Annotated in this window: 78 protein-coding genes, 1 pseudogene and 1 riboswitch; of the genes and pseudogenes, 20 read left to right on the top strand and 59 right to left on the bottom strand. The window is 46.5% G+C overall.

Features of this window, described 5'->3' with window-relative positions; genetic code table 11:
* Nucleotides 1–320 precede the first annotated feature (320 nt).
* From ASD40_RS11980 to bcp, 9 genes are all read right to left on the bottom strand, one after another.
* Complete coding sequence (locus ASD40_RS11980; RefSeq protein WP_057303515.1) at nt 321–1,724, bottom strand: NCS2 family permease; 1,404 nt, start codon at nt 1,722–1,724, stop codon at nt 321–323.
* A 228-nt stretch (nt 1,725–1,952) separates the two neighbouring features.
* Nucleotides 1,953–2,053: riboswitch (purine riboswitch) on the bottom strand.
* Between the two features lie 94 nt (nt 2,054–2,147).
* The gene (guaA, locus tag ASD40_RS11975; RefSeq protein ID WP_057303514.1) at nt 2,148–3,686 is read right to left on the bottom strand and encodes a glutamine-hydrolyzing GMP synthase; all 1,539 of its coding nucleotides are present in this window, start codon (nt 3,684–3,686) and stop codon (nt 2,148–2,150) included.
* 112 nt (nt 3,687–3,798) lie between these two features.
* Entirely contained in the window at nt 3,799–6,315 is a 2,517-nt protein-coding gene (locus ASD40_RS11970; RefSeq protein WP_082562189.1) for a transglutaminase-like domain-containing protein, read from the bottom strand.
* Nucleotides 6,302–7,516 carry a DUF58 domain-containing protein gene (locus ASD40_RS11965; RefSeq protein WP_057303512.1) on the bottom strand — a complete coding sequence of 405 codons (1,215 nt, stop codon included), beginning with the start codon at nt 7,514–7,516 and terminating at the stop codon, nt 6,302–6,304. The genes ASD40_RS11970 and ASD40_RS11965 overlap by 14 nt, the downstream gene beginning before the upstream one ends.
* Nucleotides 7,517–7,524: 8 nt before the next feature.
* Entirely contained in the window at nt 7,525–8,502 is a 978-nt protein-coding gene (locus tag ASD40_RS11960) for an AAA family ATPase (protein WP_057303511.1), read from the bottom strand.
* A 64-nt stretch (nt 8,503–8,566) separates the two neighbouring features.
* Entirely contained in the window at nt 8,567–10,009 is a 1,443-nt protein-coding gene (locus ASD40_RS11955; RefSeq protein WP_057303510.1) for a polysaccharide deacetylase, read from the bottom strand.
* A 157-nt stretch (nt 10,010–10,166) separates the two neighbouring features.
* Nucleotides 10,167–11,408, bottom strand: coding sequence for an MFS transporter (locus ASD40_RS11950; protein WP_057303509.1), 1,242 nt, complete (start codon nt 11,406–11,408; stop codon nt 10,167–10,169).
* Between the two features lie 362 nt (nt 11,409–11,770).
* Nucleotides 11,771–13,120: an S-layer homology domain-containing protein gene (locus ASD40_RS11945; RefSeq protein ID WP_057303508.1), complete on the bottom strand. Its 1,350-nt coding sequence runs from the start codon at nt 13,118–13,120 to the stop codon at nt 11,771–11,773.
* Between the two features lie 85 nt (nt 13,121–13,205).
* The gene (gene bcp, locus ASD40_RS11940; RefSeq protein WP_057303507.1) at nt 13,206–13,703 is read right to left on the bottom strand and encodes a thioredoxin-dependent thiol peroxidase; all 498 of its coding nucleotides are present in this window, start codon (nt 13,701–13,703) and stop codon (nt 13,206–13,208) included.
* 141 nt (nt 13,704–13,844) lie between these two features.
* Here bcp and ASD40_RS11935 point away from each other — a divergent pair, with 141 nt between their 5' ends.
* The 5 genes and pseudogenes from ASD40_RS11935 (at nt 13,845) to ASD40_RS11915 (ending at nt 18,879) form a co-directional block, all read left to right on the top strand.
* A complete protein-coding gene (locus tag ASD40_RS11935; protein WP_057303506.1) occupies nt 13,845–14,252 on the top strand; it encodes a VOC family protein in 408 nt (135 codons plus the stop codon).
* Between the two features lie 131 nt (nt 14,253–14,383).
* A complete protein-coding gene (locus ASD40_RS11930; RefSeq protein ID WP_057303505.1) occupies nt 14,384–15,079 on the top strand; it encodes a response regulator transcription factor in 696 nt (231 codons plus the stop codon).
* Nucleotides 15,072–16,082, top strand: a complete 1,011-nt coding sequence (locus tag ASD40_RS11925) for a sensor histidine kinase (protein ID WP_057303504.1) — start codon at nt 15,072–15,074, stop codon at nt 16,080–16,082. Before ASD40_RS11930 ends, ASD40_RS11925 begins: the two co-directional genes overlap by 8 nt.
* 99 nt (nt 16,083–16,181) lie before the next feature.
* Nucleotides 16,182–16,943, top strand: a complete 762-nt coding sequence (locus ASD40_RS11920; RefSeq protein ID WP_057303503.1) for an ABC transporter ATP-binding protein — start codon at nt 16,182–16,184, stop codon at nt 16,941–16,943.
* Nucleotides 16,933–18,879: pseudogene (locus ASD40_RS11915) on the top strand (FtsX-like permease family protein). The gene ASD40_RS11920 and the pseudogene ASD40_RS11915 overlap by 11 nt, the downstream one beginning before the upstream one ends.
* Before the next feature lie 82 nt (nt 18,880–18,961).
* Here the strand turns inward: ASD40_RS11915 and ASD40_RS11910 are convergent.
* The 6 genes from ASD40_RS11910 to ASD40_RS11885 all read right to left on the bottom strand — a co-directional run bounded on the left by ASD40_RS11910 (nt 18,962) and on the right by ASD40_RS11885 (nt 26,335).
* Entirely contained in the window at nt 18,962–19,948 is a 987-nt protein-coding gene (locus ASD40_RS11910) for a DUF3221 domain-containing protein (protein ID WP_057303502.1), read from the bottom strand.
* A gap of 247 nt (nt 19,949–20,195) precedes the next feature.
* On the bottom strand, nt 20,196–21,095 hold the full coding sequence (locus tag ASD40_RS11905) for an RNA polymerase sigma-70 factor (protein ID WP_057303501.1): 900 nt from the start codon (nt 21,093–21,095) through the stop codon (nt 20,196–20,198).
* Between the two features lie 40 nt (nt 21,096–21,135).
* Complete coding sequence (locus ASD40_RS11900; RefSeq protein ID WP_235549233.1) at nt 21,136–22,413, bottom strand: phytoene desaturase family protein; 1,278 nt, start codon at nt 22,411–22,413, stop codon at nt 21,136–21,138.
* 727 nt (nt 22,414–23,140) lie between these two features.
* Nucleotides 23,141–24,121 (bottom strand): 2,3-diaminopropionate biosynthesis protein SbnB, encoded by a 981-nt coding sequence (locus tag ASD40_RS11895; protein ID WP_057303499.1) that lies wholly within the window; start codon nt 24,119–24,121, stop codon nt 23,141–23,143.
* On the bottom strand, nt 24,102–25,103 hold the full coding sequence (gene sbnA, locus ASD40_RS11890) for a 2,3-diaminopropionate biosynthesis protein SbnA (RefSeq protein ID WP_057303498.1): 1,002 nt from the start codon (nt 25,101–25,103) through the stop codon (nt 24,102–24,104). Before sbnA ends, ASD40_RS11895 begins: the two co-directional genes overlap by 20 nt.
* A gap of 14 nt (nt 25,104–25,117) precedes the next feature.
* Nucleotides 25,118–26,335 carry a CoF synthetase gene (locus ASD40_RS11885; protein WP_235549232.1) on the bottom strand — a complete coding sequence of 406 codons (1,218 nt, stop codon included), beginning with the start codon at nt 26,333–26,335 and terminating at the stop codon, nt 25,118–25,120.
* 213 nt (nt 26,336–26,548) lie between these two features.
* Between ASD40_RS11885 and ASD40_RS11880 the strand changes: the two genes are divergently transcribed.
* Nucleotides 26,549–27,346 (top strand): YheC/YheD family protein, encoded by a 798-nt coding sequence (locus ASD40_RS11880; protein ID WP_057303497.1) that lies wholly within the window; start codon nt 26,549–26,551, stop codon nt 27,344–27,346.
* Nucleotides 27,347–27,402: 56 nt separating this feature from the next.
* Here the strand turns inward: ASD40_RS11880 and ASD40_RS11875 are convergent, their stop codons facing one another.
* The 3 genes from ASD40_RS11875 to ASD40_RS11865 are packed head-to-tail and all read right to left on the bottom strand — an operon-like array spanning nt 27,403 to nt 30,037.
* Nucleotides 27,403–28,191, bottom strand: a complete 789-nt coding sequence (locus tag ASD40_RS11875) for an ABC transporter permease (RefSeq protein ID WP_057303496.1) — start codon at nt 28,189–28,191, stop codon at nt 27,403–27,405.
* 3 nt (nt 28,192–28,194) lie between these two features.
* Nucleotides 28,195–28,989, bottom strand: a complete 795-nt coding sequence (locus ASD40_RS11870) for an ABC transporter permease (RefSeq protein WP_057303495.1) — start codon at nt 28,987–28,989, stop codon at nt 28,195–28,197.
* Nucleotides 28,982–30,037 (bottom strand): ABC transporter ATP-binding protein, encoded by a 1,056-nt coding sequence (locus ASD40_RS11865; RefSeq protein WP_057303494.1) that lies wholly within the window; start codon nt 30,035–30,037, stop codon nt 28,982–28,984. The genes ASD40_RS11870 and ASD40_RS11865 overlap by 8 nt, the downstream gene beginning before the upstream one ends.
* Before the next feature lie 233 nt (nt 30,038–30,270).
* On the opposite strand from ASD40_RS11865, the gene ASD40_RS11860 reads away from it, so the two are divergent.
* From ASD40_RS11860 to ASD40_RS38560, 4 genes are all read left to right on the top strand, one after another.
* Entirely contained in the window at nt 30,271–31,260 is a 990-nt protein-coding gene (locus ASD40_RS11860) for an LCP family protein (protein WP_057303517.1), read from the top strand.
* A 192-nt stretch (nt 31,261–31,452) separates the two neighbouring features.
* Nucleotides 31,453–32,799: a glutamate-1-semialdehyde 2,1-aminomutase gene (locus ASD40_RS11855; RefSeq protein WP_057303493.1), complete on the top strand. Its 1,347-nt coding sequence runs from the start codon at nt 31,453–31,455 to the stop codon at nt 32,797–32,799.
* A 1,645-nt stretch (nt 32,800–34,444) separates the two neighbouring features.
* Nucleotides 34,445–38,983, top strand: coding sequence for a glutamate synthase-related protein (locus ASD40_RS11845; RefSeq protein WP_200957402.1), 4,539 nt, complete (start codon nt 34,445–34,447; stop codon nt 38,981–38,983).
* A 145-nt stretch (nt 38,984–39,128) separates the two neighbouring features.
* Nucleotides 39,129–39,254, top strand: coding sequence for a DUF6254 family protein (locus ASD40_RS38560; RefSeq protein ID WP_235549231.1), 126 nt, complete (start codon nt 39,129–39,131; stop codon nt 39,252–39,254).
* Nucleotides 39,255–39,375: 121 nt separating this feature from the next.
* Here ASD40_RS38560 and ASD40_RS11840 read toward each other — a convergent pair whose 3' ends face one another.
* From ASD40_RS11840 to ASD40_RS11770, 15 genes are all read right to left on the bottom strand, one after another.
* Nucleotides 39,376–42,381, bottom strand: coding sequence for an alpha-mannosidase (locus tag ASD40_RS11840; RefSeq protein ID WP_057303490.1), 3,006 nt, complete (start codon nt 42,379–42,381; stop codon nt 39,376–39,378).
* A gap of 191 nt (nt 42,382–42,572) precedes the next feature.
* A complete protein-coding gene (locus tag ASD40_RS11835) occupies nt 42,573–43,715 on the bottom strand; it encodes a GntR family transcriptional regulator (RefSeq protein ID WP_057303489.1) in 1,143 nt (380 codons plus the stop codon).
* An 856-nt stretch (nt 43,716–44,571) separates the two neighbouring features.
* Entirely contained in the window at nt 44,572–46,866 is a 2,295-nt protein-coding gene (gene helD / locus ASD40_RS11830; RefSeq protein ID WP_235549230.1) for an RNA polymerase recycling motor HelD, read from the bottom strand.
* Nucleotides 46,772–47,149, bottom strand: a complete 378-nt coding sequence (locus ASD40_RS38190) for a hypothetical protein (protein WP_063870767.1) — start codon at nt 47,147–47,149, stop codon at nt 46,772–46,774. Before ASD40_RS38190 ends, helD begins: the two co-directional genes overlap by 95 nt.
* Before the next feature lie 210 nt (nt 47,150–47,359).
* Nucleotides 47,360–48,244, bottom strand: coding sequence for a DinB family protein (locus ASD40_RS11825; protein WP_162251235.1), 885 nt, complete (start codon nt 48,242–48,244; stop codon nt 47,360–47,362).
* Nucleotides 48,245–48,308: 64 nt separating this feature from the next.
* Entirely contained in the window at nt 48,309–48,971 is a 663-nt protein-coding gene (locus ASD40_RS11820) for a bifunctional 2-keto-4-hydroxyglutarate aldolase/2-keto-3-deoxy-6-phosphogluconate aldolase (protein WP_056833998.1), read from the bottom strand.
* A 29-nt stretch (nt 48,972–49,000) separates the two neighbouring features.
* Entirely contained in the window at nt 49,001–49,978 is a 978-nt protein-coding gene (locus ASD40_RS11815; RefSeq protein WP_057303487.1) for a sugar kinase, read from the bottom strand.
* A gap of 638 nt (nt 49,979–50,616) precedes the next feature.
* Nucleotides 50,617–52,128: a glycerol kinase GlpK gene (gene glpK / locus ASD40_RS11810; protein ID WP_057303486.1), complete on the bottom strand. Its 1,512-nt coding sequence runs from the start codon at nt 52,126–52,128 to the stop codon at nt 50,617–50,619.
* Between the two features lie 168 nt (nt 52,129–52,296).
* Nucleotides 52,297–53,157 carry an inositol monophosphatase family protein gene (locus ASD40_RS11805; RefSeq protein WP_057303485.1) on the bottom strand — a complete coding sequence of 287 codons (861 nt, stop codon included), beginning with the start codon at nt 53,155–53,157 and terminating at the stop codon, nt 52,297–52,299.
* Between the two features lie 189 nt (nt 53,158–53,346).
* On the bottom strand, nt 53,347–54,117 hold the full coding sequence (gene fabI, locus ASD40_RS11800) for an enoyl-ACP reductase FabI (protein WP_029194483.1): 771 nt from the start codon (nt 54,115–54,117) through the stop codon (nt 53,347–53,349).
* 100 nt (nt 54,118–54,217) lie between these two features.
* Nucleotides 54,218–55,207, bottom strand: a complete 990-nt coding sequence (gene uvsE, locus ASD40_RS11795) for a UV DNA damage repair endonuclease UvsE (RefSeq protein ID WP_057303484.1) — start codon at nt 55,205–55,207, stop codon at nt 54,218–54,220.
* 141 nt (nt 55,208–55,348) lie between these two features.
* A complete protein-coding gene (locus ASD40_RS11790) occupies nt 55,349–55,666 on the bottom strand; it encodes a hypothetical protein (protein ID WP_057303483.1) in 318 nt (105 codons plus the stop codon).
* A 940-nt stretch (nt 55,667–56,606) separates the two neighbouring features.
* On the bottom strand, nt 56,607–56,924 hold the full coding sequence (locus tag ASD40_RS11780; RefSeq protein ID WP_057303481.1) for a hypothetical protein: 318 nt from the start codon (nt 56,922–56,924) through the stop codon (nt 56,607–56,609).
* Nucleotides 56,925–56,930: 6 nt separating this feature from the next.
* A complete protein-coding gene (locus ASD40_RS11775) occupies nt 56,931–58,079 on the bottom strand; it encodes a D-alanine--D-alanine ligase (RefSeq protein WP_057303480.1) in 1,149 nt (382 codons plus the stop codon).
* Nucleotides 58,080–58,118: 39 nt separating this feature from the next.
* Nucleotides 58,119–59,138 carry an amidase domain-containing protein gene (locus ASD40_RS11770; RefSeq protein WP_057303479.1) on the bottom strand — a complete coding sequence of 340 codons (1,020 nt, stop codon included), beginning with the start codon at nt 59,136–59,138 and terminating at the stop codon, nt 58,119–58,121.
* Nucleotides 59,139–59,333: 195 nt separating this feature from the next.
* Between ASD40_RS11770 and acnA the strand changes: the two genes are divergently transcribed.
* Together acnA and sleB are read left to right on the top strand one after the other, a co-directional pair.
* Entirely contained in the window at nt 59,334–62,051 is a 2,718-nt protein-coding gene (gene acnA, locus ASD40_RS11765) for an aconitate hydratase AcnA (RefSeq protein WP_057303478.1), read from the top strand.
* A gap of 231 nt (nt 62,052–62,282) precedes the next feature.
* Nucleotides 62,283–62,939, top strand: a complete 657-nt coding sequence (gene sleB, locus ASD40_RS11760) for a spore cortex-lytic enzyme (protein WP_057303477.1) — start codon at nt 62,283–62,285, stop codon at nt 62,937–62,939.
* Nucleotides 62,940–63,074: 135 nt separating this feature from the next.
* On the opposite strand, the gene ASD40_RS11755 is transcribed toward sleB, so the two are convergent.
* Nucleotides 63,075–63,980, bottom strand: a complete 906-nt coding sequence (locus tag ASD40_RS11755; protein ID WP_057303476.1) for a cation diffusion facilitator family transporter — start codon at nt 63,978–63,980, stop codon at nt 63,075–63,077.
* Nucleotides 63,981–64,106: 126 nt separating this feature from the next.
* Nucleotides 64,107–64,850: an IclR family transcriptional regulator gene (locus ASD40_RS11750; RefSeq protein WP_057303475.1), complete on the bottom strand. Its 744-nt coding sequence runs from the start codon at nt 64,848–64,850 to the stop codon at nt 64,107–64,109.
* Nucleotides 64,851–65,208: 358 nt separating this feature from the next.
* Between ASD40_RS11750 and ASD40_RS11745 the strand changes: the two genes are divergently transcribed.
* A complete protein-coding gene (locus ASD40_RS11745; RefSeq protein WP_057303474.1) occupies nt 65,209–66,228 on the top strand; it encodes an alpha/beta hydrolase in 1,020 nt (339 codons plus the stop codon).
* 207 nt (nt 66,229–66,435) lie between these two features.
* Here the strand turns inward: ASD40_RS11745 and ASD40_RS11740 are convergent, their stop codons facing one another.
* The 10 genes from ASD40_RS11740 to ASD40_RS11695 all read right to left on the bottom strand — a co-directional run bounded on the left by ASD40_RS11740 (nt 66,436) and on the right by ASD40_RS11695 (nt 74,438).
* Nucleotides 66,436–67,755: a deoxyguanosinetriphosphate triphosphohydrolase family protein gene (locus ASD40_RS11740; protein ID WP_057303473.1), complete on the bottom strand. Its 1,320-nt coding sequence runs from the start codon at nt 67,753–67,755 to the stop codon at nt 66,436–66,438.
* 504 nt (nt 67,756–68,259) lie between these two features.
* Entirely contained in the window at nt 68,260–68,847 is a 588-nt protein-coding gene (folE, locus tag ASD40_RS11735) for a GTP cyclohydrolase I FolE (RefSeq protein WP_056833970.1), read from the bottom strand.
* 29 nt (nt 68,848–68,876) lie between these two features.
* Nucleotides 68,877–69,455: a TetR/AcrR family transcriptional regulator gene (locus ASD40_RS11730; RefSeq protein WP_057303472.1), complete on the bottom strand. Its 579-nt coding sequence runs from the start codon at nt 69,453–69,455 to the stop codon at nt 68,877–68,879.
* A gap of 123 nt (nt 69,456–69,578) precedes the next feature.
* Nucleotides 69,579–69,788 carry a YneF family protein gene (locus tag ASD40_RS11725; protein ID WP_036632513.1) on the bottom strand — a complete coding sequence of 70 codons (210 nt, stop codon included), beginning with the start codon at nt 69,786–69,788 and terminating at the stop codon, nt 69,579–69,581.
* A 90-nt stretch (nt 69,789–69,878) separates the two neighbouring features.
* Nucleotides 69,879–70,910 carry an HD-GYP domain-containing protein gene (locus tag ASD40_RS11720; RefSeq protein ID WP_057303471.1) on the bottom strand — a complete coding sequence of 344 codons (1,032 nt, stop codon included), beginning with the start codon at nt 70,908–70,910 and terminating at the stop codon, nt 69,879–69,881.
* A gap of 17 nt (nt 70,911–70,927) precedes the next feature.
* Nucleotides 70,928–71,482, bottom strand: coding sequence for a methylated-DNA--[protein]-cysteine S-methyltransferase (locus tag ASD40_RS11715; RefSeq protein WP_057303470.1), 555 nt, complete (start codon nt 71,480–71,482; stop codon nt 70,928–70,930).
* Nucleotides 71,479–72,663 carry a tRNA epoxyqueuosine(34) reductase QueG gene (gene queG / locus ASD40_RS11710; RefSeq protein ID WP_414858741.1) on the bottom strand — a complete coding sequence of 395 codons (1,185 nt, stop codon included), beginning with the start codon at nt 72,661–72,663 and terminating at the stop codon, nt 71,479–71,481. Before queG ends, ASD40_RS11715 begins: the two co-directional genes overlap by 4 nt.
* A 47-nt stretch (nt 72,664–72,710) precedes the next feature.
* The gene (gene lepB / locus ASD40_RS11705) at nt 72,711–73,310 is read right to left on the bottom strand and encodes a signal peptidase I (protein WP_057303468.1); all 600 of its coding nucleotides are present in this window, start codon (nt 73,308–73,310) and stop codon (nt 72,711–72,713) included.
* Nucleotides 73,311–73,865, bottom strand: a complete 555-nt coding sequence (locus tag ASD40_RS11700; protein ID WP_057303467.1) for a DUF402 domain-containing protein — start codon at nt 73,863–73,865, stop codon at nt 73,311–73,313.
* Nucleotides 73,866–74,006: 141 nt separating this feature from the next.
* Nucleotides 74,007–74,438: a GNAT family N-acetyltransferase gene (locus ASD40_RS11695; protein ID WP_057303466.1), complete on the bottom strand. Its 432-nt coding sequence runs from the start codon at nt 74,436–74,438 to the stop codon at nt 74,007–74,009.
* A gap of 281 nt (nt 74,439–74,719) precedes the next feature.
* On the opposite strand from ASD40_RS11695, the gene ASD40_RS11690 reads away from it, so the two are divergent.
* Complete coding sequence (locus ASD40_RS11690; RefSeq protein WP_057303465.1) at nt 74,720–74,926, top strand: hypothetical protein; 207 nt, start codon at nt 74,720–74,722, stop codon at nt 74,924–74,926.
* An 84-nt stretch (nt 74,927–75,010) separates the two neighbouring features.
* Entirely contained in the window at nt 75,011–75,622 is a 612-nt protein-coding gene (locus tag ASD40_RS11685) for a superoxide dismutase (RefSeq protein WP_029194504.1), read from the top strand.
* Between the two features lie 1,456 nt (nt 75,623–77,078).
* On the opposite strand, the gene ASD40_RS11680 is transcribed toward ASD40_RS11685, so the two are convergent.
* Entirely contained in the window at nt 77,079–77,714 is a 636-nt protein-coding gene (locus ASD40_RS11680; RefSeq protein ID WP_057303464.1) for a LysE family translocator, read from the bottom strand.
* Between the two features lie 275 nt (nt 77,715–77,989).
* On the opposite strand from ASD40_RS11680, the gene ASD40_RS11675 reads away from it, so the two are divergent.
* Nucleotides 77,990–78,673, top strand: coding sequence for a Crp/Fnr family transcriptional regulator (locus ASD40_RS11675; RefSeq protein ID WP_057303463.1), 684 nt, complete (start codon nt 77,990–77,992; stop codon nt 78,671–78,673).
* 22 nt (nt 78,674–78,695) lie between these two features.
* Here the strand turns inward: ASD40_RS11675 and mutY are convergent, their stop codons facing one another.
* Nucleotides 78,696–79,820, bottom strand: coding sequence for an A/G-specific adenine glycosylase (gene mutY, locus ASD40_RS11670; protein WP_057303462.1), 1,125 nt, complete (start codon nt 79,818–79,820; stop codon nt 78,696–78,698).
* Between the two features lie 99 nt (nt 79,821–79,919).
* Between mutY and ASD40_RS11665 the strand changes: the two genes are divergently transcribed.
* Complete coding sequence (locus ASD40_RS11665; protein ID WP_057303461.1) at nt 79,920–80,588, top strand: hypothetical protein; 669 nt, start codon at nt 79,920–79,922, stop codon at nt 80,586–80,588.
* A 13-nt stretch (nt 80,589–80,601) separates the two neighbouring features.
* Nucleotides 80,602–81,078 carry a c-type cytochrome gene (locus tag ASD40_RS11660; protein ID WP_057303460.1) on the top strand — a complete coding sequence of 159 codons (477 nt, stop codon included), beginning with the start codon at nt 80,602–80,604 and terminating at the stop codon, nt 81,076–81,078.
* A 7-nt stretch (nt 81,079–81,085) separates the two neighbouring features.
* Here ASD40_RS11660 and acpS read toward each other — a convergent pair whose 3' ends face one another.
* On the bottom strand, nt 81,086–81,472 hold the full coding sequence (gene acpS / locus ASD40_RS11655) for a holo-ACP synthase (RefSeq protein WP_057303459.1): 387 nt from the start codon (nt 81,470–81,472) through the stop codon (nt 81,086–81,088).
* Between the two features lie 233 nt (nt 81,473–81,705).
* Between acpS and ASD40_RS11650 the strand changes: the two genes are divergently transcribed.
* Nucleotides 81,706–82,683, top strand: a complete 978-nt coding sequence (locus ASD40_RS11650; RefSeq protein WP_057303458.1) for an aldo/keto reductase — start codon at nt 81,706–81,708, stop codon at nt 82,681–82,683.
* A gap of 64 nt (nt 82,684–82,747) precedes the next feature.
* Here ASD40_RS11650 and nadE read toward each other — a convergent pair whose 3' ends face one another.
* The 11 genes from nadE to ASD40_RS11595 form a co-directional block, all read right to left on the bottom strand.
* Nucleotides 82,748–83,557: an ammonia-dependent NAD(+) synthetase gene (gene nadE, locus ASD40_RS11645; RefSeq protein WP_057303457.1), complete on the bottom strand. Its 810-nt coding sequence runs from the start codon at nt 83,555–83,557 to the stop codon at nt 82,748–82,750.
* A gap of 173 nt (nt 83,558–83,730) precedes the next feature.
* Entirely contained in the window at nt 83,731–84,168 is a 438-nt protein-coding gene (locus tag ASD40_RS11640; protein ID WP_029194512.1) for a BrxA/BrxB family bacilliredoxin, read from the bottom strand.
* Between the two features lie 121 nt (nt 84,169–84,289).
* A complete protein-coding gene (locus ASD40_RS11635; RefSeq protein ID WP_235549229.1) occupies nt 84,290–84,676 on the bottom strand; it encodes a DUF3905 domain-containing protein in 387 nt (128 codons plus the stop codon).
* A 17-nt stretch (nt 84,677–84,693) separates the two neighbouring features.
* Nucleotides 84,694–85,581, bottom strand: a complete 888-nt coding sequence (locus ASD40_RS11630) for a prolipoprotein diacylglyceryl transferase family protein (RefSeq protein ID WP_057303455.1) — start codon at nt 85,579–85,581, stop codon at nt 84,694–84,696.
* A gap of 66 nt (nt 85,582–85,647) precedes the next feature.
* Entirely contained in the window at nt 85,648–86,529 is an 882-nt protein-coding gene (locus ASD40_RS11625; RefSeq protein WP_057303454.1) for a polysaccharide deacetylase family protein, read from the bottom strand.
* Between the two features lie 301 nt (nt 86,530–86,830).
* Nucleotides 86,831–87,811: a substrate-binding domain-containing protein gene (locus ASD40_RS11620; protein WP_235549228.1), complete on the bottom strand. Its 981-nt coding sequence runs from the start codon at nt 87,809–87,811 to the stop codon at nt 86,831–86,833.
* A 9-nt stretch (nt 87,812–87,820) separates the two neighbouring features.
* Nucleotides 87,821–89,611 (bottom strand): cache domain-containing sensor histidine kinase, encoded by a 1,791-nt coding sequence (locus ASD40_RS11615; RefSeq protein ID WP_057303453.1) that lies wholly within the window; start codon nt 89,609–89,611, stop codon nt 87,821–87,823.
* A complete protein-coding gene (locus ASD40_RS11610; RefSeq protein WP_057303452.1) occupies nt 89,608–91,224 on the bottom strand; it encodes a response regulator transcription factor in 1,617 nt (538 codons plus the stop codon). The genes ASD40_RS11615 and ASD40_RS11610 overlap by 4 nt, the downstream gene beginning before the upstream one ends.
* 106 nt (nt 91,225–91,330) lie before the next feature.
* Entirely contained in the window at nt 91,331–92,365 is a 1,035-nt protein-coding gene (locus ASD40_RS11605; protein WP_057303451.1) for an ABC transporter substrate-binding protein, read from the bottom strand.
* A gap of 58 nt (nt 92,366–92,423) precedes the next feature.
* Nucleotides 92,424–93,428, bottom strand: coding sequence for an ABC transporter permease (locus ASD40_RS11600; protein ID WP_057303450.1), 1,005 nt, complete (start codon nt 93,426–93,428; stop codon nt 92,424–92,426).
* A 20-nt stretch (nt 93,429–93,448) separates the two neighbouring features.
* Entirely contained in the window at nt 93,449–94,951 is a 1,503-nt protein-coding gene (locus ASD40_RS11595) for a sugar ABC transporter ATP-binding protein (RefSeq protein ID WP_057303449.1), read from the bottom strand.
* A gap of 334 nt (nt 94,952–95,285) precedes the next feature.
* Between ASD40_RS11595 and ASD40_RS11590 the strand changes: the two genes are divergently transcribed.
* The gene (locus tag ASD40_RS11590; protein ID WP_057303448.1) at nt 95,286–95,615 is read left to right on the top strand and encodes a hypothetical protein; all 330 of its coding nucleotides are present in this window, start codon (nt 95,286–95,288) and stop codon (nt 95,613–95,615) included.
* The last annotated feature ends 285 nt before the right edge of the window (nt 95,616–95,900 follow it).

Raw genomic sequence — 95,900 nt, 5'->3', positions numbered from 1 at the left:
CTCATTTGCGTTGCTAGCGAGATTTTGCAATCTCTTTTTTGAACGATTTCTCGTTCGTGCTTACTCACTCGTTGTTCAGTTTTCAAAGATCAATTTCTTTCATTTTAATCCTTCGCCCCTCAAAGGCGACTTGATTAATATACCACATCGGCCTATTCGATTGCAAGAACTTTTTTTAATTTCTTTCGTTCTTTCGTTCGACCGCCGAAGCGACAAGGAGTAATATAACAAATCCGCAAACTGATTGCAAGCTTTTTATACCTTGAAAAATATGGTAACAAAAAAGCTCCAGTGCGTAATGCACCAGAGCTTGAATCTTTTTAACCTTGGCTTCCTATAAAGATGTAACGAGCTAGGATAAGAATCGCCAGTACCCACATTAACCAGTGAATCGGATAACGTGTCTGACTTTTACCACCTAGGTTAGCTGCTGCTGCCAGAACTACATACGAAACGATACCGAAGGAGATACCATTAGCAATATTGTAAGTGAAAGGCATCAATACAATTGTAAGGAAAGCTGGGATTGCTAGAACGAAATCTTGAAAGTCGATCTCACGAATGGATTGAACCATCAGAACACCAACCACGATCAACGCTGCCGCTGTCGCAGAACCAGGAACCAACATAGCAATCGGAGCTAAGAACAGGGCAAGCAAGAAACATACGCCTGTAGTTACCGCCGTTAAACCTGTACGTCCGCCTTCAGCTACACCCGCTGCGCTTTCTACGAAAGCAGTAACCGTACTAGTCCCAACCAACGCACCGCCACTAACACCAATCGCATCCACGAACATCGCTTTACCTACACGCTTGTTGCCCTCTTCTTTGTTCTTCATAATACCAGCGCGATTCGCTGTTCCAACCATGGTTCCGAATGTGTCAAAAAGCTCAACAAACGTAAATGTAGCAATTACGGAAACTATACCCGTTGTCATTATGCCCGCAAAATCAAAATCAGCGAAACGAAGTTTGGACAAATCAGGAACCCATGTCGTGTCTGCACTAGTCAATGAACCTAGATTAACCATACCCATGAAATACCCAATGATTGTTGTAGCCAAGATACCGATCAAGATAGCGCCGCGCAGTCGAAGCACCATAAAGATAGAAATCAACAAGACCCCAACGATTGTTAAAATAACGCCTTTATCTTCTAATGAACCCATGTGGAACACAGTTTCAAATGAAAGTACATCCGTAAATTGATGCGCCTTAATATCTTTGCCGCTTTCTACCGCAACGGTTAAGATACCGCTGTTCTTAAAACCGATCATTGCGATAAACAAACCAATACCCACGGTAATCGCATGCTTCAGGCTGTCTGGAACGGCCACAAGGAGCATTTGACGGACTCTGGTGATGGTAAGAATGATGAAAATAATCCCCGAAATGAATACAGCTGCTAAAGCCATTGAGAACGTGAATTTACCTTGCGAAGTTAAAATGATGGTCGCGAAGTAAGCATTCAAGCCCATCCCAGGAGCTAGCGCAACTGGAAAGTTAACGAATAACCCCATTGCAATCGTCATTACACCCGCAGCAATCGCTGTAGCCAAGAAAATCGAAGTCCAGTCACCACCGGTAGCCCCCGATTTAAAAGCACTCAGAATGTCTGGATTTACAGCAAGGATGTAAGCCATCGTCATGAATGTAGTGATCCCCGCCATGATTTCTGTTCTTACTGTCGTGCCGTTTTGTTTCAATTTAAAAAAGCGATCCATTTTCCTACTCCTCCTAAAACGAATGTGGGGAACCAAGGATAAACGCCCTTGTCGTCCTATCAAGGACGAGCGCGTTTATCAAGGTTGTGCGAAGCAAAAGTATACATATATACTTTCTGGCAACAGCAAAAAACCCGGAATCATAATGCCTGATTCCGGGTACGAAAAAGGAGCTATCCATATGAGAGCTGCCTTCGATGTGTAAAGGTGCACGTAGAAACTCATACGGATTCCGTTCCTTTTTTTCGTAGCCAGATCATTTGCGGTGATCTCGTAGAAACTCTCAGGCCAATTCCCGAGATTATACGAAAAACTGTTATCCATAACACATTTTAGTCGTGAAATAACCTAATGTCAATAAAAAAGACGAACGATGAAGGGGTATATTTTCCCAAAACGTTCGTCTTTTGCTAGTGATTTATATTATTCCCACTCAATGGTAGCTGGCGGCTTAGAAGTGATGTCATAGACGATACGATTCACGTTCTCAACTTCATTAACAATACGAACCGAAATCTTCTCAAGCACATCCCAAGGAATACGCGCCCAGTCAGCTGTCATGCCATCAATAGATGTAACAGCACGAATACCTACGGTGTAAGAGTAAGTTCTTGCGTCACCCATAACTCCCACGCTTTTCATGCCCGGAAGTGCTGTGAAGTACTGCCAGATCTCACGATCTAAGCCTGCTTTGGCGATTTCGTCGCGCAGAATGGCGTCGGATTCACGAACTATTTTCAGCTTATCTTCCGTTACTTCACCTAGAACACGAATGGCCAGACCAGGACCTGGGAAAGGCTGTCTCCAAACGATTGCTGCTGGAAGGCCACACTCCTCGCCTACTTTACGCACTTCGTCTTTGAAAAGTGTTTTGAGAGGCTCGATGAGCTTGAACTTCATATCTTTCGGCAGTCCGCCAACGTTATGGTGCGATTTGATCGTTTGAGCCGTAGCCGTGCCGCTTTCTACGATATCTGTATATAGAGTGCCTTGGGCTAGGTAAGTAAAGTCATCAAACTGACTGGATTCCTCTTCGAATACACGGATGAATTCGGTACCGATAATTTTACGTTTTTGCTCGGGATCGTCTACGCCAGCCAACTTGCCGAGGAAACGGTCACGCGCATCAATTTTGACCACTTTCATATCGAATTTACCGACAAAAGTGTCCATAACGCTCTCAGCTTCACCTTGACGCAGCAAACCATGATCAATAAACATACATGTCAGCTGTGCACCAATCGCTTTATGCAGCAGAATAGCAACAACCGATGAATCCACACCGCCACTAAGTGCGCATAGGACTTTCTTGTCGCCAACCTCTTGACGAAGTTCTTTGATCATGTCTTCCACAAAGGAGGACATCGTCCAGTCGCCCACGCAACCGCAAACTCCATAAATAAAGTTATGGATCATTTCATTCCCTTGAAGGGAGTGACGAACTTCCGGGTGGAACTGTACAGCATGAATGTTGCGCTCACGGTTACTCATAGCTGCAATCGGAAGAGAATCCGTGCTTGCTTCTATAACGAAGCCTTCAGGCAGGACGGAAACGTGATCGCCGTGACTCATCCACACGGTTTGCTTGGATTCTAACCCTTTCACTAACGGGCTTTCATTCGTAAATGCAAGATCTGCCTTGCCATATTCACGCGTGTGCGCACGTTCAACTTTACCGTTCAGTTGGTGAGCAATTAACTGCATGCCATAGCAAATACCCAAGATTGGAATACCCAGATCAAAGACTCCTGCGTCAACAGCCGGAGCTCCTTCACCATATACGCTCGACGGACCGCCCGAGAACACAATCCCCTTAGGGTTAAGCTCACGAATTTTATCAACAGTTGTATTGAACGGCAGCAGCTCGCTGTAAACGCCCAAATCACGAATACGTCTAGCAATCAGTTGATTATACTGGCCTCCAAAATCTAATACGACAATCATTTCACTCGGTTTACTCATTATCCGACCTCCTAGATTCATAGCGATTGAGTTTTAAGGGGCTCCCCTTGTCCACTTATCACTATTTATAGGTACTAATTTTAAACATTAGGTACCTAGGATGTAAAGGGGTTTAATGTGTCTTTTGAATGGCTTTCCAAATTGCTGTAATTTCCCGCTTCGTGTAGGTCAGTGAATTGGCCGTATCATAACGGACACTTTCGTAAATCAAGGCAAATTCGAGCAGCGCTTGTTTCTGCCGTTGATCTTTGAAATTTAGCGTTGTGACATACTCTCGCACCGTCTGGCTTGCGGATTTTGCGCCGTATTTTCGAAAAAGCTGCATCCATAAGCGATCCATATAGGGTGTCATGGGGTGTGAATTGCCCTGCTTGTTTTTGTAAATTGGAAAATTCAGCCGCGTATTGACTAGGAGCCCTTTTCGCCTAAGCAAAACGAAAATACCCACAAGAAGGAAACAACTTCCGATTAGAAAAATGAAAGCTTTCCTATAAGGCTTTGCAAAATTGACGATTCTATCCTTCGTTGCATGAAGCCACTCACTTGGATTGGTTGTAAACTTGGTAGGCGCAGGAATGTTCGTGAGTGAAGCCGTCATCGCCGCTTGCTCCATGGCAGCTGTCGTCAAGGTTTCTCTCGGATGATCGGATGAAACACCAGAGAAACCCGGTGTAGGTTCAAACGGCACCCAGCCCATAGAAGGAAAATAAACCTCCACCCATGAATGCGCATCTAGATTGCGAACCATAACATCCTTAAGCCCATCGCTATTGCTTGATGCTTGCAGTGTCCCTGGCGCGAAACCTTTTACCCAGCGGGCAGGCACCCCGACAGAACGAAGCATAACGACCATCGAGGTTGAAAAATGATCACAATACCCTGTTCGGTCTACGAACAGAAAATGACTGACAAAATCCTCATTGCGACTTGGATTCGTTGGCTTTTCGAGACTATAGGTATAGGTATTGCTCAAATACTGCTCAATCGCAACCGCTTTGGCATATGGTGTCAAACTATTCGCAGTCACTTGCTCGGAAATGCTGCGAACAGAACGCGGCAATGAAGCTGGAAGTTGAAGATATTCCCCTGCAATGTCCGAGGGATAGCCACCCGTATCCGTGTTAAGTATGGATGGATCTTCCTGCACGGGCTGGACAGTTATTTTGTAATAAGACAAAGGATCCATAATCTCAGGCAGAGTTACTATACCATTAGATTTAGATGCAAGGAGGCTGCTCGGCGTTAGCGGTTTCTCCTTCTCACTCAAAAGCATATCAACACCTAGTAACTTCCCACCCACAAACAATTGGCGATTAGGTGACTTCGTGTCCCATAGAATTTCCTGACTCACAGTCCGACCTGTAACTGATTGATTAGGAGAAACGTAAGGCTCCAGCTTTTGATTGGGCTCGGTCCAGCCTTTGCCGTCGTAGAAGCTTTTGGATTCTCCGCGCCAGTAGGTTAATTCAGAGGTTCTTGCTGTGAATACCGGGGTCGTGTCCACCTGGAGCGGACCTCCTAAAGAAGAGTCGTCTTGACCGTATCCAGACCTAGCAAAAGCACCCTTTGCCCCCGTATCATCGTTGTATAGTTCAAATATGCGATCGTATAAATACGCCCAGCTAACTGGTTTCATAAGAGGAGTAGGCTCCGCCTGCTTTGCCGAGAACCATCCAACACTAGCTAGCGCACTTACAACGACCAAGCTGACTACAAACCATTGAAAAAAGCCGCCCGATCGAACCGAAGCTACGCCATAGGTTTGTTCAATTCTAGAGAGATTGAGCAGCGATAACAGAAGTAGTCCATACCCTATTGTGCGCATAATCCCTTGAACCGTATCCGCGCCAAGCACCAACTGTAAGAAGACGAGATAAATGAGCGTAGCAGCAACAAACCAAAGACTGTGCTGCCTCTGCAGCATGAGAGCTTGCACAACGGAAATCAGGAGCGACCAACCTAACAGAAAGAGCAGCGTTCGCATTTGACCACTGATAAGATCGAAATGAGCTTGAACGATGTGAACCATATCCTGAGAAATGATCCTCACCAAATCGATGATCCATGCTCCGGTTAGAAAGCCTTCACGGTCAAACATAAAACCGATGAAAAGCAGGATAATGACACTTTTGGCTGTCCATCCCCAAGCATAAGGAACCTTGAAGCAGTCTATGGCAATGCAGATCGCAAATACGACGAGAATGGGACCGATTTGAATAGAGGCATCGGCCATCCAGGCTAAAGGACGGAGCCATTCCGAAAGCAGTAGGAAGAGCAGCAATGAGATTAGACTGTCTCGGAATAAGGTGTTGGTGATTGGCGATGATGACTGTGCGTTAGAGATGGCGCTTGAATGGAAGATTGGACTTGATGGGATAGCGGCTGCGGGCTCGGCGCTTGAGTGCGCAGAGTTAGTGCTTAAAGAGCGCGAGTTCGAAGTGCGAGAGATTACACTCGGCGAGTCTGCGCTGGTGTGTATAGAGTTAGCGCTTAAAGAGTTAGTGCTTAAAGAGTTAGTGCTTAAAGAGTTAGCGCTTAAAGAGCGAGACTTCAAGCGCGACGAGTCTGCGCTTGAGCGTAAAGGACGTGAAAGAGCGCGCGGCGCGCGGTTGGGTTCAAGCGGTTGCATCCGCGACACCCCCTTGCTTTGGCCACTGGCTCCGCGGGTGCGGCACTTCTGTGAAGCTGCAGCCTGCGGCCTGCAGCTGAGAAGCCCCCTCTCGCTCCGCGACCGAGAGGGAAGGCCGCGCGTGCACGTAGATCACGTGCACGGATCGGCGCTTGGTGCGCGCATCAGCGATCGCGCGCACCAACGCCTGGTCCAGCGTCGATGTGATGCACAGCATCGACGCATCCAGCGGCAAGGCCGCCGCCTCTTTCCTGACGAGGTCAGGAAAGGAAAGGGCGGACTTGCCGCCCACGCTCGCGAGTACTTCGTACGCGAGCGTTAGATCAGGGCGAATCGTCGGCGCGATTCGCCTGCTTCCCGAGCTGCTAGCGAAGCCGCAGCTCTCGCGCCCGCCAGCGGCGGCTTCGAAGAAGCCCGCCGCTAGGGCGACGCCCTTCTCCAGCAGCGGCTGCGCCGCCTCAGCTGGACCCGCCGCAGGCGCCGCGTCGAGCAGCAGCATCCGCTTCGCGGAGGATGCTTGCTCGGGGTCTTTGGTCATCAACCGGCTCAGCCTGGCTGTGGATTTCCAATGGATGCGGTGGTAGGGATCACCGCTGACATAGTCACGAACACCGCTAATCAGCGGAGTCTCGGTTTTAGGACCACGGACGGTAGACACATCACCGTCCTCGGATTGAAATGTCATACCTGATCCGGTCAAAGAATCAGGTCTCGGATAAACAACACACCGCTGAAGATCATCACGGTATGCTTTTCGAACAGCAAAGCCAAATAAATCACCGGTCACCGCCTCAAAACCCGCGAACCGATAAACACCTCGCATAAGACCCGTCATTTTATAATGGAGGATTAAAGCTGATCGAAACCCTGGGAAAAGCAGCTTGCTGTAGCTCAGCTTCACTCCGCTTCCTTCATGAATCCATGTATCCTTAATGATCATCCAAGGCAGCGGCAAAAACGTACGATGCCCAACTTGCAAAGTGATTGTTACGTCTTCACCGGATACGAAAACTTCGCCTGACAACTGCCGGCTAATGGTTAGTCCTTGTAATGCGAATACATAAAATAATCCAGCCTGAATCCATATTAATGTCAAACAAATTCCTAAATACCAAGCGGCAAATCCGCCTTGCCAATACGCCAAAACAATGGACAGCACACTTCCCACAACCAACAGCGTCGTTTTACCCCAGCTTCTCATAGTAGGCCCTACTTCCCCGAGACGTAACGAAGAACAGGAGTTTGTAAGGAGGCTAGTAAACCTGTCAAAATCGTATCCGCAGACTTGCCAGTCATTCGTGCTTCGGAAGTCAAAATAAGCCGGTGTGTCCAGATCGGCAGCACCAAATCCTTAATGTCATCTGGTACCACGAAGCTTCTGCCCTTCATATAAGCAGACGTTTGCGCAGCGCGCATCAAAGCGTAAGATGCTCGTGGACTTGCACCCAAGTACAAATCAGCATGCTCCCTTGTTGCCAAGGCCAGGCGAACAATGAAATCTTTTAACGTATTATCGACATGAATCATCGTTGCTTCTCTTTGCAATTGAACAAACTCATCCTGTACGATAACCGGCTTCAAGTGATCCAGAGGCTGGCGATCCTGTAGGCGATCCAGCATCAGAATTTCTTGCTCAGGTGTTGGATAACCAAGTGATAACTTCATCATAAATCGATCCATCTGCGCTTCTGGCAGCGCATAAGTACCTTCATAGTCCACAGGGTTTTGCGTAGCTAATAAAACGAAGGGTTTAGGCAATTCATAACTCACTCCATCAATAGTGACCCGCTTCTCTTCCATCGCTTCTAAGAAAGCAGACTGTGTCTTTGGTGAGGTACGGTTGACTTCGTCTGCCAGCACGATGGGTGTCATTAAAGGTCCAGGGCGAAACTCAAAATCATTCGTCTTCACATTAAATACAGACACACCGGTTACATCTGACGGCAATAAATCAGGGGTGCACTGAATTCTCTTAAACTCACAACCAATCGTCCTTGCCAAGGCACGCACAAGCATCGTCTTCCCAACACCGGGTACGTCTTCTAACAAAAGATGGCCGCCGCTCAACATAGCAACGAACGCTTTCTCTATCGTCTCTCTCTTTCCAACTATCACTTTCTCTACGTTCATGATCATCCGTTCCACAAGAGGCTGCGGCTGATCGAATATTCGGGTTTTCGACTGCATAGACAAGAAGCCTCCTTTATAAGGGTATGCTTCTAGTTTTTCCAGCCCTCTACTATTTTAGACATTACCCTCCCATGGCAAATAGAGAGTTTTTCAGAAGACTATCATTCTCTTTAAATATATAAAAAGGCCGTAATGCCACAGATACCTCTCGCTTATTAGATTCTATGACCGTATCCGTAATTCGCCCGCCTAGTAAATCTATGGTTTTTCGTAAAGGAACGATGATCTTACCGTCTTTGAAATCCATATCCGCTAATGAATAGGTAGCCACGCTATTACCTAGGGTATAAAGCCTGATGCTTCTAGCGGACAAATCATATTCCAAATCATAAACACCAAAATGTGCATTTGCCGTCTTCTTTTCAGCCAGCCATTCTACTTGCCCGCCCATTTTCTCTATGAGAAAGCGCATAGACATTTCAATCCGGTTAGCACGCAGCTGGTACTCTGGAGGTTCAATTGTAAAACTGCTGCCTCCGACCACATGTACTTGCAGCGGCAACACCGCTTGCGCGGATAGAATTTGTGCCGTTTCTTCTCTGGCTGCAACCGTCTGATTGGCAAGCTGCTGTTCAGCATCCTTCTGGTCTTGATCCGTCTGAATATGTGCTAAAGCATATTGATGCGTTTCTTTCAATAAGTCTTGGAAATGGGCCAAACTCATGTTTCTCGACCACTTCGGCTTACCCACTGGGAATTGTTTGGGCTTAACCTGAGAAGTAAGGGGAGCGAACGCGTAACCTAATTTTTTGTAATAGCTGATGACTTGAGGCAATACCTCTACCGTTGACTCATGCCCGCTGCCATCATGAAACAGGATGTTGATCTCGTGTTCGAGCGGTGATCCTTTAATCGTTTGCCAAATTTCATTCACAGGTACATGCGCTCTTTTGGAATCACCGCTGTCAACATTCCAGTCCGTAACGATATAACCTGCTTGATCCATCAAATAGTAGTAGTACGAATCGAAATTCGTATATGTACCTCCAGGGGCGCGCACCAATTGCGGTCTGGTATCAGCCAAACTGGCAAATATGTCCTCACTACGTTGGATTTGGTCCCAAAAGGTTTGGAAATCGCTATACAGCTCTTTATATACATGATTATAGGAATGATTGCCTAATGTATGCCCGTCTTGCACGATTCTTTTCACCAAATCAGGGTGTGCCTGAGCTTGCTCGCCAAGTGCGAAAAAAGTAGCTTTCACATTCTCTTTATCTAAAATATCCAGCACCTGACTCGTCAGCTTGCTAGGACCGTCATCAAAGGTTAAGTAAACGGTAGGCTGTTCCGGTGTTTCATACGTCTTCTCACTCTGCTGGCGCTTACCTGTTTTGAGCTTTTGATAAAGATCTTGCCCTTCTTGTGCTTGTGCGGAGTTTCCATCGCTCTCCGCTGCTTTTGCCGGAATCGTAAGGAAAAATAGAGAAACTAGTAAAAGGACTACCACCCAAAGTTGAACTCTTTTCTGCCAGTTGGTCGCACGTTGTACCTGAAAACGCATCCGATGATCCCTCCGCTTGTTCTATCATTTTGCTAGCTCTGATAGATTATATGGGAGAACGATCAAGAGTATGTCACTACAACAAAAACTACCCATCTCGGAGTGAGAAGGGTAGTTTCCTGTGAAAGAACCTGATCTGCCTTTGTTCAATTTATGGCTAAATTTCTTGCGGTACAGCCTCATTTTTCGTTTGCGTTGTCACATTAAACAAGGGCTTGCTGCCAATAAGACCTATGAAACTAACGACTAATAAGACTCCGAGCAAAAGAATGGCCATTCTAGCGCCTTGAAAAGAAACAATTTGTGTACAGATACCAATGAGTAGAACTCGCATACCCATCCCTACAGTGTTGAAAAAGCTATTCACACGACCGATCAAATGATTCGGAACCATTTCCATCAAAATCGTATTGCGCGCTACGCGGCTCCCCGCATTCCCCCATCCGTTCAACGTTTTGAACAGGAGAAAAATAGAGACTAGAGGGAATACGTAAAAGAAAACAATCGACAAACTGAAAATGACAAACGAGAGAATCGTCGTATAATATGAGCCCAAACGCTGCATGAGCAGCGGGACCGTCAAACCGGCCACGACAGCTCCGATGGCAAAAATCATATCGGCTGCCCCGAGAACATTGGCCCCACCATGTAGGACACTTGTGATATACACGGGGTAAAGGTAATTACCGACCATTACACAAAGAAACGGCATCAACGCGCAAAGGAAAAACATAACTAATAACGGTCTCGTTTTCAAATAAGCGAAGCCTTCTCTGATATTCGACCACATGGAGACGGCGCCGTTTGCCGTGACGGACCTGTTCTTGATATAAGGAATAAGCAAAAATAGACCAAAGCCCAAAAAGTAAGTCATCGCGTCCGCTAGTAGAATCCACGCAAAATCAATATGATCAATCAGTAGACTGGCCAAGCCGCCCGCGATCATCGATGTGGATTGATTTTGGACTTCGAGGATGGAATTTAACGTTTTGTACTGCTCCTTCGAGAATATCTCTTGTGTAAAAGCGAACTGGGTTGGAAAGTGAACGTTGTAGTACAGAGAACCGCTAAAATAAATAACGATCAACTGCCACGTTTCGAAGTGGCCTGCACTTAATCCCCAGAGTGCAAATAGCAGCGTGACTGATCCGCCGACAACTTCACTGCCCAGCAGCATTTTCTTTCGGGAAATACGATCAATATACACGCCGATATGCGGCGATAGGAAGAAAAGTATAATGGTAGATGCCAGCGTCGCGTAGCCATAGATCTCACTTCCCCCGGCTCGATTCACTAACAGCCACGGCACGCCGATCATGGTTATTCCTGAGCCGATCGAGGATAAGATATTGGCTATCATGAGAAACGTCATTCTTCGGTCTTTGAGCATCATCCACATGTGAAAAAATCCTTTCAAGAACTATGAATATATTTATATAACAGCATAATTTTACTTTAATGTTGAACTATTTTATACCCTTTATTTTCTTCTAAGTTCACGATATTCTAAGTTGTATTTTGTGCAACAATATATCTCCCCTCAGCCGGAGTAGCTTGATATTGTTGTACTTCGTACAACAATTTGAGCTAAAAACACCTAATTCTGAGCGATTCTCACCAAATTGTTGTACGCGGTACAACAATTTGCCTATTTGTCCAGAGAAAGCGCCATATTGTTGCACAAAATACAACAATACGGCTAGTTAGGAACTTTATCAAAAAAACATGCCAATTGGCTCGAGCTTGACTCCTCTATCTACCCTATAGGAAAGCTTCAATCTCCGAAAGGACCATGATTTTACCCGTTCTGGCATCAATATATACAACCATTTTGTTTCCTGCTGGATAGACTGCTTCTACGACCCATCCATCATAGATTGACCTGTTCGTGTTGTAATGGAGCACCAGCCCCTTCTTGAAGGTTACTTTCCATTCGGCTTCAGAATCGGGGTCCGTTTCTTTGGCTATTTGCAATGCGGTCTTCTCATCAATTAGCAAAGGGGTATCGTTCAAAGCCTCCCTTAAGCTTGCACGGATAGCAAGAACAGCCGCCTCAGCATAGGTTAGGTAACCGTGGACGCCGAAGCTTTGACCGTTCCGTCCCTCCAAAAGGCCTTCTCCGTAAGCAACCGCGATTTTATCGGAGTCAAAAGCAGCGCCATAATCTGCAAACGCTTGTTCAGCTTTCATTCTTTCCTCCGCAGTTGCGCTTCTTGGATTTTTCCCCAGCTTAGTTACTCCAACTACAGCTCTGTCCCGTAGTATTCCTCCGTCCTTATCATAGGCGAGCGTATACATAAACGCTTTCTCCTTTATATAGGCAGGTACCGGCAGCCCTGAAACTAGCATTTCATGCCACAAACCAACAGGAATATTGCGTTCGGTGTTCATCGGATCTTGAAAAGCACGACGCAGCACCTTAAGCATCGGCTTTGGAAGCTTATTGCTTTGGTAAGCTGACTCCAGCTCTTCGCTGAGCCAATGGTTTGCCGGTAGATCCGGCTTGGCATACGCCAATTCCCCCATTACCTTAAACATCATAGAAATGGCTTCGGCATTCGTCAGCATCTCGTTCGGCCTAAACTTTTCTTTCACTGAATCATCCAAAATGCCATGGACATACGCAATCTCAACCAGACCTCGCTGCTTATCGTTGATATCCTGGAGATCCAGCAGAGCTTTTGCAGGCTTTACTTCTTCTGCAGACCAGCTCCCCTTGAAGTAAGAACCGATCAACAGCTTTACCATCCCGCCGACACCATTTTCACGGGTAATTTCCGTCCCTTGCCCCAGCTCGTGAACATACATGCTGATCCAGGTATCACGGTCTTTTTCCGGCAAATCAACCGCCATTTTAAGAGCGGTCGCCCAATCATCGAGCAGTATGGGTTTATCCAGCTTGCCAGAGTCCAGCACATTTCGCTGGAATGAATCCCACTCTTTCTGCGTGATCGTACCTTGTGTCGACGCATTATCCCAATAAGGCACGATGTACTGCTTGTAATCCTTAAGCTCCTTCATCACCCAATGGGTTTCCTCCACAGCCCCGTACGCTGTACTTCCATATGCCATGAGAATAGACAATATCGAAACAATCAGCTTCTTTTTCATCGCTTTCCCCTCTTCACAAATGTTCTCCCTTGCAATTGATTAGACGAGTAATTTGTAAAAAAGTTCCATCATTCTTTGTGGCGTATTAACTGCTTGCATTCAATGCCATTACAGCGTCCAAAACCGATTGTACGTGATTCTTAATCCTCACTTTACTCCATTCCTTGACGATATATCCCTCTTCATCTATGAGGAAAGTAGACCGAACAATCCCCATATACTCGCGGCCATATAGCTTCTTCCATGCCCATACACCAAACTTCTCAGCTACCTGATGGTCAGGGTCAGAGAGCAGTAGGAACGGCAGCTCATATTTTGCAATGAACTTATCGTGAGCTTTCAGCTCATCAGGGCTAATTCCGATCACTTCTACGCCTAGCTGTGCAAACTTACCATTATAGTCACGAAAATCGCACGATTGTTGGGTACAGGTTGGCGTGTTGTCTTGTGGATAAAAGTAAATGACAAGCTTCTTCCCTTTAAAATCCTGTAAAGATACGTTTTTCCCGTTGGATGCAGGTAGTGTAAATGATGGTGCCAGTCGCTTGGCTTTCTCTGTCTCAATCTGTATCTTTTTGCTCATCTATGTTCTCTCCTCTAATTATCCGGCTATTGTCTTTATTCATTATGCGACATTCTATGGGAGAACATCAAACAGATCTTATCCAGGCTAGCTTTTACAAGGAAAAATATGGTAGTTTAAAAAGGAGAGGAAGTGTTCTTAATGAAAGCCAACATATCCGTAATTACGACTCTATCGAATGACGTGCCTCATTTAGCTCAGTTTTATCGTGATGCACTAGGTTTTAAAATAATTGTTGATTCTGAAGAATATGTTGAATTCGAGAATATAGGGGTCCGTTTTTCTATTTGCTCAAAAAGACTAATGGCTGTTAACACCGATGGACATAGCTCCTTTTTAGAAGAACGTAAAGGTCAATCATTCGAGCTCTGTTTCCCCTGTGATTCACCGGAATTAGTCCAAAAAACGTATAGCGACATCCTTACCAAAGGTGCTATTGCAATTAAAGCACCAACTATTATGCCGTGGGGACAGACAACCGCCTTCTTCGCTGATCCTGAAGGAAACATTCACTCCATTTATGCAGACGACGAAACTTCTGATTCGTAACAATAGCAGAATAAGCTGCCACGAGTCGTCACAAATGACTTCGTGAGCAGCTTTTTTTATCTACGTAGCACAAGCCTCTAATTTCCATTACAATGAGGTTTAGAAATTCGACGCTAGTGGAGTGATTCCTAATGTTTAAGATCTTGCTCATTGAAGATGACGTAACCCTGTTTACGGAGATCAGGGACAGGCTGGCCAAATGGTCATACGACGTACACGGCATCATGGATTTTAGCCGAGTGGTTGAAGAGTTTATTGCCCTAAAACCTGATTTAGTTATCATTGATATTCAACTGCCCAAATTTGACGGGTTTCATTGGTGCCGAATGATTCGGACCCATTCCAACATTCCGATTGTATTTCTGTCTTCACGCGATCACCCCACTGACATGGTCATGTCTATGCAGCTAGGAGCGGATGATTTTATTCAGAAACCCTTTCATTTTGATGTGCTCGTTGCGAAGATCCAAGCCATTCTTAGGCGCGTCTATAACTACAACACGGAATCCATCAAGCTCAAAACATGGTGCGGCGCAACTGTGGATTACGAGAAAAATGCGGTTACTAATCAAGCAGGATCGATTGAGTTGACGAAGAATGAAATCTATATCTTGAAAATGTTGATTGAACATAAGAACACGATCGTGAGTCGGGAAGAATTGATTAACAGCTTATGGGATGACCAGCGTTTTGTAAGCGACAATACCTTGACTGTGAATGTCAATCGGCTGCGGAAACGGCTGGACGAGATTGGCTTAGGACGATTTATCGAAACGAAGGTCGGTCAGGGTTACATCGCTGCAGAGGAGTCCCCTTTCCATGATTAAAAAATATGTTATGGAAAGGAAGAGCTGGATCCTGCTTTTTTTGTTTGGGCAAGGGCTGCTCCTTTTTATCGCTTATCTCGATTATGAGATTCCCTTCTCCCCTATTCTCTATATTGTTTTTTTATTCACGACCTTGTTTGTTATCTTTCTGGTAATCCGTTACAACAAAGAAACAAAGTTCTATAAACGGTTGGAAGAACGAGAAAACTTTCTCGATCTCGCAAGTATCGCCGATGCTGAAAGCCCGTTTGAACACATTGTCGAGACCAGTATGACGGGCCTGACCGAGCGGCTGAGTCAAATCGCCTCACGGCACCAAGTGGCGTTAGAACAAGAAAAAGACGAGCTGCTGTCCTGGATTCATGAAGTGAAGACACCTCTCACGGCCATGCGTTTAATGATTGACCGCTTGGATGATGAAGCCATGAAAGCTGCTTTAACCTATGAATGGCTGCGGATTCATCTGCTGCTGGACCAGCAGCTCCACCATAAACGTTTGCCCTTTATGGAGAACGACCTGTATATCGAGCACGTAGATCTTGATGCTCTTACTTATATGGAGATCAAGACGTTGAAGTCGTGGTGCATACAAAAAGGAATCGGCTTTGACGTACAATTCGAAGTCACGAAAGTGCTCAGCGATGCGAAATGGTTAGCCTTTATCTTACGGCAGCTCTTAACGAACGCAGTGAAATACAGCGACAGCAACTCTTTGGATATCATAGTAAAGAGCTTCCAGCAGCATGAGCGTTCAGTGCTCGAGGTAAAAGACCACGGCCGTGGAATCAACCCTAAGGATCTTCCTCGTATCTTTGATAAAGGCTTTACTTCTACGACTTGGCATAAGGACAGCGCTGCAACAGGTATGGGCTTATATTTGGCCCAAAAAGCGTCACACGCCTTGTCCATCCATATTGCTGTACATTCAGAAGAAGGCATAGGAACAACCTTTACACTCACCTTTCCACAACCAAATGAAACTGTCCGGATTACGGGCATGTGACGACATTGTCACATGCCTTTCTTCTTTGTTCGTTCAATCGAAGGAAAAAGAATTCAAAGCTTTTTATAATAAAGCTATCGTAGAAGAGGAGTGAATGAAATGAATATTTTGGAAGCAGTCAAAATCCATAAAAGCTATGGCAATAAACTTAATAAGCAAGAGGTGCTTAAGGGCCTGGATATCAGTATTGAAAAAGGGGAATTCGTCAGCATCATGGGCGCATCCGGCTCAGGGAAAACAACTTTGCTTAATGTACTCTCTTCCATTGACAGGTTAAGTCAGGGCTCTATTAAAATCGAAGGCCAAGAAATTACGGCCATGAAAGAGAAGCAGTTGGCTGAATTCCGCAAGCATCATCTGGGGTTTATCTTTCAGGACTATAACCTTCTGGATACATTGACTGTTAAGGAGAATATCCTTTTACCGCTGTCCATTACCAAAGCCTCGAAGCAAGAAGCCGATAACAAATTTCAAGCGGTAGCAACAGAGCTCGGCATTTTTGAAATTAAAGATAAGTATCCTAATGAAATCTCAGGCGGACAGAAACAGCGGACCTCTGCGGCAAGAGCATTTGTTCATGAACCAAGTATTATTTTTGCCGACGAGCCCACCGGTGCACTCGATTCCAAATCCGCATCCGATTTACTTAACAAGCTTAATGAACTGAATCAACGACGGAAAGCAACCATCGTTATGGTTACCCATGATTCAGTCGCCGCCAGCTACAGCAGCAGAGTCATCTTTATTAAGGACGGTCAAATCTATACCCAATTATATAAAGGTCAAGAATCCAGACAGACCTTCTTTCAAGACATCATGAAGACTCAGGGTGTTCTGGGCGGGGTGCAAGATGAGCGTTAACCAGCTGATTTTTCAAAATCTGAAGTCCAACATCAAGCATTATTACCTGTACGTGTTTGCCTTAATGTTCAGCGTCGCGCTTTATTTCGCATTTGTCACCCTGCAGTATGACCCTGCTTTAGACCAAACCAAAGGTTCAATTAAAGGTGCCGCTTCCATTCGTGCAGCCTCCATTTTACTTGTTGCGATTGTCGCCATCTTTAATCTGTATGCCAACAACATCTTTATGAAAAGGCGCAGTAAAGAAATCGGCTTATTGCAATTAATCGGAATGACGAAAAGCGCAATTTTCCGCATTCTTAGCACCGAGAACTTCATCCTGTATTTCGCTTCATTAATCGTCGGGTCGTTTATTGGATTTTCCGTGTCTAAGCTCATCCTGATGATTTTATTTCAAATTACAGGTGTTAAAGCTGCCGCTACGCTGCAATTTTCGTCACAAGCATTGATCCAAACCCTCGTTATATTTAGCGCTGTCTACTTGTTCATCATGCTTGTCAATTATATGTTCATTAAAAGACAGAGCATTTTATCGTTGTTTCGCGTCTCTACCTCAACTGAAGTGAAGGTGAAAAGATTGTCTACTTCGGAAGCCATCATGGGGATACTGGGATTGATCCTTATTTTGCTAGGCTACTACGTTTCCTCGAAGCTGTTTAGCGGAGATTTCATGACAATGGTTGCCATCTTTTCGGCCATGATCTTTATTCTGGCCTCCGTCATCTTCGGAACCTATCTATTCTAAAAAGGGTCTGTCCGCTTAATCCTTAACGTCATCCGAAGCAGGAAAAACGGCTATTTAAATGTTCGCGAGGTTTTATCGCTTTCATCCATCATGTTTCGCATGAAATCGAATGCCTTGTTATTGACTGTCATTACAACTGTATCCGCGCTTTCCATCGGTTTGTTATCTTTAAGCTACATTTCCTATTACTCTGCGGAAAAAACGGCAAAAAATAGCGTGCCAGCCCACTTTGCCATTACGAATGTACAAGATGCTAATAAATTTAAAGCAGCGCTAGATGCCAATCAAATCAAGCACAAGGATACTTCGATTGAGGTCGTTCAGGTCAAGGCCAATCTAAAGGATATCTTGGATTCCAATATGAAGGGTCTTCTCCTTGATCCGAGTAACATGACGATTCCTGTTGTCAGTGACAAGGACGCGCCATTCATCGATCTGACTTCAGAACAAACGATTTTTACCGGTACCAATGATCTATTGGAAAAATTTATGAAACTTAAAGATGCCGGCCAGATCCAATTTAGCGGACAACAAGTCGTTATTCCACAAACTTATTTAGGCTCTGAGAAGCAATACATGGTTTCATGGTACTTTTCGAATGGCGGTCAGCCAGTCGCTATCGTTGACGATTCGGTATTCAAGCGTCTAAAGCAAGATATGAATCCCACGATTCAAAAAGAGTCATCCATGTATTTTGGAATTGATATTGAGAATGAAGCGAAGCTTCCCGAAGCGAATCAGATCTTTCATGAGCTGGGCTTTGGTAAAAATAAGTCCTATGATTCCCGCCAAGATATGGCCAATGAGCAGAAAAATAGAATGGGACTCATTATGTTCATCGTCGGCTTCTTAGGACTAACCTTCCTTATTACATCTGGCTGCATCTTATATTTCAAACAAATGGATGAAAGCGAAGATGAAAAGCCGACGTATACGATTCTAAGGAAGCTTGGTTTTACACAGGACGATTTGTTAAAAGGCATTCAGATCAAACAAATCTTTAACTTCGGAATCCCCTTGGTCGTCGGGCTGATCCACAGCTATTTCGCCGTCCAGTCGGGATGGTTTCTTTTCGGAGCTGAGCTATGGACGCCAATGATCATTGTGATGGTGCTGTATACCGTCTTATACTCGATATTCGGCATACTCTCTGTTCTGCACTATAAAAAGGTGATCCGAAAAGCTCTTTGATTAACAAGAAAAAGCTGCTATGAATCGTGAAGACTTCGTGAGCAGCTTTTTTTATCATCGTATGCCACCTAAGTGATTCGGATTACATGTTCTTCAAAGCTATAACATAGTCGTTTAGTTCGGTTGTAACTGAATTTTGCTTATATTTAATGTTATCAAACGTTAGACTGGTACCATAATAAAACTTGTTATCCCCAATGGTTAATTCCATACCGTACAAAGACCCATAAATTGTTCTTTTATCATTGGCTCGTATAAGTTCAATTCTTTTCAATTTTGACGAAATATCTTCTAGAGACTTCGTATCTGTAATGGCCAGCTTTTTACCGTCGCCGAATCTGACATCGATTTGTTTAATGCCATTAAAGTCTGTCTTCATTAATGCTGAAAGTGCAACTGGCGTTTCATCTTCAGGCTCCACCACCTCAATATCAAGTGCTGTATATTGCGGAGGAGAACTTAGCATTACAGCTCCTGTAGTCCATATATGCAGCCAATCTCCTAGTTTAAGATCCTCAAACTTACTTGTACCGTTGCTGGTATTCGTTATGATCGTATCTTCATAGAGATTGACCCAGAACTTCTCTATTTTCTTGCATTCCTTATCAGAACAGGCTTCAGTATTGACAAGGAGCATCTTAGAATCCTCCCTATCTATTTCGGATATAACCCCAACCAACTCCTCCTCACTCGGTATAACCAAAGTTGTAATATCAAGTGAGAAACGTGACCCTATGGCCTTATAGATGGCTTCTTTAATCTGGCCTTTCTCCTGTAAGCTCAATTCCTCACGATGATTACCTAGCTTCAGAAGCTGGAGATGAAATGCACCATTGGGGTATTCACCCTCAGACTTAGAAATACTCATTGGCTTAACAGATAATTGTTTATACACATTTTCAAGATGAAATATTCGATCCTGCAAGTTTTCAGGCAGCGGAGCTGCAGGATTCGGGGATGGGAGCTCATAGACACTTTCCACCTCAGTTGGGGGAACGGCGACGTCACCTTGGTTCCCGATACTAGACAAACCACATGCAAATAATAGCAATAAGAGTATGGACTTCATCTATCAACTGCACCTCACATCTTTTTGATTCTTTACTACTTAGACGCAATTAATTTCCAATTGTTGCATAAAAATCCTTTTTACTCAAGATCACTGAGAGAAAGGCTTGGCGCTGGCGAGAACTGGCAGTAGTTGCAGTGAATTTCAGAAGCCAACTGATTTAAAGCCATTTGAGGAGTGCACAAAAAAAACCTTCCTCCGCATAATCCCTGAGAGATCATGTGTAAGAAGGTTGAGTAGCGCTGATTTATATATGCCTCAATTTGTCAGGATTAATTACGAGATAGATAGCAGCTATCTGGCCATCAACAACATGAAAGGAAATTACATTGTATGGTAGACCATCATCGTAAGCCACAATGCCCATTTGTCCATTCACGGTCGCTAAAGAATAACTGAAGCCAGGCGGCACTTTGGAAAGCAGGCCTGACATAAACATGGCGATCCGTTCCGCCCCCATAATAGGCTTAACAGCCGCTTTAACCTTACCTCCACCGTCAGAGTAAAGGACGGCATCCGTTTTGACGATGCTCAACAACTGACCGATGTTGCCAGATACTAAAGCCTGCACGAATTGTTCCACGACAGCTGAAGTTTGTTCCATTACAGGCTGCTTCTGCAGCACCTTTGGATCACCGCCACGATCTGGAAAGCTGCTAATGGCGCTTTTGGCTCTACGAAAAATTTGCCGGCAATTGGTACTGCTTTTCCCAACAATCTCAGCAATTTCGTCGTATTCGTATTGGAGTACCTCTCTCAGTAAGAATACCGCCCTCTCTACCCAAGACAGCTGCTGCAGAAGCAACAAGTACGCGGTCGAAAGGGACTCTTTTTGCGAATAATAGCGATCAGGTTCTGTCTGGTTGTCAGCACTCATTATAAGTGGTTCCGGTAGCCACGGACCTACGTAGACTTCGCGCTTTTTGCTGGCGGAACGCAGCTTATCGATACACCGATTGGTAACGATTTTGCATAAATACGCTTTAGGATTGTTGACATGCGCCAGCTTCGTCTCACTCACATATAGAAATGCCTCCTGTACAACGTCCTCAGCATCCATAACACTCCCAAGCATCCGATAAGCAAGTGAGAACAAAAGCGGTTTATACGATGTATACACCTGCTCGGAAGATCCGGCTAACTCCATATCGCACAGCTCCTCACTCTATTTAGATGATATGACAATTTTAAGCTAAATGACTTTCTTTTAAAATAGCCTCTGCTGCTCGTTTGGCGCTTGCCGCTGATGTGTCTGCGAGCATTTCACCATGACTGACCCAGTCCCCAGCAACGTAGAGGCCACGAATTCCCTGAACAGCCGGACCTGTAACCCCATCTGATTTACCTATATGCATATAGTCGTGAACAACTGTTATATTCGGTAGAAATTGTCTTGAGACAACTTCTTGTTCCCAGCCCGGATGAAGTGTATTCATGGTAGCGGTTAGCATCTGCTCATCTGCTTTAGGATCGCTTTCCCCAGGTCCGTTATACTTCACCAAATGCACAACCAATGTACCGTCATCACTTAATTTGGCACGGAAGGTATGATGGGAGAAAAAGATGGGTTGATCCAGAGCGATCGCAATATCTCGTCCGGGTACAGGCAGCTTCTTCAATCCTAAATCAAGGCATGCCGCTTTCGATGGACGGGCCTCATCCTTCCACCGTTTCAGCACCGTGTGATCGGCATCACGAACGAGCTTGTAGGTCTCAGAAGCGGACGCAGTGCTGATCACGTTTGAGATTTCTATATATTCCTCATCGGCAAGCTTAAGCTTTTGAATTTTGCCATCCTCATGCATGATCTCCTTCACGTCTTTGCCGCTAATGATATGCACTCCTGCTTGAACCGCTTTGTCGTGCAGCTGATCCACGAGCGTCTGCCAGCCGCCATGAAGGTATAGGACTCCCTTAAGTGAACGCTGTACTTGTGCAAGCACAGGGCCCGCCAGCTGATAGTCGGGATCGTGCGTGTATGTGGCGGTTCTGCAGAGAGCATAGAAAATATGACGTACCATCGGATCAGGAATCTCACCTTCAGCCCAATCCCTCAAGGTTGAATGCTTTAATGTGGTTGAGTCGATTTTGTTCAACTTCATCACCAGTCGCAGGAGAGTCATTTTGCCAGACCATGATAGAAGCTTAGATGATAACATAGTCATCGGACTCGCTGGCATAGGAAGAATGTGATTGTTCCAGATGGCGTTCACTTTGGATGAAGGCGCCCCCCCATCTATGCGAACTCCAAGCTCTTGTAAAATCGAGTACGCTTTCCCAGCGCGGTATAATGCATGCCCGCCTAAGTTAAAGAAAACACCATTTTTCTTATTCGTGATGGCCCTGCCTCCCAAGCGCCCCGACTTCTCCAAAATAACCACTTTATTTCCACCCTTAGCTAATTCGATGGCCGCAATTAATCCAGCTAAGCCTCCACCAATAATCGCTGTATCGTATTTTCTCATGTTCATCACCCTCCGTTTTCGCTTTTCATTTATAAGGCGAAATAAGGATGTGTTTTGTGACAGATACGGCTTCAAAACCAAACTTTCTTTGTGGATATCTATATCTGTGGATATGTTGACACAGTACATGGAAGTTATGCACAACAGGACTTTTCCCCTGTGGAATTGTGGGTAATTATGTGGATAACCTAGACCGCCGATTTATCCATCGAATATAGTTCTACATAGAGGTGTCTAAATCGGAACTCATCGTCTAATAGGCTCACATGAGGTGCCGGATGAATGAAACCATCTTCTCGGTCGAAATGATGTTGTAAAAAGTGCAACAATTCCAGCCTATATCCCGCCTCTTTCCCCTCGATGTTGCATCTTGTACAACAATTTAGCCCTAATCAGGCCATTTCGTACGAAATGGTCTCGAAATGTTGTACAAACTGCAACTTTAAGCTGCAAAACAGCCTTTGGGCTTGTGAATTGTTGTAGAAAATGCAACATTAGCTGCCGAACGACTCAAAATCGAATTTTGGTGTTATGCCTGCCAGTTGTGAGAATGAATCTACGATCTCCAACATACAGCATTCTGGGCTCGCCCAGAAGAAATCAAGGAAATGTCTCCACGCTGTACAACTCACCTTCCCAATTCCCTGTTTCCCATTCCCTATTTTCCCCCTTATCAAATGTCAAAAAAAGCACTGCGCCACCAAGGCCAGTGCTGCTACTTTTCACATCAAACAGATCGACTACTCTCTAACCTTATGCCTTTGTCCATTTGCAACGCTTCCTTCCAATAATACCCGGCTAAAGCAATATCGAAGACGCCTAAACCCATCGGATTGAAGTAAACGGACTCTTCCGCGGCAATAGCTGCTAATCCATTACGCAGCACAATATCAGCTAACGTTAGAACACCTGATTCCTGTAAATCATACAACAGATGCAGCTGCTCGATATCCGTATTTTCACGACACACCTCTCGCCAATCATCCACGATGATCCCCTTCACCTTGGCTACACTTTGCGGCTTATAATCCCTTAGCGATATATTGAGCAGCAGTGCCCCTTTTGGCGGAGCCTCGTCGATATACCTTTGTGCAGATACCGTACATGTGGCAATTACATTAGCGCTTCGATAACCGGACCGCCAATCGCTTGTTATGTCAGTAATCCCTTTAACTGCAGCCGGAATCGTGCTTGGAACTACACCCTTCAGATCGTACACTGTTACCCGTTTAATCTTTTCTCCGAATAAGGCGATACACATATCGAGGTGCAACCGACCAATGGGTCCCCACCCTATCACACAGATGCGCAAATCAGCAGGCTGCCTGGCTGCGATGTAATGACTAAGCATGACACCGCTCACCGCTGCTGTCCGCAAGCCATTCAGCAAGCCGCTGTGGATAAATGCCAGAGGCTCACCAGTCGTAGGTCTATTTAGAATAATGGTATTATGCGCTCTCGGAAGTCCGAGGCGGCTATTGTTCGGAAAGCTTGCAATCCATTTAATTCCCGACATCTCGATAGTTCCGCCTACAAACGCAGGCATCGCTATAATCCGGTTTGCCTGATCACGGAATCGTAAGTACGGCTTTAAGAGGTGTACACTGTCACCCTTGTCTTTAAGTGCAACGACATCTCTGATGATGTCAGTTAACTTCGTCCAATCGATTCCGATATCTCGGATATGGTCATCGTGTAAATAAATCATACTCCAGTCTCCCATGCCAGGTACTCGGATTAGAGCCTATCTCTTGCAGCACCCATTCATCGTTGTACACGGTGTTCAAATAACGCTCGCCTCGATCTGGCAAAATGGCTGCACAAACCGCTCCTTCAGGGATGCTTCCGCTCATTTTGCGGATCGCGGAAATAACGCCTCCAGAAGAGGCACCGGCCAAAATCGCTTCACTCCGCACCAAAGCACGGCAGCCTTCCACGCAGTCCAAGTCTGAAACGTACATGACAAGGTCCGCTACATCATGCCTGTACAGACCTGGTGTTATTCCGGCGCCGAGCCCAGGGAACCTTCTTGAACCTTTTTCCCCGCCGAAAATGACACTGCCTTCCGCATCTACAGCAACAATCTGTGTGGACCATCCACGACTTCGGATATATTCCATACACCCTCGAATCGTTCCGCACGAGCTTACACCGCAAAATAAGTAATCGATCGGTCCCAATTGTTCTCCGATTTCCGACATGGTCGTCTCCATATGTGCCTTGGCATTGTCTGGACTCCCATACTGATTGGTCCAATAAGCATTCGGTATTTGTCCAACCAGCTCACCTACTCTCCGAATCCGTGCGGGCAAGAATTCACCAGTCTCCGCGTCCGGTTCCGTGACAAGATCGATTTCTCCATGGAAGCTGCGGATAATCTGCTTATGCTGCTCCGTTGTGCGGGGATCCACCACACAGATGAATCGCAGTCCCAGATAACAGCACAGCTGCGCAAGACTAATAGCCAAATTACCTGAACTCGATTCCACAATGACGCTGTCGCTGGTAACTTCACCTCGCCGTATCGCTTCTCGAAGCATATAAAGTGCTGGCCGATCCTTCGCGCTGCCCCCTGGATTCATCCACTCCATCTTCCCGTAAACTTCGAATGGTTGATCTTTGAACAACCGCCCAAGTCGAATGAGCGGCGTGCCTCCGACCGCTTCAACAATACCCCCTTCAAGCTGCATACGCATTCCCTCCTTCACGTATAAAAGATTTTTTTATTCTTCACGGAGGCGCGGCTTAGCGAATCTTCAAAGGTACCTCCGATAACCTGAATTCCTGCTAATATCCGGGCTCGAATCATCATGCCGATCTCTGGAATGCGATTTTCCACATCAAAGCGAATACTTTCCAGAACTTCTGTTGTTGCAAAATTCGCACTGTACACATATACACGTAATGAATTACCCGCCACATTCACACGAACACTGGCATTTCCTAAATGACGATAAACGACATCTTCAATATCGTAGATACTTATCTTCTCTCCGTGCTTCAGATCAGGCCCTATTCGCTTCACTATACTTTGAAAACTTTGTCTAAGAACACCATCCACCATAATAGGACGCAAATCACGAACAACATCGTAAGTAACGTAACGCAATGCAGGAAACGAGTCTCTCACCGTTGACGTCAGTATAAGCACCTGCTCTTGCTCATCCGCCAGAGGCTCCAAACCTTCTCCGAGCGACTCCGCGTTGACCCCCTCAGCCAAAAGTCCTTCCGCCAACAGATATCTCCCATGTTTATGGGAAAAGTAAGCAATTGTCCCAATCTCAATAGAACCATAAGTATCTGTTATTTGTTCCTCAACGATGCTGAGCCTTTCAGCTACCCGCTTGACCCAGCCTGGCGCAGCAATTTCCCCGACCAAAATAACATGCCGAATCCCATACGCAGCAGGGTCAACAGAAGCCAACAGAATGCGATCTAAAATGGACGGCATTGTATATAGCACTTCAGGCTTAAAGCTTGCTAGTCTTTCAATATGCTGCTCTACAGGAAGTTGGAAGGATAAAGATTCGACCTCCATACGCAGTTCGCGGAACACCTCTACAGCCGTCGCCTCCGCGTGTCCAGTACCCATATCCGCCATCGCGGTCCGATACTTATGTCCATCAAGAATCGTTCGGAAAATATCCAGCTTAATGCGCAGGTAAGCCTCTTCATCCGATTGTGAGTAAAAAATCGTTTTTCGCCGTTTTGAACTCGTACCCGATGTCTGATACCGATTCAAATCAGCACGCAGCAGAAAAGGGTTATTTTCCGTATAGTAAAACGTCTCTAAAGTAGCTGCAGACATAAGAGGCAAAGCAGTCAACGCTCCACTTTCCTCATCCGACCGCTCTAGGTCAATCCCTTGTGGATACCAAGAAAATTGCCGTTTCATCCCATGTATCGTTTCCATAATGTGCATGGAAGGGTGGTTCCTCCTCTCCGCTTTTCCCACATAAACAACCGATAATCCATGCTACTACTAACTACATATCTTATGCATTTTGCCCGCCCTTAGTTCTTTATCCCTGATTTAGTTGTCACAAAATCTGGTCTGGTATTTACACCTATATGCCATCCAATTCATATGTTAAAGAAATTCTATTTTCTCTATAGAGAAGAGGATATTGTATCTATGAACAAAACCCGCAAAATCATTGCAAGCAAGCTGATAAAAACTCGAATTGTACTTAGAAATAAGGAACTGCAAAAACATGTGCCACCCACTCACCCCTTTAATCAAAAAAGGTTATCAGCTATGCTCGCGAGATACGGAATGATATATGTCAAACCCGATGCTGGCTCTCTAGGTATAGGCGTAATGCGAGTTGATAAAAAAAATGGGATTTACCGCTATCAAAGCGGGGTACGAATATTCACCTTTTCAACGTTTGAGAAGCTGTTCCAATCTATAAAGAGTCGCTGCGGCAGCAAACGTTATCTCATTCAGAAAGGCATTCACGTCTTAAAGCACGAAGGAAACCCTTTCGATTTTCGCGTCATGATTCAAAAAAAACCATCCGGTGGATGGGAATGTACAGGAACAGCCGGGCGTGTTGCTCATCCACGCAAAGCCGTTACCAACGGCAGCCAAGGCGGTACCATTTACAAAGCCGCTGATCTCATTGAACCCAAGCATGGAAGCGAAGCCACGAGTTTGCTTTTGCAAAAGATGGAGCAACTAGCAAAGCTAACTGCTGCGCAATTCAGCCGCTCCTATCCTGCCATGAATGAACTCGGACTCGATATCGCAGTCGACCGCAAACTGAATCCCTGGATCTTGGAAGTAAATACACGACCAGACCCTTGTCCTTTCACCAAGCTCGAAGATAAAGCGATCATCCGTAAAATCGTCACTTATGCCAAAGCCTATGGCAGGCGGTACTGCTTGACCTGTTCCAAAGCGAAGAAAGCACCTAAGCGAAACAAATAGTCATACTAAAAAAAGCCCAGTTCCTGCTTTTTAGCAAGAACTGGGCTTTTTCAATTTTAAGATCCCGCGCCGCGGTACCGTTTCACACCTATATTCCAAACCGTAATTCCCAAAATACTGAAACCAATCCCAACAACCGGTGTCAGCAAAGCGAACCACTTCCAGTTCACTGGATCAATGAAATAAGCGGCCGGATAGAAACCGACGAACGCAAAGGGCAAAATCCACGTCAAGATCGTTCGGAGCAGTTTATTATAGATCGTAGCCGGATAACGTCCGTAGTTTTGGATGTTCCAAATCAAGGGCAGAATACCTGTCGGCGCATCTGAGAAAAAGGCGAGCGATGTCAGCGAAATGTATACTCCTGCATAAATGAGAATCGATCCAATCACCAGTACGATAAAGACCAGCGGATCATGCCAATGAAATGGGATACCGAGCTTAGCCCAAGAATAAATCATAACAATTAAACCTGCTAATGCGCTAAATAGTGAAGATGGACTCATGTTTTCGAGCATCAATTGCCATAGATTGTAGGCGGGACGCGTCAGGATGCGGTCCATCTCCCCTTTGACAATATAACGTTCACTGAAGCCCCATAAGTTAAAAAAAGTGATGAATATGCCATATGGAATCATAAAATAACCGTAAATGAACAAAATTTGTTCTTGATTCCAGCCACCAAGCGATTGAGTTTGCAAAAATACGACGAGAATGAAGAATAAATTTAAACCGTTGAACATCAAGTCGGAAAAAACCTCAATCCAGAAATCGGATCGGTAGGTGAGACGCGTTTTCATGTAATTTTTCAAATATTCCACAACTAGGGAGATGTAGAACTTCATTTGCTAACCCCCCTGTACGAAAAGACGCGTTTTGGATTTAACCCACAGGACATAGATCGGGATAATTAAGACCAGGAACCACAGCACTTGGACGCCAAGGCTTTGGAATATCGCAGTCCCTGTAATTTTTCCTGTGAAAGCAGCGCTCGGCAAGTAAGTAATCGCTTGAAAAGGCAGCCACTCTAAGACCGATTTGGACCATCCTGGGAAAAAGGAGATCGGAATAATTAAACCAGAGAACAAGTCGACAGCAACGCGCTTCATGCGCATAAGACCTTCGTTGTTTTCCAAGAAAAAAGCGAATAATCCCGTAATGATATTAAGCTGCGTATTAATCAGAAAGCTGAAAAACAGCATCACGAAGTAGATAACCCACAGGCCTGGATCGGTTGGGAATTCAATAGGCAAGAGAAGCCATATGAAGATCATTCCCGGTGTTGTGAAGAGAAGCAGACGGAATACACCCTCTCCCAATCCTTGCATCATTTTCACAAAAACGTAGTTATAAGGACGAATGAATTGGATGGCTACACTGCCGTCACGAATTTCATTAGCAATTTCACGATCTAAGTTATTGAAGTAAAAAGCGCGCCCCATCCAAGAAATGGCCACATAAGTCGTCATCTGACCTAGTGTCAGGCCGCCAATGATAGCTTGCTCACCATAAATTGCTTTATATACAAAATAATAAGAACCAATATTGAGTGCATAGATCAAAATGCCGCTGTAATAATTAACACGGTAAGCGAGCATCATGAGAAATCGCATGCGGATAACTTCTAAATAAGCACTAAGCATGAGACGCGACTCCCTCTGGCTGCGGCACTTCATCTTGACGTTTCACATCGGCTGAGCCGGCTTTATAAATTTCACGGACAATATCATCCGTATTCGTTTCATTGATTTTGATATCTTGAATTTGCAAAACGCCGACTACGCGGCTAAGCACCTCAGAAACATTGGCTCGTTCGTGTGGTATGAACACTTTGGCGGACAGCTCATTTTCAAGCTGCCAAGCAACATCTAAGCCTCGCGTAAGCTCTTGAAGACGAGCCAATGTGGTAGGATGCTCAAATTGCAGCACGACTTCCTTGCCTTTGCCCCATTTCACCTTCAGCTCTTCGAGTCCGCCATCATAAATAATACGGCCATCATCGAGCATGATAACACGGGAACATAATGCTTCAATATCTTGCAGGTCATGCGTTGTAAGCAAGATCGTCGTTTCGTAACGCTGATTAAGCGATTTGAGAAATTCGCGAATTTCTGTTTTTACTACGATATCTAGACCAATGGTCGGTTCATCGAGGAACAGAATCGCTGGATTATGAATAAGGGAAGCCGCTAACTCACAGCGCATTCGCTGACCTAGACTTAGCTTACGAACGGGACGTGATAGCAAATCGGATAATTGCAGACGATCGACAAGCTCGTCGAGACGCTTTTTGTAATCGGCTTCTGACACGCGATACACCTTTTTCAATAGTTGAAAGGATTCGACGACACCAATATCCCACCAGAGCTGACTGCGCTGACCGAAAACAACACCGATTCCGGCTACGAATTTCTCGCGCTCTTTAAATGGAACGAAACCATTGACCTTGATATGTCCTGATGTAGGTACTAGAATACCTGTCAGCATTTTAATGGTAGTAGACTTGCCAGCTCCATTTTCACCTATATATCCACAAATTTCGCCCTTTGGAATTTGGAAGCTGATGTCTTTTACAGCTGTAATTTGCTTATACTCTCTTTGAAATAAATCTTGAAATGCACCCTTTAAACCCCCGCGGCTCTGCTGAACTTGAAATTCCTTGCGCAGATCTTGAACATCAATTGCTAACATGAACTTACCCCCTGTCTGTGTAGACTCGGCTACATATAATGGCAAAAATCGCCGTAACTTGCTATCGAAGTTTCATAACCTCTATAATATGGATCATAAAGATGAAATGTACAACACACTCATGATACATGAATTCTGTAAGAAAAAAAAGTACAGATTACCTCTACCTACGAAAGGAGCGCAGAACCTTGAGAATCATAAAACGAACCTTGCTCCTGATTGGCTTGCTGCTTATGGTAGTAGCTGGTTATTATTCTTATTCTTTCTATAATTTCGCGAACAATATCTCCCATAAATCGGACAATCCACAAGGCAGCGGCACCATGATTGCCCAGAATATTAAAGATAAAGGGGATAAATTTATCCCACCTAAATGGGAAGGCAAACAGCGAGTCAACATTTTGCTTCTCGGCGGAGATTCGCGTGGGATGACGAAGAATGAGCTGCCCCGCTCAGACAGTATAATGCTAGCTTCAATTGATCCCGTAACCAAAAAGGCTCACCTATTCTCTATCCTTCGAGATACCTATGTGAAGATCCCAGGCGAAGGCGAAGATCGTATCAACACAGCCATTACATCAGGTGGACCGAATTTAGCGATGAAAACGGTAAGCGATTTGCTCGGCATCCCTGTTCAGTACTATGTTTATACCGACTTTAAAGGATTCATTGCACTTATTGATGCCGTTGGCGGGATTGATATTGACGTCGAAAAAGATATGAAATATTCGGACTCGGAAGATGATCATGTCTATGATATTAATTTGAAAAAAGGGCTTCAGCATCTCGATGGCAAAACCGCTTTGCAGTATGTACGCTTTCGACACGATGCTTTGTCCGATTTCTCACGTACAGAACGTCAGAGGAAGTTCCTAACTGCGGTCGCACAAAAAATGCAAACAACTTCTTCCTTAATTAAGCTGCCAAGAATTCTAAATGCCATCGATCCTTATATCGATACGAACCTCAGTGTGACGGATATGCTGAAGCTTGGTGGTCTTGGTTTTGAGGCGAAAGCTGACGGAATCGTCAGCTCCCAATTGCCGCCAACCGATCTGCTGATCGAGAAAAACGTCCGCGGCGCCGCTGTCATTACGGCGAACAAAGAGAAGCTGCAGCTTTATGTGAGAGACCTTTTTGCAGGAAAGGCTGAGGCAGACTCTGGTCCTACGAAGCCATCGCCTTCGCCTACACCGAAGTCTTCGGTGAAGGCGACGAAGTGATGAAGCGTTGCAGCTGAGTATCGACTGATGATGCTCTGGGATGGTGCGAAGTTAATTAATCAATTGATATTGTATGCCTCTACTTGGCTAGAGGGCTTAGCGCCCTTCGAGTAGGGGCTTTTTGTAAGACGATAAACGACTACATAAATAATGAGATATACGACTACATTACGTAAAGGAATGATTTTTCTAATGGAACGAAAACAATCCGAGCAGTTATATCAAGAAGCATTGAAACATATCGTTGGCGGGGTCAACAGCCCTTCCCGCTCATTCAAAGCCGTCGGCGGCGGCGCGCCCGTCTTCATGAAGCGAGCGCAAGGCGCACACTTCTGGGATGTAGACGGGAATCGCTTCATTGATTACCTCGCCGCCTATGGCCCTATCATTACCGGTCATGCGCATCCGCATGTGACCGAGGCGATTTGCCGCGCCGCTCAGAACGGGACGCTGTACGGGACCCCGACCGAACTCGAAATCGAGTTCGCCAAGATGCTGAAGTCGGCGATTCCTTCGCTCGACAAAGTACGCTTCGTCAACTCCGGCACAGAGGCCGTGATGACAACGATTCGCGTGGCGCGCGCCTTTACGAAGCGCACCAAGATCATTAAGTTCGCCGGGTGCTACCACGGCCACTCGGATCTCGTGCTTGTGGCGGCCGGCTCCGGGCCGTCCACACTAGGCACGCCGGACAGCGCGGGCGTGCCTGCGAGCATCGCGCAAGAGGTCATTACGGTGCCGTTCAACGATATTCCGGCACTCGAGGCCGCGCTTGCGCGTTGGGGGGAAGAGATCGCCGCGGTGATGGTGGAGCCCATCGTCGGCAACTTCGGCATGGTCATGCCCCATGCCGGCTACCTCGAGCAGCTCTGCGCAGCTGCTCGCAGATACGGTGCCCTCGTCATCTACGACGAGGTCATCACGGCATTCCGCTTCCATTATGGAGCGGCACAGACCTACCCCGGCCTCCCACTCGTGGAGGGCGGCATTTCCGAGGCGGCGGCGCGCTTCGCCGCCGTGGAGCCGGACCTTACGGCCCTCGGCAAAGTGATCGGCGGCGGGCTGCCGATCGGTGCCTACGGGGGCCGCAAGGCCGTGATGGAGCAGGTCGCTCCGCTCGGACCTGCTTATCAAGCCGGCACGATGGCGGGGAACCCCGCCTCCATCTCGGCCGGCATCGCCTGCTTGGAGGTGCTCCAGCAGGCTGGTGTCTACGCCAAGCTCGAGCAGCTTGGCGCAACACTTGCCGGCGGCATCGCAGAATCCGCCGCAAGGCATGGCATCGCCTTGACGCTCAATCGCATCGGCGGCGCCTTCTCCACCCACTTCTGTGACCATCCCGTCACGAATTATGACGAAGCACAGGATACCGACGGCGAACGCTTCGCTGATTTCTTCCGACTTATGCTGGAGCAAGGCATTAACCTCGCTCCGTCCAAATACGAGGCGTGGTTCATGACCATCGCCCATACAGATGAAGACATCGCTCAGACGCTCAATGCCGTTGACCAAGCTTTCAAAACCATGAAAATGCGCTAAGATGACGGGTTTGAAATTAGAGGTTAGAGGTTAGGTTTTACGGTCTGGTAGAGGGTTAAATGTTACTAGTTAGGTGCTATGAGTTATTAAAGTTAGATGCTACTAGTTAAGTGCTATGAGTTATTACGGTTAGATGCTACAAGTTAGCCGCTATGAGTTATTACAGGTTAGATATTACTTGCTAGGTGCTATGAGTTATTACGGGTTAGATGCTACTAGTTAGGTGCTATGAGTTATTACGGGTTAGGTGCTACTAGTTAGGTGCTATGAGTTATTACGGGTTAGATGCTACTAGTTAGGTGCTATGAATTATTACGGACTTGATGCTACTAGTTAGGTGCTATGAGTTATTAAAGGTTAGATGTTACTAGTTTAGTGCTATGAATTATTACAGGTTAGATATTACTTGTTAGGTGCTATGAGTTATTACGGGTTAGATGCTACCAGTAGGTGCTATGAGTTATTACGGGTTAGATGCAACTAGTTAGGTGCTATGAGTTATTACGGCTTAGATGCTACTAGTTAGGTGCTATGAGTGATTGCGGGTTAGATGCTACTAGTTAGGTGCTATGAGTGATTACAGATTTGGTGTTTGGTTTAATGGAAGGTATTTCGGGTTACGTAAACTAGGTCAAACTACCGAACAACATGAACCCACCCCAATCTCCATTGGACAATATCCAATGAAATCGACTTCCCCCCTCTAAAATCACAGATTTCATTGGAAAAAATCCATTGAAATCTGTGATTTTCCACTTTTTAAGGCACTTCCATTGGATTTTCTCCAATAGAACCATTTGATTCCCTGATAGATGCTCCACCCCAACTCCAGCTCCTGCTCTTGCTCTTGCTTTGCTCTTGCTTTGCTCTTGCTCCTACCCTTTGCTCTCATTCCTGCTCTAGCTTTTGCCCTGTCCTCTTGCTCTTGCCTGCCCTTGCTCTTGCTTTGCTCTTCTCCCTGCCCTGCCCTGCCCTGCCCTGCCCTTGCCATCGCTCTTGCTTTGCTCTTGCCCTATCCTCTTACTCCTGCCCAACTCATGCCCTTGCTCTTCGGTCACCATTCTAACAAACTCAACCACTTTCTCAAGCCTAAACAGCTCCAACTTCTATCACTACATGTCCCAGAAACGAACTATGATCCTATATGGATTCTAGTTCGTTCGTATTTTAACAGTGCCCTATGCCATGAGAAATATGGTTTTATTCACCAGTATGCAAAAAAGGTAACGCTTACATTTGTGATTTCGATCTGCAACTATTGTCGGATGATCTTTTTCATGCTATTCTAAGATTACTTTTACCCTTTTCGCGAAATGTCTTGTTTTCGCAGTATTTTCCTAGAAAGTTAGGGCATGATTTACAAATTCTTTGCCGATTTTTGTGTGTGATGCCTTACTTTATTACAGGTCGATTAGAGCCTCATTTTGAGGGGATTATTTCCTTAAAATTGGTATGCTATTCAATAATATTGCATTTTTATTCACATTCTTGCATATTTCGGTTTTGACCCCTTTGTGGGTAATTCCTTGAAAATGCTAGGGTTGCGGGCTCATCAATGCAGAATGCAAGAAGCGTAGTGCAAGAGGAGTTTAAATATGTATGGGAGGTGACGGTCAGGCGACTGACCAGAGCGATGAATGAATTGATGCGTAATGAAGGCCGTTTTCAAGATCTACTAGGAACCGAACACGACAGCTGCGGTATTATTTGTATTATTGAAAAGAATGGTCACCCTTCCCGTGATAACATCCAAAAAACGATTGAAGCCCTTGTAAAAATGGAACATCGTTCGGGTTTTATTAACGGTGAAGGCGATGGTTGCGGGATTTTAACGGATATTCCACGCGCTCTTTGGGAAAAGAAATTAACAGATGCGGGTCTTGAAGGCAAGCTTGCCTACGACAACCGTTTTTCTGTTGGACATATCTTTGTTCCACGCAAGCTTGACCTGACCGTTACCGAAATCCAGAATGGCATTCGTGAGCTCTTTGCTGCCCATGATGTTTCCATCATTCTTGAGCAAGAGAATCAAGTCGATAGCAGCGTTTTAGGCCCTAACGGCTTGAACGATGAGCCAACTTTCTGGCAAATCGCAGCGATTAGCAATAAAACAGAAGGCCAAGTGGCCGATCACCTTTTTGAATTGCACATTGCTATTGAAGATAAATATAACGTTCACGTTGCTACACTAAGCAATGTAACATCTGCATACAAAGTTTTAGGAGCTGCAAGCATTCTTCCTAAATACTTCAAAGATACGTGTGATGCTTTATTTGCTTCCCAAGTTACAATCGGTCACAACCGTTATTCCACTAACACCTTGTCCAGCTTCTTCCGTGTACAACCGTTCTCGCTGCTCGGGCATAATGGTGAAATCAACACGATTAAGAAACTTCGTATCGAAGCAGACATGGTTGGTGTTCCGCTCGTAAGCGGCGGTTCTGACTCTCAAGATATGAACAGAACGATTGAAACGTTCATTCACCGTTTTGGATTGTCCCTTTTCGAAGCGATGGAAATGGTATTCCCTCCTATTATTAATGAAATGAAACAGTTCCGTCCGGAACTTCAAGATTTATATGTGTACTACCGCCAAGTATGGGGCCATTTTGCACAAGGTCCTGCTGGTATCGTTTCTCGTTATGGCAACGAATGTATTTTCAGCGTGGATGCGCTTGGTCTTCGTCCAGTATGGATGGTTGAGAGCGATTCTTCCTTATACTTCTCCTCGGAGCAGGGTGTTATTACGGTTGGCGAAATGGTTGCTGATCCGAAACCAATTGCACCAGGTGAAAAAGTGGGTGTTGTACTGACACCAGGCGAACACGTTCAAGTTATTCCTTACCATGAAGTGCAAACACTAGTGTACGAGCGCGCAAGCAAACGTCTCAATATTGGCGGACTTCGCAAATATCTGAATCATGTCCCAACAGATACTCAAGCAGAGCTTAATGAGAACATTGTAGCGACTGACCAATTGTATAGTGCATTTGGTTGGGATCGTGACGGTATTCAACACATCGAAACAATGTCTGAAACAGGTGCAGAGCCTATCCGCTCCCTGGGTCACGATTCACCTCACGCTGCTCTTGCTTGGGAACGCCAGAACGTGCCTGACTTTATTAAAGAAAGCGTAGCGGTTGTTACGAACCCAGCGATTGACCGTGACCGTGAGATGGAGCATTTCTCCACGCGTATCATTGCCGGTACTCGTACTCCTGTTTATGCTCAAGTAGATAACAACCTGCGTCTTGAGCTTCTAGCTCCACTTGTACTCGAAGGTACGAATGGCGTAGATAGCGAAGAGCACCTGTCACAACCTTCTTATGAGCAATTGTTGGCTCTGTTCCGTGCACAAGGAGACAATGCTGTAGCCGTGCTTTCCAGTACTTTCGCTCGCGGAACTTCTCTAAGCGATGGCTTGGACGCTCTAGCTGCTGCTGCTATCGCTGCTGCCCGCAATGGCGCTGCACTGATCGTTCTTGACGATGCAGAAGCTCATCAAAATGACCGTTTGTGGCTTGAGCCGCATCTTGCTGTTTCCAAAATCGATATCGCACTTCGTGCGGAAAAGCTCGGTTTCGGCGACAACTTGCGCCGCCATGTTACTTTGGTCCTGCGTTCCGCTGCAATTCGCAGCTTGCATGATATCGCTGTTGCTTGCGGTCTTGGCGCAGACGTTATCTCACCATACCTGTTGTTCTCAACAGCTTCTGATAAAGAAGGCAATGCTGCAGCAGCACGTAAAGTGTATGCAGCACTGACGAAAGGTCTTGAGAAAGTTATTTCCACGATCGGTACTCATGAGCTTCGCGGTTACACACGCTTCTTCTCCTCCATCGGCTTCCATCCGGAAGTTGCTGAAGTATTAGATATCGTGAACTACCTCGGCAGCGAAAAAGCGGGAACTGGCTTTGCCCAACTCGAAGCTGATGCCGAATTACGTTATACAGACTACACAAATCCAAAAGCAAAAGCAGCGAAAAACTTCCGTTTCTTCCAACGTATGTGGAAAGCATTAGGCGACGCCGCTTCCGGCGCTGCTCCTTATAGCGACTACCGCGATAAACTGCGTGAAGAAGAGAAGAAGAACCCGATTTCCATTCGTCATATTGCTGGATTCAACATTAACAAAGCACTGAGCGAAGGCCGTAAGGCACTCGATCCGTCACAAGTTGATATCTCCATTGGCGGTCATTCCTTGCCGATGTTGATTTCTTCGATGTCATTCGGTTCACAAAATGAAACAGCTTTCCGTGCCTACGCTGAAGCCGGCGAACGCCTGAACATGGTTACCATGAACGGCGAGGGCGGAGAGATTAAAGATATGCTCGGCCGTTACAAAAAAACGCGCGGTGCGCAAGTCGCATCCGGACGTTTCGGTGTTAACGTAGAACTAGCTAACGCGGTTGCTTTCCTTGAGATCAAAATCGGTCAAGGGGCTAAACCGGGTGAAGGCGGTCACTTGCCAGGATCCAAAGTAACAGCGAAAATCGCTGCTGCTCGTAACGCAACCATTGGTTCTGACCTGATCTCTCCTTCTAACAACCATGATATCTACTCGATCGAGGATTTGGCGCAAATCATTTCCGAGCTTAAAGAAGGTAGCGGTCGTAAAGCGAAAATCATTGTTAAAATCCCGGTTGTACCAGGTATCGGTACGATTGCGGTCGGTGTAGCGAAAGCAGGCGCTGACGTAATTACGCTTTCCGGTTTTGACGGTGGTACAGGTGCGGCTCGTATTCACTCCTTGACGCACGTTGGTCTTCCTACGGAGATCGGTACGAAGCTTGCTCACGTTGCTTTGATTGAAGCTGGTCTTCGTCACCGCGTTGAGCTGTGGTCCGATGGCGGTCTGAAATCAGGTTCTGACGTTGTTAAAATGGTTATGCTCGGTGCGAACCGTGCAGGTTTCGGTAGTATCGCGATGCAATCGATCGGCTGTACAACTTGCCGCGGCTGTCACTTAGATACTTGTCATGTTGGTATTGCTACACAAATCGATTCCATGGAAGAAGCGGAAGAAAAAGGGCTTCGCCGTTTCGTACCTCGTCAATTCGACGTAGCTGTTGACAGCTTGGTTCGTTTGTTTGGCGGTATTGGTGAAGAAGTACGCGAAGTTGTCGCTTCCCTTGGTTTCAACAGCTTGCAAGATCTCGTAGGCCGTTCTGACTTGCTTGAGCAAATCAGCCACTTGGAGCGCATCGATCTATCTGACATTCTTCGTCCGGCTCCACTTCAGTTCATCTCTGATGCTGAAAGAGCAATGGAAGAAGCAGCTGTATCATCCGATATCCGAATCGCTGCAGGTGCAGAAGGCCTAGAATTCTTCCCAGAATCTTTGGCTCTTGATGCTCCAATCGTACGCAACTGGTCCAAAGTGGACGCCGAGTCCCGTATTCTGGGAGCTCGTTACTCCAGCCATCGCGTAAGAGATCGTTTCGACGGCAGCTACGATGAATTACCGACAGTTGCGCTGAACTTGATCGACGGTTCCGTACCAGGAAACGGTCTGGCTGCCTTCAATGCTCGCGGAGTAGACATTACTGTTCACGGCGGCGCTGAGGATGGTCTTGGTAAAATGGCCTTCGGTGGTAAAGTTGCCATTGTTAAATCACTTGGCAAAAACAACACCTTCATCAACGGCAGCGTTGGTAAATCGTTTGGTTACGGCGCACAGAAAGGCTTATTCTTGATTCAAGGCAGCGCAGATACACGTGCTTGTATCCGTTTCTCTGGTGCAGACGTTGTATTCGGTGGAGAGATTACAACTCCACTTCGTGATGAGCTTGGCGGACTTGCCGCTCGTGCGAACCTCAAAGGCTTCGCGTTCGAGTACATGACTAACGGCCGTGCCGTGGTTATGGGCGATCCAGGTCCATGGATTTGCGCTGGTATGACAGGCGGCGTGATCTACCAACGTCTTGTTCCAGAAATGGGTCTAGATCAAGCAGCAATCGAACGTCGTATTGCCAAAGGCGCGAAAGTAAAACTTGAAACCATTGGCGTACAAAGTAAAAAAGATCTTACTGAATTGCTCACAGCTTACCACGCTGAGCTTGCTAAATCCGGTCAATCCGATGCAGCTGCAAAAATCGAAGGTTTGCTAAGCAATCTTGAAGCTAACTTCATCCGTATCTCCCCGGTCAACATGCAAGCTGACCAATCCGTTGCTACGGAATAGATCATCCAAAAGCTCCACAGGACCTTCGCTGGTCTTGTGGAGCTTTTTTTCATGGAAAGAGTTTGCATCGGTGCATAAAATAAGCTCAACCATCGCATTTTATTTAATGCAGCACCCATCCGCATACCATAGGAGGTTTTTAGCTATGAGCCACTCGAAACGCCGCGATGAAGCAGCATGGAAAAGCCGCAAACAAGCTCAGCATCCACATGGTAAGGTGAAGTCTCTGGAGGAATTCGCCAGTGAATATGAAGCGGAACACAAGAAGTAAGTAACTCCCCCTCTCCCGTCGAAAGAGGGACCAACACAAAGAGCCCGGTCATCTCGTTTCTAGTGAAACGCGGTTATCGGGCTCTTTGGTATCGATATATTTGGAAGAGCTAGCTCGGCACTTAATGTAACAAGCGGATGAGTACGGTTTTAATCTCGAACGGTGTAAAGGAAAGCTGGTAGTGTCCTTCATCGCCGCTCAGCGACTCTAATGGGTTTTCCATCAAATCTGCTAGCACTGCCTCTCGGTGAGGAAGATGAACCGAAAGCTTGATATCACCATTCGCTCCCGACGTTTCGTAAAGCCGAACTACGAGAGCGTCTTCGTCCTCCGCTTTTTTCACCGCTTCAATCATGACTTTGGCGCCTTCAATCTCAAAACCGGAATACTTCTTCGGCAGTCCGCCTTCTTCTGCGCTAGCCAGAACCGCGGATATCGGAGCATTTAATTCATAGCCTTGCTTGTAGACTTCCGCCTCAATGAAATCCCCTTCATGCGGCAATATGGCGTATACGAACTGATGGCGCGCCCTGTCGCAAGTTGGATCGGGGTACGATGGACTGCGAAGTAAGTTAATATCCATAACGTTGCCTTTAACACTATAACCATACTTGCAATCGTTCAAAAGAGCGACACCAAAGTCCGGTTGGGAAAGATCGATCCATTGATGAGCGCAAATTTCGTCCTTAGCGTAATCCCACAACGTATTTTGGTGAGTCTGTCTTTTGAGATGACCAAATTGAATTTCGCAATTCACTTGATCGGCATACACGTTGACTGGGAAAGACGCTCGCAGCATTTTGCTATCTTCCTGCCAGTCGACATCCGTTTCAAAATCGATTCGTTTGCTGCCCGCCGTCAGAATAACTTTCTGTGTGAGTACTGACTTGCCGTAGTGATACTCCTGCTCAACCACTGCTTTGGGTCCGTTGACGTAAGCTTTCGATTGCACAAGCTTCATCTGCGCAGGCTTCGTTCCCGCATAATCTTCAGGGAAATCCCAAGCATCGCCGTCATCATGATAAATGGATAACACGTTCCCTGCTTCACCGGCAGCGACTACTTCACGACCCAACTCTTTATCCAAGATCGAAAGAATGCTTCCGTCCGCACCAAACGCAATCTTGATCAATTCGTTCTCTAGTGTATCGCTCATTGACGTTACTTCGAATGATGATACAAGAGATAAAGCAGCCGAATCTATAACCTGATAGCCCATTGCAGGAATCGTTACCTGCATCCATTCATTGTCCAACTGCATCCATTCGCGGCGCTCCCATGGAAGGGAGTTGAAGATGACCATCGGACGTTCTGCTCCCTGCGTCCCTATGGAGGATGCAAAGCCGCGGTACATTTGATCGGTTAGCTCCGTTACTCTAGCTAGTAAAATTTCGTATCGTGCAAGGGATTCATCGAATACACGCTTAATAGAAGAACCAGGCAAAATATCGTGGAATTGGTACAAAAGCACTTCCTTCCAGATCGTTTCAAGCTCCTCGGACGGATATTCGTTGCCGTACGTGAAATGAAGAGAAGCAGCGAATTCCAGCTCTCTCAACGCCTTCTCAATTTTCCGGTTAAATCGTTTATTGCGAGCCTGACTGGTGAACGTCCCTTGGTGCTTCTCTAGGTAGAGCTCACCTTTCCACGTCTTATACTTCTCTTTATTCATAGCCAGCTTCTCAAAAAAGTTCAGGGCAGGCTCCTGTTTCACCGGGATAAGCCCTTGTAGATTTTGCTCGCGCTGAAGGCGCTCTAAGTGCTCTTCTCCTGGTCCGCCGCCGCCGTCTCCGATTCCGAACACGACAAGGCAATGGTCGGATACGTTTTTATCCAAGTAATCCCTTTCGGCTTTGAGAATCGACCTTGGCAGCGCAGGGCCATTGTAGGTATCTTCTGGCGGCAAATGCGTCAACACGCGGCTTCCGTCAAGTCCTTCCCAGAAAAACGTATGATGCGGATGATCATTATGAACGTTCCAGGACAGCTTCTGCGTCATCACATAATCTACCCCAGACTTCTGCAGAAGCTGCGGCAAGCTAGCCGAATAACCAAAGATATCGGGAACCCATAGCATCTTCATATCTTGACCGAATTCCTGCTGGAAAAAACGTTTCCCTAAGAGGATTTGCCTTACAAGCGCTTCTCCTCCCGCAATGTTGGAATCCGGCTCAACCCACATGGCACCTTGCACTTCCCAGCGTCCTTCCGCTATGCGTTCTTTGACCTGAGCGTATAACTTCGGATGCTGCTGCTTGATCCACTCGTATAATTGAGGCTGACTGGCTCCGAATACATAATCGGGATACTGCTCCATCATCCGCAGTGCAGTGGCAAAAGTCCGAGCCCCTTTGCGGTAAGTCTCACGAATAGGCCACAGCCACGCCAGATCGATATGCGCATGACCAATTGCAGTAGCCGTCAGTGTTGGATCCCCGCCCTGCTTGCTTAATGACGGAGCTAGAATACGTCTAGCCTGCGCCACGTTCTCATCGCACATATCCCTGAGCAATAGATGAACGTCATAAAGGGCCTGAAGGATACGTGCTCTTCTTGCTGATTGATCCTCAAGATGCTTGGCCAGATCGAACAGCACCTCATAATCGTAAAATAGCTGTCTCGTTTCCTCACTGCAGATGGCTATTTGAGCCTCCTTCAGCGTTCCGCTCCGGTAACGCCCAAACAAATCGTTATTGCCAGCGTCAGCCCAGAGATCGATAACTTCTTCCCCCGTTGCGGTAGATACGACCTGCACGACCCGTTTGCCAGGCAAGCCAAGCGTTAAGTCAAACTCCGAGTTCACGTTTGTGAGCCCTTGCGTCGGTGTTCCTTCCTCATCGACAAGACATAGCTCTCCGTTGACATCAATCAGCAGCACGACCTTGCTTCCCGCAGCCTCTCGCGGCACTTGACCCTGGAAATGAAACCAGGCACAGTCCCACAGTTCTCCCCATTTCTCTCCCGGGCGAACTTCAAGACACTGTCCCGACATTCTTTGCTCGAAGGTTACGGGCTCCTTCGTTACGTATGCGATGGCCGAAAGAGGAGCTACCGGCAGGTAAATATGATTTTCGATTCGATCTAGCGTTTGCTTAAGGGTTTCCAGCTTTATTGGGGTGTATGGCATATAGGCTGCACCATCCTTCGATCATTATGCTTGAAGATAATGTTTATTGTTATACGCCTTGGTTTGATTATAACTATATAACACTAATAAATATATCATATATATCAATTATTTCAATGTTTTAAGAAGAAAAATACAAGCAAAAAAACTGACCTCGGCTGCAATGCCAACGATCAGTCTCATTCGTTCTCTTATTCTTGCGGAAGTACTGGACCCGATGTCTGTTTGATAACCAATCTCGGCTCCAAGACCACTCTGCTATTTTTAAGTTGAGTTCGATTCCCTTTTATAGTGTCCATAATCAGTTCTCCAGCCCTAGCCCCTATTTCGCCCTCGTTTTGGTCGATATATGTGAACAGACTTAGCTCATCCATCATCGGACTCGGATTATCAAAGGTCACGATGGACAAATCTTCCGGCACGCGGAGCCCTTCACGCTTGGCGATGGACAAAATATGTACACCTAGGTTTCCGTTCAGCGCAATGTATGCGGTTGCCATCCGGTTCTTGATAAACCGATATAAAGGGTGCTCTTGATTAACAGATGAAAGCGGGGATGCAAAATCCGTCAAGAATAAGGCCGGGTTGATCATCTCGCCTTTATCCCTGAGTGCGCTGATGTAGCCATTCACCCGATCTTCCACGGATACCGTGGGTTGAGGCGAATCGGAACAAATTGCGATGTTGCGGTGACCAAGGTCCCACAAGTGATCTACAGCCAGTTTAGCTGCCAGCGCGCTGTCGGAATAAACCGTGTTCGTCTCCACGCCAGGCAAATATCTGTCAATGAGGACAAAAGGATAGTCCGTCATTTTGAGTGTAATGATTTCCTCATTATAGACTTCAGCATCCACTGGAAAAATGATCAGGCCAGCTACTTTATCTTTCAAATCCCGAATGATTTCCTTTTCCCGCTCCTTTGAATTGAAAGAGAACATCATTAGCAGCGCGTAGCCGCTATTCTCAAGAACGGAAGTAATGCCCCGGATCAACCGGATAGCAAAAAAATCATCAACGAATGGAAAAATAAGCCCGATCTTCGGACGATCCGAGTGATTAACGGACGGCGTTTGAACGGCAACTGTCTTCGCAGTTGGAATATAAGTTTCTGGAATACCCTTAACAAAGGTCCCCCGCCCCGGAATGCGGTAAATCCAACCTTCCCGAGCAAGCTCATTCAACGCGTTGGCTACCGTGATCCGGCTTACATTAAACTGTTCGAGAATTTCCTTCTCGGTCGGAATCTTGTCGTCTTCTTGCAATTTTCTAGAGCTGATCAGTTCTTTAAAATGGTTTTGAATCTGAATATATAGCGGTTCCCTGTCTGTGCTCATCCTACTACAAGCCTCCAAGATTACTCTCATATATAGTTATAAAGATCTCATATCAAATATAGCATATTGCCTTAAGCATTTCCAAACCATTTCTGTCAAAACCCCGTATGATAAAAAGAAATTTATGTATTCTATTCATTTATAATAATTTGTTATATAGTATATATTGTTTATGTTTTTTGGACTTTATCCGAAGGGAGGAAATATGACAGATACACGAGGTCTTCATGCTGGATGAGTAGCTGATATGGATCTCGCTTCAACTTGCGATTACTCGTAATTCCACATGTTCAAATCAACCGCCATGTCGCCATCGTCGTAAGCCTATTCGATCCTTTTGAGAATGCAGGAGCAGGCGAAAGCGGAGAACTGATTGGATAAAAATAAAAATAACCCTTTTGCAAACCTTGCAGAAGGGTTATTCCTTATGTGAAGCTCCTTTTTCCATGGTAAAAAGTTGCTGTGGGACGGAATTGTTGTATTTTCCGCAACAATTCACACGCCTAAAGGATATTTTGCAACTTGTTGTTGCAGTCTGTACAACATTCCCGAGTCCATTTGGTGCGAAATGACCTGTATCGGACAAAATTGTTGTACATTATGCAACAACGAAGGGAGAGAGGCGTGATTTAGGCAGCAATTGTTGCACTTTTTACAACATCATTCAGCCGCAAATGCGGATTCATTCATCCTGCAACCTTTATTGAGCATATATGACGATTGATCCCAATTTAAGATACCTCATAAAGAACATAACCTCACCTCTTTCATAGTTCCAGTAGAGGTAAGGCCTGCAAAGTCACCAAAAGAGGTAAAGCTGCAAACTCACCAAAAGAGGTAAGGCTGCAAACTCACATTAAACCAGCTCATACGTATCTTGCGGTTGATCCGTGATAAAGCTGCTTGGCTCGCCTAGCGAGAACATACATAGCTCGTGCATAGCCCGGGTGCAAGCGGTGTAGAACAGCTTGCGCTCGTTTTCATGTCCGTACTGATGACGGGAACCGTCATAGATGAGTACGGCATCGAATTCTACCCCCTTCGCCAGATACGAAGGGATGACGAGCACGCCCGACTCGAAGGTCGGGCTATGTTTGGTGATGAGCCCCAGTGGCACTTGCAGTTGGGGCTCTAGGGCTTGGTGCGCGAGCTTGCTCTCGCTCGCGGTTTTGGCGATGATCGCGATGGAGGCATAGCCTTCGCCTAGCAGCCGAGCAATCTCGGCTGCCAGCAGGCTATGCAGCGATCCGCGATCGCTGACCTTGATCACCCGCGGCTTTGCGCCGCCGCGGGTGAAGGGCTCTATGGCATCGCCGCCAGGCACGATGCCGCGAGTGAACTCCACGAGCTCACGCGTGGAGCGGTAGCTGCGGTGCAAACGGATAACCTCCGTTTGCTCCGGCCCATACAGAGCGGCGATCGGATCGATTTCACTGTACGCGGAAGCGTGCGAATAGATCGCCTGGTTGAGATCTCCTAGCGCTGTCATCCGGCAGCGCGGGAAGAGCCGTTTCAGGTAGGCCAGCTGAAACGGAGAATAATCCTGCGCCTCGTCGATGATCACGTGGCGTACGGAGCCGTTCGTCTGGAAGCCGCAGACCGCTTCCATCAGGTATAAGAAAGGCGTCGCGTCCTCATACGGCAGACTGGCCTCCGCCAGCTCCTTCAGCGTCCGCTCGCAGATTGCCGACCAATAGGGCGGCTTATTCTCTATAGAATTCCTCTGATTCCTTAGCTGACTCTCTTGATTCTCTACAGGACTCCTCTGATTCCCTAGCTGACTCCCTTGATTCTTTATAGGACTCCCCTGTTTCTCTAGCTGACTCCTCTGGTTCCCCAGTTGACTCCCTTGATTCTCATTAGGACTCCGCTGACCCGCCTTCACTTCCTGATCGGCTTCCTCTTCACGAATCTCATCACGAAACAATTGCCCATACAATCCACTCAGATCTACAAACTTAAGCCGCTTCACAGCGTCCCGCACTGGTTTCAAATGCTCCTTGATAACGATGTGTGCAAGCAGAACTCTCTCCTGATCAAAATCATCAAATGTGGCTCCCTGACCCCGCTCTATTTTACGCAGTTTTAAATAAGCAAGATGGTAATCTTCACTACTTAGAAGCTCAATCTCCTCATCGACCCAAGCTGCTTCCAGCTGAAGCTCTGCAAAGATCTCTAACTGTTCCAGAATCCAGCCCCGCATCAATTCCAATCGGTTCGGCAGCCGAATGGCCGGATCATAGCTGTAAAACCGCTCTACCAATCGAGCAGCGCTCAGCACTTCTTTTTCACGAAACTTAATAGGGTTAAATAGCATATCTGTATGCATCAACCGCTCCTGATAAGCATGAATGACAGCAAGGAACTCCAGCGAAGACTTGTAATGAATTCCGCTTAAACGAGCATTGTAAGCACATTCCTCATCCCGTTGTGGGATAATCTCCTCAACCGTCTCTCCTTTTCCAGATGAACGCCCCCTAGCTAACACATACTCTAATTGCGTAAATGAGTCCTCCACATCAAACTCTTCACCCAAACGATGCTCTAAATAGGCCTGATAGGTCGTTTGCTGCATATTTTCTTCGCCTAATTCCGGTAATACCGTGGATACATAGTGATTGAAAAGCGGATTTGGTGAAAATAGCACCATCTGGTCAGAGCTTAGCTGATCTCGGTGCTTATATAGTAAGTAGGCGACTCTTTGCAGAGCAGCCGAAGTTTTCCCGCTACCAGCTACCCCCTGCACGATGAGCATTCGTGCTTTGTCGTTTCGAATAATGCGATTTTGTTCTTTTTGAATCGTCGCCACGATTGTCTTCATTTGCGCATCAGAGCTTCGACTGAGCACTTGCTTCAGCAACTCGTCTCCGATCGTCACTCCAGTATCAAACATCAGCTGAATATGGCTATCGCGAATGACGAATTGACGTTTCAACAGCATCTGTCCTTCTATCATGCCGTTCGGTGTTGTAAAGGCTACTTCCCCGGGCGCATAATCGTAATAAAGGCTGGATATGGGAGCTCGCCAATCATAAACCAGGTAGTGATCCTCCTGCTCATCCAAAAAGCCAGCAATGCCTAGATAAATGGCTTCTCCTTGTCTCTCGTGCCGCTCGATGAAATCGATACGACCAAAATAAGGGGAATTCACAAGTCTTTTTAACTTTCCTAAAGATGCTGTTGCCTGTCGATGAGTACGTTCGCTCAGAAAGCACCTCCGCTTGCTGCCGCATACTTGCGATCGATTCAGCCGCATCTTCTGTCGTACTCATATCCATCGTGACTTCATCCCAATAATGCTTGCGAATCTCAACAACATCCGATTGAACCTTGCCAACCTCATCCTCTAACCCTGTAATTCTGATGCGCATCTTTGCTGTTACTTCTTGAACTCTCTGTTCCTCATCTGCCCAATACTGCTCAGTTAAATTCATTAAAACACCTCTTTTCAGACCATGTAAAATGCAAATTTGACACGAAGGCTGTCTTGATGCTATAATTATATTAGGATAATAATGTTATTTAATACATTTTTTCCTAATCAATCTTTATCATATCAATTTGCCTGCCTAAAATCAACAAATAAACCCAAGAGCTTGTGCGCTTGGGCTTTTCTTCGTTTTTATAGAATGCCGTAACCGAAATTAACATCCGTGAAGTTCACGAATTCGCTCCACCGCCCGTACATGGTGCCTAGCATGTCCTGCCATCATTTTGAGCAAGCTTGCAACCGACTCTTCGCGATTATTTGTAGTTATAACTGTGCGCTCAAGCGCACCAGGCAAATGTTCACATAATCCAAGGATATGCTGTCTCAAACTACGAAACAGCTGCACTTCGTTTGTAATTGGCCTCGCCGCATAATGAAGACTAACACTCCAATCGTCCTGCGAAAAACGATTTCCTTGGTAGGTACGGCCCGGCTCTGCTAGGGCAAATTTCACTTTGTGAATCGTGACTAATTCCAAATCAATCAGGTGCAGCACTTGTTCACGAACCGACCATTTGCCCGGTGCTTCCGTTAAATTGAGCTGCTTTTCAGACAAACCATCTACAGCACATTCCAACTCGTCTATTCCTTCAGCGTACATCTTCGTAATTTCATCGTCAGAAGCAAATAGTTCCTCCCAGAAAACGAAGGTATACCCATCAACGGCGGGAACGAAAACCTTACGAATATGCCCCTTTTCTTCTTCTTTTCTCAGCTCATTCCATCCGTTTTCTTGTAAGCTTTTTTCCACTTCGTTAACGGAGCTAACTCCTATATAAACGAGATCCCCCGCTCGCGGACTGAAAGGCTTTGGCTGCAACCAACGAGTTAAGTAAGCCTCTAGTACTTCATGCTCCTGCTTGGTTAGCTGACCTCTCTGAACCATAACAACTTCATCGTTCAACCAAATGCGAATCAACGCTGCATGGCCCGCAGGAGCTTCCTCCACCAACTCCCAACCAAGCTGTCTTGTATAAAAAGACACCGACTTCTGAAGATTATCGACCTGCAGCAGCAGCCTCGCTTTGCCATGACTCATAGTTTCTTTTCCTTTCATCAAAAAAATACGCTCCGTCATCATTTCGACGGAGCGTACGGATTTCCTACTTCTTGGCCGCTTTGTAGGCCTCGATATATTGAGCTGCCTTGTCAGCAACAAGGCTGTAGTTACGGGTTTTGACGGCTTCGCTAGTCAAATCAGAACCAATGCCGACAGCAACGGCGCCGGCCTGGATCCACTCGCCGAGGTTGCTCAGCGAGACGCCGCCGGTCGGCATGATGTTCGCCTGCGGCAGCGGACCTTTAATGGCCTTAATCATCGCGGGCGAGTAGAGATTGCCCGGGAAGAGCTTAACGATATCGACGCCGAGCTCAAGCGCCGTCTGAATCTCTTGAATCGTCATGCACCCTGGCATGACGGGCACTCTATAACGGTTGCAGAGCTCAACCGTTTTCGGGTTAAGCGATGGGCCGACGACGAACTCGGCCCCGCTGAGGATCGCGGCACGCGCCGTCTCGGGGTCAAGGGCTGTGCCCACCCCGATGATCGCGTACTTGGCCGCGTCCTGCGCTGTGCTCGAGTAGCGCTTCGCGAGCTCCTCGATCGCGCGCAGCGCGAAAGGCACGGTCATTGTGACCTCGATGACCTTAATCCCGCCGGCAATGGCTTGATCGGCCATTTCCACGACTTCTTCTGGCGTATCGCCACGTAGAACGGCAACGACACCTTCACTTGATATTTGTTGGATAAGTTTAATTTTTTTCATTAGAATCTACACCTTTCTTTTTCAAGCATTTAACGTTCTATATGTTTAACATCGTTAAGTACGGCATCCACTTGTTCCCAAGTCGGAGCGCCTTCCCAGTCTCCCTCGGTCTGAACGATCAGGGAGCCCACAAGGTTGCCGATGCGCACGGCTTCCGCATATTCATACTCTTTTAACAAGCCAACCAAAAAGCCCGCACAGAACCCATCACCCGCTCCAACGGTATCGACCACATGCTCCGCTTTGAAATAAGGAACTGCTGTAACGCTGTCAGAGGTTACGACGTACGTCTCATTTTCCCCGCCTTTGACGATGGATATCGCTGATAATTCACGCAGCTTGCTCACGATAACATCCCAGTCCTCTGTCTGGTAGAGCAGCTTCAATTCATCTAAACCAGGTAAGAAAATATCAGACAGCTTAGCTAGTTCTAACAGCACGGGACGTGCCTCTTCCACACTCCAAAGCTTCAAACGCAAATTAGGATCAAAGCTGACCTTGACGCCATGCTTACGAGCCATTCGAACAGCTTCGAAAGCCGCCTCTTTACAAGATTCGCTTAAGGCAGGAGTGATGCCTGTGATATGCAATATTTTGGCCCCAGCGATATAAGCCTCATCCAGATGCTTCGCACTCATGTGACTAGCAGCTGAATTTTTACGATAGTAGTAAACAGACGTTTTACCCATTAGTACTTCGCGCATCATCAGTCCCGTAGGCGCTTCTGCTGTCAGCTCAGCGCGTGAAACATCGACGCCTTCACCACGGATTTTTTTGAAAATCATGCGACCTAATGGATCTTTGCCTAACCGTCCAAACCAGCCAACCTTGCAACCAAGGCGCGATATGCCAATAGCAACATTACTTTCGGCACCACCAAACAAGCTATGAAGCTCAGATGAGTACTCCAGTCCCTTGCCACTGGAAGGCATGAGCAGTGCCATCGTTTCCCCAAAAGTAATGATATCTGGGCCAGATCCTGAATGCGATTGTGTATTTGCTGTCATAGAAGCTCTCCATCCATTTCCCGATCACGCCTGTACGTGTCCAGTTAATTAATTGAAACGTTTAAATATACGATATACCTCATATTATAGTCCATGTTGAGCGTTTACACCAGACTTGACTTACCGTGTTAATAGCTCGAGAACCTCGATCAAGTGACGGATAATTTCAACAATCTCTCTCCCGTTCTCCCCCCTTCTGAAAGCTGCCTAGATAAGCGAATTTTAAAAAAAAGTAAGTTTGTAAAGGTTATTTCATAGAAAGTTACGCCGAAGACGTATATGTTTAAACTATCGATAGTCCAAGTTGTATTTTGTGCAACAATACACCTTCCTTACGCCAGAGTAGCCTGCTATTGTTGTGTTTCGTACAACAATTCGAGCTTAAAACGCCAATTTCTGAGCGATTCGCACCAAAATGTTGTACTCGGTACAACAAAAAGCCAATTTGTCCAAAGAAACCGCCGGATTGTTGCACAAAATACAACAGTTCGACGGGCAAGAGATAATCTCTAGTCGGAATCGCAGCATTCGGAGTACTCAGGCCAATCAGGCAACCACAATTGATCCGTCTCATTGAAAAATACAGAAAAAAGAAAGCCACATTGTGACTCTCTTCTCCATGCTTTGCATCTATTCGATTAGGCCAATTGCTCTTTCTTCTGTTTATAGCCCATTGTTGCTTGAACCGCTGCTTTCCAGCCTTCATATAACCCATCGCGCTCAGCAGATTCCATGGTTGATTCGAACGTACGCTCAATCACTTTGTTCTGGATAATATCTTGCTTGCCTGCCCAGTAGCCAACAGCTAGACCAGCCAGATAAGCTGCGCCTAGCGCTGTCGTTTCCAGTACACGAGGGCGATCTACAGCTGCACCTAAAAGATTCGCCTGGAACTGCATCAGGAAGTTGTTCGCCACTGCGCCTCCGTCAACCGCCAGCTTTTGTAATTGGATGCCCGAATCAGCTTCCATTGCTTCCAGCACATCTTTCGTTTGGTAAGCTAAGGATTCTACCGCTGCACGTATAAAGTGGTCCTGCGTCGTTCCACGCGTCAACCCAAAGATCGCACCCTGAGCTTCCATATCCCAGTAAGGTGCACCTAGTCCTACAAAAGCAGGCACAAGATATACGCCGTCTGTGCTAGCCACATTCGTTGCATGCTTCTCAGAATCAGAAGCCTTCTCAATAAGTTTAAGACCGTCACGCAGCCACTGAATTGTAGCGCCCGCAACGAAAATGCTGCCTTCAAGCGCATACTCCACTTTACCATCCAAGCCCCATGCAATCGTAGTCAACAGTCCGTTTTGGGAAGCAACAGCTTTGGAACCCGTGTTCATAAGCATGAAACAGCCTGTGCCGTAAGTATTTTTGGCCATCCCTTCTTCGAAGCAAGCCTGGCCGAACAATGCCGCTTGCTGGTCACCAGCGATTCCGGCAATCGGAATTTGAACTTCGAACAAACTTTTGGACGTCGCACCGTACACTTCACTGGAAGGACGCACATCGGGCAGCATGGATGCAGGGACATTCAGCATGTTAAGCAGCTCTTGATCCCATTGCAATTCGTGGATGTTGTACATCATCGTTCTCGATGCGTTGGAATAGTCTGTCACATGGACCTTACCATCGGTCAATTTCCAAATAAGCCAAGTATCGATGGTGCCGAACAACAATTGGCCGTTATCGGCTTTTTCTCTAGCACCTTGTACGTTATCCAATATCCATTTCACTTTCGTACCGGAGAAGTACGCATCAATGAGCAATCCTGTTTTCCGACGCACTTTAGGATCAAAGCCCTGTTCCTTCAGCTCATTACAAATGTCCATGGTTTGTCGACTTTGCCAAACGATTGCGTTGTACACGGGTTTGCCCGTAAGTTTATCCCAAACAACAGCTGTCTCGCGTTGGTTCGTGATCCCGATAGCTGCAATTTGGTGCGGATGCACATGATTTTGGACCAAAACTTCTTTGAGCACCTCAAGCTGCGTCTCCCAAATCTCCTCGGCATTATGTTCAACCCAACCTGGCTTCGGGTAAATTTGTGTAAACTCTTTTTGAGCAACACCCATAATGGCACCGGATTTATCAAATAAAATAGAACGAGAACTCGTCGTTCCTTGATCTAATGAAAGCACATATTTCTTTTCCATGGTTATCAGCCTCCAAAAATATATAAAAAAAAACAGCAAGCTATTCCAAATGCACGCATGGTAACGTACGATTTGAAATAAACTTGCTGTTCTCCTAAGCTCCGCAGCTAAATTAAATTATAGTCTTATATTACTTTAAATAGCTTGATTGTCAACAATAAATCGAGCTTACAAACCTGTCGCTCCCGCTCCAGCCAATTCCTGCTGAAGTTCGTCATGAATATGACCATTGGTAGCAAGCACATTTCGCACGGCAAGCTTGTATGGATTCCCAGCCGTATCGCTCACTTTACCGCCGGATTCTTGAATCAATAACGAGCCTGCAGCAACATCCCATGCACTAAGACCAATCTCCCAGAACCCGCTTAATCGTCCTGCTGCGACGTAAGCCATATGCAGCGCTGCTGATCCGCCCGAGCGAAGATTTCTTACCTTCGGTGCCAAAGCCAGCGTCCCTTTAAGATTGATCGGGAGCGCGCCGTCACGGTCCGCAGGAAAGCCGGTTGCCACCAAGCTCTCGGATAGCTTGCTATCGAGCGAAACCGTCGTCTTATTACCATGCATATAGGCGCCTTTCCCTTTTTCTGCGACGAACAGTTCATCACGAGAAGGGTCATAGACGACACCTACGATAATTTCACCCTTATGTGCCAGCGCAATCGAAACCGAGTAGAACGGAAAGCCGTGAACGAAGTTCGTCGTCCCATCAATCGGATCCACGATCCAGAGATACTCCTCCTCACTCATCGCTTGAAGTGCTTTGGCCGAAGCCGCTGGTCCAGGCTCCACGCCTTCCTCACCAAGAATGGAATGGTCTGGAAAGTGAGTCATAATCAAATTACGAATTAACTTCTCAGAACCTTTATCGACCTCAGTGACCAAATCTTGCGAGGAGTACTTCGTATCCACGCTATTAATGTCCCCCAGCTTGCTCTTAATCCATTGCCCAGCCTTGGCTGCCGTATTAATGGCCACCGCTGTAAAGCTCTTACTGCCCACCACGAAAGGCTCCACCTTACTATCAACCATTTATATCAACTCTTTCTTTTCATTAATTTAATTAGTAACTCCAGTATAGTAAATTATACGTTTTAAATACTAGTGCGTTTCATCCCAAAATATTCGTATAATTTTACATTTTAACTAGAATCAGCCTGTTTTTTGCGTAAAAAAACCGTATCACCCATAAGGCAATACGGAATTTCTTAGTATGCGGGTTTAAATGCCAACGATATGATATCCACCGTCTACATAGATAACTTCACCCGTGATACCGCGGGAAAGGTTACTCATCAAGAACATTGCTGTGTCGCCGACTTCGGCTGTATCCGTTGTTTTGCGCAGCGGTGCTTTCTCTTCCACTTGGCGCAGGATGGAGTTAAAGTCTTTGATGCCTTTGGCAGCCAAGGTACGAATCGGGCCAGCGGAGATCCCGTTGACGCGAATGCCGAATTGACCGAGATCATTTGCCAGGTAGCGCACGCTTGCTTCCAGCGCTGCTTTGGCAACGCCCATGACGTTGTAGTTCTTCATCGCGCGCTCAGCGCCGAGGTAAGTCATCGTCATGATGCTGCCGCCCTCTGTCATCAGCGGGTAAATCCGTTTTGATACCGCTACAAGGGAGTATGCGCTGATGTCATGCGCTAATGCGAAACCATCACGCGATGTGTCAACGAATAGCCCGTCCAGCTCTTCGGTTTTAGCAAAAGCAATACTATGTACAAGGCCGTGCAGCACACCGAACTTCTCTTTAAGTGTGGATGCAAGTGTTTCGATCTCAGCATCTACAGTTACATTGCAAGGCATCAAGGTTGAGCCTGGAATCGTGTCTGCGAGCTTGCGAACGCGTTCTTCAACACGCTCATTTTCAAACGTAAAAACAAGATTAGCTCCCTGTGCCGCTAAGGATTGAGCAATAGCCCAAGCGATGCTGCGGTCGTTGGCAACACCCATTACAAGTATATTTTTTCCGGTTAACAATTGACTCATGGTATTAAGAAGCCCCTCTCACAATGGATTGTGCGTCGTTCATTCCCACTCTCCAAAGTACCCCATTTTGTCCAACAATTCAAGAATTAAATCTGAATGCCTATAGCTGGATGGAGGCTTGATCGAGAACCTTGACTCCCTCTTGCATCTTGAGGTCTTCCATGAGGCGAAATAACGCTTCATCCTTCATCTTCGCTTCAATCATGATATCGAGATTTGGCGTGGCCGGCGCAATAGCACGTAGGAATGCGAAGAGAGGCCCTACTTCCACGTAGTCAGCATGACTTCTTAGATCCGTTTCACTTTTTGGACTTGAAACATGGATTTTCGGCGGGAGTAAGTTTACGGTCTGTTCCGACTGCTCACTCTCCTGTCTAGACCACGTTTGTCGGATCCGCGGCCAGAGATCTGCCGCATCCTCCCCGTTGTTGTTGACCGCATGATGATGAATATCCAGCACCATAGGCGCTCCCACCTTTTCTGCAATCTCAAGTGTCTCTTGCGCAGTAAAGGTTTTATCATCATTCTCAAGGGTGATCCGCCTCTGAATGTCAAGGCGCAGCGCGGAAAAATTCTGAATAAATCGCTTAGCTGCTTTCTCTTTATCGCCGTAAGAACCACCTACATGAATATTGCACATGGCTTCCATACCCAGTCCCATCGCGTTAAGCATAGCCGTATGCCGCTCTAGATCCTCCACTGATTTCTGCAGCACATCTTCCTTTGGCGTACTCAGGACGGTGAAATGATCCGGATGAAAGCTTACGCGCATGCCAGACTGCTTAGCGTAGCTGCCAAGTTCTTGGAATTCAGCAGAAAGCGTGGTAATTGGGTCCCAGTCACCTAACAATTCATGTCCAATGAGGGGGATCAGCCTGGAGGAAAAGCGAAATACCATGATGTCATGCGCACGGTTGTGCCTGAGCAATCTAAGCGTATTATGCAAATTTTCGGCGCCAAGCCGCTCTAGCTTCCGAATGGCCGCATCTCGATCCAGAAGCTTGCTGAAGTTCGTGACTGTCATCGTTTTGGAAGGGGAAGCGTTCTTGACTACCGTCGACATAGCCACATACCCAAGGCGAATAATCATTTAAAGGTTAACCTCCAAGAAGAGTATGCAAGGATAAACGGCTTACATCGTCCTATTGAACGAATGCATTGTTATAATTGATGCAAAAATTCCTTTCATAGGGTACCCTCTGGAGGAGCAGCACATACACAACTCACCTAATTAGGATGAGATGGATGCTATGATTTTGAAGCTGATAAAAGACGAAATCGCCAATGGCAGCAGGCTTAACGCTAACATACCGAACTTGGTGCCTCGATCTTCTTTTCGCAAACACATATAATTTCCGATAAACCAAACCAACAAGTAGACGCAAAGTACCCCCGCAGCCATATACCGAGCCTGCATCGTTGGAGGCGACATAAAGCCATAAAACCCAAAGATCAAATAAATAAGTACATATGGAGTTGGTATACCTAAGCCAATATTGAAAAGCCAATAGGCAATAAACTTCCTGTCCGTCAAGAACGTTTGTCTCATCCTTTTCACACTCCAATCTGAATATCTACTAAGTACATTGTAGTTCTTCAAACTAGTTAGAATAAGTACTAAGTTCTTGTAGTACCTATGGAGAGAGCGACTTTTGACGTGGAGGTACTTTACCCCTAACGCTTATATTAGTGATGAAATACATCCCTAGAGAGTGGCGAACGGACTATATATCTGCACGACCTCATCGTGTAAGCATGTTTTTCATCGCTATGAAGGTGCTTTTCCACCTCGTGCATACGTTAATGATGAAAATCATCCTTATGGAGCCGAAAACGGACCATTTGAGCTGCAAGCTCATCATATAAGCATGTTTTTCATCGTAAGGAGTTACTTTTCCGCTTCGCGCATACGGTAGTGATGAAAATCATCCTTATGGAGCCGAAAACGGACCATTTCAGCTGCAAGCTCATCATATAAGCATGTTTTTCATCGTTATGGAAGCACTTTTCTTTCCCCACGCATACGTTAGTGATGAAAATCATCCTTATGGAGCCGAAAACGGACCATTTCAGCTGCAAGCTAATCATATAAGCATGTTTTTCATCGTTATGGAGTTACTTCTCCACTTCGTGCATACGTTAGTGATGAAAATCATCCTTATGGAGCCGAAAATGGACCATTTCAGCTGCAAGCTCATCATATAAGCATGTTTTTCATCGTTAAGGAGTTACTTTTCCACCTCGTGCATACGTTAATGATGAAAATCATCCTTACAGAGCGGAAAATGGACTATTTCGGCTGAGACTCAACCATGTAGGCATGTTTTTCATCGCTATGGAGGTACTTTTCCACCCCGTGCAAACTTTAGTGATGAAAAACATCATTACAGAATGTAAAACGAACTATTTCGGAACTGCAAGATTGCTCCAACAGTGAAATAGCTGCAAAAAAGACACCGTCCCTATCGGACGATGTCTTCTAATTAAAGCTATGCTTGCTCACCGAAAAACATCTCATAAGCAAGTGAGGTTTGAATCCGTGACTCTTCTTCCGTCAGACGGCGAATGAGCTCCATCTCCACTTGCGTCACTTCATCTCCTTGGAAATTGATTTCCGCGATAGAGGCAACGATTCGGACAATGGCAATCGCCTGATTCTCCGGCGTGTAAGCAATGACCTTCTGACCGGTTGGGAAGACGCGGAAGCCGCTCTTCACCATTTTGCCGCGGCCGTACTCTAGAAGCTCATAAAGCTCCTGCGCGGACTTAAACTTGCAGACTGAATTGAACTCCGTTTGAAATCCCATTTGCATCTACTCCACATCAAAAGAATATTGGATACTCTGCTTCGCTGTATGCCGTTCGATAGCTAGACGAATAAGATCATCGAGAAGTTCTGTGTATGGTTTACCGGTTTCTTTCCATAGCAGTGGGTACATGCTGAATGGTGTAAAGCCCGGCATCGTATTGATTTCATTGATATAGATCTTCTGATCGATTTTGCCTAAGAAAAAATCAACACGCGATAAGCCGCTGCCGTCCACAGCCAGGAATGCTTGAAGCGCCAGCTGTCGGATCTGCTCGGACGTTTCTTCTGGGATGTCTGCAGGAATAACCATCGCTGATTTGCCATCCATATATTTCGCTTTATAATCGTAAAATTCGTTCGAGGACACGATTTCACCAGCAACCGAAGCAATTGGTTCATCATTGCCCAGAACGGCGACTTCAATCTCGCGGGCGTCGATATTCTCTTCAATAATGACTTTGCGATCATATTGGAAAGCAAAATTGACCGCTTTAATTAATTCTTCTTGATTTCTTGCTTTGGAAATACCGACACTGGAGCCTAGATTAGCCGGCTTCACGAAGCATGGATATCCGATAGCCGTTTCGAGCTCGATCAGGTGATATGCACGGTTCTTTTCCCACTCGGTACGTGTGAAATGACGGAAAATACACTGCGGAAGCCCTTCTTGTGCGAAAACCTTCTTCATCATGACTTTATCCATCCCGACAGCTGATGCAAGCACGCCTGCACCTACATATGGAATGTTCGCCATTTCAAGTAATCCTTGAATGGTCCCATCTTCGCCGAATGTGCCATGTAAAAGTGGGAAAATAACATCTAAGCCTGTGTCCTTCATACCAGCTGTATTCGTTGCAGCTATAGCCACATCACCTTTTGTCTGAATGGACCCGAATATGGGGGCCAAAGCATTGGAAACAGGTGCGGCTGCAGCGGTAACTCCACTGCTAAATGTCAGTACTTCCTTGGATTCAGCCGGACCTAGTAGGGGGGCACCGCTTCTCCATTCGCCTTTTTTGGATATATAAAACGGTGTAATCTCATATTTATTGAAGTCCAAAGCTTTCATAACCGCCAATGCTGTTTGCAGGGACACGTCATGCTCTCCGGATTTCCCCCCATAAATTAGTCCAATTCGTATTTTGCGGCTCATTACGTACCTCCGTCTAGTATTTGCATTTCCTCTTCCTATTTACATCTGATCAGCGACCCGAAAGAAAACGTACTTCGTCCTCTCTGTCCAAGCAGGTGAATCCTTATAAGCCCAATAGCGATTACGGCTATTATATGTATGCGCATTGACCAGCGGCATCCCGTTAGCATCTTTGCCTATCACAATCGTATTGTGCTGAAAGCGGCCATCGCCATCCCAGTCGTAGCTAATTGTATCTCCCGGTTGAAGCTCGCTCGGATCATTGATCGCATGCCCTTGCAGACCTCTGCGGCTATGGGAGAGGAATGTTTGCAGGCTATTGGCAACAGCCCAACTATAGCTCCAAAGCTCTTGATTGCCTTTTTTGCCAGCATACCACCAGCCCAAATCCCTTTTCCCAGTATAGTCCATTGGAGCCCCGCCTGCAAAGAGGCATTGCGATACAAAATTCGTACAGTCGACTTCAAATTCCTCGTATTTCGGATTCGGGGTTTGCCACCAAGTTTCTGCATACTGGACCACTTTGGCACGATTATAAATGATTTTGCGGGGAGCTGATTCCTGAGCACCGCTGTTGAGTATACTATGATTAATATAAGGTAGTGAGGGCGCTCTGCGAAGCCCATCCACAAAACCTTCATGATCAGGCAAAAAGACGCCTCGCTGTTTGCTCGGAAGCGACTTTTCTCCATGGAGAGTTTCTGTGTATCGGACCTGCCAGCGGTTCGCCGCGCTATCAATGAACACACGTTCAGGTTCAATACGTTCCTCTAGGTGTTCGATGGAACCAATCCGATAGTTTAGAAACCGATGTAAATGGATATCCGCGATAATCACTTGTGGCGATTCTTTGACACCAGTAAGACGCAGCTTTGTTTCTCCACGCAGCAATTTCGCATCACGGTCGCGATAACTGTTCAGGAGCCTACGCACCTTGACATCCTGTTTCCGTACAAAAGCGCTGTCTGAGACATAAGCTTCCAAATGTGCAGCAGAGCCTTCGATCTCTGCCTGGTTCTTAGCATGAACGTAGTTATAGAGCGCTGTTTTCCAGGACATCTTGGTATCCTCCTTAGGACGAGCCCGAATTGCTTTGAATTGATTCAATATATGACATTTTGACGGTAAAAATGATTGAAATTAATCTTTACTCATACACAGCGAAACGCTATACTTGATGTAGAGGGATTAATGAAATTGAGTTTCACTAGATGAAACCAATGGATGATCAATATTATTGAGGAGGAATTACCCATGTCCAATAAGGACTCTTTTTCTGTGCGTAAGCAGTTAACTGTGGGAACGAAATCGTTCCAGTATTACAGTCTTCCTGACTTCGAAAATCAAGGCCACGGAACCGTTAGCAATCTGCCTGTCTCCATTCGCGTTCTGCTCGAAGCCGCTATTCGTCAATTCGACGGTCGCGCTATTACAAGTGAACACGTTAAACAAATCGCTGGTTGGGCTGAAGGCCGCGATGAAAACAAAGAAATTCCTTTCATTCCTGCTCGTATCGTTCTTCAGGATTTCACAGGCGTTCCCGTCGTTGTTGACCTTGCGGCAATGCGTGCGACGATGGCTCGTGAAGGCGGAGATCCTAAACGGATCAACCCACTCGTTCCTGTAGACCTTGTTATTGACCACTCTGTTATGGTCGATGCTTTCGGATCTCCGGAAGCACTAGACTACAACATTAACCTAGAGTTCGAAAGAAACGAAGAGCGTTACCGTTTCCTGCGTTGGGCACAAACGGCATTCGATAACTTCCGTGCTGTTCCACCTTCAACAGGTATCGTTCACCAAGTTAACTTGGAGTACCTAGCTTCCGTAGCAGCTACAAAAACGATCGATGGTGAAACGGTTGTTTACCCAGACTCCCTCGTAGGTACAGATTCCCACACGACAATGATCAACGGACTTGGTGTTGTAGGCTGGGGCGTAGGCGGTATTGAAGCTGAGGCTGGTATGCTTGGACAACCGCTTTACTTCGTAGCTCCAGACGTTGTTGGTTTCAAATTGACAGGTCACCTGGCAGAAGGCGCTACCGCAACTGATTTGGCTCTGACTGTTACACAAATTTTGCGTAAAAAAGGCGTTGTTGGTAAATTCGTTGAGTTCTTCGGTCCTGGTCTAAGCAACATTTCCTTGGCTGACCGTGCAACAGTAGCGAACATGGCTCCGGAGTACGGCGCAACAATCGGTTTCTTCCCAGTCGACAACGAAACGTTGAACTACCTGAGAAGTACAGGTCGTGACGCAGATCAAATCGCACTCGTAGAAGCTTACTACAAAGCACAAGGTATGTTCCGTACAGACAGCACACCAGATCCTCAGTTCACTGATGTAATTGAACTTGATCTTGGCGCAGTAGTACCAAGCTTGGCTGGTCCTAAACGTCCGCAAGACCGTGTTGAGCTTACGAACATGAAGGAGTCTTTCAACTCCATCATCCGTACACCTATCGACAAAGGCGGCTATGGCCTTACCGATGAGAAAATCGAAGAAGTCGTTGATGTTGTTTATCCAAACGGCGAAACTGCCAAAATGGGCACAGGTTCAGTTGTCATCGCGGCAATCACTTCCTGTACAAACACATCGAACCCGAGCGTTATGCTAGGTGCCGGACTTGTGGCGAAAAAAGCGGTAGCTCGCGGTTTGAGAAAACCAGCTTTCGTTAAGAGCTCATTGACACCAGGTTCCCTGGTTGTTACCGAGTACTTGATTAAAGCAGGCTTGCTTGAGCCTCTAGAAGCACTTGGCTTCCACGTTGCAGGCTACGGCTGCGCAACTTGTATCGGTAACTCCGGTCCGCTTCCAGAAGAAGTAAGCAAAGCCATCATCGACAACGATATGACTGTGGCTGCCGTTATTTCCGGTAACCGTAACTTTGAAGGCCGCGTACATGCTCAAGTGAAAGCAAACTACTTGGGATCACCTCCGCTTGTTGTTGCCTATGCACTTGCAGGAACAGTGAACATTGATTTGGCTAACGATCCAATCGGCTACGACCATAGCAATCAACCTGTCTACCTCAAAGACATTTGGCCTACAAACCAAGAGATTCAAGAAGCTCTTGGGATTGCAATGAGTGCTGACATGTTCCGTGATAAATACAGCAACGTATTCCGTGCGAATGAGCGTTTCAACCAAATCGCAATTCCGGAAGGCGATCTTTACGAGTTCGACAACAATTCCACTTACATTCAAGAGCCTCCGTTCTTCACAGATCTGGGCACGGTTCTGGATGATATCGCAGATATTCGCAATGCCAAAACATTAGCACTCTTGGAAGATTCCGTTACAACGGACCATATCTCCCCTGCCGGTAACATCAAAGTTGACAGCCCTGGAGGCCAATACCTGATTAACCATGGTGTGAAAAAAGAAGACTTCAACTCCTACGGTTCCCGTCGTGGTAACCACGAAGTCATGATGCGCGGAACGTTCGCGAACATCCGTATTCGTAACCAAGTGGCACCAGGAACAGAAGGCGGCGTAACAACTTACCTGCCAACTGGCGAAGTTGAATCCATCTATGATGCTTCCATGAAGTATCAAGCTGAAGGCCAAAACCTCGTAGTTATCGCGGGTAAAGAGTACGGAACTGGAAGCTCCCGTGACTGGGCAGCAAAAGGTACTTTCCTACTCGGCGTCAAAGCCGTTATCGCGGAAAGCTTCGAGCGTATTCACCGCAGTAACCTTGTTGGTATGGGTGTTCTTCCACTTCAATTCCTTGAAGGAAATGGTTGGAAAACACTAGGTATCACAGGTCGTGAAACATTCGATATCACTGGTTTGAGCAACGATGTACAACCAGGTTCCACTGTAAAAGTAACAGCTACTCGTGAAGATGGTACAACTTTCGAGTTCAATGTACTTGTGCGTCTGGACAGCATGGTTGACGTAGATTACTACCGTAATGGCGGTATCCTGCAAACCGTTCTTCGTCAAATCATTTCTGAGAAAAACTAATACAGCAAAACACACACAAAACGCATTACACACAGCAAAAGTCCGGGATTGCCTTACATGGCGGTCTCGGACTTTTATTTTTTATAAAAAGACCAAATCAACAATTTTTGAGCTATATTTACAAACTAAATTCCCTTAGAGCGCCAAGCGTTTGGAGTACATTTCCAAATACTGCGGGTTGAGCCTCCCCTCCTCGGCACCTATACTGATAGGACGAAAGGGGAGATGAAGATGAAGTTGATAAAAAAACTCGTCCTTGTCGTGCTGTTAGCTTCAATGGGTCTAGGTTTTACTGTAAGTGAATGGAGCCTGCCGGCTTCTGCAGCAACGACATTGAAGCAAGGCAGTCAAAACGGTGATGTCTGGGACGCTCAGTTCCGACTCGAGACTTTAGGCTACTACCAGCAATCTGTGGATGGCAAATATGGTCCGATTACGGCCGCTGCTGTTCGCAATTTTCAATATAATTATGGTCTAACCGTTGACGGCATGATTGGAGCGAAAACATGGGAGGCTTTACGTAACTATTCGGTGAATCAAGCTGAATTGGATATGTTGGCGAAGGTGATTTACAGCGAGGCTCGCGGTGAGTCCTATGAGGGACAAGTTGCCGTTGGGGCCGTTGTCATGAATCGTCTACAATCGAGTAAGTTCCCGAGTTCCATCCAAGGCATTATCTTTGAACCTGGGGCTTTTACAGCCGTTAGTGACGGCCAATATTGGCTGAAGCCGGATTCGACGGCCTACATGGCAGCACAGGATGCTGTCCGGGGCTTAGACCCTACCAAGGGTGCCTTGTATTATTTTAATCCTAAAACTGCGACGAGCAAATGGATCTGGTCACGTCCGCAGACTGTGCGGATTGGGCATCATATTTTTGCTAGGTAATCAAAGAATAAAGATATAAGAAAAGCAAACACCTCTACCGAAGCCGCTCCATGGTGAGCAACCTCGCGTAGAGGTGTTTTTACATAGATGTAGGAAAGCGAATTGGCGGCAGAGGAGTTTAGTCATTAGTTAAGATCAGTCGCCGCTTGATTCAGCAGACTCATCGTACCAAGGATTCAAATGAACCAGCACCTCATCCACATCACTATGCGCTTCCTTGATCTTTTTCTTAATAAGGCGGCTAATGTCATGGCCTTCTTGTATGGTTAGTTTACCCGATACAGCCAATCTGGCGTCAACTAATATGTAATGGCCGTGCTCGCGGGCGCGCAGGCGGTCAATCCGTTTGACCTCCGGGACAGATCGGATCAATGCTGCGTATTGTTCAATGTATGTCGTACTTACACTGCGCTCCATAAGAATGTCGAAAGATTCGCTGCCCATTTCGTAAGCCAATTTCAGCACTAAAAAAGAAACGATGATACCAGCCAAGGGGTCGCCAAAAGCCAATATGCTATAGCCGTAGTGATCCCCGATTAAGGCCAAACCTATGCCGACCGAAGCTGCAATCGAAGCATATACATCGGCTAAATGATCATACGCAGTAGCTATTAACCCCTTGCTGTTGACCCTATGGCCGATACGCTTCGTGTAAATATAAAGAATTTGCTTCCAAATTAGCGAGATGATCGCCGCAATAAATGCAATAATATGCGCCTCTCCCGCTGGCTCAAATAACGCATGAATAGAGTGGTAGCCCATATAAATGGCTGCTCCACCTAAGATGATAGCGACAATGAAGGCTCCGAGCACCTCGGCTTTGCCATGCCCGTAAGGATGATCAATATCCGCTGGTTTGGAGGAGACGCGCATCGAGCTATAAGCCGTTGCGGTCGCAATGACATCTCCCGCGTTATGGATGCCGTCGGCGATAAGCACTTGGCTTTTGAAATTGAGGCCGACGATGATTTTGATGGCGGTCAGCACGATATTACTGGCAAGACTGATCCAGATCGCCAGCATCGAGGCTGTCTTATTCATCACTTGCCACTCCCTTTCCCTCTTCTAGTATGACCTCCTAGAAGCAAAGCATCCGTCATCCTGACGACGGATGACGGTAGGGCCGCGGCTTCGCGCCAGCACGAAGCCGCATAACAAGACGATGCGCTAGCGCAGCATCGTTCCCATACGCCGCGCCGCCTCCACAATGAGCGGCGCCTGCTCTTGCATCAGCTCCAGCGTGAGCCGGTTCGCTGGGCCCGAGACCGCGAGGGCGGCAACAAGCCGGCCGCCGCGGTCCAGAACCGGTGCGGCCACAGCCGCCGCACCGGGCTCGCGCTCTTCGACGCTCGTGGCGAAGCCTGCGCGTCGAGTGTCGCTGAGCTGCTGCAGGAACGCAGTCTGATCTAGCCCGGTCGGCCAATCGGCCGAGGCTAGAAGCTGCTCCTGCAGCGCTGGCTCAGCGAAGGCGACGAGCACCTTGCTCGAGGCGCCGACGTATAAGGGCATTCGCGCCCCGACAGGGGCAACGCGGCGAATGGCGTGGTTGCTCTGTACAGCTTGGACGCGTACGCGCACCAGGCCGTCCTGCACGTACAGCGAGATCGTCTCGCCGAGTTGATCGCGCAGCCGTTCCATTTCCGGCAGCAGAATGATGCCGGGGTCTCCTTCTTTGGAGAGGTTAGCAGACAACTCCCACAGCCGATAACCAAGTCTGTATTTATCCGACGAGCCGTCACGCATGATGAATCCTTTGCCTTCTAAGGATGCCAGAAGGCGGTGCACCGTGCTTTTGTGAAGCTGGGCACGACTTGCTATTTCGGTCAGCGTCAATTCCGACGCCCCAGTGAAACAAAGCATAATATCTAAAGCGCGCTCTACAGCACGCACTGTCAGCTTGCCATCTTCCATCGCTTTACACCACTTTCATCCGTGTGAGAAAGTTTCACTATATGAAACTCAGTTATATTCAGTATACCGAAACTCGTTCAAACCGTAAAGGAGAGACTTTGTTCACAAAGCTCACTATAGAGGAGACTTTGGTATTGAGCAACGATCCCTATATTTGTTCAAATATCCGCTTTCTCATTGTTACAGGACGATTACAAAGGGCTTACAATTAGCGCAATCACATTGACTTGTAAGCGCATTCAGAATAATATTAAGTTAATAGAATACTTATCTGAATATTTAAATAATTTATTCTCCCTTTAACCTCTAACCCGCAGAAGCATAATCTCACTAATTTTAATGGAGGGAGGGTACTACGATGTCAACAACATCTCTAACCCCTGGAACTGGTTCGCTACAACCCACACTCGAGCAAGTGGTCACCCGACCGCTTTTGCGCAAAAAAAGGCTGGTTTTCACCATCCTCATTTCATTTCTAATCCTATGCACTTCTCTACTTCTTGGTTTTCACGCCTATATTGCTTGGACATTAGCTCGACCGCATATTGACCCGCTTCATTCGGATCCAATGAGGGCTGTTGGTCTTCCTTACAACGATGTAACCTTCCCAAGTCTGAATGGTTCGTCAAACCTAGACGGTTGGTTTATACCTGGTAAGTCCGACAAAACGGTAATCTTCTCCCATGGTTACGGCGGCAATCGCGAAGAACTTTGGGTTCCCATTTACAACTTGGCCCGCGAACTTCATTTGCAAAACTACAATGTTCTCATGTTCGACTATGGCTATGTGCACCCTAACAGTAAACGAATTATGACCGGCGGCATTCAAGAATCACAAGAGCTGCTTGGCGCAATCAACTATATCAAGCAGTTATCCAGCGGTCCTATCTACATTTGGGGCTTCTCAATGGGAGCAGGAACAGCACTACAGACTGCTCTTCAAAGTGGCAACGATATTTCGGGGATGATTCTGGACAGCACTTTTTTGCTTAATCCGGATACACTCTATCATAATATGAAGCAAGTCGTTAATGTGCCTAAATTTCCATCTCTACCGCTTGTACGCTTATTCTTCCCTCTGCTCAATGGCGTAAGCTTGCAAGAGGTGCCTTACAACAAAGTAACCTCAACAGCTTATCCGATGCCAATCTTCTTCATCCATGGTACCGAAGATTACAAAGCACCCTATGGCATGGTAGAGGATATGTTCAAGCAGCAAAAGGACTCCGAATCCAAGCTATGGATTATCCCAAAAGCGCAGCATGAGCTGCTGTACCGAGCAGAGCCCAAGACGTATATGCGCCGAACGATGAATTTCCTTAACGGTATCTCGTCTACTCCCTTGCAAGCTAACCTTGGTATTCCCTCCTCCCTATAAAATCGGCCCCTCGCGGGCCGATATTTTTTTGCCTATACCCTCGCGTTCCAAGCTAATTTACCAATTTTGCAGCACCTGACTGGTCTATAACCAACATCATGCAAAAAGTGCAGCAAATCATCGTTGATTCCAAATCTCTTAACATCGCGAGAATCCAATGCAAACACTATATTTTGCACCTACTCGGTTCTGCATCGTTTCAGCTAACTAATCCATCTCATAAATCGAGCCGGATTTGCTTGCGAACAATTCGGCGTAGACCTTCTCCGCGTAGGCGTCGGTCATACCGGAAATGTAATCCGCGACGAAACGCGGCCAACTCCAATTACCATTACGGCGTTCGTAGCTATCAATCCAGTCGGGAGGCATGATCCATTGCCCCTTTTCCTTGTCGATGAAGCTGTCCCACAAGCGCTCGACGATGATCTCGCTGCGTTTTTGCAGGCGCAGCACGCGGAAATCTTTGATCAGCGTGACCCACGCAAGCTTCTTGAGAATTTCCATCGTGCGCAGCAGACTCATATCCTCGGCTCCGTCTTTCACGAGCGCAACCTTTTTCCAGTCTCGGTCAGGGTCATCTATAATGTCCAGACTACTTGCGAAAGAGCTCACCCAGCGGGCTTTCATCTCTCTGCGCGTACGCGATTCTTCCCCGTTGCACTCTGAGAAAATTTGCTCCCATTGCTCCAGATAGTCCGACAGAACTTGCCTGACCATTTGCTCAATATTGACTTGCTCCCAGCCGAATTTATGCTTGTTGGGATCATTTAATATTTCCATGACCACATGACGAATCAGTCTTTGATCCTCAAAAAAGGTTGCATTCATTTGAATTTTGCCAGCACGAATACCATCTTCAATATCGTGGGTGGAGTATGCGATATCGTCGCATAAATCCATTAATTGTGCCTCTAAGGTCGAACAGCCTTCCGGCATGTTCCATTGTGAGCGCAGATCACGAATGATTTCCCACTCGGAGGCGTAGACACCCTTAAGTCGTCCTTCTTCCTCGATCAAAAATGGATACTTATTAATGCCAAGAAGCACCGCGGCTGTAAGATCCAGGCCGCTTTCACTGCCTGCTCTTTTTTCGAGAAACATCAGGATGCGGAAATTTTGGGCGTTGCCTTCATATTTTAAACCATGATCCCTCATCAGAATATGATTCAGAACCTCTTCCCCTTTATGCCCGAACGGCGGGTGACCGAAGTCGTGAGCGATCGACGCACACTCAACGACGGTAGGATCAATGATCAAGCCTGGATGCTCTCTTTTACTCAAAAAAGGATTCGTCCGTTCTAACCGCTTCGCCACTTCTCTGGCGATTTGGGCAACTTCGAGCGAATGGGTTAGACGTGTTCGATAGTAATCACCTGATCCTGCGCCGAACACCTGCGACTTCCCCTGCAGCCGTCGAAAGGTCGGAGATTGAATTAACCTCGCATAATCCCGCTCAAATTCATCCCGTTCTTCACTCAATTTAGAGGAACCGGCCTCACCTGGCCGATATTTTCGTATGTTGTTCATAAGCTTGCCTCCTCTAGTGATGTTGCCGGACGCCCGGTATAGTTCTTAGTCTCTTTGTTCAATTTGCCACTCCGTATACCTCTTCATGTTTCCTATCAGTTTATGCTAAAGCATGTACGATAGTCACTTGAGGATATTTATTATGCAAAACAACCAGCTTACGTCATCCTTAGTAGAGTCTGAGTAAAGGTTGATGCAGCGTAAATTACGCCTAAGACGTATATCTGTTTAAACATTCGCTTGCTAATCCGTGTAATGTTGTAAATTTGTTGTACGCTATACAACTTGCCTTCCTAATTCTACGCTTCTCTCAAAAACCTGAAACAAACACGGGAAAATAGTCACTTACCATTCATCAGTGGTTCCTCAACGCGGCATGGAAGTCTTATGTGGTAAAATAATACTATATCGTCTACCTCGCAACAAGTCATGCAGCGCTTCCTGAACAAAAAAAGGGATGCTGCACAAGACTATTGTCTCCATGCACATCCCTCGTACGCACTCTTATTTCAACAAAGACAGAAATTCAGCACGAAGTGTCGAGTCCGAGCGGAAAGAACCGCGAACAGCTGAGGTAATCGTTTGACTTCCGTATTTCTTCACGCCTCTGGAGCACATACACATATGTTCTCCCTCCACGACAACCATGACGCCGTGCGGCTTCAGAACATCATCTAGAATGTCGGCGATTTCTGAAGTAATCCGCTCCTGCACCTGCAGCTTACGAGTGATCACATCAACCAGACGAGCAAATTTGCTTAGTCCAGCCACTTTGCCGCTTGGTAAGTACCCTACATGCACTTTCCCGAAAAATGGCGCCATATGATGCTCGCATTGACTGTAATAGATAATATCCTTAATAATAACTAGCTCTTCGTGCTGTTCATCAAAAGTTACACCCATCACATCGCGCGGATTCGCCTCATAGCCCGAAAATATTTCTTCATACATACGAGTTACGCGAGCAGGTGTGTCTAACAAGCCTTCCCGATCTACATCTTCGCCAATCAGCCGTAAAATTTCTCGGACATGCTGTTCAATCAGCTCCCGATTCTCAGCAACTCTTGTATTTTTGTAGTCAATGGACGCCATCTTTTTATATCACTCCTCTTTCTTATCCTCTACCCCATACATACGGTCAAAACCTTGATACTGTCGCGCAGCGCTCTGGTGTCTTTGTGCGTTTTGGTGAGCAGCATCCCACCCTGCAGAAGGGAAACGATCGGGGTCGCCAGCTCCACTGGGGTTAACCCCTGCAGCAACAGCTCGCCTTGTCTCTTGCCTTCCTGCAAACAGGATTCTACCTCAGCCTCCAACTCTCTGAAAAAGCGGCTCAACGGCTTACGCAGCTCCTCAGAGCTGTCACTCAGCTCCAAGGCCAGATTACCGAAGAAGCAGCCTCTACGGCATTCATGCTCCTCACAAAAGGCCAGCATGCGTTCAAACAATGCTAGTACCCGCTGTTTCGGCGATAATTGCGCATTGCCCAAACTCGGCTCCATCACAGATTGCCGCATCTCCTGCACCTTGCGTTCAATAACTTTCAAACCCAGTTCTTCTTTACTTTTAAAATGGTAGTAAAAATTGCTCTTGCATACCCCGCTGCTCGTCAATATATCTTCCAGACCCGTTCCTTGAAAACCATGATCGTGAAATAAATCCATGGCAGCTTCCATGATGCGGTCTTTGTTGCTAGCCATCGCTTGAGCCACCTCTGAATAGTACTGGTATGTCCTACTCTCATCATGCCTTAATAGAGACTTTGAATGTAGCTCAAAGTCTCTCCTTTTGATAAGTTTCTTTGAGCTACGCTCAAAAGTGTCTTATTTCCACTTTTGGTTTTTCATCATTTGCTGCGCTTTGTTGAGCTGCTGCTTGTTCATGTTGTAGCCCATTTGCTTAGCCATTTTTTGCAGCATTTCTGGATTGTTCTGCATGGATTCCAGCTGTCTTTTTAAATAAAATACGCCGATGAAGAACCCACCGACCAAGCCAACAATTAACGTGAGAATGGGAATCAGATAACTCCACATATTTTATGCCCCCTGAATGTACAATTGGTATCAATTACTTGCCTTATCATATCATTTCTGTTGATCTTTTTACAAATGACTACCCCTTAATTACAGAACCTGTTCGATGAAAACGGTCGTATGCTTGGCCAGATCAATTTCTTTGATATCCAGCTCTTTATCCGTCGCATTTTGCTTCACGATTCGCACAATCGGACGGCTTGGCAGCCCTCTATGCTGTCCGACCACGACACCCGTTTCCCGATTGGACAAACGAACGGAAGCTCCCGTGGGGTAGATCGAGACGATTTTCAGAAACTGGATCAAGACATCGCGATCAAGCTGGGTCTCCGCTACCGCCATCATATGCTCGCAAGCCTCATGCGGAAGCATCCGACGCCCTAAGGAGACATCAAAGAGGAGATTATCGTACATATTCGCGACGGCCGTAATTTTTGCATAAATATGAATATCTTCACTCATAAGTCCTCTCGGAACTCCTTGGCCGTTAAGCGTTTCATGATGTTGGAAGGCTACATGGGCGATAAGTAGGCTGAATTCACGCTTATTCTTCAGAAGCTCGAAGCCGCGCCATGTATGGTGCTTCTTCATGTCGGGCGATTCATCATCGCAAACAAGCTCCACCTTACCCACATCATGCAGAAGCGCACCAATGGCAAGCTCCTTCAATTGGGTTCCATTGAACCCCATATTAATCCCAATGAGCACGGCCATCATACAGACATTCGTCGCATGAACGTACATCTCGTTATCCTGCGTACGAATATCGGTCAACTGTACGAGGACATCACGATTTTTCATGATCTCATCCAATAACGTATTAATCGAAATACTCATAGCTCGCGAGTTAAATTCCTTACCAGACTGGATAGCTGCGAACGTCTGACCCATTTGCTGCATAACGATACGCTTGGTTTCATCCGAAAGGATTTCCGGGATTTCTACATCCTCTAGGTTCGGGTCCTTGATGTAAATCATTGTGACTCCGATTCGGTTAAGCGTGTTAATCATAAACACCGTTAAATGCACATCTTCTGAAAGCAAAATTGCTCCATTGCTGGCAAATATCGTTCGGCCCAAAATTTGACCCGGCTCAACGGAATCCAAATGCACATATTTCATAGGATTCACTCCACGTTTTATTTATTAGATATTACCGTATTCGGACTTCGTTCCAAATCGAGCAAGAGCACTTTAATGGGGAGACCTCCACCGTAGCCAACAAGGTCGCCACTAGCGCCAATGATGCGATGACAGGGGATAATGACGGGAATTGGGTTTTTATTGTTAGCTCCACCAACCGCTCTAACTGCTTTCGGTGAGCCTATGGCTTCTGCAATATGTTTATAGGAAGCTGTCTCTCCATATGGAATAGAAAGCAGTGCTGTCCATACTTGTTTCTGAAATTCAGTTCCTTGTAAATCCAGTTCACCCTCAAAGCTTAAACGTTCTCTTCTAAAATACTGCTCCAACTGCTTCACAACCGGGTTGAGCTGTGCTGCATTCTCTTGCAGCTCATGCCTGCCGAACCAGCGGTTAGCCCATTGCTGCAGCTTCTCTCGGTTATGTTCGTAGGTGCCGAAATCGACCTTGCAGAGTCCCTGTAAGGTCGATACAAGAACTAGCGGACCTATTGGAGAGGTAACCTCCGTATAGGCAAGGACGGTCGCAGCTTGTGTCTGTTGCTGTGTCATATCTGCTCTTTCTCCCCCATATCAGCTGTAGAATGGCTTATACCGCCGAGCGCCTTCTCGATATCCTGCCTAACAGCGGGTTCCTGCTCGGCTGCTCGAGCTTTATCAAGAGCAACCGACGCTTCTTCTCCGCCAATCCGCCCTAGCGCCCATGCTGCCGTAGCCCTGATCTCAGGGCGCGGATCGGTCAGCAGCAGCTCTTCAAGGACGGGTACAGCTGATCTGTCCTTGAAATTCCCGAGCGCGATAATCGCATTGCGCTGGATCGGCTTCTTGCCTCTCCAGGACGCTGCGATGCGTCCGTACTGTTCTTTGAAATCCTTGTTCGACATGGTCAGCAAGGGGATTAATAACGGCTTGACCTTCTCGGGGTCAGGCTCGAGTTCTGGGTGGTGCATCCAGTTCATGCCCTTATTCTTCGGACAGACGATCTGGCAGGTATCACAGCCATAGAGGCGGTTGCCGATTTTGAGCTTAAACTCGTCATCGACATAGCCTTTGGTCTGTGTGATGAAGGAAATGCAGCGGCTTGAGTTCAGCTGTCCTGGTCCGACCAACGCACCTGTGGGACAAGCATCGATGCAAATCGTGCAGTCCCCGCACTGATCCATAATAGATGTATCGGATGTAAACGGTATATTCGTGATCATTTCGCCCAAATAAACCCACGATCCCCACTCGGGGGTGATGACAGCGCAGTTTTTGCCGGACCAGCCGATCCCAGCCCGCTCGGCTACGGCGCGGTCGACTAGTGCACCTGTGTCGACCATGCTCATTAGCCTCGCGTCAGGCACGCGCTGCGCGATGAAAGCCTCCAGCTTCGCGAGCCTATCGCGAAGCACGTCGTGGTAGTCGCTCCCCCACGAGGAGCGCGAAATAATCCCCCGATAAGCCCCAGGCTCGGATCGGGGAGGGTTCGGCAGTTTCGACGGGTACGCAACAGCGATAGAAATGATCGACTGCGGCGCGTCGAAGCTTAAGCTTGGATGTACCCGCTTCTCGATATCCGGCTCCTCGAAGCCGGATTCAAACCCCTTCTCCCTGTGGCGGAGAAGGATCTCTTTCAGTTCTGTGAACGGCTCCGCTGACGTGAAGCCGATTTTATCAATACCGAGGGACGGCGCGGCTTCCACGATCTCTTGTTGTAGCTTGCGCCAGTCCGCATCTGTTCCTGCTGCTATGGAAACCGCCAACCCTCTCACCTCTCTCTTCTTTCGCGTCCGTTATCTTAAAGCTTCGCGGCCATCGCGAATGGCCACAGCACATATTCGGCCCTGCCTTGGATCAGTCCGATCGGGACAGCCCCGAACCTGCGGCTGTCGCCACTTGCCGCCGCATGACGGTTATCGCCCATCACGAAGACGTGGCCTTGCCCGACGCGTGTCGGTCCAAAGTCTCCGTCCTCAATGAGCGTATCCGTATACGGCTCCTCCATCTTGTCGCCGTTGATATATAAATATCCGGCTCGGCCCTGCACCTCGTCGCCGGCAATCGCGACAATCCTTTTAACCAAGAAAGGATGTGTCACTGTAACAAACTCCTCTGACTCTTTGAGAATGACAATCTCTCCGCGTTTGGGTGCCTTCAGGTACGTAATGGCCTTATTCACGAACAACCACTCCCCCTCCTGCAAGGTGGGCTGCATCGAGTGACCTCGAACTGTGGAGAGATTGAATCCGAATTGATGTACGAGAATAACGACAAGAAGAGCTACAAGAATGGATTTCGTCCAATCCCATAGCTCATGGGTTAGGCTTCGAGCCTCATGATAGTTCTTAGGCTGAGAAGCTGCCTTATTCGATTCACTTCGTCCTACAAAGAAGCTCATTTATGCTCCTCCGTTCTTATACTTTTCCCACTGCTCGTAATAATACATAACCATATCATCTTGAAACGGCGGCTTGTCCCCGTTCACCAGCGCGAGTAAAGCTGCAAGACCTTCCTTCACCTTCGTTTCCACAAGAGAAGAATAGTGATAATTCAGTTTATGGCGTTCATATTCATCTTGATCTACGATATGCACGGAACGATCCGGCATCCGGATAACATCAAGATCGTAGTCAATATACGTCAGTACTTGCTGGGTCACATATAGTGGAGATGCGACATTGCAGTAGTATCTAACACCTGTTTCTTCTATAAGCGCAACAATATTAAACCACATTTTAGGAATAAAAAAAGATACCCCTGGAATGCGGCTAACCCACTCCTTGCCGTCAGCTTCCTGAATCTTGGTCTGGCTGTTAATAAACACCATCATTTCTTGCTGCTGATGATCGGCATGAAGAATGTGCTGCGGTACCCGCCAATTCGTCAGCCACATCCGGTGAAGATGTCCATCATGTTTGAAGCTTTTTATCACATACGGCGCGAAGTTATCCATGTCCAAAGCTCCTCTATTCATTGCTGCCGAAAAGTTCCCATATTATATAGAAAAGCATATCTGACCCCCAATTGCAATGGCGGCACAGATATGCTTCCCTCGTTCCAAATCTATTCATTTCATGGACATCCGAATGATCAGTTAAACACTGACTTTCTTCACAATGCTGAGACGATGTGCAGTACGGGAAAAGTCCGATGTGCTGTAACCAGCAGACTCGTACACAGGCAGCACCATTTCATTATGGACATCCACCGTTACCATAATTTTCTTCACGTTCCGATGAAGGAACCTTTGCTTCATTGCTTCGATCAAAGCTTTACCGATACCTTTGCGTTGATACTCTGTTGCAACTGCGATCCGATAGTAGTAGCCATTGTTGTTATCGATCGTACCGATAATCATGCCTACAACTTGCTCTTCTTCTTGAGCGATTAAAACAAGCTCTGTATCCCATGATAGCTGACGTGCAAAAGCTTCAATCGTTTCCTCATAGCAGGTTTCCGATAAAACATCCTGCAGAAGCGTCTTCACCGAAGAGGTATCACCAAGCTGAAATGAACGAACATGCATACGGTTCTCTCCCAATTCCACTTTTATTTGTTAGGAATAATTTTTTGGTAAAGTAGTAAATACGACAAAAAAGTGCGGAATCCTGCTAAAAATGTGTCAAAATTCACAAAAAACTTAGTTTTTTTCTATTTTCCTCTTGAAAGCGCTTAAATGCAAGCGTTTTCAACAAATTGTTTCAAATATTTAGTATATATATTGTCTAAAGATATGAACCTCATGTATAAAAATCGTGATTACGTCGGATTTTATAGAAGGATGTGCAAGGAATGGGAGGTGAATCTATGTCTAACAAAGATGATTCCGCGGAGTCATACCCACGAAATATACGTGATTTCCAGGAATTGAGCTCAATGAAGCCTAGTGAATGGACGGAGATCGAACTCCAATATAATCACAGAGCTATGAGTGATTTATCCCCTTGGCTCAATGAACAAGGAACCCATATTCACAGTCAAATCATCCAGGAAATTGAGCGCCGCGGCGTCTGACTTAGTAAACATACATGTTGCTTTATTATCGAAATTCCTTCATAATGAAGTTGAAACTACATAATTTTAGGAGGTATTTATACAATGGCACATCAATTACCAGCTCTTCCGTACGCGAACAACGCACTTGAGCCACACATCGATGCAAAAACGATGGAAATTCACCACGATCGTCACCATAACGCCTATGTAACCAACCTGAATGCAGCTCTGGACAAACACCCTGCTCTGCATGACAAATCCTTAAACGACCTGATCGCTGACCTGAACAGCCTTCCTGAAGATATCCGTACAGCTGTACGCAACAATGGTGGCGGACACGCGAACCACTCCCTTTTCTGGGAAACTATCGGACCAGAAGCTGGCGGAGCACCTACTGGCGCTTTAGCAGCAGCTATTGAAAGCGAGCTTGGCGGCTTTGACAAATTCAAAGCAGATTTCGCTGCAGCAGCTACAACACGTTTTGGCTCTGGCTGGGCTTTCCTAGCTGTTGACAAAGCTGGCAAATTGAAAGTATACAGCTTGCCTAACCAAGACAGCCCGATCATGGAAGGCGAAACGCCGGTCCTTGGTCTTGATGTATGGGAGCATGCTTACTACCTGAACTACCAAAACAAACGCCCTGACTACATCGCGGCTTTCTGGAACGTTGTGAACTGGAACGAAGTTGGCAAACGTTACGACGCTGCGAAGTAATATCTGCGCATAGAGAAAGCGACCCCTCGGGGTCGCTTTTTTTGTTTGCATGGTACGGAACACTATGAGCATAAGTTTGGCTATACAGAGTATGAAGTTCATAGAACAAACTGGATCTCATACACGGTGGTATCTGAATTTCATTGGACAAAATCCAATGAAACACCTATTTAGGCTTTGGATAGCCTATTTTCGTTGGAGAAAATCCAATAGAAGCCAACATTTTCCATGAATATTAGCTTTTGGAGGCAGTTCGATTGGAAAATATCCAATGGAAGATGTCATGATTAGGCCTGGATGGGAAATTCATTGGATAAAATCCAATGGCTTATGTAAACATGAGGTTGCCAAGCAACAAATAAGCGCGAAAACCGCGCTTTCAGCAAGAGGTCGGTGAGCTGATGCTCGTCGACAGTGTCTGAGAGGTCGGAAATCGACTTCTCAGATGACCGTCACGCGCGTCCGTACTGTGAAAGGGCAGAAAACGCGCTGATGCTCGTCGACAGTGTCTGAGAGGTCGGAAATCGACTTCTCAGATGACCGTCACGCGCGTCCGTACTGTGAAAGGGCAGAAAACGCGCTTAATCGTGCATGCCCGAACAAATAAGCGCGAAAACCGCGCTTTCAGCGAGAGCTCGGTGAGATGATGCTCGTCGACAATGTCTGAGAGGTCGGAAATCGACTTCTCACCTGACCGTCACGCGCGTCCGTACTGTGAAAGGGCAGAAATTGCGCTTAATCATGCATGCCCGAACAAACAAGCGCGAAAACCGCGCTTTCAGCGAGAGCTCGGTGAGCTGATGCTCGTCGACAGTATCTGAGAGGTCGGAAATCGACTTCTCAGATGACCGTCACGCGCGCCCGTACTGTGAAAGGGCAGAAATCGCGCTTAATTGTGCATGCCCGAACAAATAAGCGCGAAAACCGCGCTTTCAGCGAGAGCTCGGTGAGCTGATGCTCGTCGACAGTGTCTGAGAGGTCGGAAATCGACTTCTCAGATGACCGTCACGCGCGTCCGTACTGTGAAAGGGCAGAAAACGCGCTTGATGCTCGTCGACAGTGTCTGAGAGGTCGGAAATCGACTTCTCAGATGACCGTCACGCGCGTCCGTACTGTGAAAGGGCAGAAAACGCGCTTAATCGTACATGCCCGAACAAATAAGCGCGAAAACCGCGCTTTCAGCAAGAGGTCGGTGAGCTGATGCTCGTCGACAGTATCTGAGAGGTCGGAAATCGACTTCTCACCTGACCGTCACGCGCGTCCGTACTGTGAAAGGGCAGAAAACGCGCTTAATCGTACATGCCCGAACAAAATCACCCTGCGGTTGAAGAATACACTTATCCACAACTTTATCAACATTTTATCCACAGAAGCAGAAAATCATAATTTCCTCAACAAAAAAGCGACCCCAGAGGGGTCGTTTTTGGATTGGCTTTATTTTATTAACATATAAGATTTACTGAGGAGCCTTGGTTTGAAGCAGCTTTAATCCCATTCCAATAAAAATAATGCCCGTTATTTTGTTTAAAACCGCGCCAATCTTTGCGCTTCCTCTTACTTTTTTTGTAAGGTGTGAAGAAAAATAGGCAATAAAGAGACACCACAGCAATCCAGTGAACGTAAATGTAAGCCCTAGAATAATAAATGGGATAGGCCCAGAAGCCTTTTTGTCAATAAATTGCGGGAGAAAGGCAATGAAAAATAAAGAAACTTTCGGGTTCGTAAGACTGGTCACAAGCCCTTGCATATATATTTTACTTATTTTTTGTTTGTTGGACTCAGAAGCAGCACTAAAGTTTACATTTGATTTATCAAGTAACATTCGAATGCCAAGATAAACTAAATAGATAACTCCAACTATTTTGATGATATTGAATAGGAGAAGCGACTTTGTAAGTATGATGGATAAACCAAAAGCAACTAGTAATGTATGGATTAAAGAGCCGCTAATAATTCCATAAACCGAATAAATACCCGCATTTCTCCCCTGCGAAATACTTCTTCCCACAATATACATGGTGTCTGCACCAGGAATAAGATTCAGAAGAATTCCAGTTAGCAAAAATACCTCGTAATTAATTATTCCATACATATTCGCACCCCCATCTTTTTTAAGATTTTATCATATTAAGGCAAGTTGTAAATAGACAGATTTTTAATTTTCAAACACAAAGCCCTCCCCGTACATCACGCGCTGGAAGTTCTTTACGCAAACACCAGAAAGCTGTAGGATATAGACATGGTCAAGCTGATCCGAGGGCAACATCGCGATCTCCCCTTATGCCTTGGCTTTTCCCTAATACAGGTGAATCCGGCATCTGGCGAACAGCTGGTCGTTTAATATGGCCGAAATGAGATGAATACCTGGTGAAAACAATCGTTTCTTTACTCCAAAATGTCCCCTTATTTCAAGAGCTTTCGGAAGAAGATCTACAGGCAATTGCCCCTTTATTCACAGAAAAAAAAGCAAAAAAGGGCGGAATTCTTTTTCTCGAGGGTGATGAAGGCGAGGAATTATTTCTAATTAAATCAGGTGTCGTGAAAATTTATCGCTTGGATGAAGCCAAGGAAATTATTCTAGCTCTGTTTCGCGATGGGGATTTTTTCGGTGAAATGTCCTTGATAGGCAGCGGTCATACTCGGTCAGCAACCGCCGAAACGATGGAGTCTTGCACACTTTATGTCCTTAAACGTACGGTATTCACTCAGTTCATGGAAAAGAGCCCTAAGCTATGCTTAAAGCTCCTAGAAACCACGATGGGACGACTGCGTCTGGCCAATGATCAAATCTACGACCTTACGTTCTTAGGGGTTCGCTCTCGTATCATGAAGACTATTATCCGTCTATCCGAGCAGCATGGTGTTCCTACACCGGAAGGTCTTCTGATTAATGTAAAACTTACACATCAGCAGCTAGCTAATATGGTTGGCACTGTGCGAGAGTCTGTAACCAAGGTGCTGCAGGAGCTCCTCGATGACGAACTTATACAAATTGATAAAAAGTTAATCACATTAAGAAATGTGGATGCCATTAAGAGTGAGATTCGATAAAAAAAAGAGAAAGCGGAGGAAGTTACTCCTCGTTTCTCTCCTGCCACTCTTTCATAATCCGTATAAAAACGTTCGGAAAAGCGTATTGATCGAGCTCGTCCGGGCCTACCCAACGATAATGAAAAGGGATCCATTCCCCTCCAGTACTTGGGCGGTTAGAGTTGCTTAGCTTAGCGCGGTATACTTTCATTTTCCAAACAATATGACTGAAAATATGTTCGGTATCCATGAACCACTCGTTAGGCTCAATACCGATTTGTTCCTGATCCACAAGGGCTTGACGGAGCTCACTCCTATTATCCTCATCCGTATTCCATCCTTCAGACTTCCACGCCACATGCGGCAGCTCCCACATACGAGCGAGCAATCCCTCTTGCGGCCGCTGCCTGATCAACCATTTCCCTTCGTTCTCACCTGTACCTTCTATTAAAGCCACTGCACGCAGTTCAGGACGCGGAGGTTTGGCTTTCTTTTTGATGGGCAGGGCTTCTTCCATACCAGCTTCCCGAGCCGAGCAATGCGCCATAACAGGGCACGTCAAACAGTGCGGTGAACGAGGCGTACATACCATTGCCCCAAGCTCCATAAGCGCTTGATTGAAATCACTTGCCGTACCTTCTAAAATGAGTTCGCGTGCCAACTTCTCCATTTTGGTCCGGGTTGCAGGCTTCATAATATCTTCTTCAATTAAAAAATAGCGTGACAGTACTCGCATAACATTGCCGTCCACGGCAGGTTCAGGTTTATTATAGGCGATGCTGAGGATCGCTCCTGATGTGTAGGGGCCGACGCCTTTGAGCGAGGAAATCTCTTCTTTATTTTGGGGGACGATACCATTATAACGCTCGTGAACTTCTCTGACTGCCGTTTGAAGATTTCTTGCACGCGAGTAATAGCCGAGCCCTTCCCAAGCTTTGAGTACGTTCTCCTCTGGCGCTGTAGCCAATGCCTCAACCGTTGGAAATTGCTCGACGAAGCGATGGAAATACGGAATCACCGTATCCACCCGGGTTTGCTGCAGCATGACTTCGGAAATCCATATATAATAAGGGTTTTTGCTTCTTCGCCATGGTAAATCCCGTTTATGCGTTTGGTACCAATCCAATAGATTTTTGGAAAAATAAACTTTCTGTTCTTCGCTGTACATGAGCTCTCCTTCTCTATGGGGCACGTTCCAGTTATAATGAATGAATGGACATGTTTCCATTATACGAGAAGTGTGGAACATAAAACTAGAGGTGAATGTATGCAAAACTCAAAACAAACAGGTTTGGCAAATACGAATCAGAAGGACTTGGAGAATAAAAAGCAGCAGGACTTGGAGAATAAAAGAAAAGCCTGGATCGGTCAAGCTAACGCATTAATCCCGCTTCTATTCATTTGGGGTGCGGAATGGATGTTCAGCGCACTTGTCGATTTTGCGATTTATTGGCGCGACTTGGATTGGTTGAAGCAAGCGGCTTTTATCACAGCGGTTGTGGCCAGCTTGATTCAGATATGGAGCCTGCGCAAGGAATTTAGGGCTGACTCTGCTGAAGGCGCGCGTGAAAGATCAACTGGCTTGGATGGACATGCAGGCGCGAGGTCAAATGCTGGTGAGCGCAGCGGCTGGGGACATCCAGCGCTTCTAGTGCTGCCTGGAGCGATGCTCATTGCAGCCGTTGCCCTGCTCGAGGCCATTGGCGCTGTTAGCCCGCTCTTCGCTCCAGTGCTTCGAGCGTTCATTCTCGCCATCGGGTTCGTGCAGGTTGGGCTCCTGCTAGGTAGACCGCTTGTTTACCTTGGCTTGTGGCTTTTCGCCTTGTCTGCCCTGATGGGCGTATGGTATTTAGGTTACTCCGGTGTTGTATTGGAAGGAATGGGCGGCATTAGCCTTATTCTAAGCGGTTATATGCTGCGAATTTGGGGACGGTAGGAGGAAGCTCACTATGGAACAAAGCAAAAAGGCTTGCACTCGCGCAAGCCTGAACGAATATCGGATGCCGGAGGATAAGCAATCCGGCATAACATCTAGACCGCCGCTGCAAGCAGTACGGCGGTTTAGAACCATCGGCGCGCTCATCATTGCGCCGATGGTTCTAGCGCTGGCCGCGTGCGGCGGCGGTACTTCGGGTGGCAGCGCCGCCACGAAGACACCGGCAGCAACTGCGGCCGCCGAGAGCAACCCTGCGTTCGTGAAGGCGCAGGAGCTCTTCACAACGAATAAGTGCATCAGCTGCCACGGCGTTGATCTTGCTGGCAAAGTCGGACCTAAGACGAATTTGCAAAAGGTCGGCAGCAGACTGAGCAGCGAGCAAATCGCGAACAAGATCAAGAATGGCGGAGGCGGCATGCCCGTCTATAATACCAAGATTTCCGAAGAAGATATCGGACTTCTATCCGAGTGGCTCAATTCGAAGAAGTAGTCGCCGATTAGACTTTCTCCACAATTGCATAGGCGGCAGCCATCGATTCCGTATGGGTTATGCTAATATGGATGCGGTGGCTGCCTATTAAGCCTGCCCGCAGCAGCGCTGCCTCGTTCACACGGCATATCGGTTTGCCAAGTTCATCCGGCAGCACCTCGACGTCTTGAAAGCCAATTTGCTTGCCGATGCCGCAGCCAATCGCTTTGACAATGGCCTCCTTAGCAGCAAAGCGGCCAGAAGCAAACTCAGCAAGCCGGCCACGCCGTCTCTGCGCCAACTCTCTCTCCTGAGGCGTTAGAATCCGCTCAAGAAACCTTTCACCCGTCGAACCCTCTAACATTTTGCGAAGCCGTGCAATTTCAACTAAATCCATTCCGACTCCAATAATCATAGACACCTAAGCCCCACTTTTCTTGCAACGTTGTGCGTACAATTTACATGATTCCTTGCTTGCGGTCAAGGGGGAGTAAGAGCTTGTCTGTACTTGCCCCTAGTCTATCCTTGTTCATTCTTCTCCCCCAACGCTTACTTCGAGGTAAGTAAGTTACACTATTTTCAGCTCTTATGCCGAGCCTCGACTAGGGGTATACTGGGTATAGATTTAAATGCTGGGAGGCCGACATAATGAGAATCATGCCACTTGAGAAACGTGGAATATCGAATAGCCGAGTTGTCTATGGATGTATGGGAATTGGCGGGGAATGGAATTCGACTCCTTATACAAAGGAAGATTACATCATCGCTGAAAAAGCTGTAGAAGCTGCATTGTCGATTGGTATTACGATGTTCGATCATGCTGATATTTATAAAAAAGGCAAATCCGAATCTATTTTCGGAGAAATCCTCAAAAAAAGACCTGATCTGCGCGACCAAATCATTCTGCAATCCAAATGTGGAATTCGTCCTAGTGACGGAGTGCTTCCAACTCGCTTTGACTTCTCCAAAAGCCATATCATAAGCTCGGTTGATGGGATTCTACAGCGTCTTGGTGTGGAACATCTGGATATTCTCTTGCTTCATCGTCCAGACCCGCTTATGGAACCGGAAGAGATTTCTGAAGCTTTTAATCAATTGAGGTCAGCTGGAAAAGTGCGTCATTTCGGTGTTTCCAACATGTCATCCGCACAAATTCGTTTCATTCAAAATTCATTGCCAGAACCGCTCGTTGTGAATCAATTGGAAATGAGCCTAGCCCGTCTAGACTGGCTGGATCAAGGCATTTCAGTCAACCAGAAGGCCGGCTTGGACACCAATTTCGCAGACGGCATCATGGAGCATTGCCAAATGCAAGACATTCAAATCCAGGCTTGGGGACCTCTTGCCAATGGAAAGTTCTCTGGCGGCAGTCTCGATGACGCGCCTGAAACTGTGAGACAAACAACGGCTCTCGTGCAGACATTAGCCGACAAATATGAAACTAAACCGGAATCCATCGTGCTCGGATGGCTCATGAAGCACCCTGCTCGCATTCAACCGGTTATCGGTACGTCTTCCGCCGATCGCATTGTCGCTTGCAAAGACGCCGTGAGAATAGCCGAATCCCTGACTCGCGAAGAGTGGTATACCCTCTATACGAGCTCCCGCGGCCAACAGATGCCATAGAATCGTTCACGATAACAACCCCCGACCTCTTTGGCCGGGGGTTGTTTTATGTCTTTGCGAAGCCCTATACACCCGGGATCGGGATTCGTTTATGCTCCGTTTTCAAATATTGCTTCTCCAGCTTCTCCTGCACAGCCGGATCAATTTGCTTGCCCTCGAGATAGTCACTGTTATCTCCATATGTAATACCCAGTTCGTTCTCGTCCGTCTGGCCGTCCCAAAGTCCGGCTGTCGGAGCTTTATCCAACACGCTTTGCGGTACGCCAAGCTTCGAGGCCAATGAACGCACTTGACGCTTGTTCAGCGTGCTCAGCGGCGTAATGTCGACCGCACCGTCGCCATATTTGGTAAAGAAGCCAGTGATCGCTTCAGATGCATGGTCTGTCCCTACAACGATCAGGCCAAGTTCAAAAGCAAGTGCATACTGCATAACCATGCGTGTCCGCGCTTTGATGTTGCCTTTGCCGCCGCGGCTTACATGCTGATGAACACCGATATGCTTAAGACCATACTCGACTTCAATGGCGATTTCGTCAACGGCCTCTTCAATATTATTCTCGATTTGATATTTCAAATCGAAGGCTTTGGCCACCGCGTAGCTATCCTCGATATCCACTTGCTGACCGTATGGCTGAAACACACCGACGGTTTTGTACTCTTTGCCCTTCTCGGCCGTCAGCTCGTCCGTCGTTTGCTTGCATAAACCCGTAGCTACAGCACTATCGATGCCGCCGCTGATGGCAATCAGCAGGCCGTTTGCGTTCGCACCCAATACATAGTTTTTCAGAAAGTCCACACGTTTGCGGATTTCTTCATCCACATTAATCTCCGGCTTAACGCCGAGCTTCGCGATAATTTCGGTTTGCAAACTCATGCATCTCTCCACCTTTTCTATAGTTTGAAACCATTCATTCTTTAAGATTTAGTATAGACTTTCATTCCTGAAATTTCAAAGGCAAATCCATCGGACATGGCTTCAAAAAGCAAAAAGACCCCCTTGCAAATACTGCAAGGCGGGCCTTTCCGAATTCTACTTAATGCTATTTATTATTTACAGAATTCATTGAAGGCACTAATTAAGTCGCCAGCAATCATATCCGCGGAGCGGTCTTCGATTTGGTGACGTTGAATGAAGTGAGCGAGTTCACCATTTTTGAATAATGCGATGGAAGGGGATGATGGCGGGTATGGCGCTAAGAATTCACGCGCTTTCGCTGTTGCATCCTTCTCTTGTCCAGCGAACACGGTGTATGTGTATGTTGGCAGTGTATCGTTTTGAAGTGCTTTGGCTACACCTGGACGGCATTGGCCGGCTGCGCAACCACAAACGGAATTGACGACTAACAGCATCGTGCCATCCTTCGATTTTTCAATCGCTTCTTCTACTTGCTCTGGTGTAAGAAGCTCTGTAATACCCAGACGAGTCAAATCTTCTCTCATCGGTTTAACCATATCTTTCATGTAAGAATCAAAAGACATTGCCATATGTGCCACCCCTTAGGATTTATTAGTTACTCTCAAAACGTAATCGTTACAACTTATATTATACATCCGATAGCCGTGAAAGCAAAGTCCAATGTCCCAAATAGAAATAAAGCGAAAGCTTTTACGCTTCCGCTTCATCTTCCTTCTTCTTTATCGATTCCTTGTACGGATCATAAGAAACATCTTTATCCGGATGCATGAAGATACCGCTTTGCGGTACGATACCTTTTTCAAAATATTCGCGATTCTCGGCACTTTGGAACCCAATATCCTTAAAAGGATGAACCCATTCATCTCCGGCCATGACCGCAGGGTCGGTCTCAGCCGTCCACTGCTCTAGCGGTGAATTGTCCGATTCATACTCATGGTCGCCGATGACGACGCCATGCTCATTTTCAAAAGCTTCTCGCGGACCGCGCCCTTGTTCAAACTGAGGGAGAAATTCAATCTCGAACGGATCGAGATTGCTTTGGTTCTGATTGCTTTGTACTTGAGCTGATTTGGCCATCTTATTCTTGTCTTGACTCATGTCGAAGGTCGGTTGGGACCGTCCAATTTCTTATCAACAAAGCCCTCTTTCCCTGCAGGTGTTGCGGACTTCTCGCGCTCTTGGTTTTGCTGTTCTTGCTGGATTTGCGTCTTGGAATCGTTTTGACTCATTGCACTCAGCTCCCTTCTGCTAGTATTATGTGTCAAAACGGGGAGAAGCATTCCAATGATAAGCATGAATAGAAACAATAGCTGCGCTAAGCTAAGATACAGCAATGTCGGTTTAGCTGCAGCAAAAAAGCTGGTCAGCATCCCTGCCGTGCCCCCGTACAAAAGCAAATATTTGAACAGTACGCCTTGTCCAAGCGTCTTCTTCCGCGGCTCTATAACATGCTGCCAAATAAGGAGCGGCACAAGAAGCAGCGAAATATAAGCGTGATAAGGATGAAAACGAGATACCGTACCATCGACTCCTATACCCCAAGGTACCGCTGTAGCCAGCCCATATGCTGGAATCAGTGCGCAGAATAGGAAAACAGCACCCGTTATTCCAATTGTTATAACATCCAGCACAAGGAAGAGTGGTATTCGATTTTTTCGGATTTGGTAGTACATGTAGATACAAGTAATCAGCACACCTAAAGCAATCTCCGTGCCCGAGCCAGACACCATAAGCAGCTTTAATGGATTATTCCACAATAGGGATGGCTGCGTGACAATGCCCCCTAGCTTCCAAGTCAGTAAAACGATAATAGCACTGTTAAAAACAAGATCCTCAATAGGCTTGGCAATCACGATTTCGGTGTCTTTCAACAAACGTTGCGTTACTCTCCGGATTAGCCATAATCCCAAAGCACAAGCTAGCAGCAGCGCCAGTAATCTTCCTTGCAGTTGAAACGGTCCAATCTGTAACACATCAGGCATAGATAACGCCAGCCTCTCTCATTCGACTATCTTTATCGTAGTCAAAGTAAGAGGTATCTGCAACTGTTATGGTTCCAAGAATTGGAACGTGAATGAGGATTTCTTCAATTTTTCAAAATGAAAGCCGGCTGCTTGCAGCTTTTTGATCACGATAGGCAGCGCTTCTAAGGTTGTCGTCTTGTAGGTGTTATCGTGCATCAGCACAATAATGCTCTTCTTGCCGCGGCTTGCGCTAAGCACGGAGTCGATAATCATTTCCCTGTCTTGCACAGGAGCTGCCGCATCCGTTGAGCTCACATTCCAGTCGAAATACTGGTACCCCTCCTTTTTTACCACGCTAGCTACTTTACTCATAATCCCTCTGCCTCCTGGCTTCCAGCTCAAGTGATTATTCGACCCTCCAGGAAATCGCAAAATATCTGGACGATAACCGACCGTTTCCTCCAAGAGCTGATCCAACCTATGCACATCCTTCATGAATGCCTCAGGTGATTTATAAATACGATTATAGTCATGTGAGTATGTATGATTCCCTAGAACATGGCCTTCAGCGACGATTTGCTTATAAAGCGCCCTCCCCTCGCTCGTATCCGCGCCGACAACAAAAAAAGTGGCGGTGACACCGAATCTTTTTAAAATATGAAGTATCTTGCTCGTACTCTCAGAGGGTCCGTCATCGAAGGTGAGATAGGCAATTTTGCCAGAAGAAGAGATATGTGGAGGTCCCGTGTATGAATGCTGCGTTTCCACGATTTCGTCGTCTACGTAAGTCGCTGTGGAAGGTGCGGATGTCTTCCCTGTTCCAGCTGGTGAAAGCTGCAATGTCTCGATGGATACTGATTTCGGGTCCTTCCTTTTATGTAATTCTGGTGTCGAGCATCCAATTAAGCTGGACCCACTCAGAAACATCGTCACAAGTAAACCTGTAATCCGAATCATGCTACCCATTCTATGTCCCCCCCTGTTCGATCCTAAAACCCGCTTGCTCCAGAAGGAATAATCACTCCTTTAGATTCCGTTCTTATTATGGCTTCCTTTGCTTTCGACATTAAACCCAATATTTCCCGGGAAATTTGTAAAAGTTCTGTTTTCTTCGTCTAAATAACATAAATAAGCGCGAAAACCCGCTTATTCTGGAGCCCCCGAACAAATAATGGATAACCTTTGCATACCACCAAAGGCAAATCGTATAATTTCGAATATGTCGAAAAAGCCCCTCACAAGGAGGAGCTTCTTAATAAAACACTTTCTATTTCTCAACGAATGGAAACAGCAGCTTTTGATTTTCCCTCGTATACATATTTTCTTTCGTGATAACCTCCGAGCCTGTATCTATGGATGCTTTCACATTTTCCCCATCGTAAACCTGCAGTGCTGTTTTCACCGCTAAATATCCCATGTTAAATGGCTTTTGCACAATGGTTGCTTGCAGGATCCCAGCCTCCAGGAAAGCAATTTCATTCATCGAGCTATCGAAGCCGACCAGCTTAATGTTATGCTCTGGATCAAACTCCTTCAACGCCCTCGCAGCCCCTATCGTAGAAACCTCATTCAATCCGAAAATGCCGCGAATATCCTTATGTTCGGCAAGGAGATTTTTCGTTTGCTCATACGCTTTGTCTTCAGAACCATTACTATATAACGTATCTAAAATCTGTATGGAAGAGTCGTTCTGCAAATGGTCTCGCACCCCATTCTCTCTATCCAGCTGGGTTGTAGATCTCTTGACAAAACTGACGATCGCATAGGTTGCAGGTCCCTGTACATAGCGTTTCATCGCCTCCACTGCTTTGCTCCCTGCTGCATAGTTATCAGTTGCAATCAAACTAGTTGAAACACCGCCTTCCAGACCGGAATCTACGGTAACTAGCGTAATGCCGGAGCTAATTACTCTTTGAGCAACAGGCACTAGCCGGTTATAATCCGTTGCCGCCAAAATGATGGCTTTCGGCTTCAATGCGATCGCCTCTTCCACCAACTTGATCTGCTCATCGATGTCTGATTCGGACGGCATACCCATCACTTTCACCTCCGTATTGTACTCTTTGGCCGCAGCAGTCACGCCTTGGTTCAAAACCCGCCAAAATTCCACGTGAGGATCGATCGTCTTGGGAAGGAGGATAAGCGGCCTGTCCTTAGCCTCTATGCCCTTTGACACGATGAGGTACGCGGTCGTCATGAGCAGGACCAGTATGACTGCAATCGCTACGTAGCTTGCTCTAATTTTCAACTTCACACCTCAATTCTCGCTATCGTCATGGACAGGGGGTATGGCCGGAATTCGTACGGTGACCGTCGTGCCCTCTTCCAGCTCACTCTCAAATTGCAATCCGTACAGCTCCCCGAAATAAAGCTGGATGCGATGATTCACGTTGTGCAAGCCGAAGCCTTTGCCTGACTCTGTTTGACGTGTTTTGAGCATCAACGTTTTCAATTTCTCTTCACTCATCCCAACACCGTTATCCATGACCTTGAGCTCAATAACCCCTTCGATTCTGCGTCCCGTGATGCGTATATGACCGCGTTCCGGTAGATGCTTCATTCCATGGTATATGGCATTTTCAACCAGAGGCTGCAAAATAATCTTCAATATTCGACAGCTAAGAATGTCCGATTCTACCTCGACCACGTACGTAAATTTATTCCGATAACGGATGTTCTGAATCGTCAAATAATTCTGAATGTGCTCCAACTCAACCGCAATTGGAATGAGTTCTTCCCCTTTGCTAATGCTCGAACGGAGGAGTTTGGACAAGGCTGAAGTCATCGTAACCACTTCATCTACCTTGCCCATTTCGGCCATCCAAATAATGGAATCCAGTGTATTGTACAGAAAATGGGGCTGAATCTGCGCCTGTAACGCTTTTAGCTCACTGATTCGTTTGACCTCCTGGTCTTTCAAAGTTTGGTTCATGAGCTCTTTAATTTTACTGATCATTAGATTAAAGGTTCGTGACAATTTACTGATCTCATTCGCACCTTCCACATCGACACGAATGTCGAAGTTGCCTTTTTCCACCTGCTTCATATGGACTTCCAGTTGTTTAATCGGCTTGGTTAGGGTGACAGACAGCAAAATGGAGATCGCTAAGGCAATAATTAACGAAATACCGCCCCACATCGCCGAAGTCAACTGCATGTCCTTCTTATTTCCGCTTAGATCCCCAGCGTAAGTAACCCCAACAATTTTCCAGCCAAATTTCGTTGTACGGACGGTGTAGATTTTGCTTTGCTCATTTTCTTGTGTATGGAAAGTGCTGTCTTTCGCCTGTAAAAGGGTTGGAATATCCTCTGATTTCAGCCCCGAGTAGATAAGCTGCTGCTGAGGATGATAAATCAGATCGCCTGCTTGGTCGAGTATGAAGACGTACCCTCTTTGCCCTAGCTGAATTTGATTGCACAAATCATTAATGACGTTATAATTCAAATCGACCAATAGGACACCGCTTGCCGCTCCAGGCAATGGATTTGGCATTTGCTTACTGATCGACACGACCCATTTGTACTCATCTTTATATAGGTGCTGAACGTGTGAGGGAGAAATGGCCACATCACCATTGTCTCTATTAGCCTTGCTGTACCACTCTTGCGTAATTAATTCGGCATATGATTTGAAATTTGCATCCATGCGTTCCGATACAATGGCCCCATTGGAACCCGCAAATACGATGGATGCGATATCATTTCGAGAAGCAACAATGGCATGAAAATAACTGCTGATCTGACTCGCCAGCTGCTCTCCCTCTGTTCCCTTAGGGTTTTTCAAAGCCAAGTAACGTTTCAAATCAGCGTTGCTTAGCGATAGAGCAGATATACTTTCCATGTTCCCAATGTAGGTCTGGATATTTTTGCTTACTTGCTCGATAAGCTGCTTGGTATACTCCAATGAAGTATCCGTAACGGCAACGGTAGAGAGACGGTAAGCACTGTAGCTTAGGATGATGGTTGTGCAAAGAATTAAGCATGAAAAAGCCAGTGCAATCTTTGTATGAATGCTTTTGAATTGAATAGGACGCCGCCAGGTTCTCATAGGCTCGGCTGACCTTTGTGCGCTGATCTGAATTCTTTGGGGGTCATGCCTGTATTTCTTTTGAAAATAACGCTAAAATATTGCGGATCACTGTAGCCAACCTTAGCGGCCAACTCGTAGGTTTTGAGCTGCGAAGCAGCGAGCATTTCTTTGGCTTTATCCAAACGGTATCGGGTCACGTACTCGACGAAAGTCTCGCCGGTATGCGGTTTGAACAAAGCGCTGAAGTAGCTCATGCTCATATAAATATGATTGCAAACCTGCTGAAGCGAGAGCTGTTCATCCGCATAATTCGCATGAATGTAGGCGACCGCGGCTTCCATTTGGGCTTGAGACACTTTGGTTCGTTTCTCAGCCAGCAAGTCCATGAGTGCAAAACAAATTTCCTCTAACCAGATCCGCACATCATCTAAGGTTTTCCTCGCATATAACTGCATGAAAGAATGATCGCCAAGCACCGCAGCTTCTTCGAAACCAGTCTCCACCAATACATTCATTAACGCGACGAGCAGTTTATTCAGTTTGCCGTAGCATTTATCCATCGAGCAGTTGCCCTTCTTCATTTCGTTGATCCAATCTTGCAGCGTAACTGTTACGACTGTCTTTTCACCTGTTTTGATGGCAGAAATCAATTTCTTCTCCATATGGATGTAACTAAGATTGTCCAGGCTGCTCCCAAATTCCATATCCCCAATCGAAATGATCCGATTCGTCCCTAGCAAAAATCGGTAATCCAGCGCAGAAAGCGCTTCCTGAAATGCTTTTGGCAGGTCTGACAGATCGCTGTAAGTGCGACCAATTCCCATCGTTACCGTCATGCTCAAATATTTCTCGATGCTGTGCCTCACATGTTCGGCAAGTGTTTGGCAGGTCAATTCGATTCTTTCTGAATCGCCAGAAAGCAGTGCGACAAGCTTGTCATCACGCGTTCGAAACACGATGCCGCCTTGTTCTTTCTCCATGATTTCATGAAAAATGTTGTAGGCTGCAAAGCGTAACAACTCCTCCTCAGCCACTGGGTCACTGTAGAACTCACGGTGAAACTCATCAATATCAAGAGCAAGTACCGTTAAACTGGGACCGCTCAAAGAAAGTCCAAACATCTGGAACTTGCGTTCAATTTCATCTCTTCTCATGCAGGAAGTAACTAACCGTTCAAGAAATCGCTCTCGAAGAAGAGGCAGGCTTTCGTGAAACTGATGACGGAGAAAGGTGACGTCTTCCCTCTGTTTACGCTCCTCATCCAGTTCTAGCCTTAACTTATGAAGAAATTCAGTAAACTCTGCGGAGTTGATCGGTTTCAGCAAATAATCTTTGACCTTGAGTTTGATAGCCTGCTTCGCATAATCGAAATCCTCGTAACCGGTTACAATAATAACTTTAACATCCCGGTAATTCGCGGCAATTAGCTCTGTCAGTTGAAGGCCGTCCATGAACGGCATGCAAATATCTGTAATGACGGCATCCGGCTGCAGACTATCCAGCGCCTCATAGGCATCTCTGCCATTATCAAAATCACCAACCAGTTGGAAGCCGCAGGCCTCCCAATTCGTCTTCCGCTTGATGCCTTCTCTGACTTCATCTTCATCATCAATCATGATGATTTTGTACATTATGGGTCACCTCTGGCGAAATCGAATTAAGCTCTATGTGTATTGTACACAGCAGTTTTATAAAAAGACAATAGAGGCTGCCCGTATGGGCACAGCCTCTTTTTTCCTATTCGTAGAGCAATGGTTTGATATCAGCAGCATCAATGTTCGTTTTGTCGTACCAGTGGAACCCTGTATCGATTGATTTAGGAACCGTTTCCCCTTTAATCGATTGAACGGCTGCTTTCACTGACCAGTATCCAATGCCGATCGGATCCTGTGTAATGGCACCTGCCATCTTACCGCTGCGGATCGCTTCCATTTGCTGTTTGCCGGAGTCGTAGCCAATGATCGTGATTTTGCCGTCTTTTTTCAGCTCTGTCACTGCATTGATTACACCGATCGCGGATCCCTCATTCGCACCGAAGAAGCCTTTAATATTCGGATGAGCTTGGATAATGGCTTTGGCCAAATCCGTGGATTTGAGTTGATCGCCTCCGCCGTATTGCGTATCAACAATTTTGATATTTGGATATTTCTCTTTGATCCGATTCGTGAAGCCATCTCGGCGATCAATGCCCGTGCGGCTCGTTTGGTCATGCACGACAAGGGCAATCTCACCTTCGTTGCCGATTAACGCTGCCATTTTGTCCGCTGCCAGCGCGGCTGCAGCTTTGTTATCGGTGGCGGCTGTCGTTACCGGAATGTCGCTGTCCACACCGGAGTCAAAGCCAATGACAGGTATTTTACCTGCTTTTGCCTTCTCCAGCAGCGGCGTAGCCGCTTTACTGTCCAGCGCTGCGAAAGCGATGGCTGCTGGCTTTTTGCCCAGTGCAGCCTGAAGCATTTCAATTTGCTTATCCACTTGCGACTCCGTTTCCGGACCTTCGAACGTTATTTCTACATTAAATTCTTTGGCGGCTTTCTCAGCCCCCTGTTTAACGGCTTGCCAGAATTGGTGCTGGAAGCCTTTGGAGATGACCGGAATATAAATTTTATCCGATTTTGCTGCCGCAGGCGCCGCAGTTGTTGATGCGGCTGGTGCAGCCGTTGTTGCTGCTGTTTTCGTATCCGTCGTTTTGGCACCGCATGCCCCAAGTACTATCGTTGTTAATAATAATAGCGATGATGCTACCGCAAATTTCTTCGTCCGTTTATGCAATCTCAATCTCCCCTTACTTAGTTTGTTGTATGTGACTCCGATTTGGAGTGAAATACCTCTATTTTTTGCGACGTCTCATCATATCCGCGTAGACCGCCAGTACAACGACAACACCTACAATAACCGTCTGCCATTCTTGTTTAACAGATAAGATTCGCAGCCCGTTCGTGAGTACGCTCATAATGAGAGCACCGATGACGGTTCCAAGAATGGATCCTTTGCCGCCGCTTAAGGAAGTGCCTCCGATGACCACTGCAGCTATCGCTTCCAGCTCATAACCTGAGCCAAGCGCGGGTTGAGCAGAATTAAGGCGGGAGGCCATCATAATACCGGCGATACCACTGAACACGCCAGTCAGCGAGTAGATGACAATTTTCCAATAGTCAACATTAACACCGGAAAGCCTCGTGGATTCTTCATTACTTCCAAGGGCAAAGTTATAGCGTCCAATGATCGTCTTCGATAAAATAATGCTGGCGATAATGGCGGCGCCGAAGAAGACGAGAATGGCATTCGGAATTTCGAAGCCAGGAATGATTGAATTAAGAATGGACCCCATCGAAATCTGCGAGAATGCCGGCGTATCGTTAAAATAGATCGGCTTCGTCCCTGAGATGACGAGAGAAAGTCCTTTGGTCACCATCATCATTGCTAGCGTTGCGATGAATGGCGGAATTTTCATCTTCGCAACGAGAAGCCCGCTGATGAGACCGCAAATGGCTCCTGTGGCAATGCCCCCGATAATGCCAAGCGGCATCGGTAAATGCCACGTTGTGATGATGACTCCGGCCATCACCGACGAGAAGGTCATGACGGTTCCGACGGCCAGATCAATCCCAGAGGTGATGATAACGAACGTTGAACCTAGAGCAAGCACGCCGATAACGGCTGTTGATAGCATAATGGCTACAATGTTATTGAATTGAAAAAAATTACTGGAAGATACCGAGAAGATAATAACCAGCATAATCAAGCTGGCGAATGCCAGCAGCTTCTGTGCAGCGCCGGTTTGACCTGATATCGTGGGTACTATTTTTTTACGTACAAGCCATGTTGACATCATGATTCCTCCTAAGACATCCGCTAACTGATTCGCATCGTAGCGTATTTCATAATCGCTTCCTGGGTGGCGTCCTGTTGACGAAGCTCACCGGTAATCCGTCCTTCGCACATGACCATGATGCGATGGCTCATTCGCAATATTTCGGGCAGCTCCGACGAAATCATAATGATCGATTTCCCCAGTGCGGCTAGCTCATCCAGCAGTTTATAAATCTCCGTTTTCGCGCCAACATCGATACCTCGCGTCGGCTCATCGAAGATGAGAATGTCGCAGTCCCGCAGCAGCCATTTACCGATAACGACCTTCTGCTGATTACCGCCTGAAAGAAATTTAACTTGCTGATGAATGCTCGGCGTCTTGATTTGAAGCGCTTCCACATAGTGGGAAGCTGACTGATCAATTTTACCGTCTTGCATCCACCCGAGTAGACGTCTCGCTTTGCGATAAGAGGCAACGGCGATATTCGTCTTCACGTCCATATCCACCATGAGCCCATAACGTTTACGATCCTCTGATAAATAACCGATTCCATGTTTCACGGCATCATGCGGGGCTTTGATCTGCACCTTGTGCCCGTGGATGCGTATGTTGCCCGAGTCAATCGCATCTGCGCCAAAAATGGCCCTCGCCACTTCGGTACGACCAGCTCCCATGAGACCCGCGAAGCCAAGAATCTCGCCTTTTGCCAAATGAAAGGAGACGTCTTTCACCGCAGAACCGCGGTTCAGATTCGCAACCTCGAGCACTCTTATCTCTGAAGCATCAACGGTAGTCTGCTGCGTGCTGACGTAGAGTTCGCGACCAACCATCATCGCTATGATCTGATCGATGGTCGTATCTTTCGTCTGTACCGTATCGATATAACGACCGTCACGCATGACGGTGATGCGATCGGTAATTCGCTTTAACTCTTCCATCCGGTGAGAAATATAGACGATGCCTACCCCGCGCCCGCGCAGCTGTTCGATGATTCGAAACAGCTCCTCAATTTCAGCATTGGTGAGTGCCGCCGTCGGCTCATCCATGATGAGCACTTCGGATTGAAATGACAAAGCCTTGGCGATTTCCACCATTTGCTGCTTGGCGACTGTCAGTTCCGACACCTTCGTGCGAGGATCGAGCTGAAGATTCATTTCGTTCAGCAATTGCTGTGCCTGATCGTTCAGCTTCCGATCATCGATGAACAGCTTAATTCCCTTTCTCGGCTCGCGCCCAATAAATATATTTTGGGCAATCGTCAAATCCGGCATTAAGTTCAGCTCTTGATGAATCATCGAGATGCCAAGCTGCTGAGCCGCTCTCGTATTGGGGATGTTCACTTCCTTGCCTTTCAGGATAATTCTGCCTTCATCTTTCTGATAGACACCCGTGGCAATTTTCATTAACGTAGACTTTCCGGCGCCGTTCTCGCCAACAAGCGCGTGCACTTCTCCGGCTGCCAACTCCAGACGACATTGATGGAGGGCATGCACACCAGGAAAATGCTTCTCAATTCCTTCCATCCGGACCAGTGCTTCACTCATGACCTCACCTCGTGTTTCGTTTTAACATTTCGTGCTTATGTGCTTATTCTATCTGCAATCTGCTGGAAAAAGAGTGGATAAATCTCTTCAAAAAAGTTGAAAATCTTATGATTTTACTGATGCCACTGCTCCAAGAGCAGAAGGATGTCCGGCAATAAGGTTGTCCGGATTAAATTTTCCTTTTGGACAATTTTGAAAACCATAAACGATAATAAAAAAGGCTTGACTGATCCAAATAGAGTTGTATTTTGTGCAACATTATGCAAACAAATCCGCGTAATCGCTGCAATTGTTGTAAAAAATACAACAATTCAGCTAAAAGTAGCTCTATTGGATGAAAAAAGGAAAAATTGTTGTTCTCCATACAACATCTTTAGCTTGGCGAGAAAAAACCAACAAAATTGTTGTACGTTGTACAACTTACCATCAAATAACTCGGGGAAAGACAGAACAACTACCTTATAATTCCTCTTCTCCACCAAACTTGAACCCTGTAACCTGCAGCCAGTTTCCGGAGAAGGAAATCAGAAACCAGAAATCAGCAAACCACAACCAGAAACCAGAAACCAGAAACCAAAAGCCGAAAACAAAAGCCGAAAACAAAAAACCGAAAACAAAAAACCGAAAACAAAAACTAAAGACTAAAACCAAAACTAAAGATTAATACCAAAACTAAAGATTAATACCAAAACTAAAGACTAAAGGCTAAAATCAAAACCAGAAAATCAAATCAGTCACCGGATGAAAATTCATTCATCCACAATCTCAATCAACAAAATCCAATTAAAAGGTTGAAAAGAAGTAAGCTCCACTCCCTATAAGCCAATTTCAAAAAAAGAAGCCCCTCACATGAGAGCACTGCAAAAGCCTTACTTTTGAACGAAGTGGATCTGCCAAATGGAAAAAGCATGAGATAAAGAAAAAAAGCAGTTCGTTCCTCATCAGAGGG

The organism is Paenibacillus sp. Root444D2, from assembly GCF_001426375.1.
Lineage (GTDB): Bacteria > Bacillota > Bacilli > Paenibacillales > NBRC-103111 > Paenibacillus_E.
The sequence above is the reverse complement of the archived record's forward strand: the minus strand, read 5'-3'. Positions and strand labels throughout refer to the sequence as shown.

Bases quoted from the DNA above. Each gene is read 5' to 3' on its own strand.
- ASD40_RS11980 (WP_057303515.1), bottom strand. From the start codon at position 1,724: ATGGATCGCTTTTTTAAATTGAAACAAAACGGCACGACAGTAAGAACA.
- guaA (WP_057303514.1), bottom strand. From the start codon at position 3,686: ATGAGTAAACCGAGTGAAATGATTGTCGTATTAGATTTTGGAGGCCAG.
- ASD40_RS11970 (WP_082562189.1), bottom strand. From the start codon at position 6,315: ATGCAACCGCTTGAACCCAACCGCGCGCCGCGCGCTCTTTCACGTCCT.
- ASD40_RS11965 (WP_057303512.1), bottom strand. From the start codon at position 7,516: ATGAGAAGCTGGGGTAAAACGACGCTGTTGGTTGTGGGAAGTGTGCTG.
- ASD40_RS11960 (WP_057303511.1), bottom strand. From the start codon at position 8,502: ATGCAGTCGAAAACCCGAATATTCGATCAGCCGCAGCCTCTTGTGGAA.
- ASD40_RS11955 (WP_057303510.1), bottom strand. From the start codon at position 10,009: ATGCGTTTTCAGGTACAACGTGCGACCAACTGGCAGAAAAGAGTTCAA.
- ASD40_RS11950 (WP_057303509.1), bottom strand. From the start codon at position 11,408: ATGTGGATGATGCTCAAAGACCGAAGAATGACGTTTCTCATGATAGCC.
- ASD40_RS11945 (WP_057303508.1), bottom strand. From the start codon at position 13,120: ATGAAAAAGAAGCTGATTGTTTCGATATTGTCTATTCTCATGGCATAT.
- bcp (WP_057303507.1), bottom strand. From the start codon at position 13,703: ATGAGCAAAAAGATACAGATTGAGACAGAGAAAGCCAAGCGACTGGCA.
- ASD40_RS11935 (WP_057303506.1), top strand. From the start codon at position 13,845: ATGAAAGCCAACATATCCGTAATTACGACTCTATCGAATGACGTGCCT.
- ASD40_RS11930 (WP_057303505.1), top strand. From the start codon at position 14,384: ATGTTTAAGATCTTGCTCATTGAAGATGACGTAACCCTGTTTACGGAG.
- ASD40_RS11925 (WP_057303504.1), top strand. From the start codon at position 15,072: ATGATTAAAAAATATGTTATGGAAAGGAAGAGCTGGATCCTGCTTTTT.
- ASD40_RS11920 (WP_057303503.1), top strand. From the start codon at position 16,182: ATGAATATTTTGGAAGCAGTCAAAATCCATAAAAGCTATGGCAATAAA.
- ASD40_RS11910 (WP_057303502.1), bottom strand. From the start codon at position 19,948: ATGAAGTCCATACTCTTATTGCTATTATTTGCATGTGGTTTGTCTAGT.
- ASD40_RS11905 (WP_057303501.1), bottom strand. From the start codon at position 21,095: ATGGAGTTAGCCGGATCTTCCGAGCAGGTGTATACATCGTATAAACCG.
- ASD40_RS11900 (WP_235549233.1), bottom strand. From the start codon at position 22,413: ATGAGAAAATACGATACAGCGATTATTGGTGGAGGCTTAGCTGGATTA.
- ASD40_RS11895 (WP_057303499.1), bottom strand. From the start codon at position 24,121: ATGATTTATTTACACGATGACCATATCCGAGATATCGGAATCGATTGG.
- sbnA (WP_057303498.1), bottom strand. From the start codon at position 25,103: ATGCAGCTTGAAGGGGGTATTGTTGAAGCGGTCGGAGGCACGCCGCTC.
- ASD40_RS11885 (WP_235549232.1), bottom strand. From the start codon at position 26,335: ATGCACATTATGGAAACGATACATGGGATGAAACGGCAATTTTCTTGG.
- ASD40_RS11880 (WP_057303497.1), top strand. From the start codon at position 26,549: ATGAACAAAACCCGCAAAATCATTGCAAGCAAGCTGATAAAAACTCGA.
- ASD40_RS11875 (WP_057303496.1), bottom strand. From the start codon at position 28,191: ATGAAGTTCTACATCTCCCTAGTTGTGGAATATTTGAAAAATTACATG.
- ASD40_RS11870 (WP_057303495.1), bottom strand. From the start codon at position 28,989: ATGCTTAGTGCTTATTTAGAAGTTATCCGCATGCGATTTCTCATGATG.
- ASD40_RS11865 (WP_057303494.1), bottom strand. From the start codon at position 30,037: ATGTTAGCAATTGATGTTCAAGATCTGCGCAAGGAATTTCAAGTTCAG.
- ASD40_RS11860 (WP_057303517.1), top strand. From the start codon at position 30,271: ATGGTAGTAGCTGGTTATTATTCTTATTCTTTCTATAATTTCGCGAAC.
- ASD40_RS11855 (WP_057303493.1), top strand. From the start codon at position 31,453: ATGGAACGAAAACAATCCGAGCAGTTATATCAAGAAGCATTGAAACAT.
- ASD40_RS11845 (WP_200957402.1), top strand. From the start codon at position 34,445: ATGCGTAATGAAGGCCGTTTTCAAGATCTACTAGGAACCGAACACGAC.
- ASD40_RS38560 (WP_235549231.1), top strand. From the start codon at position 39,129: ATGAGCCACTCGAAACGCCGCGATGAAGCAGCATGGAAAAGCCGCAAA.
- ASD40_RS11840 (WP_057303490.1), bottom strand. From the start codon at position 42,381: ATGCCATACACCCCAATAAAGCTGGAAACCCTTAAGCAAACGCTAGAT.
- ASD40_RS11835 (WP_057303489.1), bottom strand. From the start codon at position 43,715: ATGAGCACAGACAGGGAACCGCTATATATTCAGATTCAAAACCATTTT.
- ASD40_RS38190 (WP_063870767.1), bottom strand. From the start codon at position 47,149: ATGAATTTAACTGAGCAGTATTGGGCAGATGAGGAACAGAGAGTTCAA.
- ASD40_RS11825 (WP_162251235.1), bottom strand. From the start codon at position 48,244: ATGAGTCATGGCAAAGCGAGGCTGCTGCTGCAGGTCGATAATCTTCAG.
- ASD40_RS11820 (WP_056833998.1), bottom strand. From the start codon at position 48,971: ATGAAAAAAATTAAACTTATCCAACAAATATCAAGTGAAGGTGTCGTT.
- ASD40_RS11815 (WP_057303487.1), bottom strand. From the start codon at position 49,978: ATGACAGCAAATACACAATCGCATTCAGGATCTGGCCCAGATATCATT.
- glpK (WP_057303486.1), bottom strand. From the start codon at position 52,128: ATGGAAAAGAAATATGTGCTTTCATTAGATCAAGGAACGACGAGTTCT.
- ASD40_RS11805 (WP_057303485.1), bottom strand. From the start codon at position 53,157: ATGGTTGATAGTAAGGTGGAGCCTTTCGTGGTGGGCAGTAAGAGCTTT.
- fabI (WP_029194483.1), bottom strand. From the start codon at position 54,117: ATGAGTCAATTGTTAACCGGAAAAAATATACTTGTAATGGGTGTTGCC.
- uvsE (WP_057303484.1), bottom strand. From the start codon at position 55,207: ATGATTATTCGCCTTGGGTATGTGGCTATGTCGACGGTAGTCAAGAAC.
- ASD40_RS11790 (WP_057303483.1), bottom strand. From the start codon at position 55,666: ATGAGACAAACGTTCTTGACGGACAGGAAGTTTATTGCCTATTGGCTT.
- ASD40_RS11780 (WP_057303481.1), bottom strand. From the start codon at position 56,924: ATGGGATTTCAAACGGAGTTCAATTCAGTCTGCAAGTTTAAGTCCGCG.
- ASD40_RS11775 (WP_057303480.1), bottom strand. From the start codon at position 58,079: ATGAGCCGCAAAATACGAATTGGACTAATTTATGGGGGGAAATCCGGA.
- ASD40_RS11770 (WP_057303479.1), bottom strand. From the start codon at position 59,138: ATGTCCTGGAAAACAGCGCTCTATAACTACGTTCATGCTAAGAACCAG.
- acnA (WP_057303478.1), top strand. From the start codon at position 59,334: ATGTCCAATAAGGACTCTTTTTCTGTGCGTAAGCAGTTAACTGTGGGA.
- sleB (WP_057303477.1), top strand. From the start codon at position 62,283: ATGAAGTTGATAAAAAAACTCGTCCTTGTCGTGCTGTTAGCTTCAATG.
- ASD40_RS11755 (WP_057303476.1), bottom strand. From the start codon at position 63,980: ATGAATAAGACAGCCTCGATGCTGGCGATCTGGATCAGTCTTGCCAGT.
- ASD40_RS11750 (WP_057303475.1), bottom strand. From the start codon at position 64,850: ATGGAAGATGGCAAGCTGACAGTGCGTGCTGTAGAGCGCGCTTTAGAT.
- ASD40_RS11745 (WP_057303474.1), top strand. From the start codon at position 65,209: ATGTCAACAACATCTCTAACCCCTGGAACTGGTTCGCTACAACCCACA.
- ASD40_RS11740 (WP_057303473.1), bottom strand. From the start codon at position 67,755: ATGAACAACATACGAAAATATCGGCCAGGTGAGGCCGGTTCCTCTAAA.
- folE (WP_056833970.1), bottom strand. From the start codon at position 68,847: ATGGCGTCCATTGACTACAAAAATACAAGAGTTGCTGAGAATCGGGAG.
- ASD40_RS11730 (WP_057303472.1), bottom strand. From the start codon at position 69,455: ATGGCTAGCAACAAAGACCGCATCATGGAAGCTGCCATGGATTTATTT.
- ASD40_RS11725 (WP_036632513.1), bottom strand. From the start codon at position 69,788: ATGTGGAGTTATCTGATTCCCATTCTCACGTTAATTGTTGGCTTGGTC.
- ASD40_RS11720 (WP_057303471.1), bottom strand. From the start codon at position 70,910: ATGAAATATGTGCATTTGGATTCCGTTGAGCCGGGTCAAATTTTGGGC.
- ASD40_RS11715 (WP_057303470.1), bottom strand. From the start codon at position 71,482: ATGACACAGCAACAGACACAAGCTGCGACCGTCCTTGCCTATACGGAG.
- lepB (WP_057303468.1), bottom strand. From the start codon at position 73,310: ATGAGCTTCTTTGTAGGACGAAGTGAATCGAATAAGGCAGCTTCTCAG.
- ASD40_RS11700 (WP_057303467.1), bottom strand. From the start codon at position 73,865: ATGGATAACTTCGCGCCGTATGTGATAAAAAGCTTCAAACATGATGGA.
- ASD40_RS11695 (WP_057303466.1), bottom strand. From the start codon at position 74,438: ATGCATGTTCGTTCATTTCAGCTTGGTGATACCTCTTCGGTGAAGACG.
- ASD40_RS11690 (WP_057303465.1), top strand. From the start codon at position 74,720: ATGTCTAACAAAGATGATTCCGCGGAGTCATACCCACGAAATATACGT.
- ASD40_RS11685 (WP_029194504.1), top strand. From the start codon at position 75,011: ATGGCACATCAATTACCAGCTCTTCCGTACGCGAACAACGCACTTGAG.
- ASD40_RS11680 (WP_057303464.1), bottom strand. From the start codon at position 77,714: ATGTATGGAATAATTAATTACGAGGTATTTTTGCTAACTGGAATTCTT.
- mutY (WP_057303462.1), bottom strand. From the start codon at position 79,820: ATGTACAGCGAAGAACAGAAAGTTTATTTTTCCAAAAATCTATTGGAT.
- ASD40_RS11665 (WP_057303461.1), top strand. From the start codon at position 79,920: ATGCAAAACTCAAAACAAACAGGTTTGGCAAATACGAATCAGAAGGAC.
- ASD40_RS11660 (WP_057303460.1), top strand. From the start codon at position 80,602: ATGGAACAAAGCAAAAAGGCTTGCACTCGCGCAAGCCTGAACGAATAT.
- acpS (WP_057303459.1), bottom strand. From the start codon at position 81,472: ATGATTATTGGAGTCGGAATGGATTTAGTTGAAATTGCACGGCTTCGC.
- ASD40_RS11650 (WP_057303458.1), top strand. From the start codon at position 81,706: ATGAGAATCATGCCACTTGAGAAACGTGGAATATCGAATAGCCGAGTT.
- nadE (WP_057303457.1), bottom strand. From the start codon at position 83,557: ATGAGTTTGCAAACCGAAATTATCGCGAAGCTCGGCGTTAAGCCGGAG.
- ASD40_RS11640 (WP_029194512.1), bottom strand. From the start codon at position 84,168: ATGGCAATGTCTTTTGATTCTTACATGAAAGATATGGTTAAACCGATG.
- ASD40_RS11635 (WP_235549229.1), bottom strand. From the start codon at position 84,676: ATGGCCAAATCAGCTCAAGTACAAAGCAATCAGAACCAAAGCAATCTC.
- ASD40_RS11630 (WP_057303455.1), bottom strand. From the start codon at position 85,581: ATGCCTGATGTGTTACAGATTGGACCGTTTCAACTGCAAGGAAGATTA.
- ASD40_RS11625 (WP_057303454.1), bottom strand. From the start codon at position 86,529: ATGGGTAGCATGATTCGGATTACAGGTTTACTTGTGACGATGTTTCTG.
- ASD40_RS11615 (WP_057303453.1), bottom strand. From the start codon at position 89,611: ATGAGAACCTGGCGGCGTCCTATTCAATTCAAAAGCATTCATACAAAG.
- ASD40_RS11610 (WP_057303452.1), bottom strand. From the start codon at position 91,224: ATGTACAAAATCATCATGATTGATGATGAAGATGAAGTCAGAGAAGGC.
- ASD40_RS11600 (WP_057303450.1), bottom strand. From the start codon at position 93,428: ATGATGTCAACATGGCTTGTACGTAAAAAAATAGTACCCACGATATCA.
- ASD40_RS11595 (WP_057303449.1), bottom strand. From the start codon at position 94,951: ATGAGTGAAGCACTGGTCCGGATGGAAGGAATTGAGAAGCATTTTCCT.
- ASD40_RS11590 (WP_057303448.1), top strand. From the start codon at position 95,286: ATGAAAAAAGGAAAAATTGTTGTTCTCCATACAACATCTTTAGCTTGG.